Origin of the sequence: Methylobacterium sp. 190mf (assembly GCF_900107945.1) — a bacterium.
Classification (GTDB): domain Bacteria; phylum Pseudomonadota; class Alphaproteobacteria; order Rhizobiales; family Beijerinckiaceae; genus Methylobacterium.
The window spans coordinates 1-113,264 of record NZ_FNVI01000014.1 but is presented as its reverse complement, the minus strand read 5'-3'; the positions used below and the strand labels follow the sequence as shown (position 1 = coordinate 113,264).

General features: G+C 72.7%; 100 protein-coding genes (1 of these 100 running past the window's edge). 55 read left to right on the top strand and 45 right to left on the bottom strand.

All coding sequences use genetic code 11. From position 1 onward, the window contains the following. Together C4T42_RS17860 and C4T42_RS17855 are read right to left on the bottom strand one after the other, a co-directional pair. A protein-coding gene (locus tag C4T42_RS17860) for an FAD-dependent oxidoreductase (protein ID WP_103985560.1) crosses the window boundary here: on the bottom strand, positions 1–418 show its start. It extends 1,133 nt beyond the left edge of the window; 418 of the gene's 1,551 nt are visible here — the first part of the coding sequence; it begins with the start codon at positions 416–418; the stop codon falls past the left edge of the window. Positions 419–544: 126 nt separating this feature from the next. Beyond that, the gene (locus C4T42_RS17855) at positions 545–1,453 is read right to left on the bottom strand and encodes a DMT family transporter (protein WP_020093998.1); all 909 of its coding nucleotides are present in this window, start codon (positions 1,451–1,453) and stop codon (positions 545–547) included. A 229-nt stretch (positions 1,454–1,682) separates the two neighbouring features. On the opposite strand from C4T42_RS17855, the gene C4T42_RS17850 reads away from it, so the two are divergent. Further along, a complete protein-coding gene (locus C4T42_RS17850; RefSeq protein ID WP_020093999.1) occupies positions 1,683–2,570 on the top strand; it encodes a YihY/virulence factor BrkB family protein in 888 nt (295 codons plus the stop codon). 90 nt (positions 2,571–2,660) lie between these two features. On the opposite strand, the gene C4T42_RS17845 is transcribed toward C4T42_RS17850, so the two are convergent. Together C4T42_RS17845 and C4T42_RS17840 are read right to left on the bottom strand one after the other, a co-directional pair. Next, a complete protein-coding gene (locus C4T42_RS17845; RefSeq protein ID WP_020094000.1) occupies positions 2,661–4,436 on the bottom strand; it encodes a glucan ABC transporter ATP-binding protein/ permease in 1,776 nt (591 codons plus the stop codon). 377 nt (positions 4,437–4,813) lie between these two features. Beyond that, positions 4,814–5,293, bottom strand: coding sequence for a CAP domain-containing protein (locus C4T42_RS17840; protein ID WP_020094001.1), 480 nt, complete (start codon positions 5,291–5,293; stop codon positions 4,814–4,816). 336 nt (positions 5,294–5,629) lie between these two features. On the opposite strand from C4T42_RS17840, the gene C4T42_RS17835 reads away from it, so the two are divergent. Continuing rightward, the gene (locus C4T42_RS17835; RefSeq protein WP_244603222.1) at positions 5,630–6,580 is read left to right on the top strand and encodes a GGDEF domain-containing protein; all 951 of its coding nucleotides are present in this window, start codon (positions 5,630–5,632) and stop codon (positions 6,578–6,580) included. Here C4T42_RS17835 and C4T42_RS17830 read toward each other — a convergent pair. Beyond that, positions 6,533–9,244 carry a DUF3772 domain-containing protein gene (locus C4T42_RS17830; protein WP_103985559.1) on the bottom strand — a complete coding sequence of 904 codons (2,712 nt, stop codon included), beginning with the start codon at positions 9,242–9,244 and terminating at the stop codon, positions 6,533–6,535. The two genes, C4T42_RS17835 and C4T42_RS17830, sit on opposite strands and share 48 nt — an antisense overlap. Positions 9,245–9,765: 521 nt before the next feature. Here C4T42_RS17830 and C4T42_RS17825 point away from each other — a divergent pair. Then, on the top strand, positions 9,766–10,314 hold the full coding sequence (locus tag C4T42_RS17825) for an HNH endonuclease (protein ID WP_020094004.1): 549 nt from the start codon (positions 9,766–9,768) through the stop codon (positions 10,312–10,314). Between the two features lie 16 nt (positions 10,315–10,330). Here the strand turns inward: C4T42_RS17825 and C4T42_RS17820 are convergent, their stop codons facing one another. From C4T42_RS17820 to C4T42_RS17810, 3 genes are all read right to left on the bottom strand, one after another. Beyond that, on the bottom strand, positions 10,331–10,570 hold the full coding sequence (locus tag C4T42_RS17820) for a hypothetical protein (RefSeq protein WP_026605058.1): 240 nt from the start codon (positions 10,568–10,570) through the stop codon (positions 10,331–10,333). 26 nt (positions 10,571–10,596) lie between these two features. Beyond that, positions 10,597–11,496 (bottom strand): outer membrane beta-barrel protein, encoded by a 900-nt coding sequence (locus C4T42_RS17815; protein WP_020094006.1) that lies wholly within the window; start codon positions 11,494–11,496, stop codon positions 10,597–10,599. Positions 11,497–11,771: 275 nt separating this feature from the next. Continuing rightward, positions 11,772–12,746, bottom strand: a complete 975-nt coding sequence (locus tag C4T42_RS17810) for an outer membrane beta-barrel protein (RefSeq protein WP_020094007.1) — start codon at positions 12,744–12,746, stop codon at positions 11,772–11,774. Positions 12,747–12,982: 236 nt separating this feature from the next. Here C4T42_RS17810 and C4T42_RS17805 point away from each other — a divergent pair, with 236 nt between their 5' ends. Continuing rightward, entirely contained in the window at positions 12,983–13,324 is a 342-nt protein-coding gene (locus C4T42_RS17805; protein WP_103985558.1) for an MmcQ/YjbR family DNA-binding protein, read from the top strand. Positions 13,325–13,374: 50 nt separating this feature from the next. Here the strand turns inward: C4T42_RS17805 and glmM are convergent, their stop codons facing one another. From glmM to pal, 6 genes are all read right to left on the bottom strand, one after another. Further along, the gene (glmM, locus tag C4T42_RS17800; protein WP_026605059.1) at positions 13,375–14,715 is read right to left on the bottom strand and encodes a phosphoglucosamine mutase; all 1,341 of its coding nucleotides are present in this window, start codon (positions 14,713–14,715) and stop codon (positions 13,375–13,377) included. Positions 14,716–14,784: 69 nt separating this feature from the next. Next, positions 14,785–15,597, bottom strand: a complete 813-nt coding sequence (locus tag C4T42_RS17795) for a sulfite exporter TauE/SafE family protein (RefSeq protein ID WP_103985557.1) — start codon at positions 15,595–15,597, stop codon at positions 14,785–14,787. A gap of 303 nt (positions 15,598–15,900) precedes the next feature. Further along, a complete protein-coding gene (gene ftsH, locus C4T42_RS17790; protein WP_012321255.1) occupies positions 15,901–17,823 on the bottom strand; it encodes an ATP-dependent zinc metalloprotease FtsH in 1,923 nt (640 codons plus the stop codon). A 48-nt stretch (positions 17,824–17,871) separates the two neighbouring features. Beyond that, a complete protein-coding gene (gene tilS / locus C4T42_RS17785; protein ID WP_103985556.1) occupies positions 17,872–18,909 on the bottom strand; it encodes a tRNA lysidine(34) synthetase TilS in 1,038 nt (345 codons plus the stop codon). Positions 18,910–19,016: 107 nt separating this feature from the next. Beyond that, complete coding sequence (ybgF, locus tag C4T42_RS17780; protein ID WP_020094012.1) at positions 19,017–20,006, bottom strand: tol-pal system protein YbgF; 990 nt, start codon at positions 20,004–20,006, stop codon at positions 19,017–19,019. Positions 20,007–20,165: 159 nt separating this feature from the next. Then, complete coding sequence (pal, locus tag C4T42_RS17775) at positions 20,166–20,660, bottom strand: peptidoglycan-associated lipoprotein Pal (RefSeq protein ID WP_012321252.1); 495 nt, start codon at positions 20,658–20,660, stop codon at positions 20,166–20,168. Positions 20,661–21,009: 349 nt separating this feature from the next. Between pal and C4T42_RS17770 the strand changes: the two genes are divergently transcribed. Next, positions 21,010–21,414 carry a response regulator gene (locus C4T42_RS17770; RefSeq protein ID WP_020094013.1) on the top strand — a complete coding sequence of 135 codons (405 nt, stop codon included), beginning with the start codon at positions 21,010–21,012 and terminating at the stop codon, positions 21,412–21,414. Positions 21,415–21,498: 84 nt separating this feature from the next. Here the strand turns inward: C4T42_RS17770 and C4T42_RS17765 are convergent, their stop codons facing one another. Beyond that, the gene (locus C4T42_RS17765; protein ID WP_026605060.1) at positions 21,499–22,548 is read right to left on the bottom strand and encodes a WcbI family polysaccharide biosynthesis putative acetyltransferase; all 1,050 of its coding nucleotides are present in this window, start codon (positions 22,546–22,548) and stop codon (positions 21,499–21,501) included. A 74-nt stretch (positions 22,549–22,622) separates the two neighbouring features. Here C4T42_RS17765 and C4T42_RS17760 point away from each other — a divergent pair, with 74 nt between their 5' ends. From C4T42_RS17760 to C4T42_RS17750, 3 genes are all read left to right on the top strand, one after another. Continuing rightward, entirely contained in the window at positions 22,623–23,690 is a 1,068-nt protein-coding gene (locus tag C4T42_RS17760) for a GSCFA domain-containing protein (protein ID WP_103985555.1), read from the top strand. Between the two features lie 288 nt (positions 23,691–23,978). Continuing rightward, the gene (locus C4T42_RS17755; RefSeq protein ID WP_020094016.1) at positions 23,979–24,578 is read left to right on the top strand and encodes a nitroreductase family protein; all 600 of its coding nucleotides are present in this window, start codon (positions 23,979–23,981) and stop codon (positions 24,576–24,578) included. A gap of 155 nt (positions 24,579–24,733) precedes the next feature. Next, positions 24,734–25,543, top strand: a complete 810-nt coding sequence (locus tag C4T42_RS17750; RefSeq protein ID WP_103985585.1) for an SHOCT domain-containing protein — start codon at positions 24,734–24,736, stop codon at positions 25,541–25,543. A gap of 96 nt (positions 25,544–25,639) precedes the next feature. Here the strand turns inward: C4T42_RS17750 and C4T42_RS17745 are convergent, their stop codons facing one another. Beyond that, complete coding sequence (locus tag C4T42_RS17745) at positions 25,640–26,665, bottom strand: KpsF/GutQ family sugar-phosphate isomerase (protein ID WP_020094018.1); 1,026 nt, start codon at positions 26,663–26,665, stop codon at positions 25,640–25,642. A 228-nt stretch (positions 26,666–26,893) separates the two neighbouring features. Here C4T42_RS17745 and C4T42_RS17740 point away from each other — a divergent pair, with 228 nt between their 5' ends. Further along, entirely contained in the window at positions 26,894–28,327 is a 1,434-nt protein-coding gene (locus C4T42_RS17740) for an FAD-linked oxidase C-terminal domain-containing protein (RefSeq protein ID WP_020094019.1), read from the top strand. Between the two features lie 132 nt (positions 28,328–28,459). On the opposite strand, the gene C4T42_RS17735 is transcribed toward C4T42_RS17740, so the two are convergent. The 4 genes from C4T42_RS17735 to C4T42_RS17720 all read right to left on the bottom strand — a co-directional run bounded on the left by C4T42_RS17735 (position 28,460) and on the right by C4T42_RS17720 (position 32,519). Beyond that, positions 28,460–28,993 (bottom strand): MucR family transcriptional regulator, encoded by a 534-nt coding sequence (locus C4T42_RS17735; RefSeq protein ID WP_026605062.1) that lies wholly within the window; start codon positions 28,991–28,993, stop codon positions 28,460–28,462. A gap of 390 nt (positions 28,994–29,383) precedes the next feature. Then, complete coding sequence (locus C4T42_RS17730; protein ID WP_100252500.1) at positions 29,384–30,604, bottom strand: ABC transporter permease; 1,221 nt, start codon at positions 30,602–30,604, stop codon at positions 29,384–29,386. Positions 30,605–30,701: 97 nt separating this feature from the next. Next, complete coding sequence (locus C4T42_RS17725; protein ID WP_020094022.1) at positions 30,702–31,196, bottom strand: DUF4112 domain-containing protein; 495 nt, start codon at positions 31,194–31,196, stop codon at positions 30,702–30,704. Between the two features lie 153 nt (positions 31,197–31,349). After that, entirely contained in the window at positions 31,350–32,519 is a 1,170-nt protein-coding gene (locus C4T42_RS17720; RefSeq protein ID WP_244603221.1) for an aminotransferase, read from the bottom strand. A 366-nt stretch (positions 32,520–32,885) separates the two neighbouring features. Here C4T42_RS17720 and C4T42_RS31985 point away from each other — a divergent pair, with 366 nt between their 5' ends. The 5 genes from C4T42_RS31985 to C4T42_RS17695 all read left to right on the top strand — a co-directional run bounded on the left by C4T42_RS31985 (position 32,886) and on the right by C4T42_RS17695 (position 43,127). Next, positions 32,886–33,062 carry a hypothetical protein gene (locus C4T42_RS31985; RefSeq protein WP_165923183.1) on the top strand — a complete coding sequence of 59 codons (177 nt, stop codon included), beginning with the start codon at positions 32,886–32,888 and terminating at the stop codon, positions 33,060–33,062. Between the two features lie 298 nt (positions 33,063–33,360). Then, positions 33,361–34,767, top strand: coding sequence for an MdtA/MuxA family multidrug efflux RND transporter periplasmic adaptor subunit (locus tag C4T42_RS17715; RefSeq protein WP_103985554.1), 1,407 nt, complete (start codon positions 33,361–33,363; stop codon positions 34,765–34,767). Between the two features lie 64 nt (positions 34,768–34,831). After that, positions 34,832–37,957, top strand: coding sequence for an MdtB/MuxB family multidrug efflux RND transporter permease subunit (locus tag C4T42_RS17710; RefSeq protein WP_091978973.1), 3,126 nt, complete (start codon positions 34,832–34,834; stop codon positions 37,955–37,957). Beyond that, complete coding sequence (locus tag C4T42_RS17705) at positions 37,954–41,421, top strand: efflux RND transporter permease subunit (RefSeq protein WP_020094027.1); 3,468 nt, start codon at positions 37,954–37,956, stop codon at positions 41,419–41,421. The genes C4T42_RS17710 and C4T42_RS17705 overlap by 4 nt, the downstream gene beginning before the upstream one ends. A gap of 170 nt (positions 41,422–41,591) precedes the next feature. Continuing rightward, a complete protein-coding gene (locus C4T42_RS17695; protein ID WP_181049183.1) occupies positions 41,592–43,127 on the top strand; it encodes an efflux transporter outer membrane subunit in 1,536 nt (511 codons plus the stop codon). 32 nt (positions 43,128–43,159) lie between these two features. Here the strand turns inward: C4T42_RS17695 and dmeF are convergent, their stop codons facing one another. Next, positions 43,160–44,167 carry a CDF family Co(II)/Ni(II) efflux transporter DmeF gene (dmeF, locus tag C4T42_RS17690; protein ID WP_020094029.1) on the bottom strand — a complete coding sequence of 336 codons (1,008 nt, stop codon included), beginning with the start codon at positions 44,165–44,167 and terminating at the stop codon, positions 43,160–43,162. Positions 44,168–44,283: 116 nt separating this feature from the next. On the opposite strand from dmeF, the gene zwf reads away from it, so the two are divergent. After that, positions 44,284–45,810 carry a glucose-6-phosphate dehydrogenase gene (gene zwf, locus C4T42_RS17685; protein ID WP_020094030.1) on the top strand — a complete coding sequence of 509 codons (1,527 nt, stop codon included), beginning with the start codon at positions 44,284–44,286 and terminating at the stop codon, positions 45,808–45,810. A gap of 262 nt (positions 45,811–46,072) precedes the next feature. On the opposite strand, the gene C4T42_RS17680 is transcribed toward zwf, so the two are convergent. From C4T42_RS17680 to C4T42_RS17670, 3 genes are all read right to left on the bottom strand, one after another. Next, entirely contained in the window at positions 46,073–47,038 is a 966-nt protein-coding gene (locus C4T42_RS17680; protein ID WP_020094031.1) for a homoserine kinase, read from the bottom strand. A 114-nt stretch (positions 47,039–47,152) separates the two neighbouring features. Beyond that, entirely contained in the window at positions 47,153–48,154 is a 1,002-nt protein-coding gene (gene ispH / locus C4T42_RS17675) for a 4-hydroxy-3-methylbut-2-enyl diphosphate reductase (RefSeq protein WP_020094032.1), read from the bottom strand. Positions 48,155–48,291: 137 nt separating this feature from the next. Then, complete coding sequence (locus tag C4T42_RS17670) at positions 48,292–49,152, bottom strand: NlpC/P60 family protein (RefSeq protein WP_020094033.1); 861 nt, start codon at positions 49,150–49,152, stop codon at positions 48,292–48,294. Positions 49,153–49,498: 346 nt separating this feature from the next. Here C4T42_RS17670 and C4T42_RS17665 point away from each other — a divergent pair, with 346 nt between their 5' ends. After that, positions 49,499–49,831: a hypothetical protein gene (locus tag C4T42_RS17665; protein ID WP_020094034.1), complete on the top strand. Its 333-nt coding sequence runs from the start codon at positions 49,499–49,501 to the stop codon at positions 49,829–49,831. A 62-nt stretch (positions 49,832–49,893) separates the two neighbouring features. Here C4T42_RS17665 and C4T42_RS17660 read toward each other — a convergent pair whose 3' ends face one another. Beyond that, positions 49,894–50,604, bottom strand: a complete 711-nt coding sequence (locus tag C4T42_RS17660) for an MgtC/SapB family protein (RefSeq protein ID WP_020094035.1) — start codon at positions 50,602–50,604, stop codon at positions 49,894–49,896. Positions 50,605–50,861: 257 nt separating this feature from the next. On the opposite strand from C4T42_RS17660, the gene C4T42_RS17655 reads away from it, so the two are divergent. The 9 genes from C4T42_RS17655 to C4T42_RS17615 all read left to right on the top strand — a co-directional run bounded on the left by C4T42_RS17655 (position 50,862) and on the right by C4T42_RS17615 (position 59,013). Beyond that, positions 50,862–51,899 carry a MoxR family ATPase gene (locus C4T42_RS17655; RefSeq protein WP_020094037.1) on the top strand — a complete coding sequence of 346 codons (1,038 nt, stop codon included), beginning with the start codon at positions 50,862–50,864 and terminating at the stop codon, positions 51,897–51,899. 146 nt (positions 51,900–52,045) lie between these two features. Next, positions 52,046–52,939, top strand: a complete 894-nt coding sequence (locus tag C4T42_RS17650) for a DUF58 domain-containing protein (protein WP_020094038.1) — start codon at positions 52,046–52,048, stop codon at positions 52,937–52,939. Between the two features lie 36 nt (positions 52,940–52,975). After that, positions 52,976–53,467 carry a DUF4381 family protein gene (locus tag C4T42_RS17645; protein WP_020094039.1) on the top strand — a complete coding sequence of 164 codons (492 nt, stop codon included), beginning with the start codon at positions 52,976–52,978 and terminating at the stop codon, positions 53,465–53,467. Next, positions 53,464–54,507 carry a VWA domain-containing protein gene (locus tag C4T42_RS17640; protein WP_181049182.1) on the top strand — a complete coding sequence of 348 codons (1,044 nt, stop codon included), beginning with the start codon at positions 53,464–53,466 and terminating at the stop codon, positions 54,505–54,507. The genes C4T42_RS17645 and C4T42_RS17640 overlap by 4 nt, the downstream gene beginning before the upstream one ends. A gap of 100 nt (positions 54,508–54,607) precedes the next feature. Next, positions 54,608–55,537 carry a VWA domain-containing protein gene (locus tag C4T42_RS17635; protein WP_020094041.1) on the top strand — a complete coding sequence of 310 codons (930 nt, stop codon included), beginning with the start codon at positions 54,608–54,610 and terminating at the stop codon, positions 55,535–55,537. Further along, the gene (locus C4T42_RS17630; protein ID WP_020094042.1) at positions 55,537–56,457 is read left to right on the top strand and encodes a tetratricopeptide repeat protein; all 921 of its coding nucleotides are present in this window, start codon (positions 55,537–55,539) and stop codon (positions 56,455–56,457) included. Before C4T42_RS17635 ends, C4T42_RS17630 begins: the two co-directional genes overlap by 1 nt. Beyond that, positions 56,451–57,752, top strand: coding sequence for a BatD family protein (locus tag C4T42_RS17625; protein WP_020094043.1), 1,302 nt, complete (start codon positions 56,451–56,453; stop codon positions 57,750–57,752). The genes C4T42_RS17630 and C4T42_RS17625 overlap by 7 nt, the downstream gene beginning before the upstream one ends. 101 nt (positions 57,753–57,853) lie before the next feature. Continuing rightward, entirely contained in the window at positions 57,854–58,324 is a 471-nt protein-coding gene (locus C4T42_RS17620; RefSeq protein ID WP_020094044.1) for an EF-hand domain-containing protein, read from the top strand. 179 nt (positions 58,325–58,503) lie between these two features. Continuing rightward, the gene (locus C4T42_RS17615) at positions 58,504–59,013 is read left to right on the top strand and encodes a hypothetical protein (protein WP_020094045.1); all 510 of its coding nucleotides are present in this window, start codon (positions 58,504–58,506) and stop codon (positions 59,011–59,013) included. 113 nt (positions 59,014–59,126) lie between these two features. Here C4T42_RS17615 and C4T42_RS17610 read toward each other — a convergent pair whose 3' ends face one another. Next, positions 59,127–59,957 carry a pyruvate, water dikinase regulatory protein gene (locus C4T42_RS17610; protein WP_020094046.1) on the bottom strand — a complete coding sequence of 277 codons (831 nt, stop codon included), beginning with the start codon at positions 59,955–59,957 and terminating at the stop codon, positions 59,127–59,129. A gap of 487 nt (positions 59,958–60,444) precedes the next feature. Here C4T42_RS17610 and C4T42_RS17605 point away from each other — a divergent pair, with 487 nt between their 5' ends. The 3 genes from C4T42_RS17605 (at position 60,445) to C4T42_RS17595 (ending at position 62,506) form a co-directional block, all read left to right on the top strand. After that, on the top strand, positions 60,445–61,635 hold the full coding sequence (locus C4T42_RS17605) for a uroporphyrinogen decarboxylase (RefSeq protein WP_020094047.1): 1,191 nt from the start codon (positions 60,445–60,447) through the stop codon (positions 61,633–61,635). Positions 61,636–61,643: 8 nt separating this feature from the next. After that, positions 61,644–62,075: a protoporphyrinogen oxidase HemJ gene (gene hemJ, locus C4T42_RS17600; RefSeq protein WP_020094048.1), complete on the top strand. Its 432-nt coding sequence runs from the start codon at positions 61,644–61,646 to the stop codon at positions 62,073–62,075. A gap of 65 nt (positions 62,076–62,140) precedes the next feature. Then, positions 62,141–62,506 carry a lysozyme inhibitor LprI family protein gene (locus C4T42_RS17595; protein WP_020094049.1) on the top strand — a complete coding sequence of 122 codons (366 nt, stop codon included), beginning with the start codon at positions 62,141–62,143 and terminating at the stop codon, positions 62,504–62,506. Positions 62,507–62,516: 10 nt separating this feature from the next. Here C4T42_RS17595 and C4T42_RS17590 read toward each other — a convergent pair whose 3' ends face one another. The 7 genes from C4T42_RS17590 to C4T42_RS17560 all read right to left on the bottom strand — a co-directional run bounded on the left by C4T42_RS17590 (position 62,517) and on the right by C4T42_RS17560 (position 69,270). Further along, positions 62,517–63,257 (bottom strand): amino acid racemase, encoded by a 741-nt coding sequence (locus C4T42_RS17590; RefSeq protein ID WP_020094050.1) that lies wholly within the window; start codon positions 63,255–63,257, stop codon positions 62,517–62,519. Between the two features lie 96 nt (positions 63,258–63,353). Next, entirely contained in the window at positions 63,354–64,205 is an 852-nt protein-coding gene (locus tag C4T42_RS17585) for a LysR family transcriptional regulator (protein WP_020094051.1), read from the bottom strand. A gap of 23 nt (positions 64,206–64,228) precedes the next feature. Next, positions 64,229–65,221 (bottom strand): ATP phosphoribosyltransferase, encoded by a 993-nt coding sequence (hisG, locus tag C4T42_RS17580; RefSeq protein ID WP_020094052.1) that lies wholly within the window; start codon positions 65,219–65,221, stop codon positions 64,229–64,231. Continuing rightward, on the bottom strand, positions 65,218–66,360 hold the full coding sequence (locus tag C4T42_RS17575; RefSeq protein ID WP_103985553.1) for an ATP phosphoribosyltransferase regulatory subunit: 1,143 nt from the start codon (positions 66,358–66,360) through the stop codon (positions 65,218–65,220). The genes hisG and C4T42_RS17575 overlap by 4 nt, the downstream gene beginning before the upstream one ends. 174 nt (positions 66,361–66,534) lie before the next feature. After that, positions 66,535–66,777: a hypothetical protein gene (locus C4T42_RS17570; RefSeq protein WP_020094054.1), complete on the bottom strand. Its 243-nt coding sequence runs from the start codon at positions 66,775–66,777 to the stop codon at positions 66,535–66,537. A gap of 80 nt (positions 66,778–66,857) precedes the next feature. Continuing rightward, the gene (hisS, locus tag C4T42_RS17565) at positions 66,858–68,405 is read right to left on the bottom strand and encodes a histidine--tRNA ligase (RefSeq protein WP_020094055.1); all 1,548 of its coding nucleotides are present in this window, start codon (positions 68,403–68,405) and stop codon (positions 66,858–66,860) included. A gap of 361 nt (positions 68,406–68,766) precedes the next feature. Further along, positions 68,767–69,270 (bottom strand): DUF3429 domain-containing protein, encoded by a 504-nt coding sequence (locus tag C4T42_RS17560; RefSeq protein WP_020094056.1) that lies wholly within the window; start codon positions 69,268–69,270, stop codon positions 68,767–68,769. A 513-nt stretch (positions 69,271–69,783) separates the two neighbouring features. Between C4T42_RS17560 and rho the strand changes: the two genes are divergently transcribed. The 12 genes from rho (at position 69,784) to C4T42_RS17500 (ending at position 80,665) form a co-directional block, all read left to right on the top strand. Continuing rightward, complete coding sequence (rho, locus tag C4T42_RS17555; protein WP_085986776.1) at positions 69,784–71,070, top strand: transcription termination factor Rho; 1,287 nt, start codon at positions 69,784–69,786, stop codon at positions 71,068–71,070. Between the two features lie 360 nt (positions 71,071–71,430). Next, entirely contained in the window at positions 71,431–72,042 is a 612-nt protein-coding gene (locus C4T42_RS17550) for a nucleoside triphosphate pyrophosphatase (protein ID WP_020094058.1), read from the top strand. A 12-nt stretch (positions 72,043–72,054) separates the two neighbouring features. Then, positions 72,055–73,035 (top strand): cation diffusion facilitator family transporter, encoded by a 981-nt coding sequence (locus C4T42_RS17545; protein ID WP_020094059.1) that lies wholly within the window; start codon positions 72,055–72,057, stop codon positions 73,033–73,035. Beyond that, a complete protein-coding gene (locus tag C4T42_RS17540) occupies positions 73,032–73,880 on the top strand; it encodes a shikimate dehydrogenase (protein WP_020094060.1) in 849 nt (282 codons plus the stop codon). The genes C4T42_RS17545 and C4T42_RS17540 overlap by 4 nt, the downstream gene beginning before the upstream one ends. Then, complete coding sequence (gene coaE / locus C4T42_RS17535; RefSeq protein ID WP_020094061.1) at positions 73,877–74,515, top strand: dephospho-CoA kinase; 639 nt, start codon at positions 73,877–73,879, stop codon at positions 74,513–74,515. The genes C4T42_RS17540 and coaE overlap by 4 nt, the downstream gene beginning before the upstream one ends. Positions 74,516–74,572: 57 nt before the next feature. Further along, positions 74,573–74,797 (top strand): hypothetical protein, encoded by a 225-nt coding sequence (locus C4T42_RS17530; RefSeq protein ID WP_244435281.1) that lies wholly within the window; start codon positions 74,573–74,575, stop codon positions 74,795–74,797. Between the two features lie 120 nt (positions 74,798–74,917). Then, the gene (gene dnaQ, locus C4T42_RS17525) at positions 74,918–75,643 is read left to right on the top strand and encodes a DNA polymerase III subunit epsilon (protein WP_020094063.1); all 726 of its coding nucleotides are present in this window, start codon (positions 74,918–74,920) and stop codon (positions 75,641–75,643) included. A 223-nt stretch (positions 75,644–75,866) separates the two neighbouring features. After that, the gene (locus tag C4T42_RS17520; protein WP_103985552.1) at positions 75,867–77,099 is read left to right on the top strand and encodes a PHB depolymerase family esterase; all 1,233 of its coding nucleotides are present in this window, start codon (positions 75,867–75,869) and stop codon (positions 77,097–77,099) included. Between the two features lie 127 nt (positions 77,100–77,226). After that, positions 77,227–78,132: a TIGR01459 family HAD-type hydrolase gene (locus C4T42_RS17515; protein WP_020094065.1), complete on the top strand. Its 906-nt coding sequence runs from the start codon at positions 77,227–77,229 to the stop codon at positions 78,130–78,132. A gap of 244 nt (positions 78,133–78,376) precedes the next feature. Further along, the gene (locus C4T42_RS17510; RefSeq protein ID WP_020094066.1) at positions 78,377–78,775 is read left to right on the top strand and encodes a DUF350 domain-containing protein; all 399 of its coding nucleotides are present in this window, start codon (positions 78,377–78,379) and stop codon (positions 78,773–78,775) included. Between the two features lie 7 nt (positions 78,776–78,782). Continuing rightward, complete coding sequence (locus tag C4T42_RS17505) at positions 78,783–79,505, top strand: DUF1190 domain-containing protein (protein WP_020094067.1); 723 nt, start codon at positions 78,783–78,785, stop codon at positions 79,503–79,505. Next, positions 79,505–80,665 (top strand): glutathionylspermidine synthase family protein, encoded by a 1,161-nt coding sequence (locus C4T42_RS17500; RefSeq protein WP_020094068.1) that lies wholly within the window; start codon positions 79,505–79,507, stop codon positions 80,663–80,665. Before C4T42_RS17505 ends, C4T42_RS17500 begins: the two co-directional genes overlap by 1 nt. A gap of 22 nt (positions 80,666–80,687) precedes the next feature. On the opposite strand, the gene C4T42_RS17495 is transcribed toward C4T42_RS17500, so the two are convergent. Continuing rightward, the gene (locus C4T42_RS17495; RefSeq protein ID WP_020094069.1) at positions 80,688–81,284 is read right to left on the bottom strand and encodes a hypothetical protein; all 597 of its coding nucleotides are present in this window, start codon (positions 81,282–81,284) and stop codon (positions 80,688–80,690) included. Positions 81,285–81,573: 289 nt separating this feature from the next. Here C4T42_RS17495 and C4T42_RS17490 point away from each other — a divergent pair, with 289 nt between their 5' ends. Beyond that, positions 81,574–82,539, top strand: a complete 966-nt coding sequence (locus tag C4T42_RS17490; protein ID WP_049961888.1) for a YiiG family protein — start codon at positions 81,574–81,576, stop codon at positions 82,537–82,539. 28 nt (positions 82,540–82,567) lie between these two features. Here C4T42_RS17490 and C4T42_RS17485 read toward each other — a convergent pair whose 3' ends face one another. Together C4T42_RS17485 and C4T42_RS17480 are read right to left on the bottom strand one after the other, a co-directional pair. Then, a complete protein-coding gene (locus C4T42_RS17485) occupies positions 82,568–83,404 on the bottom strand; it encodes a hypothetical protein (protein WP_103985551.1) in 837 nt (278 codons plus the stop codon). 100 nt (positions 83,405–83,504) lie between these two features. Beyond that, positions 83,505–84,563, bottom strand: a complete 1,059-nt coding sequence (locus tag C4T42_RS17480; protein WP_103985550.1) for a DUF4424 domain-containing protein — start codon at positions 84,561–84,563, stop codon at positions 83,505–83,507. A 487-nt stretch (positions 84,564–85,050) separates the two neighbouring features. On the opposite strand from C4T42_RS17480, the gene C4T42_RS17475 reads away from it, so the two are divergent. The 8 genes from C4T42_RS17475 (at position 85,051) to C4T42_RS17440 (ending at position 97,927) form a co-directional block, all read left to right on the top strand. Further along, positions 85,051–85,629, top strand: a complete 579-nt coding sequence (locus tag C4T42_RS17475; RefSeq protein ID WP_103985549.1) for a peroxidase-related enzyme — start codon at positions 85,051–85,053, stop codon at positions 85,627–85,629. Positions 85,630–85,922: 293 nt separating this feature from the next. Further along, positions 85,923–88,178, top strand: a complete 2,256-nt coding sequence (locus C4T42_RS17470) for an ATP-binding protein (RefSeq protein WP_020094073.1) — start codon at positions 85,923–85,925, stop codon at positions 88,176–88,178. Further along, complete coding sequence (locus tag C4T42_RS17465; protein WP_020094074.1) at positions 88,178–88,639, top strand: response regulator; 462 nt, start codon at positions 88,178–88,180, stop codon at positions 88,637–88,639. The genes C4T42_RS17470 and C4T42_RS17465 overlap by 1 nt, the downstream gene beginning before the upstream one ends. Then, entirely contained in the window at positions 88,636–90,363 is a 1,728-nt protein-coding gene (locus C4T42_RS17460) for a response regulator (protein ID WP_020094075.1), read from the top strand. The genes C4T42_RS17465 and C4T42_RS17460 overlap by 4 nt, the downstream gene beginning before the upstream one ends. A gap of 199 nt (positions 90,364–90,562) precedes the next feature. Continuing rightward, positions 90,563–93,802 carry a PAS domain-containing protein gene (locus C4T42_RS17455; RefSeq protein ID WP_020094076.1) on the top strand — a complete coding sequence of 1,080 codons (3,240 nt, stop codon included), beginning with the start codon at positions 90,563–90,565 and terminating at the stop codon, positions 93,800–93,802. Between the two features lie 173 nt (positions 93,803–93,975). Then, positions 93,976–94,593, top strand: coding sequence for a heme-binding protein (locus tag C4T42_RS17450; RefSeq protein ID WP_026605072.1), 618 nt, complete (start codon positions 93,976–93,978; stop codon positions 94,591–94,593). A 291-nt stretch (positions 94,594–94,884) separates the two neighbouring features. After that, positions 94,885–97,491 carry a TonB-dependent receptor gene (locus tag C4T42_RS17445; protein WP_042672263.1) on the top strand — a complete coding sequence of 869 codons (2,607 nt, stop codon included), beginning with the start codon at positions 94,885–94,887 and terminating at the stop codon, positions 97,489–97,491. A gap of 205 nt (positions 97,492–97,696) precedes the next feature. Next, entirely contained in the window at positions 97,697–97,927 is a 231-nt protein-coding gene (locus C4T42_RS17440; protein WP_091680910.1) for a hypothetical protein, read from the top strand. A 32-nt stretch (positions 97,928–97,959) separates the two neighbouring features. On the opposite strand, the gene paoC is transcribed toward C4T42_RS17440, so the two are convergent. The 6 genes from paoC to C4T42_RS17410 all read right to left on the bottom strand — a co-directional run bounded on the left by paoC (position 97,960) and on the right by C4T42_RS17410 (position 105,509). Beyond that, a complete protein-coding gene (gene paoC / locus C4T42_RS17435) occupies positions 97,960–100,179 on the bottom strand; it encodes an aldehyde oxidoreductase molybdenum-binding subunit PaoC (RefSeq protein ID WP_020094080.1) in 2,220 nt (739 codons plus the stop codon). A 3-nt stretch (positions 100,180–100,182) separates the two neighbouring features. Beyond that, a complete protein-coding gene (locus C4T42_RS17430; protein WP_020094081.1) occupies positions 100,183–101,133 on the bottom strand; it encodes a xanthine dehydrogenase family protein subunit M in 951 nt (316 codons plus the stop codon). Next, entirely contained in the window at positions 101,130–101,705 is a 576-nt protein-coding gene (gene paoA, locus C4T42_RS17425; protein ID WP_020094082.1) for an aldehyde dehydrogenase iron-sulfur subunit PaoA, read from the bottom strand. The genes C4T42_RS17430 and paoA overlap by 4 nt, the downstream gene beginning before the upstream one ends. A gap of 282 nt (positions 101,706–101,987) precedes the next feature. After that, the gene (locus tag C4T42_RS17420; protein ID WP_012321181.1) at positions 101,988–102,185 is read right to left on the bottom strand and encodes a hypothetical protein; all 198 of its coding nucleotides are present in this window, start codon (positions 102,183–102,185) and stop codon (positions 101,988–101,990) included. A gap of 138 nt (positions 102,186–102,323) precedes the next feature. Continuing rightward, positions 102,324–104,822, bottom strand: a complete 2,499-nt coding sequence (locus C4T42_RS17415; protein WP_103985548.1) for an EAL domain-containing protein — start codon at positions 104,820–104,822, stop codon at positions 102,324–102,326. Positions 104,823–105,038: 216 nt separating this feature from the next. Further along, complete coding sequence (locus C4T42_RS17410) at positions 105,039–105,509, bottom strand: NUDIX hydrolase (protein WP_020094084.1); 471 nt, start codon at positions 105,507–105,509, stop codon at positions 105,039–105,041. Between the two features lie 245 nt (positions 105,510–105,754). Between C4T42_RS17410 and C4T42_RS17405 the strand changes: the two genes are divergently transcribed. Beyond that, complete coding sequence (locus C4T42_RS17405) at positions 105,755–106,228, top strand: CYTH domain-containing protein (protein ID WP_020094085.1); 474 nt, start codon at positions 105,755–105,757, stop codon at positions 106,226–106,228. Between the two features lie 89 nt (positions 106,229–106,317). After that, on the top strand, positions 106,318–106,566 hold the full coding sequence (locus C4T42_RS17400) for a hypothetical protein (protein WP_020094086.1): 249 nt from the start codon (positions 106,318–106,320) through the stop codon (positions 106,564–106,566). A 42-nt stretch (positions 106,567–106,608) separates the two neighbouring features. Here C4T42_RS17400 and C4T42_RS17395 read toward each other — a convergent pair whose 3' ends face one another. The 3 genes from C4T42_RS17395 to C4T42_RS17385 form a co-directional block, all read right to left on the bottom strand. Further along, positions 106,609–107,154, bottom strand: coding sequence for a hypothetical protein (locus C4T42_RS17395; RefSeq protein WP_103985547.1), 546 nt, complete (start codon positions 107,152–107,154; stop codon positions 106,609–106,611). Positions 107,155–107,437: 283 nt separating this feature from the next. After that, positions 107,438–107,665, bottom strand: coding sequence for a hypothetical protein (locus tag C4T42_RS17390; RefSeq protein ID WP_020094088.1), 228 nt, complete (start codon positions 107,663–107,665; stop codon positions 107,438–107,440). A gap of 229 nt (positions 107,666–107,894) precedes the next feature. Continuing rightward, complete coding sequence (locus tag C4T42_RS17385; protein ID WP_020094089.1) at positions 107,895–108,503, bottom strand: PAS domain-containing protein; 609 nt, start codon at positions 108,501–108,503, stop codon at positions 107,895–107,897. A gap of 170 nt (positions 108,504–108,673) precedes the next feature. Between C4T42_RS17385 and C4T42_RS17380 the strand changes: the two genes are divergently transcribed. From C4T42_RS17380 to C4T42_RS17365, 4 genes are all read left to right on the top strand, one after another. After that, positions 108,674–108,979 (top strand): hypothetical protein, encoded by a 306-nt coding sequence (locus C4T42_RS17380; RefSeq protein WP_020094090.1) that lies wholly within the window; start codon positions 108,674–108,676, stop codon positions 108,977–108,979. A gap of 108 nt (positions 108,980–109,087) precedes the next feature. Next, on the top strand, positions 109,088–110,659 hold the full coding sequence (locus C4T42_RS17375) for an ABC transporter substrate-binding protein (protein ID WP_026605074.1): 1,572 nt from the start codon (positions 109,088–109,090) through the stop codon (positions 110,657–110,659). 501 nt (positions 110,660–111,160) lie between these two features. After that, positions 111,161–112,483 (top strand): MFS transporter, encoded by a 1,323-nt coding sequence (locus C4T42_RS17370; protein WP_020094092.1) that lies wholly within the window; start codon positions 111,161–111,163, stop codon positions 112,481–112,483. A gap of 143 nt (positions 112,484–112,626) precedes the next feature. Beyond that, positions 112,627–113,040 carry a VOC family protein gene (locus tag C4T42_RS17365; protein ID WP_103985546.1) on the top strand — a complete coding sequence of 138 codons (414 nt, stop codon included), beginning with the start codon at positions 112,627–112,629 and terminating at the stop codon, positions 113,038–113,040. Positions 113,041–113,264 lie beyond the last annotated feature (224 nt).

Here is a 113,264-nt window from a genome sequence, read left to right as displayed (position 1 = left end):
GCCGGAGCGTGGTGACGCAGGCGGCGGCGGCCGCACCGGTGCCGACGATCAGGACCGTCCCGACCGGGGCCTCGGCCCGCCGCGCCGGGACCGGCTCGGGGGTCAGCGTCGCCACCGCCTCGCCGCCCTCGATCCGGACGGGATAGCGGGTCAGCGCCTCCAGCGCCGGCGGCTCCTCCAGGCCGCCGTCGGCGACCGCGAAGGCCGCCTTGTGCCAGGGGCAGTAGAGCCGGCCGCCACAGATCTCGCCCTTGGCCAGCGGCGCGCCGAGATGCGGGCACTTCGCCTGGAAGGCGCGCACCCCGTCGGCGTCGCGCACGAACAGCACCGCGTCGTCGCCGGCCTTGCCCTCGGCCTTGCCGCCGAGGGGGATCGCGTCGAGGGCGAGGCGGATCTCGCGGGGCTTGTCCTGGTTCATCCTCGCCTCGCGCGCTGCCGGCCCGGGCCGATCCGGCCCGCGCGCACCAAACCGCGAGGGCGCGAAGGGTTTCCGCGCCTTCCGTCGCAGGGGTCGCGGCCTCGGCGGCGACCGCCCGCGGCCATCTCAGCCGCGGCTCGCCACCGCCACGCCGAGGGCGGCGAGCGCCATGCCGGCGCCCTGCACGGGGGTCAGCACCTCGCCGAACAGCAGGTAGCCGAGGACGGCCGCGACCGGCGGCACGAGGAAGAACAGGGCGGCGACGCCCGCCACCGCGCCCCGCCGGATCAGCACCAGCAGCAGCAGGATCCCGGCGACCGAGTTGACCAGGACCGCCCAGCCGAGGCCGAGCCACAGGGCGGGCGCCGGATCGAACGCGCTGCCGCCGAAGGCGAGCGCCAGCGGGATGGCGCAAGCCATGCCGCCGACGAACTGGAGGGTCGCGCCGGCCAGGAGATCGACCTGGCCGCCGGTGCGCTTCTGCCAGAGCGTGCCGAGGGTCAGCGCCAGCACCCCCAGGAGGCTGACGGCCAGCGCCGCCGGCGGGATCCCGGACGGGTCCGTGGCGCCGAGCTTCGGGGCGAGCACGAGGCCGGTGCCGACGAAGCCCATGAGGATCCCGAGCGCCCGCCGGCCGCTGACGCGCTCGCCCAGCAGCGGCTGCGCAAGGAGCGCGGTGAGCAGCGGCTGGAGGCTGCCGACGAGCGCCGCGATTCCGGCCGGCAGCCCGTGGCTCACCGCCCAGAAGACGCCCGACAGGTAGACGCCCTGCATCAGGAAGCCCGCGACGACCGGGTCGCGCCACCCCGCCCGGTCCGCCGGCCAGCGCACCCGGGCGGCCGCGGCGATCAGGGCCAGCACCAGGGCGACGGCCGTGAAGCGGATTGCGGTGAAGGCCAGCGGATCGACGTGCGGCACGACCGCCCGGGCCGAGATGAAGCCCGTGGCCCAGATCGGGATGAACAGCGCCGGGAGAGCGCCGGATGCGAGCGTCGACGGGCGGGAGAGTGTAGGCATGGCCGCCGGACGGAGCATGCCGGCGCGCCCGGCGCAACGGTGATCTTGCCCACGGGGCGCGACCGGCACCGGCGTGGCGCGGACGCGTCACCGGCCGCCGATCGGGACCGGAGCGGGCCGACGGCGTTGACGCGCGGGTGCCGGCGCCGTTCATCGGCGGACCTCTCCCGGAGAGGGCCGCCCCGAGGATCGCGCGATCGAGGATCGTTGGACACCCGTGAAACCCCTCCGCAGCGGATTACAGGTCATGGGCGTCGCCGCGCAGCGCTTCGTCTCCCATGACGGCTGGGCGATCGCGAGTCACATCGCCCTCTCGAGCCTGACCTCGCTGTTCCCGTTCCTGATCCTGCTGGCGGCGCTCGCCGGCCTGTTCGGCACCCAGTCGCTGGCCGACGAGGCCGGGGTGCTGATCTTCGACGCGTGGCCGCGGGAGATCGCCAAGCCGATCGTCGGCGAGGTGCACCGGGTGCTCACCGAGCAGCGCAGCGGCGTGCTGACGCTCGGCGCGCTGTTCGCCCTGTACTTCTCCTCCTCGGGCGTCGAGAGCCTGCGGGTCGGGTTGAACCGGGCCTACGGCCTGCGCGAGAGCCGGCCCTGGTGGCTGACCCGCCTCGAATCGATCGGCTACGTGATCTGCGGCGCCTTCGCGATGCTGGCCTTCGCGCTGCTCGTGGTGCTGGGGCCGCTGATCTGGCGCAACGTCGTCTTGGTGGCGCCGGGCCTGGAGCCCCTGAGCCTCACGGTGGCGATCGGGCGGATCGGCGTCACGGCCCTGCTGCTCGCCGTCGTGCTGGTCATCGCCCACAAGTTCGTCGCGGCCGGGCGGCGCTCGATCCTGTCGGTGCTGCCGGGGATCGGGGTGACGCTGCTCCTGTGGTTCTTCGCCGGCCTCGGCTTCGGCTACTACCTCGACCGATTCTCCAACGCCTACGCGTCGACCTACGGGGGGCTGGCCACCGCGATGGTGTTCCTGGTCTTCCTCTACTGGCTCGCCGCCATGTTCCTGTTCGGCGGCGAGATCAACGGCACGGTGATCGCCGCCCGCCGCGCCCGCCTGCAGGCGAAGATGCTGGCGCGCCGGGCCGAGATGGAGGGCCGCAGGTCCGGGACGGGCGCCCCGGGACCGGGCGCCTGATCCCGGAGCGTCCCGGTCGCACCCCACCGTCTCCCGCGCGGGAGAGGGGTTCGCGCCCGGACCCGACGACGCGGTGCGCCCGGCGGCGCCTCACGCCGCCAGCGCCAGCCCCTCGTCTTCCTCCGCCTGGGCCGCCATGAACTGCGCCCGGGCGAGCTCGGCGAACCTGCCGTCCTGCGCGACCAGGTCGTCGAAGGTGCCGGCCTCGACGATCCGGCCCTCGTGGAACACCAGGATCCGGTCGGCGTCGCGGATCGTCGCGAGGCGGTGGGCGATCACGAAGGTGGTCCGCCCCTCCATCACGGTCTCCAGGGCGCCCTGGAGCTTGCGCTCGGTGGCGGCGTCCAGCGCCGAGGTCGCCTCGTCGAGGATCAGGATCGGCGGGTTCTTCAGGAGCGCCCGGGCGATCGAGAGCCGCTGGCGCTCGCCGCCCGAGAGCGACCGGCCGCGCTCGCCGATCACCGTGTCGAGCCCGTCGGCCTGGCGCGCCATGAAGGCGCTGGCCTGGGCGCGTTCCAGCGCGTCGAGCATCTCGGCGTCGGTGGCGTCGGGGCAGCCGACCTGCAGGTTCTCGCGGATCGAGCGGGCGAACAGCATCGGCTCCTGGAACACCACGCCGATGTTGTGGCGCAGCGAGGCGAGGCCGACGTCGCGGATGTCCATCCCGTCGATCCGGATCGCGCCGGAGGCCGGGTCGAAGCTGCGGTGCAGGAGGCCGAGCGTCGTCGACTTGCCCGAGCCGGTGGTCCCGACCAGCGCGATCGTCTCGCCGGGCTTGGCGGTGAACGAGACCCCGTCGAGCGCCTGGCGCCTTCCGTCGTACGAGAAGGCGACGTCCTCGAAGGTGACCGCGCCCTCGAAGCGGGCGACCTGCCGGGCGTGCGGCCGGTCGGCCACCGCCGGGACGGTGTCGTAGATCTCGAAGAACTCGGCGATCTTCGGCGCCTGCTGGAACAGGCCGTTGACGAAGCCGACCACGTGGTCGAGCCGGGCCACGAAGGCGGTGGCGAGGCTCATGAAGGCCACGACCTCGCCCACCGTGGTGGTGCCAGCCTGGTAGAGCCAGATGCCGGTGACGAAGATCGCCGTCATGGTGATGGTCGCGGAGGCGCGGGTCGCCACGTTGGCGAGCGCCCACCAGGACAGGACCGGGATTTGCGCGGCGAGCAGGTTGGTGATGATGCCGCGCATCGCCTCCTTCTCGGCCTTGGCGCGGGTGAAGGACTGGATCACCGCGACGTTGCCGAGGGCGTCCGAGGCGTGGGCGGCCAGCCCCGAGTTGAATTCCTCAACCTGGCCCTGGAGCGCCTCGGTCCGGCGCATCACGAAGGTGGTGAGCGCCGTGAAGGCCAGCACCAGCACCACCAGGATCGCGCCGAGCTGCCAGTTGATGAACAGGGTCATCGGCAGGAGCACGCCGAGCGAGACCAGGGCGACGAGGTGATCGCGGAAGAAGCCGAGCCACAGCCACGCCATGCCGTTCGTGCCCTCCAGCATCGCCTTCAGGACGCGGCCGGAATGGTTGGCCGAGTGGAAGGCGAGCGGCAGGTCGAGGACGTGCTCGAAGTAGCTCGCCATCGACGACAGGCGGTTGCGGTGCGCCAGCCGGTCGGCGTGGAGCGCGATGAACACGCCCGCCGCGATGGTGAAGAAGCCGAACGCCACCCAGGCGGCGAGCAGGGGCAGCATCGTGCCCATGGCGTCGCCGCCGCGCTTGAGATGGGTCAGCTGGTCGATGATCCGGCCCATCAGCAGGGGCTCGGCGAAGGCCGCGATCGCCAGGACCACGTTGGTGACGGCTAGGCCTATCGCCAGCCGCCGCTCCGCCTTCAGAAATCCCAGGACCCGCCCGTACAGACGAACCATCGTACCGCTCCGCCACCCCTGGCGCGGCCCGTGTGACCCGGGTCTCACGCCTTCACCGAGGAGGTCCGCGCGGCCGGCATGCGTGCCGGATCCGCGTCAAACCCCTCGTACGAAACGGGTATGCCAGCGCCTGCCTGAACGGGCGATGACGGGCCGATACAGGTTCGAAACAGTCGCCTTTACGGTTGCTTCAGCAAAGTTTCCCGAAGCTTAGCCCGGATCCGCCGCGCCCGGGACGCGCGGGCGGTGCCCGACGGCTCGGGGGCGTCGAAGCGGCGTTCGCGCCGTTCATGATCGACGGCGTCTGGCTGTCCGGACGACCGATTCGCCCCCCGCCGGCGAGGCCCCCTCCATGCCGGCCGACCGGCGGGGTGCCGCTACTTCGCGGTGAGGAGCGCCCAGTAGACCTTGTACTTCGAGCCCGGGGCGTAGGCGGTGGCGATCCCCATCCGGGTCGCCCCGGGCGCCAGCATGGTGGCGTCGTGGGGCGGGCTCTCGCGCCAGCCCGAGAAGGCCTCGGCCAGGGTGTGGTAGCCCGCCGAGAGGTTGGCGTTGACGCTCGCGTAGCCGAGCCGCTCGACGGCGGCCTTGACGGTCTGGGCCCGGCTCGGCCGGTCGGCGAGCGCCATGGCGGCCGCCTCGGCCTCGGCGAGGCGCTGCAGTTCGGGATCGACCGTCAGCGGCGGCGCGCCGCGGTTGCGGCGGTAGGACGAGATCATGTCGCGGGCCGCCTCGACGTCGATATGCGCGCTGTTGCTGGCGAGCGGCAGGTAGATGCTCGGCAGCCCGGCGCTGCTCGGCGGCTGGGCGGCGCAGCCGCCGAGAAGCGCCGCCGCCAGCGCGGCCGGACCGACCATCCGGGCTCCGGTCCTGATTTGGGCGCGCCCGCGCCCCGCATGTCGACCGTCACGATCGCGTCTCGTCACGTTTCATCCATCCCTGCGACGGCCCCACCGCCCAGCCGCCATATAGGGGCTGCCGCTCGGCCGCGCATCGGACGGTTAGGGCTTCCTCAAAGGCCCTCCGTCTAAAATTGCACACCGATGACGACCGCGCGTTCCCTGACCCCGGTGGATCCACCCCGCGACCGATCCGTCGGCGGGTGCGCGGACCCGTCGGCAGCGTCTGAGGCGGCGTCGGAGGCCGCGGCCGCGCGCGCCCTCCAGCGGACGATCCTCCGCCAGCAGGCCGGCATGCTGGCGCGGCAGGAGCGTGCCCTGGCGGCCGCCGGGATGGGCCTCTGGTCCTGCCGCCTGCGCGACGGCGCCCTCGACTGGTCCGGGGGCGTCCACGACCTGTTCGGCGTCCCCCGGGGCGCGGCGCTGCACCGGCCCCGGATCCTGGACCTCTACGAGCCGACCTCGCGGCGCCTGCTGGAAGCGCTCCGGCACCGGGCGATCGCCGGGAGCGGCGCCTTCGTGCTCGACGCCGAGATCCAGGCCGGGAGCCGGCGGCGCTGGATCCGGATCCGCGCCGCGGTCGAGACCGAGGACGGGCGCCCCGCCCGCCTGTTCGGAACCAAGCAGGACGTCACCGAGGAGATCGCCCGGCTGGCCGAGCTGAGCCGGCGCGCCGAGTGCGACCCGCTCACCGGGCTGGCGAACCGCCGCGGCTTCGAGGCGCGATTCGAGGCGCGGTTCGAGGCCGGCACGGACGGCGCCGGTCCGGATCCCCTCGCCGCCCTGCTGCTGATCGACCTCGACGGGTTCAAGCCGGTCAACGACGTCCACGGCCACGCGGCCGGCGACCTGTGCCTCCGGCGCTCGGCCGCGCGGCTCGCCGCCGTCTGCCGGGACGCGGCCCTCGTGGCCCGCATCGGCGGCGACGAGTTCGCCGTGCTCCTGCGGGCGCCCGTCGACCCGCTCGCGCTGGTGGAGCGCGGCCGGCGCGTCGTCGCCGCCCTGAGCCGGCCGATCCCGTATCGCGGCCGGGAGTTGCGGATCGGCGCCTCCGTGGGGATCGCGGTGGCAGACGCCGCGGCGATGTCCGCCGGGCGCGGCGGCCGCGCCCGGCTGTTCGGCCGGGCGGACGCGGCGCTCTACGCCGCCAAGGACGCGGGCGGGAACGCCGTCCGGATCGCCCTCGGCGGCGGCCGGTCAGGCGCCGGCGCTGCGCAGGCCGCGGTCGCGCTGGGGCCGGACTGATTCGCCGCCCTCGGGGACCGGCGCCGGCTGGATGAAGCGGCTGGCGATCTCGCCCATCGCGCTCTGCATCGTGTCGAGGCCCTGCACGGTGACGATGCTGGAGCCGGGCCCGAGCGGCGGGATGAAACCCGCCTCCGAGAGGGTCGCGAACACCGAGAAGTTCAGGTCGGTCACCACCTTCTGGCCGAGGCTCACGTCCACGATCCAGACGAGCAGCTCGAATTCCAGGAACGGGTCGCCGATCTTCTTGAACACCACCCGGGGCGGGGGCTCCTTCAGGACGTCGGAATGACCCTGCGCGCAGGCCGTGATCATCTCGGCGGCGCGCACCGGGTCCTGGTTGCGCAGGACGCTGACCGTGATGCTGACGCGCCCGGTCCGATCGCCCCGCACCCGGTTCTTCACCACCCCGGAGATCAGGTTCGAGTTCGGCACGATCACGGCCGAGCGGTCGAAGGTCTGGATCTCGGTGGAGCGCACCGAGATCCGCTTCACGATGCCCTCGGAATCGCCGATCACCACCTGGTCGCCGACCCGGATCGGGCGCTCCCACAGGAGCAGCAGGCCGGAGACGAAGTTGTTGACGATCGACTGGAGGCCGAAACCGATACCGACCGACAGGGCGCCGGCCACGATGGTGAGCTTCTCCAGGCTCAGGCCGAGATACGAGAAGGCCAGCGCCAGCGCGATCAGGAAGCCGCAATAGCCCGCCACCGTGGTGATCGAGTTGCGCAGGCCCGCGTCGAGGTCGGTGGCCGGCAGGTAGGTGTTCTCCAGCCAGCGCTGCACCCCGCGGGTGATGAACACGCCGACCACCAGGATGCCGATCCCGAAGGCGATGCTGGAGAGCGAGATCGTGACATCGCCGACCTTGAAGCCGAAGAAGGCCTGCCGGACCGACGAGACGATGTCGGTGGAATCGAGCCCCCAGGGCGCCAGCACGAGGACCGCCGCCGCCAGGAACAGGATGAGCCGGGTCGCGCCGGTCGTCAGGACCGAGATCTGGTTGAGCGAGCGCTTGCGCAGGCCGGTATTGGCCTGGAGCGTGGTGGCGAGCCGCGTCTCGTCGCTGAGCGCGCGGCCGACGAAGATGTCGACGCTCTGGACCAGCAGGTAGAGCAGCACGAGGACCGCGGCGTCCCAGATCAGCTGGTCGATCAGGAAGGCCGCGAAGGCCACGTAGCCCACCAGCGCGCCGAGCCCGATCAGCGCCACCGCGGCCCAGCCCAGGAGCCGCGCCGGCCCGCCGATGCCCGTCGTGGTCTTGGTCGGCACGTAGGGGCCGAAGCAGGCCTCCTCCTCCTGCTCGGTGTCGGCGAACCGGTGGAGGCCGACCGCGAGGATCAGCGCGGTGGCGACCGCCCCGATGCCCCGCGTGGCGATGGAGATCGGCAGGGCCGCCGAGATCCCGGAATTCAGGGCCTCGACGGACTTCACCACGGTGATCACCGTGGCGATGCCGACGGCGAGCCGGGTCAGGCGCGTGGCCGCCGCGTCGCTCACCGGGGCGGGCCGCCACGCCGGCTTCTCGGGGCTGAGCAGCCCGTCGCAGAGGGCCTCCACGAAGGCGATGAAGGCCAGCCCTCCGAGGATCGCGGCGGCGACCGGCAGGAGCCGGGACGGCAGCAGGTTGGTGGAATCGAGGGCGTAGTAGACCGCGTAGGACCCGGCCACGGCCGGCACGGTGCCGAGCAGGATCACCCGCCAGGCGGCGAGCATCACGGCGCGCCGCGACGGGTCGGTCTTGGTGGCGTCCCGGCGGGCGCCCTTGGGGGCGATGTTGCGCCGGCCGAAATACAGCGCCACCGAGATCCCGAAGGCGAGCCCCAAGAACAGCAGGTTGGCGAGGTTGCCGTTGCGGGAAAACAGCAGCCCGATATCCGACACGGCGCTCTGCAGGGCGCGCGTGTCCCGGGGGACGTCGCCCATCACCTTGGTCCAGAGACCGGGGCCGACCAGCGGCTGGGAGCGCTGGAGCAGGTCGCGGGTGAACGATTCACGGCGGCGATTCGAGACGCGGTCGACGATCTGGTCACCCTGCACCACCAGGGAGCGGGCGAGGCGCTGGGTCTCGTCGATGCGGGTGACGGCGGCCTCGCGCTCGGCGCGCTCGGCGGCGACGTCGGCGCTCTCCTGGGTATCCTTGGGTTTCGGCCCGAGCTGAGCCAGGCGCTCGCGCGCGGCCTCCAGCGGCGCGTCGAGCCGGGTGACCAGGGTGCGGATCTCGTCGGTAACCGTCACGGCGCTGTCGCGGATGGCGGTGAGGTCGGCCACCGTCAGCTCCGTGTGGCCGAGCTGCTTCTCGCGGGCGTCGAGCTCGGTCTTGGCGGCGTCGAGCTTGGCTCGGACCTTCTTGAACTGCTCGGGAACCTCGGCCATGGCGGCGGGCGCGGGCTTCGCGTCGGCGGGTTTCGCGTCGGGCGCCTTCGCGTCGGGCGCCTTGCCGTCCGCGGGCTTGGCGTCGGGCGCGGCCTTGGTGTCGGCGGACTTGTGATCAGCGGGCTTCTGATCGGAAGACTTGGCGGCGGGCGCCGGATCCTGGGCGAAGGCCGGCAGGGTCAGGGCCGCCGGGGTTGCGAACACCAGCGCGGCGAGCAGGGCGAGTGCGCGGGACGGGCGCGGCGCGCCCTCCGGCTTCCGGGTCCGCGCTGGGATACGATGCATGAGCAACCTCTCGTCGGGCGCGCGGCGGCCGGCCGGAGTCCGGCATCGGCGAATCGGCGGCGATCGGGGACCGGGCGGGCCTCCTGGCGGCCGGGCGCTCTGGGCGAGCAATAGGGCGAAACCGTGCCGCTGCCCACCCCGGGCCGGATCCCGCGCCGGGTCCCACCCCCGCGAGCCCGCTGTGGGTGCGTCCCCGGGGCTCATCCGGAAAAGCTTCACAAGGGTGTCACGCTGGGATTAGATGAACACCTGATGGACAGGGCCTTTTCGTTGCTACGCGAAAGGGCGCGGCCGGTGGCGATACCGGCCCGGCCCGGCCGCGTTCCGGATGCTACCGCATCGACCGGCGCCCCCGCGCGCCGGCCCGCCGCCCTGTTGTTCCCTCCGTCTCTCCCGTCAAGCCGTCGCTCCGCGCGCCGGCCCGTCCTGCATCGGCCCCGGGCCGGTTCGGACGGGCCGGCGGGGCGGCGGCATGGTCCCGCGCGTCCCACGCGCCAGAGCTAGTCCGAAGAGTCGCGCCGATGATGGATCTCCAAACCCTCGTCCTCAACGCGGATTATCGGCCGCTCTCGTACAATCCGCTCTCCCTCTGGTCGTGGAAGGACGCCTTCACGGCCCTGTTCCTCGACCGCGTCACCCTGGTGGCGAGCTACGACGTCGAGGCGCGCTCGCCCTCGCGCGCCCTGCGGGTGCCGAGCGTCGTGGCGCTGAAGAACTACGTGGCGTTGGCCCGCAGCCCGGCCTTCACCCGCTACAACATCTACCTGCGCGACGGTTTCAGCTGCCAGTATTGCGGCCTGCGGCTGCCCTCGGGCGGCCTGACCTTCGACCACGTGGTGCCGCGCTCCCGGGGCGGCCTGTCGAGCTGGGAGAACGTCGTGGCGGCCTGCTCGCCCTGCAACCTGCGCAAGGCCAACCGCACGCCGGACGAGGCGGACATGCCGCTGATGACCGAGCCCCGGCGGCCGACGCGCTACGAGCTGCACCACCGGCAGCCCGAGTTCGATCACCGCCAATACCATCACACCTGGCTCGACTACCTGTACTGGGACAGCGAGCTGGAGAGCTGAGGGCGGCGCGGAGGCCTCACCAGGCCGGCTCGCGGCGGGGCGGCTCGTTGTACATCGGGACGTTGTGGTTGCGCGGCAGGTAGCCCCGCACCAGCACGGGCGGGGGGACGGCGGGAACGGACGGCACCGGACTCCGGTATCGAACGCTGCGCGGCGGATGCGGGTCGCGCGGCCAATCCGCCGCGACGGCGGGGTCGAGGAGCGGGCCGGCACCGAGCAGCAGGACGGTGAGCCGGATGGTGCGTGCGTGCTGCATGAACAGGCTCCCGCCGAAGCGCGGCATCAGAACTTGACGGCCGCGCCGGCCCGGACGGTGTTCAGGTTGACCTTGTGCCCGTCGAAACTGCTGAACAGCACGTACTGATACTCGGCGCGCAGGAGGATGTTCGGCGTGATCGCGTACTCGACGCCCGCTCCCGCCGCCACGCCGGCGGTGACCTTGGTCCTCGACTGCGTCTGGATCGAGGTGAACGGGGTCCCGTTGTAGGGCGCGCTCTGGTTGAAGCTCGTGTAGCCGTAATTGTTCACGTAGGTCGGCGTCCCGGCCAGAGTCGCGTTGTAGGCCGTCAGATTGAAGCCATAGTTCTGATAGCTCGTCGTATCGGCGACGCGCGCCCGACCGATGGCGATGCCGCCAGTGACATAGGGCAGGAAATTGCCCAGGGCGTAGCCGACCCGCGCGCGCAGCGTGCCGTAATCGTTGACCCGCGTCGCCGTGGATCCACTCAGGCTCACGGTATCGTAGCTGCCGGCGGCCGACATTTGGGTCCGCGCAAGACCATCGCTCGACACGCCCATCCGGCCGAAATTCGTGTAGTCCCCCTCGATGCCGAAGACGAACTCGTCGAACTGAACGTTGTAGCCCGCGAAGGCGCCGAAACTCGTGTCGCCGACTCGCCGCGATGGCGGGCTAAGGAGCGTCGAGGCGTGGAAGTCGGACTCACCCGTCGTGTTGTGCGAGTCCCGGTAGATCAGCGGTTGGAACGCGCCCTTGCTCCCCATGAGCGCGGAGGTGTAGCCGCCGTGGCCGCCGACATACACGCCGCTCCAGTCGACCACCGGGGCCGGGACCGGGTCGTAATCCGCGCCGCGCAGGTAATCGTAATCCAGATCCGCGGCGCGCGCGGTGTTCACGCCGCAGAGACCGAGAACCGCCAGCAGCGGGAAAGTGACGGTACGCATCGGGATCGTCCTGGGACGGAAAAGACGGACGGCGGATCGAGCCTCGACACGGTGATACGCCGGTAACCTTAATTCTCCGTTGCTCGACTGCGATAGGTCAGTCCCGATCCGGGGATGCCAGTCCTGGGACGTCGTGGCGGTTATTGGGTCGGCCAAGGACGGGCTGAGGACAGGCCGAGAACCGAGCCTGTCGCGACGGGGCGCCGAAACGCGAGACGGCGCGGAGACCCTCCGCGCCGTCGTCGTCCGTCAGGGGAATCGCGGTCGAGGCGCGATCAGTACTTGCGCACCAGCGGGCCGGGGATCGGCTCAGGCATCAGCGGCGGCAGCGGGGCCGCCACGAAGCCACCGAGGTAGTAGCGCAGGCCGATCTTCACGTCGTGCGCCTCGATGTCCTTGATCTTGATCGCCTGTAGGCTGCCGGTGCAGCACGGGACGAAGCCCGGGCCGGTCTCGGCCTTGCCGAGGTTCAGGTAGCGGTAGGCCACTTCGATCTTCAGCGCGTCGGTCACGTTGTAGGCGAGACCGGCGTGGAGCGCCCAGGCGAGGCTGCCGGTGGTCTTGTCCTTGTAGAACTTGCTGCCGCTGTTGGTGTTGTAGACCGGATTGCCGTTCGGGTCGTAGACCGGGGCGTACGGGATGCAGCCGCAGCCGGCATTGGTGTAATCGTACGCGTAGGTCGGGCTGGTGAACTGCTGGTTGGTCGAGTAGCTCGAGACGTGGTTGAACGCGTAGCCGACGCCGCCGCCGATGAACGGCGTGATGCCGTACCACGTGCCGAGGTCGAAATAGGCGTTGGCCAGCACCACCGCGGAGTCGAAGTTGCCGCTCGACTTGTTCACGCCGTACGAGCCGAGCCCGTTGTCGAAATCCGGACCCTTGTAGTACTCGCTGCCGCGCAGGCCGGTGGAGTAGCGGTACTCACCGGTGATGTCGCCGCGCAGGAACGGGGTGAACTGGTAGCCGACGCCGACGCCCGCGAAACCGCCGCCGCCGACCGCGTTGCCGAAGGCGCGGTTGGACTCGGCGTAGCCGGTGTAGTCGTAGGCGTCGCTGTAGCGCGGACGGGTGTAGATGCTCGCGCCCACGTCGCCGCGCAGGTACCAGCCGCCGCCGACCTCGATCGGCGGGGGCGGCGGGGGCGGGGGCGGCGGGAGCATCAGATCCGCGGCCGCGGCGAGGCAGGGCGCACCGACGCTCGCCGCGAGCGTCAGGCTACGCACCAAAGCGTTCAGCTTGGAGCGGGCCATGAGGATTCCTTCACTGGACTCGTGAGCCGGACGCGCGGCGCGCGGTCCCGGGGTACGAGGGCAGGATGGAAGGAACGTCTTAAATCCGGCTTAACGTTAAATGTTAGGCTTGCGCATCCGTTGCCGAACTGTCGAAACGGATATCCGGGCGAGACTTGCTTGTTTCGGCTGCGCTGCGCCGCCGGGGTCAGCGCAGTTCTTCTGTGGGGGCCGGACGGCGCGGGGGCTGAGGCCGCATGGGACCCGACGACGTGCGCATCCTGGCGCTGATGCTGCCCGAGGCGGTAGCGGGCGCCCACAGCGGCAACCCGGATTTCCGGGTCGGCGGCCGGGTCTTCGCGACCCTCTGGGTCGAGGAGGCGCGGGTCGTGCTGCGCCTCGCGCCCGCGGATCAGGCCGCCCTCTGCGAGGCCGAGCCGGACCTGTTCGCGCCGCTCGACGGCGCCTGGGGGCGGCGGGGCTGGACCAATCTCGACCTCGACCCGTGCGCGGAGGAGGTTCTGCGGGCGGCGCTGCTGGCGGCGTGGCGGATGACCGCAGCCGCGGGGCTGCGCGCCGCCTACGCCGATCTGGGCTGACTCGGGCTGCCCCCTTCGGAGTCGAGCCGCGCCCCTCCGGGGCTCCGGCCTCAGGCCGCCGCGCGGGTGACGGCGTCGACCACCTCGTCGACCACCGCGTTGACGAGGCCGCGGTCGTCGCCCTCGGCCATGACGCGGATCACCGGCTCGGTGCCCGAGGGGCGGATCACGAGGCGGCCGGCATTGCCGAGCCGCTCGCGGGCGTGCTCGATGGCGCTGACCACGCTGTCCTCGCGCAGGGGCTCGCCGCTCCGGTAGCGGACGTTCTTCAGGATCTGCGGCAGCGGGTCGAAGCAGTGGCAGACCTCGCTCACGGGCCGGTTCTGCCGCTGCACCACGCTCAGCAGCTGCAGGGCGGCCACGAGGCCGTCGCCGGTGGTCGTGTAGTCCGACATGATGATGTGGCCGGACTGCTCGCCGCCGAGGTTGTAGCCGTGCGCCCGCATGTGCTCGAGGACGTAGCGGTCCCCCACCGCCGTGCGGGCCAGGGTCAGGCCGAGGCCGCCGAGGAACCGCTCCAGGCCCAGATTCGACATGATCGTCGCGACCACGCCCGGCTGCGTCAGGCGCTCGTCCTCCTTCCAGGAGCGCGCCACGACGGCCATGAGCTGGTCACCGTCGACCACCTGGCCCTTCTCGTCCACGATCAGCACCCGGTCGGCGTCGCCGTCCAGCGCGATGCCGATATCGGCCCGGCGCTCGCGCACCATGTCGATCAGGGCCGCGGGCGCGGTCGAGCCGACATCCCGGTTGATGTTGAACCCGTCCGGCTCGGTGCCGATGGCGATCACCTCGGCGCCGAGCTCCCACAGGGTCTCGGGGGCGACCCGGTAGGCCGCGCCGTTGGCGCAGTCGACCACGACCCGCAGCCCGTCCAGCGTCACCTGCCGCGGGAGGGTGCGCTTGGCGAACTCGATGTAGCGGGCGTGCACGCTCTCGATGCGCTTGGCCCGGCCGAGGTCGTTCGAGCCGGAGAGGCGCTTGTGCATGTCGGCGTCGATCAGCCCCTCGATCTCGTGCTCGATCGCGTCGTTGAGCTTGAAGCCGTCGGGCCCGAACAGCTTGATGCCGTTGTCCTCGAACGGGTTGTGCGAGGCCGAGATCATCACGCCGAGATCGGCCCGCATCGAGCGGGTCAGCATCGCCACGGCCGGCGTCGGCACCGGCCCGAGCAGGAGCACGTCCATGCCCACCGAGGTGAAGCCGGCGACGAGCGCGGTCTCGATCATGTAGCCCGAGAGGCGGGTGTCCTTGCCGATCACCACCCGGTGGCGGTGGTCGCCGCGCTGGAACACGAGGCCGGCGGCCTGACCGACCTTGAGGGCGAGCTCCGGCGTGATCACGCCGTTGGCCCGACCCCGGATGCCGTCGGTTCCGAAATACTTGCGCACCATCACGTCTCCGGCGCCCGGTCTCGCGGACCCGGCACAGCTTAGCAGATTATCGCGCCCGCCGGCGGCTCACCGGCCGGCAGAGTCAACGGGGTGCTCCCCGACAAAGGCGGTCGAAATGGGGCGCCCGGCGCGCTGCAGGAGCCACGGCGCCGAGGCCGAAACCAGCGCGAGGCCCGAGACGGTCAGCAAGCCGAGCACGAGCCGGCGGAAGGCGACCTCGCTGAGGCCGAGATAGATCCGGGTGCCGAGCAGCGTCGGGACCAGCATCGCCGGCAGGACCACCGCCAGGATCGGCAGCGTCGCCCGGGTGACGAGCCCCGCGGCGAGGTAGGTCGCCAGGGTGACGCTGAGCATCGCGAGGTTGAAGTTCTGGATCACCGAGCGCTGCACGTCGCGCTCGTAGCGGCGCAGGGTGCACCAGAGGGTCGGCAGCATGCCCGTGAAGCCGCCGAGCCCGCCCATCATCCCGCCGCCGAGGCCCACCGCGGCGTCGGCGAGCCGGCCGCCGGCCGCGATCCGCGGTAGGTTCCGGGCGAACAGCATGGCCGGGCACCAGACCATCAGCAGGAGGCCGAGGAGCGTCTTGAACCAGTCGGCGTCGAGCCGCGGCAGCAGGAGGACGCCGAGGGGGATGCCGGCGAGGCCGCCGAGGACGAAGGGCGCGAGGCGCCTAGTCTCGAACCCGCGCCGGACCGAGACCGCCGCGATGACCTGGCCCGTGAAGGCGCCGGAGACGGCCAGCACGGCGGCGAGCTGCGGGTCGATCACCCAGGCCCAGAACGACAGGGCCGTGAGGCCGAAGCCGAAGCCCGACAGGCCCTGGACGAAGCCGGCGACGACGGCGCCGAGGGCGACGACGAGATAGGTCGAGACCGGCATCGGGGGTTTCGCGGCGGCCTGTGGAAGGGACCTGTGTTTCCGATTCGGCGGAGTCCGCGGAGCCTCCGGCCAAGCTGACGCGCGCGATCCGCCGACAGGAGGGCCGGTTTGTCACGGGAGACGCGGCGACGATCACGCGTCGCCGGCGAACGCCGCCGCTGATGAGGGAGCGCGACGCGGCCCCACGCGCGGTCCTGACAGCGTCCTGAAAGCGCACCAAATCCGCACGCGCGTCGAAGGAGGCCGCACGGAACGAAAAAGGGCGCCTCGCGGCGCCCCCTTCGCTCGTCCGATTCCGCGACCTCAGGCCTGCGGCTGCGGCTCCAGGCCGCCGTCGCTCTCCTTCGGCCGGCCGCGGCCCGCCGAGGGGACCGAGGAGCCCCGGGCCGGGGTCGGCGGCACGTCGCCGCCGTCGCGGATCGGGGGCTGGCCCTTGAGCAGGTTGCGGATCTCCTCGCCCGAGAGGGTCTCGTACTCGAGGAGCCCCTGGGCCAGGGCCTCCAGGTCGTCCTTGTGCTCGGCCAGGATGCGGCGCGCCTCCTCCAGGCCGGTCTCCACGAGGCGGCGGACCTCGGCGTCGATCTTCTGGGCGGTCGACTCGGAGACCGATTGCTGCCGGCCCATCGACATGCCGAGGAAGACCTCGTCGTTGTTGTCGCCGTACGCGACGGTGCCGAGCTCGGGGCTGAAGCCCCAGCGGGTCACCATCATCTTGGCGAGCCGCGTCGCCTGCTCGATGTCCGACTGCGCGCCCGAGGTCACCTTCTCGCGCCCGAAGATCATCTCCTCAGCGATGCGGCCGCCCATCATGATCGCCAGCCGCGAGGTCATCTGCTCGAAGCTCATGGAGAGCTTGTCGCGCTCGGGCAGCTGCATGACCATGCCCAGCGCCCGACCGCGCGGGATGATGGTCGCCTTGTGCACCGGGTCGGTGGCCGGGACGTTCAGCGCCACGATGGCGTGGCCGCCCTCGTGGTAGGCGGTGAGCCGCTTCTCGTCCTCGGTCATCACGAGGGTGCGCCGCTCGGCGCCCATCATGACCTTGTCCTTGGCGTCCTCGAACTCGTGCATCGTCACGATGCGTTTTCCGCGTCGAGCGGCGAGGAGCGCCGATTCGTTGACGAGGTTCATCAAGTCGGCGCCCGAGAAGCCCGGGGTGCCGCGCGCGATGGTCTTGAGGTCGACGTCGGGGGCCAGCGGCACCTTGCGGACGTGGACACGCAGGATGCGCTCGCGGCCGGTGACGTCCGGGTTCGGCACCATGATCTGGCGGTCGAAGCGGCCGGGACGCAGCAGCGCCGGGTCGAGCACGTCGGGGCGGTTGGTCGCCGCGATGATGATGACGCCCTCATTGGCCTCGAACCCGTCCATCTCCACGAGGAGCTGGTTGAGGGTCTGCTCGCGCTCGTCGTTGCCGCCGCCGAGGCCGGCGCCGCGGTGGCGGCCGACCGCGTCGATCTCGTCGATGAAGATGATGCAGGGCGCGTTCTTCTTGGCCTGCTCGAACATGTCGCGCACGCGGCTGGCGCCGACGCCCACGAACATCTCGACGAAGTCGGAACCCGAGATGGTGAAGAACGGCACGTTGGCCTCGCCCGCGACCGCCCGGGCGATCAGGGTCTTACCGGTGCCGGGCGGGCCGACGAGCAGCACGCCGCGCGGGATCCGGCCGCCGAGCCGCTGGAACTTCTGCGGGTCGCGCAGGAACTCGACGATCTCCTGGAGATCCTCCTTGGCCTCCTCGACGCCGGCGACGTCGTCGAACGACACCCGGCCGTGGGCCTCGTTCAGGAGCTTGGCCTTCGACTTGCCGAAGCCCATGGCGCGGCCGGCGCCGGACTGCATCTGGCGCGAGAGGAAGATCCAGGCGCCGATGAAGACGAGGATCGGCAGCCAGCTCACGAGGAGCTGGATGAACCAGGGGGTGTTGTCGGACGGCGGGCGGGCGGTGATCTGCACGCCCTTGCCCTGGAGCTTGGAGACCAGGCTCGGGTCGTTGGGCGCGTAGCTCGTGAAGTTGCCGCCGCCCACGTAGGTGCCGGACACGTCCTGCCCCGAGATCACCACCGACTGGATCTTGCCGGCATCGGCGTCGTTCAGGAGCTGGCTGTAGGCGATCTCGCTGCCGCCGCCCCGGTGACCCGGGTTCTGGAACAGGGTGACGAGGGCCAGCACCAGCAGGAAGATGACGACCCACAAGGCAAAGTTGCGAAAATTCGGGTTCATCGATCAATCCCTGGCGCGTGCGACCCCCAGGACGGACCCGCCACGCGGCTATTCCGGTCCATCCGTGCACACTCCGCCAATGTAGGCGGGGGGCTCTCCCTTGCCAAGTAAGTCGGGAGACCCTGCGGCGAGGGCAGCACCTGCGGGTCCGTGCCGGCGTGGCGGCGCCGGGGCGAGGCTCACGCCCCCGCCCGCGTCGGCGGCGACGAGGATCCCCGCGAGGGTGCGGCGGACCGGCTCCCGGCGGCGCAGGGCCGGCAGGAGCGATTCGAGGACGAGGGCCTCGAGGCGCTCGAGGCGGCGCGGCGCCGCGCCGGCCCGGGCCAGGGCGAGATCCAGGCAGCGCAGGGCCACGGCGTCCGGCAGGGCCGCCAGGGCGCGCCCGTCGAGGCGCAGGCCCGCGCCCGTCTCCGACCCGGGCCGGAGCGCCCCGTCGAGGGCCTGCTCGGCCGCGCCCCGGAGCGCGGCCTCGTCGCGGGCGGCGCGCTCGGCGAGCCGGGCGAGGCGCGCCCGGGTCAGGCCCTCGCGCTCCAGGGCCGGCCAGGCCGTGCGCAGGCGGCCGCGGGCGAAGCGCGGGTCGCCGTTGGCGGGATCGCGCAGATACCCGATGCCGCGCGCCGCGCACCACGCCTCCAGGCTCGCCTTCGGCAGGTGCAGGAACGGGCGCCCGAGGGTGAGGCCGGGACCGAGGTCCCGCTCGGCGCGCATGCCGGCGAGCCCCGCGGGGCCGCTGCCGGCCGCGAGCCGGATCAGCACCGTCTCGGCCTGGTCATCCCGCGTGTGGCCCGTCAGCACGAGCCCGGCGCCGACCGCCCCGGCATGGGCGGCGAGGAGTGCGTAGCGGGCGGTGCGGGCCGCGTCCTGCAGGCCGGTGCCGGGCTTCGCGCCCGTCCAGGTCAGGGTCGCGTGGGGCAGGTCCAGCGCCCGGGCGGCGCGGCCGACGCCCTCGGCCTCCGCGCCGGATTCCGGCCGCAGGCCGTGATCGACGGTCGCCACGCGCAGGGACGCGCCGGTCGCGTCGCGCAGGCACGCGGCGGCGTGCATCAGGGCGCTCGAATCGGGACCGCCCGAGACGGCGAGGAGCACGCCCCGCCCGCCGCGCGCGGCCCGGTCGAGCCAGGGGCGGAGGGCGCCGAGGACCGGGTTGCCCGAGTCGCCCGAGTCGCCCGAGTCGCTCAGAGCGCCCGAGACGCTCAGGCGCCGCAGCGGGCGCGCTTCTGCTCGCGGGCGACGCCCTGGCGGACGCCGGTGCCGGCATTCGGGAACTTCCGGTCCAGCTCGGCCAGGGTCGCGCAGGCCTGCTCGCGGGCGCCGAGCGCGTTGAGCGTGACGCCGAGCTTCAGCATGGCGTCGGGGGCCTGGGCGGAGCGGGCGTAGTCGGTCGAGACCTTCAGGAACTGCTCGGCGGCCTCGCGGTTGCGGCCGCGGGCGAGGTAGCTCTCGCCGAGCCAGTAGGTCGCGCCGGCGACGCGGTTGTCGCGCGGGTGCGACTGGATGAACTGGCGCAGGCCCATCTCGGCCTGCTCGTACTGCTTGGCACGGTACAGCTCGACCGCGGCGTCGAAATCGGCGGCCGGATCTCCGGTCCGGGTCGCCGCCACGCTCTCGGAGGGCCGCGCCGGGATCGCCCCGGTCCGGGCCGGCGGCCGCAGGTCCACGGGCTCGTCGTAACCGGAGGTCCCGGCCTCCGAGTCGTCCTCGCCGGACTCGTTGAGCGCGCCCTGGGGCAGGCGCTGCGGCCGGGGCGCCGCCTCGGCGGCCTCCTCAGCCTCGCGGGGCGGCAGCGGCGCGGAGGGCTGCGTGCTGCCGAGCTGCATCGGGGCGCCCGGGGCGCCGGGGGCCTGCGACGGGTCAAAGGCGTCGCCGCGCTTCCCGGGGCGGCCGGCGCCCGGATTGCCGCCGTTGACGGGCCCCGACGGCGCGGGCGCGGCCGAGGGTTTGCCGCCCTTGCCCTCGTTAAGGCGGTACTCGACGTCCTCCTGGAACTTGCGCAGCTGCTCCTTGAGCTGGCGGTTCTCGTACTGGAGGGTCTCGATCTGCCCGGCCATCATCCGGGACTGGTTCTCGATGCGGCCGAGGCGCACCACCAGTTCCGAAGCGTCCTGCGCGGCGGCCGGGTGGGCGAGGAGCACGGCACCGACGGCGGTGGCGAGGGCGAGGCGGGTGCGAAGGCGGGCGGGCATGGTACGGCTGCGGTCCGGTGTCGGCGCGAGGCCCTATCAGATGCGCCGCACCGCGGCAAAACTGCGGCGCGGGTCGAAGGAGTGATCGAAGGCCGTGATCGAGAGCATCGATCGGAGGCGGCGGCCGAGAGCCGCCTCCGGGGTCGTTCGCGCGGCGGCCTACGCGCCGGCGCCGCGGTCGAGGACGATCACCGCGCGGCGGTTCTGCGACCAGCAGGAGATGTCGTTGCACACCGCCACCGGCCGCTCCTTGCCGTACGACACGGTCCGCATCCGGCTCGCCGCGATGCCGCGGGTGGCGAGGTAGTCGTTCACCGCCTGGGCCCGGCGGGCGCCGAGGGAGAAGTTGTACTCGCGGGTGCCGCGCTCGTCGGCGTGGCCCTCGATGATGAAGGTGTAGCGCGGGTAGCGCTGCAGCCACGCGGCCTGCTTGTCGAGGGTCGCGGTCGCGGTCGGCGTCAGGTCGGTGGAGTCCGACTCGAAGAAGACCCGGTCGCCGATATTGACGACGAAGTCCTGCGCGCTGCCCGGGGTGGCGGCGCCCGCCCCGAAGGCGGAGGCGTCGGCGAGGTCCTTGTCGTTGCTGCAGGCGCCCAGGCCGAGGGCGGCCACGAGTGCGAGGCCGAGGGCGGCGGCGCGGAAACGCTGGGGCATGGTCTGAAAAACTCCTCGAGCGGTGCCGAAGGCCGGCTGCTGGTCTTCGAGGCGGGTCCGCGTAATCCTGGCGCCGTTGGTAGGCGGGGTTGGTTAAGCGACGGTTCCGCCGGGCGGCGCGGGAGCGTGGTGACGGTCCGCACCGATCGACGGCGTGCGCTGACGCACCCGGACGCGCCCGGAATGCGGCGGCGGCGGGGCGGCGGGCCGCGACGCGCCATTTCGGCCGCCTCGGTTGCGGCGCTGCAACAGGCGCCGGGCCTCCGCCGGTAACGGTCGCGGGCCGGGCTTTAAGAGATCCTCAACCCTATCGGTCCCTTATCGGCGGGCCGAAGACCGGACCTCCCGCATGCGCCCCGCCCAGAGCGTCCTCATCGTCGAGGACAGCTACCTGCTCCTCGAGATCGTCGCGAGCCTGTGCGAGACGCACGGCATCCGGGTGATCGAAGCCTCGACGGGCGAAGCTGCGCTGACCGTCCTGCGCGACCGGGGTGCGGCGATCGACTGGCTGTTCACCGACATCCACCTGCCCGGGCTGATCGACGGCTGGACGGTGGCCCACGCCTTCCGGGCGATCCATCCGGACCGGCCGGTGGTCTACACCTCGACGGACACGCACGGCCGCAGCGGCGTGCCGGGCAGCCTGTTCCTGCGCAAGCCCTTCCAGATGCAGGAGGTTAACCGCCTGGTCCGGATGATGGTCGAGGGCCTGGGCGAGGCCGGCTCCGAGAGCCGGCTCTGCGCGGCGGGCTGAGTCACGGACCCATCCCAGCCGGTCCGTCATCGCGGGCGCAGCGACGGGTCTGCCGGCCGGACGCCCCGGGTCGCGGAGGCGGCCTCAGCCGCCCCGGAACAGCGCGACGATCTCCGGCGCGGCGAGCCACGCCTCGACCCGCGGGCAGGCGAGATCCCCGGGGGGCATCGCGTCGTAGAGGGCGAAGCTCGCCGCGACGAAGCCCGGCAGGTCGTAGAGCACCGGGAAGTCGTCGCCCCGCGGCTTGGTCTTGAACAGGTACGAGCCGGTCAGGCCGAAATGCTCAGCGATGGGCGGGTAGATCGGCCAGACCACGTCCTGGGCCAGCTCGTCGCCGAGGTAATCCTCGATCTCCACGGGCTCGGGCGTGAGCCCGTTCTCCTGCAGCAGCCGCCTCGCGATGTCGCCGAGGACGTGGACCTTGGGATGGTTCATCAGGTGCATGAAGGCGCCGCGGCGCGCCCAGCGGGTCACCTCGCGCTCCAGCCCGAAACCCAGGGCGTCGGCCGCGCCGACGAGCTCGCGCACCGCCGGGTCCCAGTGGTCGAGGTAGCCCAGGCGGGCGAACACGTCCTCGCGGAACAGGGCGGCCGTGCGGCCAGCATCGAGGCCGAGCCGGTGGGCGGTGACGACGATCGCCGAGTGGTACTGGCCCAGCGGCGACGGCGTCAGCTTCAGCGCGGCGAGGTCCGAGGCCTGCCCGACATAGACCATGTCCGGGTGGAAGGCCGAGAACACGATCGACGGGAACAGCTTGAGCCGCGGGTCGGCCGCGCGCACAGTGGCGGCGTCGCCGCCGGGGATCAGCCCGGCCGGGAAGGCCTGCGAGAAGACGTGGTCGTGGGCGCGCAGGGTCCGGATCAAGCCGTCGACATGGCCGTGGTCTCGCTTCAGCGAGCCCATGGGCAGGTAACGGACCGGGCTCTTCGGCGCGAGCAGGCGCATGGCCCGGGCGATGCCCCGGGCCTGGCAATTGCCCAGCACCGCGATGCTCGGCCCGTCACGGGTCGTGGCGGTGCGGGCGCGGTTCCGCCATGGTGTCGCCCAGGTGGGGGCCCAACGGGTAGGCGTCCAATCGGGCGCCGAGCGGGTGAACGCGCTGCGGGCGCGCCGGGGCAGGTCGTTCAGGGCCACGTCGCGTGCCGGTGTCAGCGGACGGAACAGCGCCCCCGAGGGCCTGCCGCCGTCGTGAAGAAGAGGGTTCGAAGATGGCGTTGAATCCGTATACGGGTCTACCGGCCGAGCGATTCTGGCGCAAGGTCGTCACCAACGTGCCGCCCTTCGCGGTCAATCCGCACCCGAAGGACACGTTCGTGATCGGACCGACCGACAAGGTCGCCACCGGCGGCTCGTGCTTCGCCCAGCGGGTGGCCGAGGCGGTGCGCGGCGCCGGGTTCAACTACTACCTGACCGAGCCGCCGACCCCCGGCATGAGCGCCGAGGAGGCCAATGCCCGCCAGTTCGGCACGTTCTCGGCGCGCTACGGCAACCTCTACTACACGCGCCAGTTCGTGCAGCTGTTCGACCGGGCCTACGGCACGTTCGAGCCGGAACTGAAGGCGTGGCTGCGCGACGACGGTCGCTACGTCGACCCGTTCCGCCCGACCGTCGAGCCGGCGGGCTTCGCCAGCGAGGCCGAGGTGGTCGCGGCGCGCGACGCGCACCTCGCCGAGGTGCGCCGTCTGTTCGAGACGCTCGACGTGTTCGTGCTGACGCTCGGCCTCACCGAGGGCTGGCGCTGGCGGGCCGACGGCGCGGCGCTGCCGCTCGCCCCCGGTGTCGCGGGCGGCACGTTCGACCCCGCGCTCTACGAGTGCGTGAATGCCGGCGCGGGCGAGGTGCTCGGTGACCTCAACGGCTTCCTCGACCGGCTCTGGAGCGTGAATCCGAAGGCGCGGGTGATCTTCACGGTCTCGCCGGTGCCGATGATCGCCACCTACATGGTCCGGCACGTGATGGAGTCGAACAGCTACTCCAAGTCGGTGCTGCGGGTGGCGGCCGGCGAGGTGGTCGGCCGCGGCGACCCGCGGGCGGTCTACTTCCCCGCCTACGACATCGTCACGAGCAACGTGAATGCCGGGCGCTACTACAACGAGGACCAGCGCACCATCAACGACGCGGGCGTGCGCCACGTCATGCGCCTGTTCCTGGCGACCTTCGCCCGCGACCGGGTCTCGCCGGCGCCGACCCACGCCCCCGTCGACCTCGCGGCCGAGTTCGAGGGCAATGCCGGCGTGATCTGCGACGAGGAGGAGATCGAGCGCAGCGTGGCGTGACGGGGGGCCGAGATCGTTACCGGAGCGGCGGCGGCCATCGGGCGGCCTGCATCGTCTTCACGAGCGTAGCGAAGTGACCCAGGGCGACGCGACATCGACAGTCGTGGCGCTGCCTGGATTGCTTCGCTCCGCTCGCAAAGACGGCAGCGCTCCGAAGATCCCGCCGGGCAACCGCTCGAGCCCTTCGCGACCGTCACGGCGGCCGGGGCGATCCCGCGTTTGCCTCCAGCCCGGCCTTTCGGGCAAGCTCGGCCGCCCGGGCGCTCGCGCCTATCGGAGACGAATCCCTTGAGCCTGCCCCCGCCCCGCCGCGCCGACCACGACATCGATCCGGTCTTCGTGAAGCGGCACTCGCCCCGCGCCTTCACGGGCGAGGCCGTGCCCGAATCCGAGCTGATGCGGATGATCGAGGCGGCGCGCTGGTCGCCCTCCGCCTACAACTCGCAGCCCTGGCGCTTCCTCTACGCGCTCCGGGGCGACGCCCACTGGGACACGTTCTTCGACTTGCTGGTGCCCGGCAATCAGAAATGGGTGTCCGGCACCGGCGCGATCCTGTTCCTCGTCTCGAACGGGCTCATGAAGGTCGGCGACGAGCTGAAGCCCTCCTACAGCCACTCCTTCGACGCCGGCACCGCCTCGCTGGCCTTCCAGCTCCAGGCGATCCACCAGGGCTGGCACGCCCACGGCATGGTCGGGTTCGACCACGTCCGCGCGCCCGCGGTGCTGCGTCTGCCCGAGAACCACCGGATCGAGGCCGCCTTCGCGGTCGGCCGCAAGACGCCCGAGGCGGACCTCACCGAGGAGCAGCGGCCCCGCGAGACCCCGAACGGCCGCCGGCCGATCACCGACTTCACCATCGCGGGACCGTTCCCGCAGGCCGCCGGCTGAGACGGGCCGGAACCCGCTCGGACGGCCGGGGATTGGCTCCGCATCGCGACGCCGTCGCAGGTCCGTGGGCGCAGGCCCACGGGCTCGACCCGGGCCGGCAGGGGGCCGCCGCCGCGCGCCTCCTGTCCGCCCTCCGACGCTTCGGGAGCTGGCTCATGGATCCGTCCGACACCGCCGCGTCCGACCCGTTCCGGGATGACGGGCCGTTCGACCCCGTCCCCGGGCTGCAGACCGTCGCCGACCGCCACGGGGTCAGCCCGGACGCGGTGCGCCACCTGGTCCGGGCCCTCGAGCGTGGCCACGGCACGATGGCGCAGTTCGACCATCCCGATCTCGGCGGGATGGGGCAGTGGTTTTCCGGCGGGATGGTGATGGTCGGCCGGATGTTCGACGACGCGCTGAAGGCGCGGGTCGACGCGCTCTGCACCGAGCTGGCCGGGGCGCTCCCCGCGGGGGGCTTCTCGGAGGCCGCGCCCGCGGCGCGGCGCGGCGGCGGCGAGTGGTGGCCGGCCGGCCTCGGGGATCCGGCCAGCACCGGCGCGCAGGACGGGCTGCGCTACGCCTATTTCCCGGACAGCCGGCGGCTCGCCGTCGACGCGGGGTCCGGGGTCGCGCTGTACGATACCGGCGAGCACCGCATCACCGGCGTTTCCCAGGCGAACGGCAGCCTCGGCTTCACGGGACCGTCCGGGGCCGTCGCCCTCGACCGCCTGCGCCGGATCGAGGCGGAGGTCGCGGCGCCGCGCCAAGCGGACCCGGGCCGAGCGGACTCGGCCGAGATCCCGGCGAAGGCCGCCCCCGCCGCTTCGCAGGCCGCTGCGGCTGCCCCTTCGGCGGCCCCGGACCGGTCGTCTCCGGACGCGATCCTCGCGACCATCGAGCGGCTGGCCGACCTGCACGCGCGCGGCGTGCTCACCGACGCGGAGTTCGCGACCAAGAAGACGGAGCTGCTGGCCCGGCTGTGAGGGGCGCCCGGTCGCCGTACCCGCCGGCCCCGTCCCGAGGCGCGGAGGCCTCGCGGGATGCGGGCGCGGATCGGACCCTGCCGGGTCCCGACGGCCTCAGGCGATGCCGACGCGCAGCAGGTCGTGGACGTGCACGATGCCGACCGGCCGGCCGTCGGTGACGGCGAAGACCGCCGTGATCAGCCGGCGGTTCATCAGCTCCAGCGCGGCCTGGGCCAGCTTGTGCGGCTCCACGGTCACCGGGTCGCGGGTCATGACGGTCGAGACCGGCGTGTCGAGGAGCGTCGGACCCATGTGGCGGCGCAGGTCGCCGTCCGTGACGATGCCGACGAGGCGCCCGGCCGCGTCCGTGACGCCGACGCAGCCGTAGCGCCGCGCCGCGATCTCGATCATCACCTCGGACATGAGGGCGGTCTCGTGCACCAGCGGCATGTCCTGGGGCCCGTGCATCACCTGCTGCACGGTCCTGAGGCGGGCCGCGAGGGTGCCGCCCGGATGCAGGGTGTGGAAGCGCGCCGAGGTGAAGCCGCGCCGCTCCAGGAGCGCCACCGCCAGGGCGTCGCCCAGCGCCAGCTGGATCAGGCTGGAGGAGGTCGGCGCGAGGTCGTGCGGGCAGGATTCCCGCACGCGGGGCAGTTCCAGCAGCACGTCGGCGGCCTTGCCCAGGGTGCTCTCGCCGTTGCGGGTGATCGCCACCAGAGGGATCGAGAACCGGCGGCTGAAGCCGACCAGGTCGGACAGTTCCGCGGTCTCCCCCGACCACGACAGCGCGATGATGACGTCGTCCCGGGCGATCATCCCGAGGTCGCCGTGGCTCGCCTCGGTCGGGTGGACGAAGAAGGCGTGCGTGCCGGTGGAGGCCAGCGTCGCGGCGATCTTGCGCCCGACATGCCCGCTCTTGCCGATGCCGCTGACGATGACGCGGCCCTTGCTCTGCAGGATGGTCTGCACCGCCTCCTCGAAGGCCGCGCCGAGCCGGCCCTGGAAGGCCGCGCTCGCCTCCTGCAGGGCCGCGATGCCGAGTTGGAGGCTGCGGATCCCGAGGTCGCGGGTGGTGGCGAGATGCGCCGACGGCGCGTCGTAGCGGTCGTCGCGCAGGGCGCTGGAGGCGGGAGCGTTCATCGTGTCCGTTCTTGACCCGTCGACCGGATCCGGCACCGGGGGCCGGAATCGGGGAGCGGCGCAGCGAGGCGTCTCCGGCGACGCTAGGCAGCCGTCGTGGTTGAAATGTGACGCGGGGACGACGCAGCGCCGCACGCCGGTTGAAGGCGCGGCCGCCGGGGTCCATGCTCCCGGCACGCCATCCCGCGCGCCGTCCCGCGCCGCGGGCCCCAGGAGGGCAAGAGCCCCATGACCATCCGCTTCCCCGACCCCGATCCCGCGATCCTCGCCCGCCGCGAGGCGATCCTGGCCGGCCTCGCACCCCTGGTCGCGCCGGAGGCGCTGGTGGTCAGCGAGGACGAGCGCCGGGCCTTCGAGACCGACGGGCTCACCGCCTACCGGCAGATGCCGCTCGCCGTGGTGCTGCCCTCCACCACCGCGGAGGTCGCCGCCGTGATGGCCTACTGCCACGCCAACGGCGTGCGGGTCGTGCCCCGGGGCGCCGGCACCTCGCTCGCGGGCGGCGCCATCGCGCAGGCCGACGCGATCATCCTCGGCGTCGGCAAGATGACCCAGGTCCTCGACATGGACTTCGCCAACCGCACGGCCCGGGTGCAGAGCGGCATCACCAACCTGGCGATCTCCGGGGCGGTCAGCCACGAGGGCTTCTTCTACGCTCCCGACCCGTCGAGCCAGCTCGCCTGCACGATCGCCGGAAACATCGCGATGAATTCGGGCGGCGCGCACTGCCTGAAATACGGCGTGACCACCAACAACCTGCTCGGCGTCACCCTGGTGCTCAATGACGGCACCGTGGTGGAGATCGGCGGCCAGCACCTCGACAGCGGCGGCTACGACCTGCTCGGCCTCGTCTGCGGCTCGGAGGGGCAGCTCGGCATCGTCACCGAGGCGACCGTGCGGATCCTGCGCGCCGCCGAGGGCGCGCGCCCGGTGCTGGTCGGCTTCTCGAAGGTCGAGGATGCGGGCGACTGCGTCGCGGCGATCATCGCGGCCGGGATCATCCCGGTGGCGATCGAGTACATGGACCGCGAGGCGATCCTCATCACCGAGGACTTCGCCCAGGCCGGCTACCCGCGCGACGCCGAGGCGATGCTGATCATCGAGGTCGAGGGCTCGGACGCCGAGTGCGACGCGATGCTGGCCCGGATCGAGACGATCGCCCGGGATTTCCGCCCGACCAGCCTGCGCGTCTCGCGCTCGGAGGCGGAATCGGCCGCGATCTGGAAGGGCCGCAAGTCGGCCTTCGGCGCCACCGGCCGGATCTCCGACTACATCTGCATGGACGGGACGATCCCCACCGGCCAGCTCGGGCCGGTGCTGGAGCGGATCGGCGCCATCTGCGCCGAGAAGGGCCTGCGCGTCGCCAACGTGTTCCACGCGGGCGACGGCAACCTGCACCCGCTGATCCTGTTCGACATCAACACGCCCGGCGAATTGCAGAAGGCCGAGGCCGCGGGCGACGAGATCCTGAAGCTCTGCGTCGAGGTCGGCGGCTGCCTCACCGGCGAGCACGGGGTCGGCATCGAGAAGCGCGAGTTGATGCGCTTCCAGTACGACCAGGTCGATCTCGAGCAGCAGATGCGGGTCAAGGCGGTGTTCGATCCGGACTGGATGCTGAACCCCGCCAAGGTGTTCCCGCTGGACGGGCGCCTCGCGGCCTGAGCCGCGCCGCGCGCGGGGTCCGGCCGAGAGCTTGGCCGAGAGCCCGGCCAAGAGGTCTGGCGAACAAGTCCGGACCGGTGCGGGTGCGATCGTCTCCGATCGCCCGCCCCCGTCCGGGCCTCGCGGCCGCGCTCAGGCGGCCTCGACCTTGCGGCTCGCCCGGGTCTTGGTCGCGGCGGTCTTGCGGCGACCGGAGGCGGGGGCGGAGGCGGCAGCCTCCTCCTCGGCGGCGGCCTTGTCGGACGCCGGGGACCGGCCCGGCTGGCCGAGGCCGAGGCTCTTGGCGAGCGCCGAGCGCTGCGCCGAGTAGTTCGCCGAAGTGGTCGGGTAATCGGCCGGCAGGCCGTAGCGCTCGCGGTAGGTCTGCGGATCGAGACCGTGCTTGGTCAGGTGACGCTTCAGCGTCTTGTACGACTTCCCGTCGATGAAGCTGACCAGCCCGTCGGGGCGGATCGACTTGCGGATCTGGGCGGGCGTCGGCCGCTCGACGCTCTCGGTCGCCGGAGCGACGGGGCCGGCCCCGATCGTGTTCAGCGCCTCGTGGATGCTCGCGATCAGGGCCGGCAATTCGGCCGAGGGCAGCGAGTTGTTGGAAACGTAGGCCGCGACGACGTCCACGGTCCGCTCGATGAAATCCAATTGCGATGTCGGCGCAGCTTCTGACATTCTCTCGTTCCTCGGCACAAATGCCTGATGGGATCCCCACTTTCGCGAGTTAAGTCAGCGTCCGAAAAATGCAAGCCGCGCCATACAATTATCTGTGATGAGACCGAAGTCTAACTCTGCATCACGCGGCGAGGCTTACAGGGTATGGTTGCATTGGCGCCACTTAATGGACACTTCTGAGAGGCTTTATCGGTGTCCGCCCGGCGAATGCTAGTCGCTTCCTCGAAGCGGGTTTTCGCAGCCGGCAGAGACCTTTACCCCCGGGTCAGGGGCCGGCTCTAGACGGTCGTATACGATTGCCGCCCGGTCGTGCGGGCACAATGCGCAATCTTCGTACAGTTGTGCGAGCGCGGGGCGAGGCCCTGCGTCATTTTCGCAACCCGCGCGGCCTCAGGCGAAAGTCTTGCGCGGATCGAAGGCGTCCCGCACGGCCTCGCCGGCGAAGACGAGCAGGCTCAACATCACGGCGATGACCAGGAAACCGGTCAATCCGAGCCACGGCGCGGTCAGATTGTCCTTGCCCTGCGCGAGAAGCTCTCCGAGGGACGGCGAGCCCGGCGGCAGGCCGAAGCCGAGGAAGTCGAGCGAGGTCAGGGTGGTGATCGAGCCGTTCAGGATGAACGGCAGGAAGGTCAGCGTCGCCACCATGGCGTTCGGCAGCAGGTGGACCGTCATGATCCGGATATTCGACAGCCCCAGCGCCCGGGCCGCCCGGACATACTCGAAGTTCCGCGCCCGCAGGAACTCGGCGCGCACCACGCTCACCAGCGCGACCCAGGAGAACAGCAGCATGATCCCGAGCAGGACGAAGAAGCCCGGGGCGATGAAGGCCGAGATGATGATGATCAGGTAGAGGGTCGGGATGCCGCCCCAGACCTCGATGAAGCGCTGGAAGGCGAGATCGACCCAGCCGCCGAAATAGCCCTGCACGGCCCCCGCGATGACCCCGATCACCGACGAGACCGCGGCCAGGATCAGACCGAACAGGACCGAGATGCGGAAGCCGTAGATCACCCGCGCCAGCACGTCCCGCGTGGTGTTGTCGGTGCCGAGCCAGTGCTGGGGAATGTCCGCGCAGGTCGAGCCGCCGAGCTTCTCGGCGACGGGCTTGCACTGCGCGTCCGTGAGCATCCAGGTCGGCGGCGACGGCGAGGGCGTCGGCAGGTCCTCGTTGATCGTGTCGTACGCGTACGGGATCGGCGGCCACAGCGCCCAGCCGTTCGCCGCGATCTCCCGGCGGATCTCGGGGGAGCGGTAGTCGGTCGTGGCGAGGAAGCCGCCGAACTTCTCCTCCGGATAGTCGACCAGGACCGGGACCAGCCACTCGCCCTTGTAGGACATCACGATCGGGCGGTCGTTGGCGATGAACTCCGCGAACAGGCTGAGCACGAACAGGACCGTGAAGATCACGAACGATCCGTAGCCGAGCCGGTTGCGGCGGAAATTGTCGAGGCGGCGCCGGTTGAGCGGCGACAGCCGGGCGCGCCGGCCGGCGGCCCCGGGCAGGACCGGCGGCGGCGCGCCCTCGTCGGGCCGCAGGACCAGCGGCTGGGCGCCGGGCATCGGCGCGGGCACGACCTCGCTGTCGCCGGGACGCGTGACCTCGTTCATCCGTGCTGCCTCCCGAGCCGCGTCGCGCGCGCGCCGGCCGCCCCGATATCCGGGCGGCCCCGCGACCGGTCGGCCGCGGGACGGAGGCCGGGAACGCTCAGCCGTCGAGCCGGGTCGCGGTGCCGTCGATCTCGGTGGGACGCAGGTTGCCGCTGCGCTCCAGCCAGCGGCGCAGCAGCCGGACGTTGCGGCGGTTGGCCTTGAAGGCGGCGTCGAACAGGTCGCCCGCCACCGGCACGGCGCCGATCAGCCCGTCGAAGGCCACGTTCAGGCCCATCCGGGCCACCAGCCAGCGCGGCGCCCCGAGGCGCTTCGCCTCGTAGACGATGAAGGACGAGATCACCATGCCGGCCAGGTCGCCGATCACCGGCACGAGGCCGATCAGCGCGTCGAACCCGACCCGCCGGTTGATGCCCGGGATGACGAAGGCGGTGTCCATCAGGTGGGCCAGCGTCTCCAGCCGGGCGAGGCTCGCCTCCCGTCCGAGATCCGCCGACAGGTAGGGGGGCCGGGTGCCGGCGCGGGTCTCGCCTCCGGGGAAGGTCTCGGCACGGGCGAAACGCCCGGCCTGAGCAGCCTGGGTGAAGTCCATGGTCGGGATCCGTCGGGAAGCCATCGTCCCCAACGATGTGGCCCCCCGCCCGGATCCGCGCAAGGACGGCGCCCGCTCGGCGCGCGCGGTCCGCCGTGATGCCCGTCCTGCTGCCCGTCCTGCTGCCGGTCATGCCGTCCCTCGAGCCGACCCTCATGCCCCGGCCCCCGGGAGCCCGCGCATGCGGTCGAGCGCCGCATCCAGGGTCGCGTCGTCCTTGGCGAAGCAGAGCCGGACGAGGCCGCGCACGGAGGCGTCCGGGTAGAAGGCGCTCACGGGGATCGCCGCGACGCCGTGACGGGTGACGAGGGCCTCGCAGAAGGCCACGTCGTCGGCGTGGCCGCGGGCGGCGATGTCGATGTTGAGGAACCACGTGGCCCGGGCCGGCAGCACGGTGAAGCCGAGGCCGCGCAGGCCGTCCGCGAGCCGGTCGCGGGACCGGGCGTAGCCGGCGCGCATCGCCTCGAACCACGGGGCCGGCTTGCCCAGCCCGTAGGCCACCGCCTCTTGGAGGTTCGGGGGCGTCGTGAAGGTCAGGAACTGGTGCGCCTTGGCGAGCCCGCGCATCAGCCGGGCATCGGCCATCACGAAACCGACCTTCCAGCCGGTGAGGGAGAAGATCTTGCCGGCCGAGCCGATCTTGACGGTCCGCTCCCGCATCCCGGGCAGCGCCATCAGCGGCCGGTGGCGCGCGCCGTCGAACACCACGTGCTCCCAGACCTCGTCGCAGAGGGCGGTCACGTCGAAGCGCTGGCAGTAGCGGGCGAGCAGGTCGAGGTCCTCGGGCGCGAACAGGGTGGCGCTCGGGTTGAGGGGGTTGTTCAGCACCACGACCCGGGTCCGCGCCCCGAAAGCCTCCGCGAGCGCGGCCTCGTCGAGGCGGAAGGCCGGGGGCCGGAGCGCCACGATCCGCGGTACGCCGCCCGCCCGCCGGACCAGGGGCAGGTAGGCGTCGTACATGGGCGCGAACAGCACGACCTCGTCGCCGGGCTCGATCAGCGCCAGGAGCGCGCCGGCCAGGGCCTCGGTCGCCCCGGAGGTGACCATCACCTCGGTCTCCGGGTCGAGGACGAGGCCCTGGTGCTGCGCGTAATGGGCGGCGACCGCCTCGCGCAGGGCCGGCAGGCCCATCATCGGCGGGTACTGGTTCCAGCCGTCCAGGAGCGCCCGCGCGCCCCGCTCGCGGACATCCGCCGGCCCGGCATCGTCCGGGAATCCCTGGCCGAGATTGATCGCACCGTGGACCCGCGCGAGACGCGACATGGTCTCGAACACGGTCGTGGGCAGCGCGTCGAAGATGGAGTTGATGACGGCGGACCTCATGCGGCGCGGCACGGGGTACGGCACGCGGCGCCGGGCATCGAGAGAGTCGGCATGGCGGGTCTCGGCATCGCCGGCCTGTAACATGGCCGTCGCGCGTTGCGGAATGTGCGCGGTCGCACAGACCCGGTCTCCGGCGCGCCGGGGCCTGCTGACGAATGTTGACATTCATCACCCGTCTCTTAGGTTCGGATCACGGCCGGAGCGGCGCACACGCCGACGGAGCTTCGCCCCCTCGCTCCGTCAGCGGGGCGCCGCTCCGGTCCCCAGAAGGGCCATCGACTTGCGGGTCGGTGGCCCTTTCGGCATGTCCGGACGCGGCCGCACCCGCTCACACCCCGCTCGCTGGGTCGGCCACCGGATACGACGATGCGGCCCTCCTCACGCGCGTTCCTCGGCTGCCTGGTGCTGGCGCTGCTGGTCGGCGGCCTCGGACTCGGCCTGCGCCGCGCCGTGGCCGTCACCCCGGTCGATCCCGCGTTCCGGGCGGTGCTGCGCGCTTATGCGGTACCGGACGCGTCCGGCGGGCCCCAGCAACACGAGTGAAACGTCGCCGCCCTAGTGACGGCGCATTGGCCGGGCACCGGTGGAGGGCGCCGCGAGGTGCGCGAGCGGCGCGGCCGCGGGTGTCCATGACGCCGCGGTAAGGAGCCGTTCGGGGCCCGGACAGCTTTATGGGCTTACGCTCCCGTACACGGGATCGGAGCCGTCGGGTCCCGCGGGACCGGGCGGCTTCAGGACGGGCTTCCGGGACGCGGCGTTCCGGGGGCGGCATGGGGGCTTGGACAGCGAGGGATAGGGTGCCGCCGGTCGCGCAGACGACCGTCCTGTGCTCTAGTCAGGCATGAACGAGAGTTCACCGATCCGGACCGACACGGCCCGCGCCTACCAGCCCGGCGAGGCGCCCGCGCGCGAGGTCCGGACGCGGCGCTTCCGCCCGATCCGCTGGCTCGTGATCCTGGTGCTGCTCGCCGGCGCCGGGGCGATCGGCCACCGCTGGTACGAGGCGCGCACCGGCAAGGGCGCCGAGCCGGCGACGGCGCATCACACCGGCGGCCACGGCGGCCGGCGCGGCGGGGCCGACATGCCGCAGGCGGTGGGCATCGCCAGCGCCACGACCGGCGACATGCCGGTGGTGCTGCAGGGCCTCGGTACCGTGACGCCGCTCGCCACCGTGACGGTGAAGTCGCAGATCAGCGGCTACCTCACGCAGGTGCAGTTCCGGGAGGGCCAGAACGTGAAGGCGGGCGACGAGCTCGCCCGGATCGATTCCCGCCCCTACGAGGCGCTGCTCGCGCAGTACCAGGGCCAGCTCGCCCGCGACCAGGCGCTGCTCCAGAACTCGAAGCTCGACCTGCAGCGCTACCAGACGCTGAACCGGCAGGACTCGATCTCGAAGCAGAACGTCGACACGCAGGCCGCCCTGGTGAAGCAGAACGAGGGCACAGTCGCGGCCGACCAGGCGCTCGTCGACCAGCAGAAGCTCAACATCGCCTACACGCACATCGTCTCGCCGGTGGACGGCCGCGTCGGCCTGCGCCAAGTCGACCAGGGCAACTACATCTCGGCCGCCTCCACGGCGATCGTGGTGGTGACCCAGCTCCACCCGATCTCGGTGGTGTTCACCCTGCCGGAAGACGACGTGTCGCGGGTGATGCGGCAGGTGCGGGCGGGCGCGAAGCTCACCGTGCGGGCCTACGACCGCGGCGACGCCCACGAGATCGCCACCGGCCGCCTCGACACGGTCGACAACCAGATCGACACGACCACCGGCACGGTGAAGCTGCGCGCGCTGTTCGACAATTCCGACGAGGAGCTGTTCCCGAACCAGTTCGTCAACGCCAAGCTGACCGTCGACACGGTGCGGGGCGCGACGCTGGTGCCGAATTCCAGCCTGCTCCAGGGCACGCCCGGCACCTACGTCTACCTGATGGACGGGGACAGCAAGGTCACGGTCCGGCCGATCAAGACCGGCGAGACCGACGGGATCCACACGGTGGTGGTCTCCGGGCTGAACCCGGGTGACCGCGTCGTCACGGACGGCACCGACCGGCTGAAGGACGGCGCGCCGGTGCGCATCACCGAGGGCGCGCCGGCGGCCGCCGGCGACGGCAAGGCCGCGGCGGCGAAGCCGGACGGCAAGGCTGACGGCAAGGGGGAGGTGAAGCCCGGCGCGCCCGCCGACGCGGCGGCGGATTCCCAAGGGACAGCGGAGGGCGGTCGTCGGCACCGGCGCCGTCAGGCGCAGTGAGGACGGCTCTGGCGCGACGCTCCCTCTCCCCCCTCTGCGGGGGAAGGGATAACGGGAGCGCGTCATGAACCCGTCCCGCCTGTTCATCCTGCGGCCGGTGGCCACGACGCTGCTGATGCTGGCGATCCTGATCGTCGGCGGCGTGTCGTACCTGAACCTGCCGGTCTCGGCGCTGCCGGCGGTCGATTACCCGACGATCCAGGTCCAGACCTTCTATCCCGGCGCCAGCCCCGAGGTGATGACCTCCTCGGTGACGGCGCCGCTGGAGCGGCAGTTCGGCCAGCTCGCCAACCTCAACCAGATGACCTCGCAATCCTCGGCGGGCGCCTCGGTCATCACCCTGCAGTTCAGCCTGGACCTGCCGCTGGACATCGCCGAGCAGCAGGTCCAGGCGGCGATCAACGCCGCCGGCAACCTCCTGCCCTCCGACCTGCCGGCGCCGCCGATCTACGCCAAGGTCAACCCGGCCGACGCGCCGGTCCTGACGCTGGCGCTCACCTCCAAGACCCTGCCGCTCACCCAGGTGCGCGACCTCGCCGAGTCGCGCCTCGCGCAGAAGATCAGCCAGGTGGCGGGCGTCGGCCTCGTGAGCATCTCGGGCGGCCAGCGCCCGGCCGTGCGGGTGCGATTCAACGCGCGGGCGCTTGCCGCCTACGGGCTCAACATCGACGACCTGCGCACCACCATCACCAACCTCAACGTCAACACGCCGAAGGGCACGATCGACGGGCCGAAGCAGTCCTACGCGATCAACGCCAACGACCAGATCCGCGACCCGAAGGCCTACGACGCGGCGATCATCGCCTACCGCAACGGCGCCCCGGTGATGCTCTCGGAGGTGGCCGACGTGGTCGAGGGGCCGGAGAACACCAAGCTCGGCGCCTGGGCGGACGCGACGCCGGCGGTCATCCTGAACATCCAGCGCCAGCCCGGCGCCAACGTCATCGCGACCGTCGACAAGATCAAGTCGCTGCTGCCGCAGCTCCAGGCGAGCCTGCCGGCCGCCGTCGCGGTGGCGCCGCTCACCGACCGGACCACCACGATCCGCGCCTCCGTGGAGGACGTGCAGTTCGAGCTCGGCCTCGCCATCGCGCTCGTGGTGCTGGTGATTTTCCTGTTCCTGCGCAGCCTGTCGGCGACCCTGATCCCGAGCCTGTCGGTGCCGCTGTCGCTGGTCGGCGCCCTGTCGGTCATGGACCTCTACGGCTTCTCCCTCGACAACCTGTCGCTGATGGCGCTCACCATCGCCACCGGCTTCGTGGTCGACGACGCCATCGTGGTGATCGAGAACATCGCCCGGCACGTGGAGGCCGGGGACTCGCCCCTGGAGGCGGCGCTCAAGGGCTCCCGCGAGATCGGCTTCACCATCATCTCGCTGACCGTCTCGCTGATCGCCGTGCTGATCCCGCTCCTGTTCATGGGCGACGTGGTCGGGCGGCTGTTCCACGAATTCGCCATCACGCTGGCGGCCACGATCATCATCTCGGCGGTGGTCTCGCTGACGCTGGTGCCTATGCTGTGCGCGCGGCTCCTGAAGCACGTCCCGGAAGCCGGTCACCGCCGCCGCGAGGGCGTCCTCTCCCGCCTCGGCCGGCGCGCCATCGACGGCACGATCGAGTCCTACGGCCGCTCCCTGCGGGTCGTCCTGAACCACCAGGGCCTGACCCTGCTGGTGGCGCTCGGCACGCTCGGGCTCACGATCTACCTGTTCGCGGTGATCCCGAAGGGCTTCTTCCCCGTGCAGGACACGGGCGTGATCCAGGGCATCACCCAGGCCGACCAGTCGGTCTCCTACGCCGCCATGGCCGAGCGCCAGCAGCGGATGGCCGAGATCGTCCTCAAGGACCCGGACGTGGCCAGCCTGTCGTCGTTCATCGGGGTCGACGGCCAGAACGTCACGCTCAATTCCGGCCGGATGCTGATCAACCTGAAGCCCCGGGACGCGCGCACCGCGACGGCCAGCGCGATCATCCGGCGGATCTCGGCGGCGGCGGCCAACCAGCCCGGCATGCGGCTCTACATGCAGCCGGTCCAGGACCTGACGATCGACACCGCGGTCTCGGCGACCCAGTACCAGGTGATCCTGGAGAGCCCGAACATCGACGATTTCGAGACCTGGGTGCCGCGCTTCACCGAGGCGCTGGCGAAGTCGCCCGTGGTCACCGACGTGGCGAGCGACCACCAGGGCCAGGGGCTCGCCGCCTACGTGACCATCGACCGGCCGACCGCCGGCCGCTACGGCATCACCCCGGCGACGATCGACAACGCCCTCTACGACGCCTTCGGCCAGCGGATCATCTCGACGATCTTCACCCAGTCCAACCAGTACCGGGTGATCCTGGAGGCCGACCCGAAGCTGCACACGACGCTCCGCAGCCTCGACGCGATCTACCTGCCCTCCTCCACGGCGACCAACGGGCAGGTGCCGCTCTCGGCGGTCGCGCGGATCAGCGAGCGGCGGGCGCCGCTGCTGATCTCCCATCTCGGCCAGTTCCCGGCCACCACCGTGTCGTTCAACCTCGCCCCCGGCGCGGCGCTGGGGCAGGCGGTCGAGGCGATCGACAAGGTCAAGGCCGAGATCGGCCTGCCGCCCTCGTTCCGGGTGGTGCCGCAGGGCTCGGTCTTCGCCTTCCAGTCGGCGCTCGGCAACGAGCTGTTCCTGGTCCTGGCGGCGATCGTGACCGTCTACATCGTGCTGGGCGTGCTCTACGAGAGCTTCATCCACCCGATCACGATCCTCTCGACCCTGCCGTCGGCGGGGATCGGGGCGCTGCTCGGCCTGATGCTGTTCGGCCTGTCGCTCGACATCATCGCGGTGATCGGCATCGTGCTGCTGATCGGCATCGTGAAGAAGAACGCCATCATGATGATCGACTTCGCGCTCCAGGCGGAGCGCGAGGACGGGCTCGAGCCCCGCGAGGCGATCTTCCAGGCCTGCCTGCTGCGCTTCCGGCCGATCCTGATGACGACGCTGGCGGCGCTCTTCGCGGCGGTGCCGCTGATCCTCGGCACCGGCGTCGGCTCCGAGCTGCGCCAGCCGCTCGGCATCTGCATCGCGGGCGGCCTGATCGTCAGCCAGGTGCTGACGCTGTTCACCACGCCGGTGATCTACCTGGCCTTCGACCGGCTGGAGCGGCGGATCTCGGGGCGGCGGGGGCCGGATCTCGCGCCCGGCGAGGCGCTGCCGTGAACATCTCCGAGCCGTTCATCCGGCGGCCGGTGGCGACCACGCTGCTCACGATCGGCGTGCTGCTCGCCGGGCTGTTCGCCTTCCTGAAGCTGCCGGTGGCGCCGCTGCCGCAGATCGACTTCCCGGTGATCCTCGTCCAGGCCCAGATGGCCGGCGCCTCGCCCGACACCATGGCCACCACCGTGGCGGCGCCCCTGGAGCGGCGGCTCGGCGCCATCGCGGACGTCAACGAGATGACGTCCACGAACTCCCTCGGCTCGACCCGGATCGTGCTGCTGTTCGGCCTCAACCGCGACATCGACGGCGCGGCCCGCGACGTCCAGGCCGCCATCAACGCGGCGCGCGCCGACCTGCCCGCGTCGCTCCGGCAGAACCCGACCTACCGGAAGTTCAACCCCGCCGACACGCCGATCATCATCCTCGGCATGACCTCGGAGACGCTGACCCGCGGCCAGGTCTACGATTCCGCCGCCACCGTGGTGCAGCAGAAGCTGTCGCAGCTGCCGGGCGTCGGCAACGTCGATATCGGCGGCTCGTCCCTGCCGGCCGTGCGGGTCGAGCTCGATCCCACGGCCCTGTTCAACTACGGCATCGGCCTCGAGGGCATCCGGGCCGCGCTCGCCTCCGCGAACGCGAACTCGCCCAAGGGCGAGATCGACGCGGGCGACCGCCGCTACCAGCTCTACGCCAACGATCAGGGCCGCAAGGCCGCCGATTACCGCGACATCATCGTGGCCTACCGCAACGGCGCCGCGGTGAAGCTCACCGATGTCGGGCAGGTGCTCGACGGGGTCGAGGACAAGCGCAACCTCGGCATCGTCAACGGCAAGCCGGGCGTGCTGCTGTTCGTCTACAAGCAGCCCGGCGCCAACGTGGTCGAGACCATCAACGCCGTGAAGGAGGCGCTGCCGCAGATCACCGCCTCCCTGCCCGGCGGCATCGACATCAAGCTCACCGGCGATCGCAGCGCCACGATCCGCGCCTCCCTCGCGGCCACCGAGGAGACGCTGCTGGTGGCGGTCGGCCTCGTCATCCTGGTGGTGTACGGCTTCCTGCGCTCCTGGCGGGCCACGCTGATCCCGGCGGTCGCCGTGCCGATCTCGATCGTCGGCACCTTCTCGGCGATGTATCTGCTCGGCTACTCGCTCAACATCCTGTCGCTGACCGCGCTGATCATCGGCACCGGCTTCGTGGTCGACGACGCCATCGTGGTGCTGGAGAACGTCCAGCGGCACATCGAGGAGGGCAAGCCCCGGCTCCAGGCGGCGCTGATCGGCGCGCGGGAGGTCGGGTTCACGGTGATCTCGATGAGCCTGTCACTCATCGCGGTGTTCCTGCCGATCCTGCTGATGGGCGGCCTCGTCGGCCGCATCTTCCAGGAATTCTCCGTCACCCTGTCGCTGTCGATCCTGATTTCCTTGGTGCTCTCGCTCACGACCACGCCGATGATGTGTGCCCGGCTGCTCCGGGCCGAGGGGCATGGCCCCAATGGCGAACCGCCGGCCGGCCGCCGGCCGAACCTGCTGATCCGGATTTTGGAGGGCGGCTTCGCCCGGCTGCTCGGGGCCTACGCGCGGACGCTGGAGGTGGCGCTCGCCCATCCGCGCCTCGTCCTGTTGAGCCTGCTCGCCACGGTCGGGCTCAACGTCTACCTCTACATCATCGTCCCGAAGGGCTTCTTCCCCGAGCAGGATACCGGGCAGATGATGGGCGGCATCCAGGCCGACCAGCGCATCTCGTTCCAGTCGATGGAGAAGAAGCTCACGCAGGCGACCGCGATCGTCGGGGCGGATCCGGCGGTCGAGAGCGTCGTCGGCTTCACGGGCGGCCGCGGCACCAACTCGGCCAACGTCTTCGTCGGCCTGAAGCCGCTCAACGAGCGGGCGCCGATCTCGGCCGTGATGGCGCGGCTGCGGCCGAAGCTCGCGCAGGTCGCGGGCGCGCGCCTCTACGTCTTCCCCCGCCAGGACCTGCAGATGGGCGGCCGCCAGAGCTTCGCCCAGTACCAGTACACCCTCCAGGGCGACACGGCCGAGGAGCTGTTCGCCGCCGCCCCGAAGCTGGTGGCGGCCCTGCAGAAGGACCCGACCTTCGCGGACGTGACCTCGGACCAGCAGGAGGGCGGGTTGGAGAGCCGGGTCGTGATCGACCGGGCGACCGCGTTCCGCTACGGCATCACGCCGAACAAGATCGACAACACCCTCTACGACGCCTTCGGCCAGCGCCAGGTCTCGACGATCTACAACCCGCTGAACCAGTACCACGTCGTGATGGAGATCGCGCCGCGCTACCTGGAAACGCCGGAGACGCTCAAGCAGATCTACGTCTCGACCTCGGGCGGCAACGCGCCGGGCTCGGCCACCACCAACGCGGTCGCCGGCACGGTGGCGGCGGGCGGGACCGTCAACACCAACGCGGCGACCGGCACCAGCAGCCCGGGCAGCGGGTCGTCGGCGAGCGCCGCGACCGGCGTCGCCACGGGCTCCGGCGCCGTCGGCGGCTCGGGCACCGCGGGCGCCGTCGCGGCGGCGGCCGCCGCCGCCTCCGCCAGCACGGCCGACACCGCCTCGAACGCCGCCGCCATCGCGTCCGACTCGGCCCGCAACGCCTCCGCCAACGCCATCGCGGCGAGCAAGGGCGGCGCCTCGTCGAGCGCGCCGGTCTCGGCCGCCAAGGAGACGATGGTGCCGCTCTCGGCCTTCGCGCGGATCGAGCCCGGCAGCGCCCCCGTGCAGGTGAGCCACCAGGGCCTGTTCGTGGCGACCACGATCTCGTTCAACCTCGCCCCGGGCAAGAGCCTGTCGGACGCCACCGACGCCATCGACCGGGCCATGGCCTCCCTGCAGCTGCCCGCCACGATCCACGGCGAGTATGCCGGCGCGGCCAAGAACTACGTCGCCTCCGCGTCGCGCCAGCCGCTGCTGATCCTGGCGGCGATCCTGGCGGTCTACGCGGTGCTGGGGATCCTCTACGAGAGCTTCGTGCACCCGCTGACGATCCTCTCGACCCTGCCCTCGGCCGGCGTCGGCGCGGTGCTGGCCCTGCTGGTGACGGGCACCGACTTCACCATCATCGCGCTGATCGCGGTGTTCCTGCTCATCGGCATCGTGAAGAAGAACGCGATCATGATGATCGACGTGGCGATCGACGCGGAGCGGACCCGGGCCGCGAATCCCGTGGACGCGATCCGCGAGGCCTGTCTCCTGCGCTTCCGGCCGATCATGATGACGACGCTGGCCGCCATGCTCGGCGCCGTGCCGCTGATCCTGGCCAACGGCGAGGGCGCGGAGCTGCGCCGCCCGCTGGGCATCGCCATCGTCGGCGGGCTGATTGTGAGCCAGATCCTGACCCTCTACACCACCCCTGTCGTCTACCTCACCCTCGATCGCCTCCGGCACAGGGTGCTCAACCGGCGCAGGCGCGGCGGGCGGAGCGGAGAAGCGGCGCTGCCGGCCGGAGAGTGATGGTTAAGGTTTCACGTGAAACAGCGGCGGCCGCGATCGCGCGCGGGGGTTCCTCCAACCCACCTCCTCATCCTGAGGTGCTGCGCAGCAGCCTCGAAGGAGGGCTCCAGCCAGGCGCGCGATTCCTGGAGGGCTCCTTCGAGGCCTCCGCTACGCTCCGGCACCTCAGGATGAGGTTCAGGGTGGGAGGTGCGCTTTTTACCCATCAACGGCTCCGCACCCTCGCATCCCTGCTCCTCGCCGCCCCGCTCCTCGCCGGCTGCGTGGTCGGCCCGGACTACACCCGACCCTCCGTGGAGACGCCGCTGGCCTACAAGCAGGGCGGTGTCCGGGAGGACAGCCCGGCCTACGTCGCGGCGCGGAAGAAGGGCTGGCGCGAGGCCCGGCCGAGCGACGCGGTCGAGCGCGGCGACTGGTGGCGGGTGTTCAAGGACCCGACCCTCGACCGGCTGATCCGCCTCGTCGACGTCGACAACCAGTCCCTCCGGCAGGCGGTGGCGAATTACCGGCAGGCGCGGGCGCTCGTCGCCTCCGCGCAGGCGGCCCTGTACCCGACGGTGATCGGCGCGCCGAGCATCACCCGGACCGGCAGCGGCACAGCCACGCGAACCAACGTGGCGCTGCTGGGCCAGGCGAGCTGGGAGCTCGACCTGTTCGGCGGCACGCGCCGCACCATCGAGAGCGAGGCGGCCCTGGCGCAGTCCGACGCCGCCACGATCGCGCTGACCCGCCTGAGCATCCAGGCGGAGATCGCGGCCGACTACCTGACGGTGCGCTACGCCGATTCCCTCCAGAAGGTGCTCGACGAGAACGTCGAGAACTTCAAGAGGACCCTGGCGATCACCGAGAACCAGTACGCCGCCGGGGTCGCGGCGCGCTCCGACGTGATCACCGCGCAGACCCAGGTCCAGACCATCCAGGCCCAGGCCATCGCGGTGCGCCTGACCCGGGTGCAGTTCGTCAACGCCATCGCCACCCTGATCGGGCGGCCGCCCTCCGAGGTGTCGATCCCGGTATCCGGCATCGGGCGCAGCCCGCCGGGCGTGCCGGTGGGCATCCCCGGCGACCTGCTGGAGCGGCGGCCCGACGTGGCCCAGGCCGAGCGCCTCGTCCAATCGCAGAGCGAGCGCATCGGCGTGGCGGTGGCGGCCTTCTTCCCGACCGTGACGATCTCGGCCCAGGGCGGCATCTCGGGGGCGACCCGCAACGGCCTGCTCTCAGCGGCCAACCAGGTCTGGTCGGTGGCGGCCTCCGGCAGCGAGGTGCTGTTCGACGGCGGCGCCCGCACCGCGGCGCTGCGCTCGGCCGAGGCCGGCTACGACGCGGCGGTGGCCAATTACCGGCAGGTGGTGCTGGCCGCCTTCGCGGAGGTCGAGAACCAGATGGCGGCTTTGCGCATCCTCGGCCAGCAGCAGGGGGCGCAGGACACCGCCGTGGACCTGTCGCGCAGGGCCGTGGAGATCACTCTCAACGAGTACCGGGCCGGCACCCAGAACTTCACCACGGTGGTGACCGCGCAGAACCTGCTCGTGAACAACGAGGTCAACGCCCTTCAGGTGCGACTGAACCGCTTCACTGCGGCGGTCACGCTGATCCGGGCGCTCGGCGGCGGCTGGGACGTGCGCGCCCTGCCGAGCGATTCCGAGCTGAAGGGCCCGAGCCTGCCGATCGACCGGGGCGGCCAGGCGGTCCGCCCCGACGAGTAGCGGCCGCCGGGCCGAGCGCCCGCGCGGGACCGTCAGGCCGCCGCCGCGTGCCCCCCGCAGAGCTGGACCTCGACGGTGACGTGGCTCAGGCCCTTCACCCCGGCGAGGCGCGCCTTGTAGTGGGCGGGCGGTTGCGGATCGTCGCTGACGAGGGCGATCACGGCGGCCCGGTGGCCCGGCCCGATCTGCCAGAGATGCAGGTCGCTGACCCGGTCGCCGCCGATCTCCAGGCGCTCCCGGATCTCCCGGGTGGCCGCCGGCGAGGACCGTGCGTCGAGGAGCACGAGGGCGGCCGTCCGCAGCAGGCTCCACGACCACGCCAGGATCACGGCGGTGCCGACGAGGCCCATGGCCGGGTCGAGCCAGGCGAGGCCGAGATAGCGCCCGCCGAGCAGCGCCACGATGGCCAGGACCGACGTCAGCGTGTCGGCCAGGACGTGGACGTAGGCGGCCCGGAAGTTCGTGTCGTGGCCGCCGTGGCCGCCATGCGCGTGGCCCGCGTGCGCGTGACCTCCGTGCGCGTGACCTCCGTGCGCGTGGCCTCCGTGATGGTGAGCGTGGTCGTCGTGGCCGTGGTCGTCGTGGTCGTCGTGCAGCAGCCAGACGCTCGCGAGGTTCACGGCGAGCCCCAGCACGGCGATCGGGATCGCCTGACCGAAGCCGATCGCCACCGGGTGCAGCAGCCGGTCGAGGCTCTCGGCGCCGATCAGCAGGGCGATCAGGCCGAGCAGCAGCGCGCTGGCGAAGGCCGCGAGGTCGCCGAACTTGCCGGTGCCGAAGCTGAAGCGGGGGTCGTCCGCGTGGCGCCGGGCGAAGTGGTAGGCGAGCGCCGCGACGCCCAGGGCCGCCGCGTGGGTCGACATGTGCCAGCCGTCGGCGACCAGCGCCATCGAGCCGAGCCACGTGCCGCCGGCGACCTCCGCCACCATCGTGACGGCCGTGAGCGCGACCACCGCCCAGGTCCGGCGGGCGTGCCGATCGTGCCGGTCGCCCAGGAAGACGTGGCTGTGGGCCCAGGGCTCGAGGGAATGGGTATGCATGCGGGGTTCCTTGATCCTAACCTCGGCGCAGCATAGCCCAGCGGGTACCGGAACGGGCCTCGCCGCGGCGGGTTGTCAGGCCGGTTTGGTGCAGTGCAGCCACACGGGAGTCAGGGATGGCCGAGCCGACGACAGCCCTCAAGGACACGGCAGCCTGCGGCACGCAGCCGGCGCCGCCCTGCACGCTGGTGATCTTCGGGGCTGGCGGCGACCTCACCAAGCGCCTGCTGATGCCCTCGCTCTACAACCTCGCCGGCGCCGGCCTGCTGTCCGAGGGCTTCTCGATCCTCGGCATCGATCACAATGACGGGACGGACGAATCGCTCCGCGAGAATCTCACCCAGACCCTGGAGGCGTTCAGCAAGGACCCGACCTCGGAGTTCCACGCCGACCACATCGACCCGAAGAGCTGGGGCTTCATCCGGGATCGGCTCCACTACCTCAAGGGCGATTTCGAGAAGCCCGAGACCTACGCGGCCGTGAAGCAGCGGGTCACCGGCAGCGCGGTGTTCTACTGCGCGGTGGCGGCGCGCTTCTTCGGGACGATCGTGGACGGGCTCGGCCAGGCCGGCCTGCTCAAGCAGGAGGGCGACACCTTCCGCCGCGTGGTCATCGAGAAGCCGTTCGGCTCCGATCTCGCCTCGGCCCGGGAGCTGAACGCCCGCATCCTGCGCCAGGGCGACGAGAGCCAGTTCTACCGGATCGACCACTTCCTGGGTAAGGAGACCGTTCAGTCGATCATGGCGTTCCGCTTCGCCAACGGCCTGCTGGAGCCGGTCTGGCGGCGGGAATACATCGACAGCATCCAGATCACGGCGGCCGAGACCGTGGGCGTCGAGGAGCGGGGCGGCTTCTACGAGCCGACCGGGGCGCTGCGCGACATGGTGCCGAACCACATGTTCCAGCTGCTCTGCATGGTCGCCATGGAGCCGCCGAACTCCTTCGACGCGGAGGCCGTGCGCACCGAGAAGGCCAAGCTCGCCGAGGCCGTGAAGCCGATCCCGCCCGAGGACGCGGTGCGCGGCCAGTACACGGCCGGCACCTCGGAGGGGCGCGACGTGCCCGCCTACCGGGACGAGCCGCACGTGGCGAAGGACTCGGTCACCGAGACCTACATCGCGTTGAAGCTCAGCATCGAGAACTGGCGCTGGGCCGGGGTGCCGTTCTACGTCCGCACCGGCAAGCGCATGACCGGGCGGCGCACCGAGATCGCCGTGCTGTTCAAGCCGGCGCCGTTCAAGATGTTCGAGGACACCCCCACGGCCGACCTCGCGCCCACCGTGATGCGGATCCAGATCGATCCCGATCACGGGGTCAGCACCGAGTTCAACGTCAAGGTGCCGGGGCCGCAGATGAAGATCGGCCGGGTGCGCTCCGGCTTCCGCTACAAGGACTTCTTCGCCGACCGGCCGAATGTCGGCTACGAGACGCTGCTCTACGATTGCATGACCGGCGACGCGACGCTGTTCCAGCGCGCCGACAACATCGAGGCCGGCTGGGCCGCGGTCGATCCCCTGCTCAAGGGCTGGCCGCAGGCGGAGGTGAACTTCTACCCCGCGGGCAGCGCCGGCCCGACGGAGGCCGACGCGCTGCTCGCCCGCGACGGCCGCCACTGGCTGGGTCTGGACGGCGAGACCGACTGAGCGGCCCGACGATTCGTTCGAACGCGAGGGTCGGCGGTTTCGCGCCTCCCCGTCCCGAAGCGGTGCGGCCGCCTGACGCCCCCTGCGCCCCAGCCGTCAGTGCGCGTGCAGCGAAGCGATCCAGGGCAGCGCCACGGCGACGAGCGTCGCGCCACCTTGGGTCACGTCGCTGCGCTCGCGGTGACGGGGTTCGGCCCTGTCAAACCGGTCGTGGCGGATGGATCGACCCGGTTGTCCAGCGGGTCGCCGGCTCATCCGCGTCTCAGCCCGCCCGGCCGTAATCGCGGGCGTCCCGCGCCTGGCGGTGAAAGGTGAGCCGGCGATCGAATTCCCGCGGGTCCTTCGGCTTCACCAGGGCGCCCGGGGGCACGTTCAGCCAATCGACCAGCCGGGTGAGCATGAAGCGGAGCGCGGCGCCCCGGCACAGGATCGGCAGGGCCGCGACCTCGGCGGCCTCCAGGGGCCGCACGGCCTCGTAGCCGGCGATCAGCGCGGCGGCCATGTCGCGGTGGAAGGTGCCGTCGGGGTCGAAGCACCACGCGTTCAGGCAGACCGCGAGGTCGTACGCGAAGGCGTCCGTGCAGGCGAAGTAGAAGTCGATCAAGCCCGACAGCGCGTCGCCGATGAAGAAGACGTTGTCGGTGAACAGGTCCGCGTGGATCACACCGCCCGGCAGGTCCCGGGGCCAATGCGCCTCCAGGACGGCGAGGTCCGACCGGGTGCGCGCCGCGAGGCCGGGCTCGACCGAATCGGCCTGGGCCTCGGCCTGCGCGAAGAGCGGGCGCCACGCGGACACCGAGAGATTGTTGTCCCGCACCATCGGGAAGTCCCGGCCGGCGGCGTGCAACTCCGCGAGGGCCCGGCCGAGTTCCCGGCAATGCTCGACGCCCGGCGCCTTGACCGAGACCCCCTCCAGGAAGCTCACGATGGCGGCGGGCCGGCCACAGAGCTGGCCGAGGGCTTGGCCAGCCCGGTCGCGCACGGGCTGCGGGCAGGCGAGGCCGCGGGCCGAGAGATGCTCCATCAGCCCGATGAAGAACGGCAGGTCCTGTTCCCGGACGCGCTTCTCGTAGAGCGTCAGGATGTAGGCGCCCTCGGTCGTGTGCAGGAAGAAGTTCGAGTTCTCGACGCCCTCCGCGATGCCTTTGAAGGAGAGCAGGCTGCCGATCGCGTAGGCGGACAGGAACTCGGCGAGCGCCGCGTCGGATACCTCGGTGTAGACGGCCACGTGTCTGCGCTCTGATGTCGAAAGTTCGATACGGCAAGGGGCGCCGAAGCGCCCCCGCATAAAGCCTGCCGCGCGCCCCGAGCCCGGGGCGTCGGCGCTGTCGGACCGGACCGCCTACTCGGCGGCCTCGCTGCGCAGCTCCCGCGGCAGCGGGAAGACCATGTCCTCGATCACGGTCGAGACCGTGTCGACCATCACGTCGTAGCGGGCCGCGAAGGCGTCGATGATCTCCTCGACCAGGACCTCGGGGGCCGAGGCGCCGGCCGTGAGGCCGAGCTTGCGGATGCCTTCGAAGGCCGGCCAGTCGATCTCCTCGGCGCGGAGCACGAGGCGGGTGATCGGGCAGCCGACGCGCTCGGCGACCTCGCGCAGGCGCTGCGAGTTCGACGAGTTCGACGAGCCGACCACGATCAGGGCGTCGACCAGCGGCGCCACCTGCTTCACCGCCTCCTGGCGGTTGGTGGTGGCGTAGCAGATGTCGTCCTTGTGCGGCCCGGTGATGTTCGGGAACTTCTTCTTCAGGGCCTCGACGATGTGCCGGGTGTCGTCGACCGACAGGGTCGTCTGGGTGACCCAGGCGAGGTTGTCGGGATTGTCCGGGGTCAGGGCCGCGATCTGCTCGAGATCCTCCACGAGGGTGATCGAGCCCTTGGGCAGCTGGCCCATCGTGCCCACCACCTCGGGATGGCCGGAATGGCCGACGAGCAGCACGTGGCGGCCGCGCTTGTGGTGGATCTCGGCCTCGCGGTGGACCTTGGTCACCAGCGGGCAGGTGGCGTCGATCGTCGTCAGCCCGCGCGAATCAGCGTTGGCCGGGACGGTCTTGGCCACCCCGTGGGCGGAGAAGATCACCGGGGCGCCGCCGTCCGGCACCTCGTCGAGTTCGCGGACGAACACGGCGCCCTTCCGCTTCAGGCTCTCCACGACGTACTTGTTGTGCACGATCTCGTGGCGGACGTAGACGGGCGGCCCGTAGATGGCGAGCGCCCGCTCCACGACGTCGATGGCCCGCACCACGCCGGCGCAGAAGCCGCGCGGGGCGCAGAGCAGGATCTCCAGCGGCGGCTTGCCGGCGGTGCCCGGGACGGGCTCGGGGGTCGCGATATCGGCGGTCATGCGGGGGATGTGGCGAGGGCGGGGCTGTCCTGTCAACAGGACTGGCCCAGGAACCGGGCGGGAAGAGGGAAGCGGAGCCGCTCCGTGGCCCCTCTGTAGCACGATTGCCGCGGGAATGGGACCCGCGCCGGCTTCCCTCAGAGCCGCCGGATCCCCGTCACGGCGCCGAAGCTGTGCGCCGCGATGCGGGCGACCGTCCCGGCGAGCGGCTCCGCGGCGACCGCCATGTGGTGGCCGTTGGCGTGGATCAGCGTCTCGGGATCGACCATCAGCCCGACATGGCCGCGCCAGAAGACGAAGTCGCCCCGGCGCAGGCCCGCGACCTCCGGGCGCGCGGGGTCGAACGTCAGCGCCTGCCCGAGGGTCCGCTCCTGCATGTCGGCGTCGCGCGGGCAGGGCAGCCCCGCCGCGTCGAGGCAGAGCTGCACGAGGCCGGAGCAGTCGAGCCCGAGGCTGGTGCGGCCGCCCCAGAGATAGGGGGTCCCGGCGAGCCGCGCGGCCGTCGCGGCGTAGTCCGGCTCGCGCGCGTCGACGGGCGCGCAGTGGCGGGCGAACACGTAGCCGCCCGGCGTCTCCAGGTAGGCGCCAGCCTCCCCCGTCGCGGCGAGGCGTGCGCCGAGGCTGAGATGGCCGAGGACCGGCCGCTTCAGGTCCGGCTCGGGATACAGGAAGGTGCGCAGGGCGGTGACGCGGTGCGTCGGCTCCGGATCGGCCGGACCGAGGCTTTCGGCCGGCAGGTAGCCGACGTAGCCGTCGCGGGCGAGCTGCACGAAGGCGAAGCCGTCCGCCGTGTCGTAGAGGTCGACCGCGTCGCCCAGCAGCGCCTCGGTGTCGAGCCCCGCGTCGGCGGCGGGCGCGCGGCGCAGCGGCGCCGACGGCGATGTCACCCGCCGCGGCGTGCCGGCAACGTAGCGCGCCGCCGCGACGCGGTCCCGCAAGCGGAGATCGGCGACGTGCGGCCGGGCCGGGGTCAGCCGGGGATCGAGGCTCTCGGTCATCCGCGAACCCTACCATGCCGGGCTGAAGCGCAGGTAAGCGCGGGCTCGCCGGACCGCGCCACTATGACGCACGGAGGCGCGTCTCCGGACCGGAGCAGCCGGCACTGGCCCGCGGGGTCGCCCGAAACTCCGGCAGATCGGGCACCGGATGCCCGAAGCGGCCCGAGCCTGCCCAAGCGCGCGGCAGCCGGCCTCACAGCCGCGCCACTGCGCGTCAGCTCCGCGTCTCCCCCGCGCTATCCGCCGGCGAGACATGTGCGGGAGGCGCCCATCACACGTTTTTGATGCACTGCACAACCTGTCCGGAAGGCGCTATGTCTGGTGCATGAAGACTGCGAGTCGCCCCGTGAAGAAGACGCAGAAGAGCTTCGCCGACCTGCCACCGATCCGCGTCCGCCGCGAGCCGCCCACCGTGAGCGAGGCGGTCGCCGCCGCGCAGGACCTCGCGGACGACGTGGAGCAGCAGGTCGAGATCGCCGCCGGCCTGATGGGCCTGCCGGCCGACGAGGTCCGCCCCCACGTCCTGGCGGCCAAGAAGGCCAAGCCGGAGCGCACCCCCGAGCGGATCCTGACCCAGGCGAGTCCGAGCCGGGCCCCGCGCACCGTGGTGGTGGAGCGCCGCACGCGCCCGACCGTGGTGATCGAGCGCCGCAGCCGGCCCCTCGACCCGCGTCGCTGACGGCCCGGGTCACCCGCCGGAGGGCGCGCCCTCGGGATCGCCGCCCCGCCCGCGCGCCGCGCTCAGTCGGCGGTCTGCACCGACCACGTGGCGTGGCGGATGCCGGGCATGCGGGCCAGCTCGTTGGTCACGGCGTCGAGTTCCTCCGCCTTGACGGCGCTGGCCGTGAGCGTCGCCACCACGTCGACCGCGCTCTCGCCGCGCTCCTCGATCTCGACGCTGCCGACCGGGTAGTTCGCCGCCTCCAGGCGCTCCACCAGCATGTCCTGGGCCGGCCCGGCCTCGCCGGGCGCCGTGGTGACCTGGACCTCGTAGGTCGCCTCGGTGGCGGATTCGCGGATCGGCGCGCGGTTGATGGCGTTCACCAGCGGCCGGAGCGCGGTGTTGCAGGCGAGCACCGTCACCATCACGAACACCGCCTCCAGGGGCAGGTCGGCGCCGCAGAAGGCCCCGACCGCGGCCGAGCACCACAGGGTCGCGGCCGTGTTGAGGCCGCGGACGTTCATCCCCTCCTTCATGATCACGCCGGCGCCGAGGAAGCCGATGCCGGAGATCACGTAGGCCACGGTCCGGACGCCCCCGTCCGGACCGGTCAGGCGCATGCCGAGATCCACGAAGGCGCTCGCCCCGACCGCGACCAGCACCGCCGTGCGCAGGCCCGCGGTGCGCTGCCGGTACTGCCGCTCGGCCCCGATGATCGTGCCGAGCACGAAGGCCACGAGCAGGCCGATCGCGGATTTCAGTTCTTCGGGGAGGGCGGCGTAGCTGGTCATCCGGCGTCTCATGGGAGCGGAGAGGTGACGGAACCGTGACACCATGGCCCGGGCGGGATCGGAAAGCGTGTCCGAAGCGGGATTGACGGCCGCACCGGGCAGCGGGCACACCGGCAAGAGCCTGAGGATCCCTTAAGAATCCGGGACCCGGCCGAGGAGACGTGCAGGATGCAGCACACGGCCCAGGACAAGGCCCGGAACATGGCCCGGGACATGGCCCGACGGGCGGATCCGCTCCGCGCCGGATCGTTCTCCGCATGAGCGGCGCCACGAGCGGCGCCCTCGCCGAACGCAGGCCCGACACTGCACCCGACAAAGGGTCCAGCAGCACGCCCGACGCCGCCCTGCACGGCCGCGTCATGGCGCTGCGCGAGGGGCTGGAGCGCGGCCTGATCGGCAGCGCCGGCCTCGTGGAGCGCCTGCTGATCGGGCTCCTGACCGGCGGGCACCTGCTGATCGAGGGCGCGCCGGGGCTCGCCAAGACCCGCGCGGTCAAGCGCCTCGCCGACGGCCTCGACGGCTCCTTCGCGCGCATCCAGTGCACGCCGGACCTGATGCCGGCCGACCTCACCGGCACCACCGTCTGGCGCCAGGATAGCGGCACCTTCGAGTTCCTGCCCGGGCCGCTGTTCCACGCCCTCGTGCTGGTGGACGAGGTCAACCGCGCCCCTCCGAAGGTGCAGTCGGCGCTCCTCGAATCCATGGCCGAAGGGCAGGTGACGGTCTCGGGGACGACGCACCGCCTGTCCGACCCGTTCATGGTCGTGGCGACCCAGAACCCGATCGAGCATGCCGGCACCTTCCCGCTGCCGGAGGCGCAGCTCGACCGCTTCCTCCTCCACGTCGTGGTCGACATGCCCGACGAGACCACCGAGCGGGCGATCCTCGACCTCGTGGAGGGCGAGATCACCCACCACGTCGATGCGATGACCGTGCGGCTGTCGCTGGCGGACGTGCGCGCCGCCCGGGAGGCGGCGCTCGCCACCTACGTGTCGCCGGCCCTCAAGGACTACCTCGTCCGGCTGGTGGCGGCGACCCGCACTGACGCGGCCGCCCCGGACCTGCGCGCCATGATCGAGCACCCGGCCTCCCCCCGCGGCACCCTGGCGCTGATGATGGCCGGCAAGGCCCGGGCCTGGCTGCGGGGGCGCGACCACGTCACGCCCGAGGACGTCGCGGAGCTGGCCCGCGACGCCCTCTCCCACCGGATCGGCCTGACATGGCGGGCGGCCGCCGAGGGCCGGACGGCGCGCGGCCTCGTCGGCGAGCTGGTGCAGCGGGTGCGGGCGCTCTGACGGTGTTCGGGTTCGGGCAGGCGCGCCGCAGTTCCCCTCCTCCCACCGCGGGGGCCTTCGGCCCGACCGCCGGGGGCCCCTTCCCCGCCCAGGAGGCGGGGCGAGACCGCGCCGAGCACGGCATCCACCTCTCGGGCGAGGCCCTGATGGGCCTGCGCCATCTCGCCCGGCGGGGCTCCGCGCCCGCCACCCGGACGCTGGCGGGCCTGCCGGGCGGCATCGTCACCCGGCGCCGCGGGCGCGGGTCGGAGCCGGAGGACGTCCGCCTCTGGTCCGAGGGCGACGACCGCCGCTTCATCGACCGCAACGCCACGGCCCGCACCGGGCAGCTGCACGTCCGCACCCACCACGACGAGCGCGACCGCGCCGTGGTGCTGCTCGCCGATTTCCGGCCCGCGATGCTGTTCGGCACCCGCCGGGCCCTGCGCTCGGTGGCGGCCGCCGAGGCCCTGGCGCTGCTCGGCTGGCGGGTCGCCGCCGACGGCGGCCGGGTCGGCCTCGCGGTCGCCGCGGCCGGCGCGCCGACCGTGCTGCGGCCGGCGGGCGGCGAGCGCGCCATGATCGCGGTCACCGGCGCCCTCGCCCAGGCCCATGCCGACGCGCTGGCGGCCGGGTCCGGCGCGCCGACCCGCGCGGAGCCGCCGCTGGAGGCGACACTCGCCCTCGCCCGCAGCCTGCTGCCGGCCGGCGGCCACCTCGTCATCGCCAGCGCCCTGGACGATCCCGGCCCGGGCTTCGACGAGCTCCTGACCCTGCTCGCCGAGCGGATCGCCATCCGGCTGATCCTGGTGAGCGACGCCTTCGAGCGCGCCCGGCCGCCGGGCTACTACCCCTTCGCCCTCGCGGACGGCCGCCGCGGGACCGCGCTGCCGACCGTTTCACCGACCGTGCCGACGACCGCGGCTGGAGCTGCGGGGGAGACCGCCGAGGCCCGGCTCGCCGACTACGCCCGCCGGGGCATCGCGGGCGTGCGCCTCGACGTCGAGACCGGCCCGGAGGCCTACGCGCCGCTCATGGAGCGCCTCGATGCGGTGCTGTGAGGCCGAACCCGGCGACCCGACCCGCGGCGCGCCCCGATGAACCCCGTCGCGCCCGCCGAGATCCCCCTGTCCCTCGACCAGCTCCGGGGCCTGCACCTGCCCGGAGGCGCCGTCGGCGCCGTGCAGGGCGAGGTCGTGGCCGCTGCCGCCCTGGGCTTCCTCGCCGCCCTGCTGGTCGGGCTCGTGCGCTACGCGCGCGGCCGGGCGCGGGCCACCCTGCGCCGGGCGGCGCTCGCCGAGCTCGCCCGGAGCCGTGGCCTCGACCCGGAGGCGCGCCTCGTCGCCCAGGCCCGGCTGCTGCGCAGACTCGACCGGTCTCTCGACCGGTCCGGCGAGGCCGAGGCAGGGACCGGGACCCGGGCCACGGGCCCGGACTGGGCGGCCCGGCTGGACGGGCTGTTCCGGACCGACTTCTTCACCCGGGGCGCCGGCCGGGTGCTCGCCGACGGGCTGTACCGGCGACAGGATCCCGACCTCGAGGCCCTGGACGCCGAGCTCGCCCGCCTGATCGGGCGGCTGCGGGCATGAGCGGATTCCTGCCCGCGTGGCTCAGCGCGCTCCTGTCGGCCTTCGACCTCGCCGCGCCCTGGGCGCTGCTGGCGCTGCCCCTGCCGCTGCTGGCCGCGCGCCTGATCCCGGCGGAGCCGGAGGGCGGCAGCGGCGCCCTGCGCGTGCCCGCCACCCTGGTGGCCGGCGCGCGCGCCGGCGCCGACCGCGCGGCCCGGGGCCGGCGGCGGGCGCTGCTCACCTGGACGCTGTGGATCGCCCTGGTGGCGGCGCTGTCGGGCCCGCGCCTCGTCATGCCGGCGGCCGCGCTCCCGGCCTCGGGCCGCGAGATCATGATCGCCATGGACCTGTCGGGCTCGATGGAGCGGCGCGACTTCGCCCTCGACGGCGAGACCGTGAACCGGCTCACCGCGGTCAAGCGTGTCGGCACCGACTTCATCCGGCGCCGGGCCGGAGACCGGATCGGCCTCGTGATCTTCGCCGACCAGGCCTACGTGGCGGCGGCGCCGAGCTTCGACACCGCGGCGGTCGCCCGGGCGCTGGACGAGGCCACGATCGGCATCAGCGGCCGCTCCACCGGGATCGGCGACGGCCTCGGGCTCGCCCTGCGCCGGCTGGACCCGCGGGACGCCGGGGGCGACGCCGCCGGGGCCAGGCCGGGCGAGAAGGCCGCGAAGGCCGCGAAGGCCGTGATCCTGCTGTCGGACGGCGCCAACAATGCCGGCCAGACCGCCCCCAAGGACGTGGCGGAGCTCGCCAAGGAACTCGGCATCAAGGTCTACACGATCGCCCTGGGGCCCCGCGACATGGCCGACGCCGACGGCGAGCAGGACGTGGTCGACACCGAGACCCTGCGCGACATGGCGCGGGCGAGCGGCGGCGAGGCCTTCCGGGTGCGCACCACCGAGGATCTGGTCCGGGTCGCCGACGCCATCGACCGGCTGGAGGGCGGCCGCGCCCTCGCCCCGCCCCTGCCGCTCCGCCGGGACCTCTGGCCCTGGCCGGCCGCCCTGGCTTTCCTCAGCGCCGCGCTCCTGCTGGCCAGCCGGAGGGGCGCGTGATGGTTCGATACCCCGCGCCCCCGACCCTCCCCCGCGTCCCGCGGTGCCGGGGCGCGGCGCCGGCCTCGGGGGCGGGAATGCGGGTCGGAGGGTCCGCCCGATGAGCGCCCTCGACGCCGTCGCCCTCCTGCGCCCCTGGTGGTTCCTGGCGATCCCGGTCGTGGTCCTGCTGGCCCTTCGCGCCGCGTGGCGCTCGGCGCCGCTGGGCGACTGGGCCCGGGCCGTCGACCCGGCGCTGATGGCCCATCTCGCCCGGGCCGGCGCGGTCCTCGGCGGCCGGCGGCAGGCGAACCTCGCCGCCGCGCTGGCGGCCGGGCTGATCGCCCTGGCGCTGACCGGCCCCGCGGTGGAGCGGGCGGACGGGCGGACCTTCCGCAACCTCGACGAGACCGTGCTCGTCGTCGACCTATCGCGGTCGGTCACCGAGGGCGGCAACCTCCAGGGCGTCCGGCAGGCCGCCGCCGCCGTGGCGGAGGCCGCCGGCACCCGGGCGGTCGCCCTCGTGGTCTACGCGGGCGACGCCTACCTCGCCGCCTCCCCGACCACGGACCGCGACAGCCTCGGCACCACCCTGTTCGCCCTCGACGCCGACACGGTGCCGGACCGCGGCTCGCACCCCGAGCGCGGGCTGGCGCTGGCCCGCCGCACCCTCGCGGAGGCCAACGTGGTGGCGGCCGACGTGGTGCTGATCAGCGACGGCGACGGCATCGGCGAGGCCGCCACCCGCGAGGCCCGCGCCATCGCCGAGCACGGCTGGCGGCTCCAGGCCCTCTACGTCCCGGCCGACAAGCCGCTGCCGCCCGGCGCGCCGAAGCCCGACCGGACCGCCCTCGACGCCCTCGCCCGGGCCGGCGGCGGCACGGCCGCCGACATCGCGACCCCGGGCCCGGTGCTCGACGCGGTCGGGGCCGGCCTCGCCCAGCACCTCGCGGCGGGCGGCTACGGCGTCCTGGCCTACGCGGATCTCGGGCGCTGGCTGCTGCTGCTGGCGGCGCTGCCGGCGCTGCTGCTGTTCCGCAGGAGCGCGTGATGCGGCTGACCCTTCCCGAGACCGGCCTCGCCGCCCCGCTCCGGGCCGGCCTGCCGCCACGCTGGCGGCGGCTCGCCCGGATCGCCGGCCTCGCCCTCGCCGGGATCGGCCTCCTGGCGCTGCTCGCGGTCTCGCAGCCCCGCACCGGCTTCGGGCGGCTGCTGATGGGTCTCAGCCTGCCGGGCCTCGCCGCGGACGTGTTCGTCGATCCGGCCTGGCGCGCCGCCGCGCTCTACGAGGCCGGCCGCTACGAGGAGGCGGTCGCGCTGTTCCGTGCCGGCGGGCGGCGGGCGAGCTACAATCTCGGCAACGCTCTGGCCAGGGCCGGCGACCTCGACGGGGCGCTCGCGGCCTACGACGAGGCCCTGCGCTTCAACCCCCGCGACGCCGACGCCCAGGCCAACCGCTCGCTGATCGCCCGGATGCGAGCCGAGGTGATTGACCGCGGGCCCGGCGGCGGCATCGCCAACGGCACCGCCCAGTACGGCGCCCGCTACAACAACACCGCCAACCAGGACCAGAACAACGACATCAACGCCGCCTCCAGCGGCGAGGGTCTCGCCGGCAACAAGGAATCGAACGCCAGCGCGTCGCTGCCCGGCAACAGCAAGGTCGCCCGCCGCGGCAAGGCCGAGCAGCAGTCGATCGACGCCGGCAAGGGCCAGGCCCGGGGCTCGGCCGGCGACGCCGCCGGCCGCGGCCGGACCGGCGGCGGCTCAGCCATGGTGGCCGAGGCGCCCGAGCGCGAGGTCCGCCGGGTGACCAAGAGCTTCGAGGCCCACGAGATCCGCCCGGACCGGCTCTGGCTCCAGACCCTGCCGGACGATCCCGGCCGCTATCTCAAGCTGCGCCTGCGCGCCGAGCAGACCCGCCGGCTCGAGGCCGGCACCGCGATCCCCGCCGGGAGCAACCCGTGGTAAGTGTTTTCGGCGTTTCCGAGCGGCGCGCCCTGACCCGCGCCCTGACCCGCGCCCTCATCCTCCTCGCGCCCTTCCTCGCCCCCCTGCCCGCCCGGGCCGAGATCGAGCCGGGCGACCTCACGCTGACGGTGACCGCGGAGCTCAACGGCAACAGCGCCCCCTTCCCCCGCGAGATGGTGCTGCTGAAGATCCACGGGGTCTACAAGCAGCCGATCCTGCTCGAGGAGGTGGTGCAGCCCTCCCTCGCCAACTTCTCGTGGACGCAGCTCGGCCGCGACCACTGGAGCCGGACCAAGCTCCCCGACGGCCAGAGCGCCATCGCGTTCGACCGCACCGTGGCGGTCTTCCCGCACCATGCCGGCCAGTTCACCATCGAGCCGTTCGTCCACAAGCTCACCGTCAACGATGTCGGCGAGCGGCGGGTCGTCGAGGTCCGCTCGAAGCCGATCCCCTTCCCGGTCGCACCCTGGACCGAGCCCACCGGCGGCCCCGACGCCAAGGAGCCCTGGTGGCTGCCCGCCAAGGACGTGGCGATCACCGATTCCTGGAGCCCGGACCCGGAGACCATCAAGGTCGGCGAGACCACCCGCCGGATCGTCACCCTGGAGGCCCAGGGCATGGTCGCCGAAGGCCTGCCGCCCCGGCCGGTCATGCGCACCCGCGGCATCATCACCTTTGCGGGCCCCGTCACCCGCGAGACGCTGCTGACGCCCTCGGGGCCCGTGGCGCGGGCCACCTACCAGTGGGACGTGAAGCCCGGCGTGCCGGAGATCATCCCCCTCGACGCCATCGCGATCCCGTGGTTCGACACCAACACCCGCACGATGCGCGAGACCGAGATCCCGGCCCGGCAGATCGGCGGCGGCCTGCCCGACCGCGAGACCGAGCGGGCGCCCCCCGCGATCCCCTCGCCCCTCGTCGTCGCCGCCTCGGCGCTCGCCGCCTTCGGGCTGGGCCTCGCGCTGATCGGCTTCGGCCTCGGGCGGCCGCGCCTGCGCCTCTCCGGCGCGGCGCGGCGCTCCTTACGCGCGGCGGCCCGGGCCGGCGACCCGGCCGGGTTCCGCGCGGCCCTCGACGCGGCCCAGCGGGACGCCCCCGACCTCGCCCGGACCTGGCGGGCGCGGCCCGACCTCGCGGCCGCCTTCGCGGCCCTCGACCGGGCGGTCTTCGGCGCGGCGGGCGCGCCCGTCCCGGATCTCCGGGCCCTGGCCCAAGCCCTGTCGCGCGCCGCGCCTGGGGAAGCCGCGGCCCCCGCGGCGGACCGGCTCGCACCGCTCGACGGCCCGGTCCGCTGAGCGCGGCGCGGCGCGGCTCCGCATCTCGTGAAGGCGGGCGCGGGAACGCAAGCCGGGACCGGGATTTGGGCTGCCGCAACCGCCCGGCACCGGAGAGCCCCATGCCCGCGACCCCGCACCGATCCGCCCGCGCCGCCACGCGCCGCCCGACCATGGGCGCCCCGACCGTCGCCCTCGCCACCGCCCTCGTGATCCTCCTGGTCCTGCCGGCCGCGCTGCCGTCGGCGGCCCTCGCCCGGTCCTCCGGCACCGAGCGCGCGCTGAAGATGGTCGACACCGACCACGACGGCACGATCGACCTGGCCGAGGCCCAGGCCGCCGCCGGCAAGGTCTTCGACGCCGCCGAGACCGACAAGGACGGCACCGTCGACGCCAAGGAGCTGAAGGGCCGGCTCAGCAAGAAGGACCTGAAGGCCGCCGACACCGATTCCGACGGCACCCTCGACCGCAAGGAATACCTCGCCCTGGTCGAGCAGCGCTTCAAGGCGGCCGATCCCGACAACGACGGCACCCTCGACGCCAGGGAACTCAAGTTCCCGGCGGGGCGCAGCCTGCTGCAGCTCCTGAAGTAAGCGCGCCTCCCGGACCTGCCGCCGTTGCACAGTTCATGAGCAAGTATTATTCCTGTGCAACGGCTCACGTTCTGAGCAGGCATCAATATTTTGCACTATCTTGCGTCATCTGAATTGGCCTCGTAGGTTTCGGTTATCCGAGCGGTAAAGCATCGGGTGAACCACCAGGGAGGAGCGCGATGGCACGCGCCAACGAGGTCAAGGACAGGTTTCGCGCGCGGCTGCAGGCGGCCGACGAGCGCAGCAACGACTTCCGGCGGAAGCTGCTTGAGGACGGGTCCCGGGCGCTCCAGCCCGTCATGGGCGTGCTGAACCTGATGGCCGAGGTCCTCAACGAGGAGGACAACGTCCACGGCAGCATCACCGGCCTCGAGGCGAAGATCGATCAGGACAACTTCATCAGCCTGTGCGCGCAGCTGCGCGGCACCGAGTCCGAGCAGAAGATCAAGATCAAGTACGGTCCGGAACTCGGCGGCAGCAACTACATCTCGGTCTCGGGCCTGAACCAGCGCTACAACGAGCGCCTCGTGCCGGGGGCGGCGAGCTGCTCCATCGGCCGGACGGTCGGCAGCGACATCCAGCTCGACGAGCACCGGGGCGACGAGCTGGCCGAGGTGGTCCGCGAGGTCGTCGAGGACTTCTACGCGGCCCAGATCGAGCAGCGCAGCCACTTCGCCTCCGCGCGCTGACGCCAGCGGCGGCGCGAACCGATCCGCGCGCCGCCTGCATCCGCCGGCCCGCCCCCGTCCTCGGGGGGACGGCCGGACCCCGCCGAAGGGCTCGGCCCTTCGGAGGCCCCGCCTCAGTCGGCGATGAACTTCAGCCGGTGGTCGCGGTAGAGGTCGACGATCGCCGCGGCGGTCTCCTCGATGGACCGGCGGGTGACGTCGATCGTCGGCCAGCGGTTCTTGGTGAATAGCCGGCGGGACATGGTTATCTCGTCCGCCACTGCCGAGCGGTCGACGTAGAGGGACGATTCGTCGGCGTTGAGGCTCGACAGCCGGTTCTGCCGGATCTGCACGATGCGCTCCGGCGACGCGAACAGGCCGACCACGAGAGGCTTGCGGGCCCGCTCGATCGCCGGCGGCAGCGGCATGCCCGGCACCAGCGGCAGGTTGGTGGTCTTGAGGCCGCGATTGGCGAGGTAGATCGAGGTCGGCGTCTTCGATGTCCGGCTGACGCCGAGCAGGATCACGTCGGCCTCCTCCAGATTGTCCGGCAGGTTGCCGTCGTCGTGGGCCAGCGTGAAGTTCATCGCGTCGATGCGCTTGAAGTACTCGGCGTTCAGCATGTGCTGGGCGCCGGGCCGCGCCGTGGTCTCGGCGCCGAGATACGCGCGCAGCAGGTCGTGGACCGGCCGCAGCACCGACAGGCACGGCGAGCCGGTCTCCCGGGCGACCTCCTCCAGCCGCTCGCCGAGGTCGCCCCCCACCAGCGTGTAGAGGACGAGGCCCGGCGCGGCCCGGATCTCCGAGATCACCCGGTCGAGCTGCGCGGCCGAGCGCACCAGCGGGTAGACGTGCTCGATCGCCGACACGCCCTCGTACTGGGCGGCGGCCGCGCGCCCGACATTGATCAGCGTCTCGCCGGTGGAGTCGGAGACGAGGTGGAGGTGGAAGTAGCTGCGGCCCATTCCGATCGCCTCTGCGGTCGACCTCTCGGCCGACTGTGCGGTCGCCTCGCGCGGCGCCCACGTTGTCCACCGCCGGCCGCCAGGGGAGTCGATGAGTGTGGATAGGATGCCCCGCCGGGCCGGTCCAGGGCGATCCCGGTGCGCGCTGTCGACTCCGCCGTTCACAGGCAGATGATCGGGACGCGCCGAATCCGGCTCTCTGGACGAATCGGCCGCGAATCCGGCGCCCGTACACGACTCGGCGTTGCCAAGGCGCTGTCGGACCATCCGGTTCTCGCAAGTTGGCGGAAATCCTTTAAAGCCCCGTTAACGGCGCGGCGGCGGGGACCGCCTGTGGACGCTTTTGTGCCCCCGAGATTCGGCCCCCCAGAAGAAAAAACAGACTCCAAGATTCTCTCTTATCTTTTCGAAGGGGCCTGTGTGGGGATCGGCGCGCCTCGACTCGACAGGACGCCCGCCGACGGGCATGCGGGGTGAGGGATACGGGATGGGAGCGACCATGACGGGGACGGAGCGCGAGCCCGGGCAGACGACGTCGGGGACGACGTCCGAGCGCAAGGTGCTGCGAGTCCTCGAGGGCGAGGCGATCGGGCCGCCCCCCGCCTGGATGATGCGCCAGGCCGGGCGCTACCTGCCGGAATACCGGGCGACCCGGGCCGAGGCCGGCTCGTTCCTCGACCTCTGCTACAGCCCGGACTTCGCCGTCGAGGTGACGCTCCAGCCGATCCGGCGCTTCGGCTTCGACGCGGCGATCCTGTTCTCCGACATCCTGGTCGTCCCCCACGCGCTCGGCCAGGACGTGCGCTTCGTGGAGGGCGAGGGACCGCGCCTCGACCCGCTCGACGGTCGGGACGCGTTCGCGCGCCTGCGGGAGGCCGGCGACCCGGCGATCATGACCCACCTCGCGCCGGTCTTCGAGACGGTGACGCGGCTGCGGGCCGAATTGCCGGGCGAGACCACGCTGCTCGGCTTCTGCGGCGCGCCCTGGACGGTGGCGAGCTACATGATCGGCGGCCGCGGCACGCCGGACCTCGCCCCCGCGCGGGCCCTGGCCGAGGGCGACACCGCCCTGGTCGACACCCTGATCGACCGCCTCGTCGCCGTGCAGACCGAGTACCTCGTGCGCCAGCTCGAGGCCGGCGCCGACGCGGTGCAGATCTTCGAGTCCCACGCCGGCACCCTGCCGCGCGCCGTGCCGGGGACGGCCTCGGGCTCCGGCGGCACCGTCGAGCCGGTCGGCGACGTCGCCGAGAGCGCCTTGCCGGGCGCACCTGCCTCCGATGCCCTCACCCGCTGGTCGCTGCGGCCGATCGCCCGCATGGTGGCGGGCGTCCGCGCCCAGGTGCCGGGGGCGAAGATCATCGTGTTCGCCCGCGGCTCGGGCCTCGACGGCCACGCCCGGGTGGTGCCGGAGACCGGCGCCGACGCCGTCGGCGTTGACTGGGGCGTGGACCTGAAGGCCCTGCGGGACACGGTGCCGGCCGCGACGGTGACGCAGGGCAACCTGCATCCCGACACGCTGATCGCGGGCGGCGCGGCCCTCGACGCGGCGGTGGACGCGGTGCTCGCGGCGACCGCCGGCCTGCCGCACATCTTCAACCTCGGCCACGGCATCACGCCGCAGACGCCGGTGGCCCATGTCGAGCGGATGCTCGCGCGGCTGCGCGGCCAGGGCTGAGGCCGCGCGTGCTGTACGACTGGATCAAGGCCCTCCACGTCATCAGCCTGATCGCCTGGATGGCCGGGATGCTCTACCTGCCCCGGCTGTTCGTCTACCACGCGAGCCTGCCGCCCGGCGCGGAGGCGCAGTCCGCGACCTTCAAGGTGATGGAGCGCCGCCTGCTCAAGGCGATCATGAACCCCGCCATGATCGCCACCTGGGTGTTCGGGCTGGCGCTCGCCTGGATGAGCGGCTTCTACGCGAGCGTCTGGCTGCAGGCGAAGTTCGCGCTGGTGCTCGCGATGTCGGGCATCCACGGCTGGCTCGCCCGGATGGTCAAGGACTTCGCCGCCGACCGGAACACCCGTGGGCACAAGTTCTACCGGGTGCTCAACGAGGTGCCGACGCTGCTGATGATCGGCATCGTCATCCTGGCGATCGTCAAGCCGGGCCTCTGATCCCGCGATCCCGCGATCCTGTGATCCCGGCCGGAGCCTTTCCGCGGCCGGCCCGTTGGGAGGCCATGTCGAAGCCTCTCGTCCTCGCCCTCGCGCTGGCCGCCCTCGCGGGCCCAGTCGCCGGCGCGATCACCGCGTCCCCCGCCCGGGCCGCGAGCTTCCCGTGCGACAGGGCCGAGGCCCCCGACGAGAAGGCGATCTGCGCCCATCTCCCCCTCAACGACCGGGACGTCGAGATGGCGACCCGGTTCGAGATCCTGAAGAGCGTGCTTCCGATGGGCGGCCAGGCCAAGCTGCGCGACGACCAGGAGGCGTGGCTGACGGAGCGTCGCGCCTGCGGCGGCGACGTCGGCTGCCTGACGGCCGCCTACGACGCCCGGCTGAAGGTCCTGCGCGGGGTCCTGGCGGAATTCGCCAAGCAGGGCCCGTGAGGTCCCGCGCTCAGGCCGCGCGCGGCAGGGCCGCGGCGTCGACGCGGCAATCCGGCCGGCACGCCGCCACGCAGGCGCGCGCCAGCGCCTCGGTGGCGTCGACCAGCAGGCCCGACGGGTCGCTCCCGGCGAGCGCGAGCGGGATCTCCGTGCAGGCCATCACCACCCGGTCGCAGCCGGCCTCGGCCAGCGCCCGGACCTGCGCCTCCAGGAGCGGCGTCGCCTCGGCCACCCGGTCCGCCTTCACCAGCCGGATCGCCGCCGACACCGCGGCCTGACCCGCCTCATCGGGCGCGCGGCACGCGAGCCCGTGCCGCGCCAGCCGCTCCGGGTAGAGCCCGGACCGCAGGGTGCCGTCGGTGGCGAGCAGGCCGATCCGGCCGCCGCTCCCGGTCCGCGCCAGGGTCTCGGCCAGGGTCTCGGCCAGGGTCTTGGCCACCGCGTCGACGATGTGGAGGATCGGCAGGGCGGTCGCGGCCTGCAGCGCCGCGTGCCAGTGATGGGCGGTGTTGCAGGGGATCGCGATCCGGGTGGCGCCGCCGGCCTCGAGGCGCGCCAGGGCGGCGCGGAGCGCCGGCAGCGGGTCCGGGCCGGTGCCCAGGATCGCGTCGGCGCGGTCGGGGATGTCGACGGCCGAGCAGACCAGGGTCGGGATGTGGTCCTGATCGCGCCCCGCGGGCGTCGCCCGCACGAGCTTGGCCAGGAAATCAACCGTGGCCATCGGGCCCATCCCGCCGAGTACACCGAGCATCGCCGCCTCCGACCGTCGCGGCCGCCGTGATGGGCCGCGGCGGGGCGGGAATCCAATGCCGTGTCGGCACCGGCCATGCCGATCTGGCATCGGTTCCTAGAGTTCGGCCGCCAGGGCGGCGGCCGCGGCCCAGACCGCCGCGACCGCGCCGCCGCGCCCGGCCCTGCGGTAGAGCCGGATCTCCAGCGGCGTGCCCGGCCCGGCCGCCACGAGGCTGCCGTCGGCGAGCTCGCGGGCGACGAGGCTCTCGGGCAGCCACGCGCGGCCGTGGCCCGCGAGGACCATGAACTTCAGGGCCTCCGCCATGGCGTTCTCGTTGACGTGGGCGGCCGCCGCCCCGTCACCGGCGAGCGCCGCGACCCGGCCCAGGAACGAGTCCCGGGGATAGCCGAGCCCGGGCCGGCCCGCGGCCGGCCCCGGCCGGTGCACCGGCACGAGGCTGTCCCGGCCGATGGACAAGTGCGGGAAGGCGGCCGGGTCGAGGGGGATCGGCACCAGGGGATGGTGGTAGGTCAGCAGCAGGTCGTAGCCGCCCTCGGCCAGCGCCTGCACGCAGGCGTGGAAATCGTCCGGCAGGAGCCGGCTGCCGAGCGGCCCGGTGCGGGCCTCGACGTCGCGGAACCAGCCCGGGAAGACGGTCAGCGCCAGGGTGTGGAGCGCCGCCACCGAAACGGTCCGCGGCGGCGGCCGGATCCGGGCGCGGAGCGCGTCGCGGCTGCCGTGGAGCCGCCGCACGGTCTCCTCGGCGGTCTCCAGGAACAGCCGGCCCTCCGGCGTCAGGGCCGTCGGGTAGGTGCTGCGGTCGACCAGCGCGACGCCGAGCCAGCCCTCGAGCGCCCGGATGCGGCGGCCGAAGGCCGGCTGGGTGACGTGGCGCTCGATCGCCGAGCGCGAGAAGCTGCCGGTGCGCGCGAGGCTCAGGAAGTCCTCGAGCCATTTCAGCTCCATCTCGGCTCCATCGCGCGGCGGTCTCAGAGCCGCGCCAGGAGCCGCTCCGCCAGCGGGTTCTCGGCCGCGAAGGCGTAGTCGACCCGCCGCACCGTGACGGCCCGCGCGCCGGCCTCGACCAGGGCGCCGGCGAGCTCGAACACCGCGGCCTCCCGGCAGCGCAGGACGATCTCGCTCTCCGGCCCCCGCGGCGCGCCGTAGGGCAATTCGGCCTCGTGCAGGCCCGCGATCGTGGCGAGGTCGATCGTACCGCTCTCCGGCAGGGCGGCGCGCACCTCGCGGGTGGTCCGGGCGCGCTCCTCGGCGGCGATGCGGCCGAGCACCGTGCGGAGCGCGGCCCGCTGGCCCTCGCCCCAGGGGGCCTTCAGCGAGGCGACGAGGTTCGCCTCCGAGCGCAGGATGATGCCGTCGTCCAGCACCTTCAGGGCGTTGGCCGAGAGCGTCGCCCCCGTGGTGGTGATGTCGACCACGATCTCGGCCGAGCCCGCCGCCGGCGCCCCCTCGGTGGCGCCCAGGCTCTCGACGATCCGGTAATCGGCGACGCCCTTCTCGGCGAAGAACCGGCGGGTCAGGTTCACGTACTTGGTGGCGACCCGCAGGCGCCGGCCGTGGCGGGTCCGCATGCCGGCCGCGACCTCGTCGAGGTCGGACATGTCGCGCACGTCGATCCAGGCCTGGGGCACGGCCACCACCACGGTGGCGTTGCCGAAGCCGAGCGGCGTCAGCAGCTCGACCTGGTCGCGCACGTCCGGCAGGGTCTCGCGGATCAGATCCTCGCCGGTGACGCCGAGATGGGCGGCGCCCGAGGCGAGCTGCGCGGCGATTTCGGAGGCCGAGAGGTAGCGCACCTCGACGTCGGGCACGCCGATGAGCTTGCCCCGGTAGTCGCGGGCGCCCGCGCCCTGCGCGAGCTTCAGCCCGGCCCGGCCGAAGAACGCGCTGGCATTCTCCTGCAGGCGGCCCTTGGACGGGACGGCGAGGATCAGCGGCATGGCGGCCGCGTCCGAGGCACTCATCGGCCGGCTCCCGCCACGCGCTCGATCCAGAAGGTGCATCCCACCGCCGGCAACGGCGCCGGGCTGCCGAGATGGCCGAGCAGGCCGTCGTAGCGGCCGCCGCCGACCAGGGTCGGGCCGTCCCGCTCGGTCACCTCGAAGATGAAGCCGGTGTAGTAGTCGAGGTTGCGGGCGAAGCCGCCCTGGAAGCGGAAGCGCTCGATCGGCAGGCCGCGGGCCGCGATGAAGCCGGTGCGCTCCTCGAACAGGTCGAGGGCGGCCGCGAGGGCGTCGTGCCGCAGGCCCGCGTCGGCGACGAGCGCCCGCAGGTCGCGGGCGGCGGCGTCCGGATGGCCGGCGATCGCCCGGTAGCGGTCGAGGAGCGCGCGGTTCTCGGTGTTGAGCCCGGCGCCGCCATGGGCCTGCGCGGAGGCCTTGGCGAGGAAGCGCTCGGCGATCTCGCCGGCGCTGCGCCCGCCCACCGCCGAGATCCCGGCGATCGCCAGCACGTCCTCCACGAAGGCGCGCACGCCCCGCGGGTCCTGGCCCTGGATCGCCGCGAGCAGGCCCGCGTGGGGATCCTCGGGACGGGTGCCCTCGGCGCCGTTGGTGACGGCGTCCAGCGAGCGCCCGGCGGCCAGCGCCCGGAGCGTCCGGCGCTTGGCGGCGGGCGGGACCGCGAGCCCGTCGAGGAGCGCCACGGTCAGGCCCATATCGCCGAGCCGCACTGCCGGGTCGGTCCGGCCGAACAGGGCGAGGCCCTCCAGCGCGAGGCCCAGCACCTCGGCGTCGGCCGCCGGCGTGTCGGTGCGCCCGATCGACTCGATCCCGGCCTGGAAGAACTCGTCCGGCTCGTCGGCGGCGAGCCGGAAGACCGGGCCGCAATAGCTGTAATCGGCCGCCTGCCCGTCAGCCTCCGCCCGGTGCAGGCGGCAGACGGGAATGGTGAATTCGGGCCGCAGGCACAGCTCGGCCCCGCCCGCATCCTGGGTGACGAAGATCCGCCGGCGGATATCCTCGCCCGACAGTTCGAGGAACGGCTCCAGCGGCTGCAGCACCGGCGGCGTCACGGGCCGGTAGCCCGCCGCCGCCAGATGCGCGGAGAGCCGCGCGCGCGCCGCGTCCCCCGCCCCCGTCTCGCCCGCCTCCGGTCGTGTCATCGCGATCCACCTCGCGGGGCAATCCACCTCGCGGGCGCTCTGTAGCAACCGCGACCGGACTTGGCGACACGCACCCGGGAAGCGTGGGGCCGGCGCGCCGCGCAGGACTGCGCAGTCCCGGGTGGATCCCGCGCCGGGACCCGTCTCCGTTACGGGATCAGGGGCGTGACCGGCTCAGAGCGGCCGGAAGCTGCCGAGGCGCGCGCCGCGCGGGCGCCGGGCCGGCTTGCGGCGGGCCAGCACCGTCAGGGCCGGCGCCCCCGCGATCCCGGCGCTCAGGATCGGCGCGCTGCCGGTCCCGGGCGTGGCCTGCGCGACGGCGCTGGGCAGCCGGTCGAGGATCGGCCGCGCGGCCCAGACGGGTCCCGCGCCGGCGCAGATCAGGCCGAGGGACAGGACGAGGATCTTCGCGCGCATCCCGACATCTCCGCGGCACCGACCGACGACAACGCCGCCGGAGCCCCTGCGTTCGATGCGCGGTTCGATGCGCGCGTGTCTCAGATCTCCGTTGACGGAAAATGCCGGGCCAGCACGGCGCGGACCTGCGCCACCAGGTCGGCCTCGGGACACGAGAACTGCGCCGGCCGCGCGGCCTTCCACTCGGCGTTGCTGGCGATGGACTCGGCCGCGCGGGCGCCCTCGATCAGGTCCTTGATCTGGACCTCGCCGGCCAGGCGCTCGTTCGAGCCCTGGATCACCGCCACGGGGGCGCGGCGGCGGTCGGCGTACTTCATCTGCGCCTTCATGCCGGCGGCGCCGAGGTAGAGCTCGGCCCGGATGCCGTCGGCGCGCAGGAGTGCGACGAGCCGCTGGTAATCGGCCATGTTCTCCCGGTCGAGGACCAGCACCACCACCGGCCCGGGCGCCTCGGCGCCGGCGATCAGGGGGCTGCCCACGAGCTGCAGGGCCGAGAACAGCCGCGAGACGCCGATCGAGAAGCCGGTGGCCGGGACCGGCTCGGCCCGGAACCGCCCGACGAGGCCGTCGTAGCGCCCGCCGCCCGCCACGGAGCCGAAGCGCACGGTCTGGCCGTCCTCGTTGGTGACCGGGAAGGTCAGCTCGGCCTCGTAGACCGGGCCGGTGTAGTACTCGAGGCCGCGCACCACGCTGGGATCGGCCCGGATCACGTCGTGGCCGTAGCCGGCGGCGGCGCAGAGGCGCATGATCGCATGCAGCTCGGCGATGCCCTCGCGCCCGGTCTCGGAATCGCCGACCGCCTCGTGCCAGCCGCCGAAGAACTTTTCCCAGAACGCCACCTTGTCGGCGCCGTCCGCGGCATCGGCCTGGAACGACACGTAGGCGAGGATCCGGCCGACCGCCGCCGCGTCGAGGCCCGCGCCCTTGGTGAAGTCGCCGCTCTCGTCCTTGCGGCCGGCGCCGAGCAGGTCGCGCACGCCGTCAACGCCGAGCCGGTCGAGCTTGTCGATCGCCCGCAGCACGGTGAGGCGCTGGCCGGCCTTGTCGGGACCGGCGAGCCCGATCGCCTCCATGACGCCGTCGAGCACCTTCCGGTTGTTGACCTTCACGACGTACTGCCCGCCCAGCCCGAGGCGGTTCAGCGTGTCGGCCATCAGCATGCAGGTCTCGGCATCGGCCGCCACGCTGCCGGCGCCGACGATGTCGGCGTCGAACTGCATGAACTGGCGGAAGCGGCCGGGCCCCGGCTTCTCGTTGCGGAAGACGTAGCCGGCCCGGTAGCTGCGATAGGGCTTGGGCAGGGCGTCGTAGTTCTCGGCCACGAACCGGGCCAGCGGCGCCGTCAGGTCGTAGCGGAGCGACAGCCACGCCTCGTCGTCGTCCTGGAACGAGAACACGCCTGCGTTCGGGCGGTCGAGGTCGGGCAGGAACTTGCCCAGAGCCTCGGTGTACTCGACGAAGGGCGTCTCCAGGGCCTCGAACCCGTAGAGCTCGAAGCTCCTGCGGATCGTCTCCAGCATCCGGCCCTGCGCGGCGATCTCGCCGGCGCGCCGGTCGACGAAGCCGCGCGGCAGGCGGGGCTTCAGGGTCTCGGCCTTCTCGGCCTTCGGGGTGTCGGGCTTGGACATGGGTGCATTCGCTTCTCGCGGTCCCGGAATCCGGGTCCCGCATCGAATCTTCGATCGTCTCCGGCGGGCGGAGATCCTGCGGCCGGGCTCTAGAGCATGCCGGGCGAAAGGGGAATTCGGTTTGCGGGCTCTCCCGGCACCCGGCCATCCCGCGCGAGACGGCGCCGTCGTCCTTGCGAGCGGAGCGAAGCAATCCGGGGCCGCGCCACGCCTGTCGAAGTCGCGCACCCCTGGGTCACTTCGCTCCGCCCGTGATGACGGGTGAGGCGCATCAGCCGAAGCGTCGAAGCGGGAACCGCGTCGGACGGGTGCTGCGCGCCTCCGTGCGCCGGAACAGGGCGCGGTTCGCCCGGCAAAAAACTCAGTACGGTGCCGTCAGCTTGAGCCAGAGCAGGGCCGCGAGGCTCACCACGGCGATCGGCATCTGCAGCGGCCGCAGGCGGGCATGCGCCAGCGGCACCTCGCCGGCGCGCGCCGCGATCGGGTCGAGGATCCCGATGGCCGCGTAGCCGAGGATCAGCATCGCCAGCGCCGGCACCGCCTTGCCCATCACCGCCGCGAACAGGCTACCCAGGCCGAGGCCGTAGAGGACCAGCATGGTCACGATCTGCGACACTTGCGGGCCGCCCTCGGTCCGGAAGCTGACGCCGCGGCGCACGCCGGCCAGGAACAGCAGGATCGAGGCGGCGTAGAGCAGGGTGAACAGCGCCACGAGGTAGTCGAGGGGCTTGCCGTTCAGCCACCACGCCACGGCGGTGCCGACGGCGATCGGCACCATCGGGCCGAAGCCGAAAACGATGTCGAGCCAGGGGATCCGGCGCGGCTCGTGCGTGGTCAGGGTGCGTCCGGTGGCGTCGTCGCGCATGGCAGTCAGGGGAACTCTCGATTCGACGGTCTGCTGCGCTGCAGCACCGGGACGGGGAACGGCCGCGCGCGGGCCCGGTTCCGAAACCCGGCCCCGGCTCGGCTCGACGAGGCCTGTGTAACCGCGGCACGGCGCCCAAGCGAGGCCTCGCCGGTGACCCTGCCGGTCGTCCCGCCCGTCACCGCGCCGCCGGCGTCTCGGTCGACCGCCCCAGGCCCTTGAGTGCCGGCGAAAAAGGCGTTATCTGTGTGGGGCCCTCATCACAAGGTCTGCGCCGCAGCGCGCCCGTGAGCCGCGAGGGTCCTGCCTCATCGGTTTCGCCAACCTGACCCCGGGCCCCTCGCCGCAGCGCGGCCCGCTCTCCGGCGCCCATCCCCCGGGCACCTGGCACTGAACCGGCCCTCCCACCTACTCCGTCGGTTGCAAGATACCCCCATGACGCCAAATCCCGACGCCCTCGCCGACGACATCGAGACCGCGGAGCCCGCCGATGTGCCCGCCGATCGCCCCACCATGCCGGCCGCCCTCGAGGGCGTCCGCGAGGTCAAGCTCCAGGACCTCAAGTCGAAGACGCCGACCGACCTGACGGCCTTCGCCGAGGAGGTCGAGGTCGAGAACGCCTCGACCATGCGCAAGCAGGAGCTGATGTTCGCGATCCTGAAGCAGCTCGCTGCCAAGGAGGTCGAGATCATCGGCTCGGGCACCGTCGAGGTGCTGCAGGACGGCTTCGGCTTCCTGCGCTCCTCCGACTCGAACTACCTGCCCGGCCCGGACGACATCTACATCTCGCCGACTCAGATCCGCCGCTTCGGCCTGCGGACCGGCGACACCGTCGAGGGCCCGATCCGCGGCCCGAAGGACGGCGAGCGCTACTTCGCGCTCCTCAAGGTCAACACGATCAACTTCGAGAACCCCGAGAAGATCAAGCACAAGGTCCACTTCGACAACCTGACGCCGCTCTTCCCGACGAAGCGGTTCAAGCTCGAGCTGGACAACCCGACCAAGAAGGATTTCTCGCCGCGGATCATCGACATCGTGGCGCCGATCGGCAAGGGCCAGCGCGCCCTGATCGTGGCGCCGCCGCGCACGGGTAAGACCGTGCTGATGCAGAACATCGCGCAGTCGATCACCCTCAACCACCCCGAGTGCTACCTGATCGTGCTGCTCATCGACGAGCGGCCCGAGGAGGTCACCGACATGCAGCGCTCGGTGAAGGGCGAGGTCATCGCCTCGACCTTCGACGAGCCGGCCACCCGCCACGTGCAGGTCGCCGAGATGGTGATCGAGAAGGCCAAGCGCCTCGTGGAGCACGGGCGCGATGTGGTGATCCTGCTGGATTCCATCACGCGCCTCGGCCGCGCCTACAACACCGTGGTGCCGTCCTCCGGCAAGGTGCTGACCGGCGGCGTCGACGCCAACGCCCTGCAGCGGCCCAAGCGCTTCTTCGGCGCCGCCCGCAACATCGAGGAGGGCGGCTCGCTCTCGATCATCGCCACGGCGCTGATCGACACCGGCTCGCGCATGGACGAGGTGATCTTCGAGGAGTTCAAGGGCACCGGCAACTCCGAGATCATCCTGGACCGCAAGGTCTCCGACAAGCGCATCTTCCCGGCGATCGACATCACCCGCTCGGGCACCCGCAAGGAGGAGCTGCTGGTCCCGCCGGATTCGCTCAAGAAGACCTACGTGCTGCGCCGCATCCTCAACCCGATGGGCGTCACCGACGCGATCGAGTTCCTGCTCGACAAGCTGCGCCAGACCAAGAGCAACGGCGACTTCTTCGACTCGATGAACACCTGAGGCCGTCCCCGGCCGCGGGCATCGCCGCCGTCCCCGCGAGCGGAGCGATCCAGGCAGCGCCACGGCGGCAAGCCGCGCGCTGGCCTGGGTCACGTCCCTGCGCTCCGGTCCCTCAGGATCGGGGAGCGGATGGGACGTGGGTCGCGCCCGCCGTGCGGAACGCCTGTCCCGCGGCGGCACGAAACGCGATTCCGGCCCGATCGGGCCGTTGACCGTCTCCTAACCGGCCTCTGCCAAGGTTCCATCCGGGCGCCAGGTAGCGTATCGGCCCCGCGACAGCCCCGCCGGCCGGTCCATCCCGGCGGCGGGGCTCGTCGCAGCCCGGCTTGCACCGATCCCCGGATCCGTGACACTGGCCCGATGCCCCGCTCGCCCTGGACCGGTCCGGATCCGCTCCTCCTCGCCTCGACCAGCCCGACGAGGCGCCTCCTCCTGGAGAGCGCCGCCCTGCCGGTCGAGACCGCCGCCCCGGACGTCGACGAGCGCGCCCTCGAGGCGGCGAGCGCCGGCCTGTCCCCGCCCGACCTCGCCCTGCACCTCGCCCGCGCCAAGGCCGAGTCGGTGGCGGCGCGCTATCCCGGGCGGATCGTCCTCGGCGCCGACCAGGTGCTCGACCTCGACGGCACCGTGTTCCACAAGCCGGCCGACGGCGCGTCGGCCCGGGCCCAGCTCGCCCGTCTGTCCGGGCGCACCCACGCCCTTCATTCCGCCGTGGTCCTGGCCGGGGCGGTCGAGGACGCCTTCGTGGAGACCGCGCGGCTGACCCTGCGCCCCCTCGATGAAAGGGCGATCGCGGCCTATGTGGACTGCGCCGGCGCGGAGCGCGTGCGGGCGAGCGTCGGCGGCTATCAGCTCGAGGGGCCGGGGATCCACCTGTTCGAATCGGTCGCGGGCGATCACAGCACCGTGCTGGGCCTGCCGCTTCTGCCGCTCCTCGCGCGGCTGCGGGCCGCCGGGCTTCTGGCTTTCTGAGGGAGTACCGCCTTGGCGGGACACGACCATTCGCACGGCGGCCACGGGGGGCATTCCCACGGCGGTCATGCCCATGGCGGCCTCGGCGGCCACGCGCACGCGCCGAAGGATTTCGGCACGGCCTTCGCCATCGGCATCGTGCTCAACACCGCCTTCGTGGTGATCGAGGCGGCCTACGGCTACCTCAGCAACTCCATGTCGCTGGTGGCCGATGCCGGCCACAACCTCTCGGACGTGCTGGGCCTCGCGGCGGCCTGGATCGCCGCGATCCTGGTGCGCCGCCGCGCCAGCGCGCGCTTCACCTACGGTTACCGCGGCTCCTCGATCCTGGCCGCCCTGTTCAACGCCGTGTTCCTGCTCATCGCCATGGGGGCGGTGATCTGGGAGGCGCTGGTCCGGCTGGTCCACCCGGAGCCCGTCGCGGGCACGACCGTGATGGTGGTGGCGGCGGTGGGAATCCTGGTCAACGGCCTAACCGCGTGGCTCTTCGCCAGCGGCGCCAAGGGCGACATCAACGTCCGCGGCGCGTTCCTCCACATGGTGGCCGACGCCGCCGTCTCGGCCGGGGTCGTGGTGGCGGGCCTCGTGATCCAGCTCACCGGCCTCGCCTGGCTCGACCCGGCGGTCAGCCTCGTCATCGCCGCCCTGGTGGTCTGGGCGACCTGGGGCCTGCTGCGCGACAGCGTGGCCATGTCCCTCGACGCCGTGCCGCCGGAGATCTCCCCGGACGCGGTGACCGGCTTCCTCCTCGAGCGGCCGGGCGTCGCCGGCCTCCACGACCTGCATATCTGGCCCATGAGCACCACCAGCGTCGCCCTGACGGTCCATCTCGTGATGCAGGAGGGGCATCAGGCCCACCGCCAGCCCGGCAACGGCTTCCTCGCCGAGACCGCCGAGGGCCTGCGCGACCGGTTCGGCATCGGCCACGCCACCCTCCAGGTCGAGGAGGCCGGCGGCCCGGCCTGCCGCCTCGCGCAGGATTGCGCGGCGTGAGCGGCGCCCAGCCCCGCGCCTTCGTGGTCGGCCACCCGATCGCCCACTCGCGCTCGCCGCTGATCCACGGCCACTGGCTCGCCGTGCACGGGATCCCGGGCTCCTACGAGCGGCTCGACGTGGCCCCGGAGGCCTTTCCGGACTTCATCCGCGCCCTGCCCGCGTCCGGCTACCGGGGCGGCAACGTCACCATCCCCCACAAGGAGGCGGCCTTCGCTCTGGTGGACACGCTCACGCCGCGGGCGAAGACCATCGGCGCGGTCAACACCCTGGTGGTCGGGCCGGACGGGCGGATCCGCGGCGACAACACCGACGCGCCGGGCTTCTGCGCCCATCTCGACCACAGCCTGGGCGCGGCCTGGCCGGACCGGGCGGGCGGCACCGCCCTGGTGCTCGGCGCCGGCGGCGCGGCGCGGGCGATCGTGGTCGGGCTCGCCGAGCGCGGCCTGCGGCGCGTCTGGGTCGCCAACCGCACCGCGGCCCGGGCCGAGGCGGTGGCGGCCCTCGCGCCGGGCGTCGGCGCGGCGCTCGCCTGGGACGACCTGCCGGCGGCGCTTCCCGGAACAGGCCTCCTCGTCAACACCACGTCCCTGGGCATGAAGGGCCAGCCGCCCCTCGCCGTCGACCTGTCGCCCCTGCCGGCGGACGCGGCCGTGGCCGACATCGTCTACGCGCCCCTGGAGACCGAGCTCCTGGCGGCGGCGCGGCGGCGGGGGCTCGCCGCCGTGGACGGGCTCGGCATGCTGCTGCACCAGGCGGTGCCGGGCTTCGCGGCGTGGTTCGGCCCGCGCCCCGCCGTCACCCCCGAGCTGCGCGACCGGATCGTGGCGGACCTCGCCGGATGACCCCGAAGGCCGGATCCGGACCCGTCATCCTCGGGCTCACCGGCTCGATCGGCATGGGCAAGTCGGCCACGGCCCGGATGTTCGCGGAGCGCGGCGTCCCGGTCCACGACGCCGACGCCGCCGTCCACGCCCTCTACGGGCCGGGCGGCGCGGCCGCCGCGGCGATCGGCGCGGCCTTTCCCGGCGTGCTCGGCGACGACGGCGGCGTCGACCGGGCGCGGCTGCGCGCCGCGGTGCTCGACGCGCCCGACCGGATGGCGGCGCTGGAGGCCATCGTCCATCCCCTGGTCCGGGCGGCCAGCACGGACTTCCTGGCGCGGCACGCGGCGGCGCCGCTGGTCGTCCTCGACGTTCCGCTCCTCTACGAGACCGGCGGCGAGGGCCGCTGCGACGCGGTCGCGGTGGTGAGCGCCCCGCCCGAGATCCAGCGTGACCGGGTGCTCGCGCGTCCCGGCATGACCGAGGCGGCCTTCGCGGCGATCCTGGCCAAGCAGATGCCCGACGCCGAGAAGCGCGCCCGGGCAGATTTCGTCATCGACACGGGCCGGGGTTTCGCCGCCGCCGAGGCCGCGGTCGCGCGGATCGTCGAGCGACTGACGGCGCACCGTGCGCCGCCGCACCGCGGCGACGGATGAAACGCCCGGAGGATTGAATATCTGCGGTTGTGTTCCGGGGGGAATACGGACGGCAGGATGGACGTGATGGCGCGGCGCTGGGGCGGGATTGATCGCATTCGGTCGGGCGGCATCCGGGCCGCAACCCTTCTCGCGCTGCTGGTGGCCGGGCCTGCGCAGGCCCAGTACGCCGCCAACTGCCCGCCGCCGAAGAAGGTCGCGGCCGGCGCCTGCGTCACCGCCTGCCCGGGCGGCTACGAGGACCGGGGACCCGTCTGCGTCTACCGCAACACCTCTCGGTAGGGCGAGGCGCTCGACGGTTGGTCGACGGTGATGGACGGGGACGGCCGTGCAGGGCGGGTTAACCGCTCGGGCTTATCCCGCTAGGGTCCGCCCCCACCCCCCCCGCGAGTCGCGAGACCCATGCTGCGCGAGATCGTCCTCGACACCGAGACCACCGGCACGGAGGCGAAGGGAGGCGACCGGCTGATCGAGATCGGCGCGGTGGAGCTCCTCAACCACATCCCCACCGGCCGGACCTTCCACCGCTACTGCAACCCGCAGCGGCCGGTCTCCGAGGGCGCCTTCAACGTCCACGGCCTGTCCGACGCGTTCCTCGCCGACAAGCCGCTCTTCGCCGAGATCGTCGGCGAGTTGCTGGCCTTCCTGGCCGACGGGCGGCTCGTGATCCACAACGCGCCCTTCGACGTCGGCTTCCTCAACATGGAATACGCCCGGCTCGGCGCGAACGCCCCGCCGCCGATCCAGCTGGAGGACGTCGTCGACACCCTGCCGATGGCCCGGCGCAAGCACCCGGGCGCGGCCAACAACCTCGACGCCCTCTGCAGCCGCTACAGCATCGACAACACCCGGCGCACCAAGCACGGGGCGCTCCTCGACGCGCAGATCCTGGCCGAGGTCTACGTCGAGCTGCTCGGCGGCAAGCAGACCAGCCTCGGCCTCCTGGAGGCCACGACAGCCGCCCCGGTGGCCGGCTCGGCGGCCCTGGCGTCGGCGGCTCCGGCGGCGCCCCGCCCCTACCGGTCTCGCCTCACGGATGCAGAGCGCGCCCGGCACGACAGCTTCCGCGCGAGCCTCGGTCCTGCCGCGATCTGGGCCGAGTATATCGGGGCGGACGATCCGGCCTGATCGCCGGTCCGTCCCGCTCTCCGATCCGCACGCCTGCCGCGCGCCGCCGGCTGTTGCCGCATCGCACAGGGGCGTTTATTGCAATGCACAAAACGCCGTCGACGGAGCCTCTCGCGGGGTGACGGAGGCTGGCCCGCGCGGTGCCGGTGCGTTCCCTCGGGGGAGGCACGGGCGCGCCGGATCCGGCCGTGACGGAGATGCTGAGGCAGTGAGGCGCGCACGCATGACCGAGGATTTCGGCAGTCGCGACGGACAGCGCGACGACAAGACCGGCCCGTCACCCTTCGCCGACATGATCGAGGCCACTCGCCTGACCGGCCTCGGCCGGCTTGAGGAGGCGACCGCCCTCATCCAGCGCAGCCTCGGGGGGCAGAAGGCTCCGCCCGCCGATCCGTCGGCCGCGCCGCAGCCTCCCGCGCGCCGCGACGCGCCGGCCGCCGAGACGCGCAGTCCCGCGGCGGAGTCCGGGACGCGGATGCGCGAGGTGGTGGGGCAGGTCGTGCGCGGGCTCGCGCCGGTGCTGAAGGGGCTCGGCAACCCGCTCCGGTCGCCGGCCCCGCCGCCCGCCGACCGGGCGGGCGGGACCGGGGGCCGCTTCGTGTCCCTGACCCATGCCGAGCCCGCCGGCACCCGCGAGTACAAGCTGTTCATCCCGAGCCACCCGGACCGGGCGGCGCCGCTGATCGTGATGCTGCACGGCTGCACGCAGAACCCGGACGATTTCGCCGCCGGCACCGGCATGAACACCCTCGCCGAGCGCGCCGGCGTGTTCGTGGCCTACCCGGCCCAGAGCCGCCAGGCCCACGCCCAGCGCTGCTGGAACTGGTACGAGCCCCGGGACCAGGGCCGCGGCGCGGGCGAGCCGGCGATCATCGCGGGCCTCACCCGCGCGATCATGGCGGAGCACCCGATCGACCCGGCCCGGGTCTACATCGCCGGCCTGTCGGCCGGCGGCGCCGCCGCCCTCAACATCGCCCGCGCCTACCCGGATCTCTACGCCGCCGTCGGCGTGCATTCGGGCCTCGCGGCCGGCTGCGCCCGGGACCTCGGCTCGGCGCTGATGGCCATGCAGGTCGGCGCCCCGGGCCTCGGCGCCCCGACCGCCTTCGGCACCCCGGCGCCCGCCACCCGCGTCCCGACGATCATCTTCCACGGCGAGGACGACGGCACGGTGAGCGTGCGCAACGCCGACCAGGTGCTGGCCCAGGCCAAGGTCGCCGGGCTGACGCCGCGGTTGGAGACCTTCGAGGGCCGCGGCCACCCCTTCACCCGCACCCGCTACCGGGACGAGGCGGGCCGGGTCGTGGTCGAGGATTGGCGGGTGCGCGGCGCCGGCCACGCCTGGTCCGGGGGCCGCCCCGACGGCAGCTATACGGATCCCGAGGGGCCCGACGCGTCCCGGGCGATGCTCGATTTCTTCGCCGAGCACCGGCTGGGACCGGCGGGGCGCCCGTAAGGGGTTTCCGGAGGGCCGCGCGCTCTGGCGGGTTGTCAGGACGCGGCCCTGCTGTATCGCAGGGCGCTGCCCTGCTCCCACAAAAGGTCCCGGACCTTTTGCATCCAGGACCTCCCCAGGACCTCCCATGAGCACCACCCCCGCGCCGATCCCGACCCTCCAGGGCCTCGCCGAGGTCGCCGACCGGTACGACCTGATCCTCTGCGACGTCTGGGGCGTGCTGCACGACGGCCAGACGGCCCACACGGCCGCCGGCGAGGCGCTGATCCGCTTCCGCGGCCTCCCGGGCGCGCGGCCGCGCCGGGTCGTCCTCGTCTCGAACGCGCCCCGGCCCGGCGACGGCGTCGGCCGCATCCTCGACCGGTTCGGCGTGCCGCGGGAGGCCTACGACGCGATCCTGACCTCGGGCGACCTCACCCACGACCTGATCGCCGCGCGCCCGGGTGCCCGGATCCGGCATCTCGGGCCGGAGCGCGACCTCGGCATCTTCCAGGGGCTCGACCTCAGCCTCGTCCCGGAGGCGGAGGCCGACCTCGTCGTCTGCACCGGCCTGTTCGACGACCGCAGCGAGACCCCGGACGATTACCGGCCGGAGCTGGAGCGCCTCGCCGCCCGCGGGCTGACCATGATCTGCGCCAATCCGGACCTCGTCGTGGAGAGCGGCAACCGCCTGATCCCCTGCGCGGGCCTGCTCGCGGCGGCCTACGCGGAGATCGGCGGCCCCGTGGTCTACGCCGGCAAGCCCCACCGCCCGGTCTACGAGGCGGCGCTCGCCAAGGGGGCGGCGCTCACCGGGGCGGCGCTCGCCGGGGCCCCGGTGGACCCGGCGCGGGTCCTGGCGATCGGCGACGCGATCCGCACCGACATCGCCGGCGCCCGCGGCTTCGGCATCGCCAGCCTGCTGGTGGCCCGCGGCATCCACGCGGAGGAACTCGGCGTCACGGCCGCGCATCACCGCCTGGGCGACGTGGCGGACTGGCTCGGCCGGCAGGCGGTGCATCCGGACGCGGTGATCGAGCGGCTGGTCTGGTAGCGGCCGGTCCTCCGAGGCGGGCCCTTCGAGGCGGGTCCTGCGCGTATTGCCGCCAGTCTAACCCCCTGAAATCCCCGACAAGCTTGACACCGCGCGGGAAATTGCGTGGATTCGCGCGTGTGAATCGGTCCCGCGCGCAGCAATCAGCCCCGACATTCGCCTCACGCGTCGGGCGATTCGACCCGAAGACCTGCCCGATGGCGGCGCGCGCGACGATCGGGGCCGGCGAGACGGCGGGTCTTGCGTGACCCTCGTCTCCGGACTGCCCGATTTCCTGCTCTATCTCGGCACCGCGACCGGGCTGATCGGCCTCTACCTGCTGATCTACACCCTCGCCACCGCGCACAACGAGCTCGCGCTGATCCGCCGGGACGTGACGGCGGCCGCCGTCGCGCTGGGCGGGAGCCTGGTCGGCTTCACCCTGCCGCTGGCGGTGGCGATCTACAACGCGCGGTCGCTGCTCGACTGCCTGATCTGGGGGCTGATCGCCCTGGTGATCCAGATCGCGATCTACTGGCTCGTGCGCCTCGCGGTGCCGGACCTGTCGCGGCGCATCGAGGAGGATCGCGCCGCCGCCGCGATCCTCCTCGGCGCGGCCTCGCTGGCGGGCGGCGTCGTGAACGCCGCCTCGATGACCTATTGAGGGGCCGGTGACGGAGACCGCGCCACGTCCCGACGCAGCCTCCGGCGACGCCGCCTGCGGGCCCGGGGCCAGCTTCGCCGCTGCCCGCCGCTCCAAGCGCTCGGCCGCCGTGTCGCTGGTCCTGGTCGCCGGTGCCGGCGCGGCCGCGCTGACGCTCGGCGGCCTCGACCCGTCCCAGCGGGAGGAGGAGGCGCTCGTCTACGGGACGCTCGGCGCCTGCATCGCCCAGCAGCTGCGCGGCGCCGAGGCCTGCATCGCCGCCTACAAGACCGCGCAGGAGACCTACGCGGCGACGGCGCCGCGCTACGAGACCGAGGCCGATTGCCAGCGCCACCACGGGACCGGCGGCTGCACCCCGGGCGCGCAGGTCACGGAGGCCGCGCGCGGCCGCTACCTGCCGGTGATGGCCGCCTTCATGATGGGGCGCACGGACGCGCAGGACCTGCCGGTCCAGCCGCTCTACCCGCACGCGCCCGAGGAGGAGCGCGACGAGGCCGGGACCGCGACGGCCGGGCATGGGGGCGGCTACTGCACCGGCGCGGGCGGGCGGGTCGCCTACGCGGGCGGCGCCTCGCGGGTCCACGTCCCCGCCTCGGTCGCCCGCACCGCGAGCGCGACCCCGCGCACGATCAGCCGCGGCGGCTTCGGCGGCACCGGGCGGGCGACGGCGTTCTCCGGAGGCTCGGGCGGCCGCGCCGGCGGGTTCGGGGGCGGGTTCGGGGGCGGCTGATGCGCCGCGTGCCGGTCCCGGAGCGGCCCGACTGGCGCCAGCACGCCGCGCGGGCCGGCTTCACCTTCCACACATTCGACGGCGCCCCCTACTGGGACGAGAGCGCCTACTACGCCTTCGGCCTCGCGGAGATCGAGGACGCCATCGAGGCGCCGAGCGCCGCGCTGCACGACCTCTGCCTCGCCTTCGTGGACCGGGCGGTCCGGGACGCGGCGATCCTCGCCTCGCTGCGGATCCCCGAGCACGCCTGGGACGCGATCCGGGCGAGCTGGGACCGGCGCGATCCCAGCCTCTACGGGCGCTTCGACTTCAGCTACGGGGGCGACGGGCCGGCCAAGCTCCTCGAGTACAACGCCGACACGCCCACCGCCCTCTACGAGAGCGCGGTCTTCCAGTGGCTCTGGCTGGAGGACGGGCTGGCGCGGGGGCGCCTCCCCGCCGGCGCCGACCAGTTCAACACCCTGCACGAGGCGCTGGTGGCGCGCCTCGCCGCCGTGGCGCCCCCGGAGGGCGTCGCCTTCGCGGGCTTCCCCGACGCGCCGGAGGATCGCGGCACGCTGGCCTATCTCCAGGACTGCGCGCTCCAGGCCGGCCGCCCCGCTCCCTTCCTGCCGGTCGAGGCGATCGGGCTCGACGCGGACGGGCGCTTCGTGGACGCGGCCGGCGCCCCGATCGGCTGCCTGTTCAAGCTCTACCCGTGGGAGTGGATGTTCGCCGACCCGTTCGGCCGCGCGGTCGGCGCGGCCGCGACCCGGTTCCTGGAGCCGCCCTGGAAGGCGGTGCTCTCCAACAAGGGGCTGCTGGCCCATCTCTGGGCAATGGCGCCGGGCCATCCCAACCTGCTGCCGACCTATTTCGAGGAGGACCCCGCCAAGGCCGCGCTGGGCCGGAGCTTCGTGAAGAAGCCCCTCTACGGGCGCGAGGGCGCCAACGTGCTGATCGTGCGCGACGGCGCCGTCGCGGCGCGCGACGAGGGGCCCTACGGCGGCGAGGGCTACGTGCGGCAGGCCCTGGCGGAGCTGCCCGATTTCGCGGGCCGCCGCGCGCTGGTCGGCAGCTGGATGGTCGGCGACCGGCCCGCCGGCCTGTGCCTGCGCGAGTCGGACGGCCTCATCACGACCGACCGGGCCCGGTTCGTGCCGCACCTCATCGATCCGTGACCGGGTCCCGCGCCGCCGCGGCTCACCGGCCCAGCGCCGCGAGCTCCCGCCGCATGTTCGACCGCGCCGGCCCCTCCAGCGCCGCCCGGGCCCGGGCGGTGACGAACAGCGGCCGGCCGGATGCGAGGGCGCCCCGCAGGAAGGCGGCGCGCCCCTGCCGGTAGGCGTCCGCGCCCACGACTGGGACGAATTCCCGCGCCACGCCGGCGGCGTAGCCGTCGTAGGCGGCGGGCGCCGCCCCCAGGATCGCCATGTCCATGTCGAGGAAGGTCGCGACGTCCGCGGCGAGCGCGGCCGGGAGACCGTCCGGGACGGCGTGCCGCTCGGTCGCCAGGATCATCGTCTCGGCCGCCGCCAGCGTGGGCGCCGGGACCGCGCCCTCCGGCAGCGCCCGCAGGAGCGCGGCGCTGCGGCGCTCGTTGTCCGCGGCGCCCGGCCGGTAGACGGCGTCGTGGAACCAGATCGCCAGTTCCACCGCGTCGGGATCCCGGACCGTCCCGCGGCGGGCGCGGAACGCCTCCAGCAGCGCGTCGATATGCGCCTGGCCGTGATAGACCCGGTGAGGCTCGGCCAGCCGGGCGCGCAGGTCAGCCAGGATGCGGGGATGGCCGTCGAGCATCGGCCGATCCTCTACCCGATCCGCCGCCGCGGGACGAGGCGGATCGCGCCGCAGGCCCGGGAAGACGCTCCGGGCACCCGCGATGGACTTCCCGGCCTCGCGCTCCGACGCCCCGCGAGATCATCGTCCCCGCGACGATGATCGGGGATGTGATCGTCGAACGCCCCGATAGACGCGCCGCTGTCGATCCCGAGAGATCTATTGGGCGCGATCGACCCGATCCCGCGTCTGGTCTTCGCGCGGAACGCCGGCTACAGGGGCAGAACCATCCGGAGGATCCCCAGCGCCCATGAGAGCGACGAGCCTGAGAACGACGACTTGGTTGATGCTGACGGCGCTGCTCGCCGCCGCCCCGGCCCGTGCGCAGGCCCCCGCGCAGGCCCCTGCCCCGGCACCGGCGGGGCCGGCGACCAAGCCCGAGAGCGATCCGGCTCAGGAGACGATCCGCAAGCTCAACGCCTATGTCGGGCTCCTCAACCGGACCCTGCGGGCGCAGGAATCGCTCGGCCGCTATCAGAGCTGGGTCAACATGAAGACCGGTCCGACCGGCCGCGAGCGGATCATCTACGGCCTCTACGGGCTCTACGACGTGCGCGGCGAGATCGCGAAGGCGGAGGCCGCGACGGCGCAGCCGCCCGCGATGCCGGACCTCGACGGCGCCGTGAAGACCTACATCGCCGCCTATCAGGCGCTCGCCCCGACGGTCACCGAGGCGGAGGGCTACTACGAGCGGCAGGATTACCGCGCGGACAAGATGGAGCAGGGCAAGGCGCTCCACGCCAAGCTCGCCGTCGCGGGGCCGGCCTTCCTGGCGGCGCGCGCCAAGGTCGACGCCGCGCTGCGGGTCGAGAAGGAGAAGAGCGACGCGCTGGAACTCGCCGCCCTCGAGGCGCGGGAGGGCCGCAAGGCGCGCTGGCACGTCGCGAACGTGATGACCGCCTGCCGCAAGGTCATGGACCTGCTGCCCACCGACGCCAAGCCGGTCGTCGACATGGCGGCCTTCGACGCCGCGCTCGGGCGCTACGCCGTCGCCGTGAAGGACATGGACGGGTACAGCGCCGCCAACCCGAACTCCTTCCACGTGTTCGAGAGCCGGCCCCGCGCGCTCCTGGGCAAGCTGCGCGAGTTCGACGACAAGCTCGCCAAGGCCAGGGGCGACGCCCGGCGCGGCGCCGGGCGCGACGTGACCTGGATCGTGAACGACTACAACATGATGGTGTCGACCGCGCAGACGGCCACGACCTTCTCGCGGTGACCGGGGGCGTCCGGGACCCGGGCCCCCGTCAGCGGGCGCTCCGGCCCGGTTCCGTCAGCCGCAGCGAGGTCGCGGCCGCGGTGACGGCCGCCTGCCAGCGCGCCTGCTCGGCCGCGGGGTAGCGGACGCGCAGGGTGACGAAGGCGCCGCCGCGGCCGCCCGCCAGCAGGGTCTTCCGATACAGGATCCCGGCCGCCGTCGTGCAGGAGAGCACGATCCAGCCGGGCTTGCGCGCCGCGTATTCCGGCGGCTGCCGCAGGCAGGTCTTCCGGTCCGCGGCCACGACGGCGTCGAGATCCTGGTCGAGCACGTCGTTCAGGCCCGACACCGTCAGGTGCAGGTGGCCGTCGGCCGAGCGGAAGGCCTGCCCGTCGCCGTTGTCCGGCGGCGGCTCCGCGACGAGGTCGGCGGGCACGTCGACGGAGAAGCCGAAACGGGCGTTGACCACGTGCCGCAGCGCCGGCGTGTCCGGCAGCGCCCGGCTCCAGTCGCGCCGGACCTGCGCGATCCGCGCGGTGTAGGCCCGCGTCAGGCAGGCCGTGTCCGGGCAGGCATCGCGGACCCGCGCGCGCCAGCGCGCGTGGTCCTCGCCGAAGGTGTCGATCGCCTGGCCGGTCTCGCCGTCGACCCCGCGCGTCTCGCCCACGATCCGGTCGAACAGGCGCCTGAGTTCCTCGTCCAGCCGCGTCAGGGCGGGGTCGGCACAGATCAGCGTCTCGACCCTGTCCCGGATCCCGGCGCAATCCGGCGCTGCCCGGGCGCCGACGGTGCCGAGCGCACAGACTGCGCCGACGAGGCTTGTTCTGAGGATCGATCGGGGGAACGATCGCGGGCTCAGGCGCGCCGGACGGGCTTGGCTACGCACGGAATTCCTCCTGTGGCGGTCTGGACGCGATCGGCCGCGCGGTCCCGGCCGGCCCGGGCCGTCGGGCCCTCCGGATCCGGGCAGGATGGCGCGCCGCCGCTCATCGGCCCGTCGTGGTCTTGAGCATCAGGATGTCGATGTCGCGCCGGGGCACGTAATCCGTCACGACGCTCTCGAAGGTCGTCGGGCCGGTCTTGCGGAGTCCGGTGGCGCAGAACGACACGAGCGTCGTCGGATCGCCCTTGTCCACGGTCAGCTTGAACGTGCCGATCGGCCCGGCCCAGTTGGCGCCGGAGGTGATCACGTAGGACAGGTACTGCTCGAAGGCCTGCACCCCCCGGCCCCCCGCCGCCTCGATCCTGCGGGCGAGCCCCTGGGCCGCCTTCAGGAAGGCCGCGTCCGTGCAGTATTTCCGCGCGTACTCGGCCTTCTCGTCGGCGCCCTCGGTCGGGGTCCCGAACGACAGGCTGGAGAGGCCGCCGACGCCCGGAACGTAGCTCTGCCGGACGACGACGTCGCGGCCCGCCGGGAAGACCTGCCGGCGCCAGAACTTCGACCGCAGGGTCCAGACCGGGAACAGGCTCGTCGTGCCCTTGCCCATGTCCTGGGGCTCCAGGAGGCCGTCCGCCACGAGGCCGCGGCGCTGATCCGCACCCAGGGCAGCCAGCGCGGTCTCGGTCGCCTCGACCGTCGGGACGAGGGGGATGCCGAGGCTCCGCAGCCGCCCGGTCACCTCGACCTCCGGCTTGCCGGCCGGCGTGACGAAGGCGCGCTGCTCGACCTGCGAGTCGACCGGCCGGCCGTCGACCTCGGTGGTGAAGCGGAGGAAGTTGTCGTGCTTCGGGTCGGCGATGTTCAGCATCGCGTCGGGACCCCCGGAGATGTCGGGCATCGGGAACGCGATCGTCGTCTCGACGTCCCGGTCGGTCAGGTTGCGGAAGCGGTAGACGATGCGCACCGCCTTCTCGGACAGGAAGAGGTCCTCGGAGACGAGGGCGATCCGGTCCGTCTTCTCCAGGACGAGACCGCCGGTCGCGAGGGTCGCGACGCTGTCGTCGGCCCGGGCCGGACGCGGCAGGGCCGACGACAGTGCCGTCGGCAGGATCACCGGCAGGAGCAGGGCCAGGCGCGGGATGCGGGTCGTGGCTGGGATTCGCACGGCTGTCGGGCTCGCGGGTTGGATCCGTCGGTGCGGGGCGGGGTGAGAACCGGCGCGTCGCCGGTCAGCGATCGGCGAGCGGGTTTCGGACGATCCGGTCACGCCTCCGGTTCAGTCGCGGAGCGGGCTCGGCAACCGTCGGCCCTGGCGGGAGACGGGCCTCGATCCGCTGCCCCAGGGCGGCGAGCGCTTCGGCGAAGGCGTCATCGGTCGCGGCACACCATCTTCCCCGCGGCGCGCCTGCACGCGCACCGCCGAATCTCGGACGGACCGAACGGAAGCTTTCGGGCAGAGTTGAGGCCGGCCGAGAGGGCCATGTCAGGTCGAGGCGTCAGGTCGAGACGTCAGGTCGAGGCTGCGAGGAAACGTCGCCGTCGGCGGCCGCGCGCGATTGCGCCGCCGCGACCGTTCGGTCTATCGGCTGCCCGGGATGGCCGGTGGCCCCGGGCGCCGGCTCGATCCGCGACGATCTGCGAGGAGCGCCCCCGTGCCAGCCGAAGACGCCCCGATCGGCCGCTTCCCGATTCCCCGCCTGGAGACGCTGCCGGACGACATCCGCGCGCGGATCGAGGCGGTGCAGGAGAAGTCCGGCTTCGTCCCGAACGTGTTCCTGGTGCTCGCCCACCGTCCGGACGAGTTCCGGGCCTTCTTCGCCTACCACGACGCGCTCATGGACAGGCCGGGCAACCTGACCAAGGCCGAGCGCGAGATGATCGTCGTGGCGACCTCGGCCATCAACCAGTGCCAGTACTGCGTGATCGCCCACGGGGCGATCCTCCGGATCCGCGCCAAGGATCCGCTGATCGCCGACCAGGTGGCGATCAACTACCGCAAGGCCGACATCACCGACCGGCAGAAGGCGATGCTCGACTTCGCCATGCTGGTCAGCCAGTCCGCGCACCAGGTCGGGGAGCCCGCGTTCGCGGCGCTCAGGGCCCACGGCTTCGACGACGCGGATGCCTGGGACATCGCCGCCATCGCGGCCTTCTTCGGCCTGTCGAACCGTCTGGCGAACGTCAGCAACATGCGGCCCAACCCGGAATTCTACGCGCTGGGGCGCGGCTGACGGCGCGGCGTCCCTCGCCGCCGGTTACCGGACCGCCGGGGCGGGTTCCGGGTGTCCACCACCCCTTCAGAGGGCTCGGCGCCCCGCGGGACCGCCGGAGCCCCGCCGTGCGACCTGGCGTCGCGCGCGGGGAGCGGATGAAACGGCTCCGGCCCTCTGAGCCCGACGGCGACCGCGCGCGGGGACGGGGCGCGCCGTCCTTACCAGTGCTTTAAGCCTATAGGAGCCGCCCGGTCCGGCTGTTAACAGGCGTTAAATTTTGTGGCCGACCCGGTGAGGGGGCGAATCCCGGCTTGAACCTTCGAAGCGGCGCGGCCCAGCGTCTCGACCTGACCGCGTGCGATCGCGAGCCCATCCACATCGTCGGCAGCGTCCAGCCGCACGGGTTCCTGCTCGGCCTCGAGGCCCGGTCCCTCACCATCGTCCAGGCGAGCGCCAACGCCCCCGCGGCGGCCTCCGTCGGCACCGTCCTCGACGCGGCCCTGCCCGACCTCGCGGCCGTCGTCCGCCACCACCTGGAGGCGGCGGAGCCCCAGGACGGCGCCCTCTATCTCCGGACGGTGACGCTGGAGACCGCCGGCGGGCGCCAAGCCTACGAGGTTGCGGCCCACCGGGTCGACGAACTCGTCGTGCTGGAGCTGGAGGAGATCGACGCGGCCGCGGCCGAGATCGGCGTCGACGTGCTCACCCCGCGCCTGCGGGCCTTCGTCGAGCGCCTGCAGACCGCCCGCACCGTCGAGGACCTCTGCCAGTTCGTCGCCGAGGACATCCGCCAGATCACCGGCCTCGACCGGGCCCTGGTCTACCGGTTCGACCGCGACTGGCACGGCACGGTGCTGGCGGAGGCCGGCAACGGCGTCCTGCCCTCCTACCTCGACCTGCGCTTCCCCGCCTCCGACATCCCGGCCCAGGCGCGCGAGCTCTACCGCCGGAACCGGCTGCGCATCATTCCGGATGCCGGCTACGTCCCCGTGCCGATCCGGCCGGCCACCACGCCTTCCGGCAAGCCGCTGGACCTCAGCCAGTCGGTGCTGCGCTCGGTCTCGCCGGTCCATGTCGAGTACATGCGCAACATGGGCACGATGGCGTCCATGTCGGTGTCGATCCTCGTCGACGGCGCCCTCTGGGGCCTGATCTCCTGCCACAACCGCGCGCCCAGGCGCGTGCCCCTCCAGGCGCGCAATGCCTGCGACGTGCTCACCCAGATCTTCGCCCTGCAGCTCTCGGCCCGCGAGCGCGGCGCCCAGTCCGAGAAGCGGCTGGCGCTGGGCGCCGTGCAGGCGCGCCTCCTCGCGTTCATGGCCGAGGAGGACAGCTTCGTCGACGGCCTGCTCAACCACCCCGACGACGTCCTGGCCCTGGTGGACGCGACCGGCGCCGCGGTGGTCACGGCGGACCGCTGCCGGCTGCTCGGGGCGACGCCGACCGAGCGCGAGGTCCGCGCCCTCTATCGGTGGCTGTCCGAGCGCGAGGATGCCGAGGAGGTCTTCGTCTCCGAGGCCCTGTCGGAGGCGTTCCCGGCCGCCGCCGCCTTCGCCGACCGGGCGAGCGGCCTCCTGGCGATCTCGGTCTCGAAGAAGTACGCGAGCTACATCCTCTGGTTCAGGCCCGAGGTCGTGCGGACGGTGAAGTGGGGCGGCAACCCCGTGAAGGCCGTCCGGCCCGACCCGGAGGGCGGCCCGGACCGGCTGCACCCGCGCAAGTCGTTCGAGATCTGGAAGGAGACCGTGCAGGGCCGCTCCCTGCCCTGGTCCGACCCGGAGGTGGAGGCCGCCAAGGACCTGCGCGCCTCGGTGCTCGGCATCGTGCTCCGCCGGGCCGAGGAGCTCGCCGCCATGAGCGAGGAGCTGCAGCGCTCGAATAAGGAGCTGGAGGCGTTCTCGTACTCGGTCAGCCACGACCTGCGCGCGCCGTTCCGCCACATCGTCGGCTACGCGAACCTGCTCAAGACCCGCGAGGGCGCCCAGCTCTCCGACAAGGGCCGGCACTACGTGGAGACGATCATCGAGGCGGCCTTCTCGGCCGGCACCCTGGTCGACAGCCTCCTGAGCTTCTCGCAGATGGGCCGGCACGCCCTCAACAAGGTCTGGGGCGACATGAACGCCCTGGTCGAGGAGGTCCGCCGGAAGGTCCTGCGCGACGTCACCCCCGACCGGACCCTCCGCTGGGAGATCGCGCCCCTGGGCCGCGCCTACGCCGACCCGGTGATGCTGCGGCTCGTCATCGAGAACCTGCTGTCGAACGCCGTGAAGTACACCCGCGGCACCCCGGAGGCGGTGATCGCGATGGGCAGCCTCCCGCCCCGGGAGGGCGAGGCGGTTTACTACGTGCGCGACAACGGCGCCGGCTTCGACATGGCCTACGTCGACAAGCTGTTCGGCGTCTTCCAGCGGCTGCACCGGGTCGAGGAGTTCGAGGGCACGGGCATCGGCCTCGCCAATGTCCGCCGCATCGTCGAGCGCCACGGCGGCCGGACCTGGGCCGAGGGCAGGCTCGGCGCGGGCGCCACCTTCTACTTCACCCTGCCCATCCGGGAGGAGGCCCACTGATGGCGGGACTGAAGCCCATCCTCCTGGTCGAGGACAACCCGAACGACATCGAGCTGACGCTGGCGGCGCTCGAATCGAGCCAGCTCGCCAACGAGATCGTCATCTGCCGCGACGGCGCCGAGGCCCTCGACTTCATCTACCGGCGGGGCGCGCACGAGAAGCGGCAGGCCCAGGACCCCGCGGTGGTCCTGCTCGACCTGAAGCTGCCGAAGGTCGACGGCCTGGAGGTGCTCGCCAAGATCAAGGGCGACCCGGTCACCCGCCAGGTGCCGGTGGTGATGCTGACCTCGTCCCGCGAGGAGACCGACCTCGTGCGCTCCTACGATCTCGGGGTGAACGCCTTCGTGGTGAAGCCGGTCGCCTTCGAGGAGTTCTTCGCGGCGATCAAGGAGATCGGCGTGTTCTGGGCCCTCCTCAACGAGCCGCCGCCGTACCGGGGAGGCTGGCCATCGAACGCGTGATCGGACCTTCCGCGGGGCCGCTGCGGGTCCTCCACCTGGAGGACAGCGACCTCGACGCCGAGCTGATCGAGGCCGAGCTGGAGACCCTCGGGCACCCGGTCGCGATCGAGCGGGTGATGACCCGCGACGCCTTCGCCCGCGCGGCGGTCGCCGGCCGGCACGACCTGATCCTGGCGGACTACGTCCTGCCGACCTTCGACGGCGTGAGCGCCCTCGGCATCGCCCGGGCGCAGTGCCCCGACACGCCGTTCATCTTCTGCTCGGGCACGCTCGGCGAGGACGTCGCGGTCGAGGCCCTGAAGAACGGCGCCACCGACTACGTCGTCAAGCAGCGCCTCGACCGCATGCCGCGCACGATCGTCCGGGCGCTGGCCGAGGCGCGGGCCCGCGCCGACAAGCGCGAGGCCGAGGCCGCCCTGCAAGCGCTCAACGAGACGCTGGAGGTGCGCATCGCCGAGCGGACCCGCGAACTCGCCGCGGCGAACGAGGCCCTCCAGGCCCAGATCGTCGAGCGGGAGCGGGCGGAGGACGCCCTGCGGCTCGCCCAGCGCCTGGACGCGGTCGGCCAGCTCACGAGCGGCGTCGCGCACGACTTCAACAACCTGCTGACGGTGATCGCCGGCAACATCGAGTTCCTCGAGAGGGTCGTGTCCGACACCCGCTCGAAGCGCCGCCTCGCCATGATGCGCGGGGCCGCCGAGCGCGGCGCCCGGCTCACCGCGCAGCTGCTCGCCTTCTCCCGGCGCCAGCGCCTGGAGCCGACGCCGGTCAGCCTCAACCAGACGGTCGCGTCGATGCGCGACCTGCTGCAGAGCTCGATCGGCGGCGCGGTCCGGATCGAGACGACCCTCCAGCCCGACCTGTGGCCGGCCCTGGTCGACGCCACCCAGATCGAGCTGGTGATCCTGAACCTCGCCATCAACGCCCGCGACGCGATGGCGGTGGGCGGCCGGCTCGCCATCGAGACCGCCAATGTCAGCGTCACCGGGGCGCCGACTCGGCCCGAGCAGCCGGCGCCCGGCGCCTACGTCATGGTGGCGGTGAGCGACACCGGCACCGGGATGACGCCGGACGTGCTGGCCCGGGTGTTCGAGCCGTTCTTCACCACCAAGGAAGTCGGCAAGGGGTCGGGTCTCGGGCTTGCCCAGGTCTACGGCTTCGTCAAGCAGTCCGGCGGCGGCATCCGGATCGACACGGTCGCGGGCGAGGGCACCTCGATCAAGGTCTACCTGCCCCGGGCCGCGGAGCCCGAGGGTGCCGTGCCCCGCCTGCCGGCCGCGGCCGAGGCCGCGCGGACGCACCCGCCCGGGAGCGGCCCCCGGCTCCTCGTGGTCGACGACGACGCCGAGGTGCGCGAGGTGACGACGACCCGCCTGATCGAGGCCGGCTACGCGGTGCGCGAGGCGGCCTCGGGCCTCCAGGCCCTGGCCGCCCTGGAGGCGGATCCGGGCGTCGACCTCGTCGTGATGGACTTCGCCATGCCGGGCATGAACGGGGCCGAGACGGCCCTGGAGGTGCGGAAGCGCTGGCCGGCGCTGCCGGTCCTGTTCGTCACCGGCTTCGCCGACACCACCGCCCTGACCGAGGCCGGCGCCGTCGGCGCCGACGCGATCGTGCTGAAGCCGTTCCGCGTCGGGGAACTCGAGGGCAAGGTCGCCGCCGCCCTGGCGGCGCGCCCGCCGGCGCAGCTCCGGCTGATCTCGGGCCGCGACAGGAGCGCCTGAGGGGGACGTCGCGCGGGCGTCCCGCTTGCGTCTCTGGGGCTCTCCCGGGCGTTCTCCACACGGCGTGCGGGCCCCGCACGGTGTCCCGGGCGGCGCGTGCGCGCCGACGCGGTTGCGCGAACCCGCCCGCTGGGGCACCGATGGCGCTGTCCTGTCCCGCCGGTTCCTCGCCCCATGTCCGAGTCACGCGCCTGGTCCGATGCCTGAGACCGTCGGGACCGCGCCCCCGGCCTTCCTCGCGGAGGGCGGCGCGATGGGCGCCCGGATCCGCGCCCACGACTGGTCCGGCTCGCCGCTCGGCCCGCCGGACAGCTGGGCGCCCTGCCTGCGGGCGACCCTGAGCCTGATCCTGGGATCGCGGTTCCCGATGTTCGTGGCGTTCGGGCCCGACCTCGTCTTCCTCTACAACGACGCCTACGCGGAGATCCTGGGCGACAGGCATCCCGCGGCGCTCGGCGCGCGCTTCCGCGACGTCTGGAAGGAGATCTGGCCGGAGATCGGCCCCCTGATCGACCGGGCGCTCGCCGGTGCGGCGACGTGGTCCGAGAACATGCCGCTGACCATGAACCGGCACGGCTACGACGAGCCGACCTGGTTCACCGCCTCGTACGCGCCGGTTCGCGACGAGGCGGGCCGGGTCGCCGGCCTGCACTGCGCCTGCACGGAGACGACCGGCCGCGTCCAGGCCGAGGCGCGCCTGCGCGAGGCGGAGGCCCGGATCCGGGCCCTCGCCGACCACCTCCCGGGCGGCTACGTCTACCAGCTCGCCATGGCCCCCGACGGCGCCGACCGGCGCTTCCTCTACGTGTCGCAGGGTTTCGAGCGCATGACCGGCCTGGCGGCCGGGGACGTGCTCGCCGACCCGGCGGTCGCCTACGACCTGATCCTGCCGGAATACCGCGCCGCGGTCGCCGAGGCGGAGGCCGCCGCGATCCGCGACCTCGCGCATTTCGACGTCGCGGCGCCCATGCGCCGGCCGGACGGCACCCACGTCTGGACGCGCATCGTCTCGGCCCCCCGCCGCGTCGGCGACACGCTGGTCTGGGACGGGCTGCATCTCGACGACACGGTGCGCCGCCGGACCGAGGAGCAGCTGCGGGAGAGCGAGCGGCGCCTGCGGCTCGCGACCGAGGCGGCCGAGATCGGCCTCTGGGACGTCGACGTCGTCGCCGACACCCTGTTCTGGCCCGCGCGGGTCAAGGCGATGTTCGGCATCTCGGCCGACGTGCCGGTCACGATGGCCGATTACTACGCCGGCCTGCATCCCGAGGACCGGGCGGCCACGAGCGCGGCCTACGCCTCCGCCCTCGATCCCGCGCGGCGCGCCGTCTACGACGTGGAGTACCGCACCGTCGGCAAGGAGGACGGCGTCGTGCGCTGGGTCGCCGCCAAGGGGCGCGGGATCTTCGAGGGCGCGCGCTGCGTGCGGGTGATCGGCACGGCGATCGACATCACCGCCCGCAAGCAGGCCGAGGAAGCCCTGCGCGCCAGCGAGGCGCAGTTCCGGGTCCTGTCGCAGGTGCTGCCGAACTTCGTCTGGGCGACCGACGCGGCCGGGGCGGCGAACTGGTTCAACGCGCGCGTCTACGCCTACGCGGGCCGGGAGCCCGGCACCCTCGACGGCGCGGGCTGGCGGGGGATCATCCATCCCGACGATCAGGACCGGGTCGACGAGGAATGGCGGGCGGCCGTCCGGTCGCGGGCCGACTACCAGTCCGAGTACCGCCTGCGCCGCGCCGACGGCGCGTATCGCTGGTTCCTGGCCCGGGCGCAGCCGGTCCTGGGCGCCGACGGCGCTGTCACCCGCTGGGTCGGCACCAGCACCGACATCGACGACCAGAAGCGGCTCATGGCCGAGCTCGTGCGCTTCAACCTGACCCTGGAGCAGCGCGTGGCCGAGCGCACGGCCGAGCACGACCGGGTCTGGCGCAACTCGCGCGACCTGCTGGCCGTGGTCGGGGCCGACGGCATCTTCCGCGCGGTCAATCCGGCCTGGCAGACGATCCTGGGGCACGAGCCCGCCGCGGTGGTGGGGCGCAGCTTCCTGGACTTCATCTGGCCCGAGGATGCGGGCGCGACCCAGGAGGCGCTCGAAGCTGCCGCCGCGGCGCGCGACCTGACCGATTTCGAGAACCGCTACCGGCACAGGGACGGCACCCTGCGGCTGATCTCGTGGCGCACCTCCGTCGAGGGCGCGCAGGTCTACGCCTACGGCCGCGACGTCACCGCCGAGAAGGCCCAGGCCGAGGCGCTCCGGCACGCCGAGGAGGCGCTGCGGCAGTCGCAGAAGCTGGAGGCGGTGGGCCAGCTCACCGGCGGTGTCGCCCACGACTTCAACAACCTCCTGACGATCATCCGCTCGTCGGTCGACTTCCTCCGCCGGCCGGACCTGGCGGAGGAGCGCCGGTCCCGCTACCTCAACGCCGTCTCGGAGACGGTGGACCGCGCGGCGAAGCTCACCGGCCAGCTCCTCGCCTTCGCGCGGCGACAGGCGCTGAAGCCCGAGATCCTCGACGTCGGCGCGCGGCTGCGCGGCGTGGCCGACCTCCTCGACACGGTCACGGGCGCCCGCATCGCGGTCGTGACCGAGCTGCCGGAGCGGCCCTGCTTCATCCGGGTCGATCTCAGCCAGTTCGAGACCGCGCTGGTCAACATGGCGGTGAACGCCCGGGACGCCATGGACGGCGCCGGAACGCTGACCCTGCGCCTGCGCTGCGGCGCGGCGCTGCCGCCGATCCGCGGCCATGCCGGCGCGCCCGGCCCGTTCGCGGCGATCGACCTCGTCGACACCGGCACCGGCATCGCGCCGGACGTGCTGGCGCGGGTGTTCGAGCCGTTCTTCACCACCAAGGAGGTGGGCAAGGGCACCGGACTCGGCCTGTCCCAGGTCTTCGGCTTCGCCAAGCAGTCCGGCGGCGACGTCGCGGTCGAGAGCGCGCCCGGCCGCGGCGCCACCTTCACGCTCTACCTGCCGCAGGTCGAGCCCGAGGCGTCCTGCGCCGCCGCCGCGGAGGCCGCCGCCCTCGACCCCGGCGGCGCGGGGCAGCGGGTTCTGGTGGTGGAGGACAACATCGAGGTCGGCCGCTTCGCCACGCAGATCCTGGAGGATCTCGGCTACGCGACGACCTGGGCGACCAACGCCGAGGAGGCGCTGGACCAGCTCGGGGCCGACGGCGCGGCCTTCGACGCCGTGTTCTCCGACGTGGTCATGCCCGGCATGGGCGGGATCGCGCTGGCCCGGCTCCTCCGGCAGCGGATGCCGCACCTGCCGGTGGTTCTGGCCTCCGGCTACAGCCACGCCCTCGCCCAGGAGGGGATCCGCGACTTCGAGCTGCTGCCCAAGCCCTACTCCGCCGACCAGGTCTCGCGCGTGCTGCGCAAGGTCGTCGGCGCGCGGCGGAGGCGGCCGAGGGGCGGGCAGCCGGGCGGGCAGCCCTGACGCGGCGGGGCGCTGCCGGGACCAGCGGAGACCTGACAGAGACCTGACAGAGACCTGACAGAGACCTGACAGAGGCCTGACGCCGCAGCCGGGCGGCGACGGGCGGTCCCGGCGCCATGTTCCCGCGGGAGGTTCCGCGCGCGGGAGACGCCGCGCCCGCCCCCGGAGGTCCCATGGACAGGGTCATGTACGCGCTCGTCACCCTGGCGGAGGCGGTGCTCGGGATCTTCGGCGTGCGGGCGCTCTACGAGCAGCCCGCCTACGCGGTCGTCGAGCGCCTCGACCGCGGGGTCGAGATCCGGTCCTACGCGCCGCGCCTCGCGGTCGAGACCGACGCGCGCGGCCAGGGCGACGGCGACGCCTTCGGGCGGCTGTTCCGCTACATCACCGGCGCGAACCGGGCCGGGGACCGCATCGCCATGACGGCGCCGGTCGAGAGCGGCGGCCAGCGCATCGCCCAGCCCATCGCCATGACCGTCCCGGTGGAGCGGGACGGCACCGGCACGATGCGGTTCTTCCTGCCCCGCGCGGTGGCGGCGGCCGGGGCGCCGGCCCCGACCGAGCCGGGGGTCCGGCTGGTCGAGGTCCCGGCCGAGCGGGTCGCGGCCCTGCGCTTCTCCGGCCGCCTCACCCCGGAGGCGCGGGCCGCGCAGGCGGGCATCCTCGCCGCCGTCCTGGCGGCGGCCGGCCGCGCACCGGCGGGCGCGCCCTTCGTCATGGGCTACGACCCGCCCTTCGCGATCCCGTTCCTGCGCCGGAACGAGGTCGCCGTCCGCCTGCCGCCGCGGTGAGAGCCGGGACCGGTCCTGACGACCCGGCGCGCGGCCTCGGACGCCGCCCCGGAGGACCGGCCCGATTGCGCAATTATCCCGCGATGTCCTTCATAATAATCCCGAAGACTTGCCGCTATCTTCCTCTTTTGTTGTCTTTGCGCCACAGGCCCGATCATTCGAGCCCGCAAGTCGTCCCCCGCAGGGATTAAACAGAATGTGAATTGAGGTCGCGACCCGACCCGAGATCAGTGAGGCGCACGCAGCCGACGCGAAGCGGCGCGTGCCTTCGAATCCAGGTTGGGGGAAGATATGCGGGCCCTGCGAGGCAGCTTGATCGCGTCCGTGGCTCTGTTGCCGGGTGTCGCGCAGGCTCAACAATCCGTCACCCTCGGCGAGATCAGCGTCGTCTCGACGTCGCCGGTGGGTGCGGGCGGCGGCAATTCCAGCGGCGCCCAGAATCTCGATACGCTCGCCCAGGCCGCGCCGACCTTGCCGGCCCCGGCCGGCGGGGTGCGGCTGCGCGGCTCCGAGCAGCCGCTCAACAAGATCCCCAGCACCGTCGAGACCGTCACGGCCCGGCAGATCGAGGTCGATCAGGGCTCCGACAACGTGATCGCCACGCTGGCGCGGCGCACGCCCGGGGTGAACCTCAACGACTCGCAGGGCAATTCGAACCGGGTCGATCTCAGCTACCGCGGCTTCACGGCCTCGTCGGTGCAGGGCGTGCCGCAGGGGCTCGCCGTCTACCAGAACGGCGTGCGCATCAACGAGGCCTTCGGCGACGTCGTCAATTTCGACCTGATCCCGCCGCAGGCGATCCAGCGCATCGACGTGGTCACCGGCAACCCGGTCTTCGGCCTCAACGCCATCGGCGGCGCGGTCAACATCCAGATGAAGAACGGCTTCACCTGGCAGGGCACCGAGATCTCGGCCTGGGGCGGCTCGGACGCGCGCACCGCCGGCTACCTCGAGTACGGCAAGATCTCCGGTCCCTGGAGCTTCTACTTCACCGGCGACGGCCTGAACGACCGCGGCTGGCGCTACCAGAACCCGAGCACGATCGGCCGCCTCTACGCGGATCTCGGCTACCGCTCGCAGGATTCGGAGTTCCACCTGATCGGGCTCGCCGCCCGCAGCTTCTACGGCGCCGCCGCCGCCACGCCGGTGGACTTCACCCATCTCGACCCGCGGGCGATCTTCACCTACCCGCAGACCCAGACGACGCAGGTGGGCACGCTCCAGCTGACCGGCCGGGTCGACCTCTCGCCGACCTGGGATCTCGCCGGCAACGCCTATTACCGGCGCTTCAGCGAGTTCTACGTCGACGGCAACCAGGGCAACTTCGAGAACTGCAGCAGCCGCAGCAGCTTCCGGGGCTCGCTCTGCTACCAGGACGACGCGTTCAACGTGAACGCGCCGCCCACCAGCCAGGTGGCGGCGCGCCGGGCCTACGCCAACCAGTTCGCGATCCTCGGCCTGAACAACCAGACGATCCCGTTCGTCCGGAACATCCCGTACGGCACGATCGACACGACCCGGACGGAGGCCGAATCCTACGGCGGCTCGCTCCAGGCCGCCAACCGCGACCGGATCTTCGGCCTGAACAACGCCTTCGTGGTCGGCGGCAGCGTCGACGCCTCGAATTTCTCGTTCAAGTCGGCGAGCCAGCTGGGCGTGATCAACCCGAACCTGTCGATCACCGTCGACCCGAACAACCCGTACTACGGCACGATCCCGGGCCTCGGCACGCCGGACATCCGCACGCTGGGGGCGATCGGCCTCGCGCCGGGCAACGTCAGCGGCTCGACCCTGTATCTCGGCCTCTACGCCACCGACACGCTGGACGTGACCGACCGGCTGTCGCTGACCGGCGGCTTCCGGCTCAACTACGCCCGCATCCAGACCCGGGACCAGACCGGGTTCTCGCCGGACGTCACCGGCGTGCACGAGTACACCAAGGTCAACCCGCTCGCGGGCCTGACCTACCAGTTCGACCCGGCGCTGAATCTCTACGGCGGCTACTCGGAATCGAACCGCGCCCCGACCCCGCTGGAGCTGTCCTGCTCCAGTCCGACCCAGCCGTGCCTGCTGCCGAACTCGCTCGTGGCCGATCCGCCGCTCAAGCAGGTCACCGGCCGGACCTACGAGGCCGGCTTCCGCGGCGTGATCCCGGCCTTCCTGTCGGGCGGCGCCCTCACCTACAAGGCCGGCGTCTACCGCACCGACCTGAGCAACGACCTCTACCAGGTCGCCGTCGCGGGCAACGCCGCCCGCGCCTACTACATCAACGTCCCGGCGACCCGGCGCCAGGGCATCGAGGTCGGCGCCGAGTATGCGGTCACGCCCGACCTGCTGGTCTACGCCAACTACGCCCTGGTCGACGCGACCTTCCAGTTCAACGCGACCCTCTCGTCGCCCAACAACCCCCTGGCGAGCACCGGCGCGGCCGGCGGCGCCGTGGGCGGCGACGTGATCCCGAACGGCGGCATCCGTGTCCGGCCGGGCGACAAGATCCCGCTGATCCCCGATCACCAGATCAAGGCGGGCTTCGAGTACAGCATCACCCCGAACTGGCGCTTCGGCCTCAACGTCTCGGCCTTCTCGTCGTCCTACTACCGGGGTGACGAATCGAACCTCAACCGCAAGCTGCCGGCCTACTACGTGATGAACCTGACGACGAAGTATCAGGTCAGCAAGAACCTGGAGATCTTCGGGCTGATCACCAACCTGACCAACAACCGCTACGCCACGTTCGGCACCTTCGCCGAGACGGGCGCAGTGGCCGGCAACCTGTCGATCAACGACCCGCGGACCACGACCCTGGCGCAGCCGCTCTCGATCTACGCCGGCCTCACCTACCGGTTCGGGGCGGATCCGGTCCCGATGGCGCCGGAGCCGATCATCCGGAAGTACTGATCCCGTCCGCGGGACGATGATGCGAGGGGCCGGGGGATCCGCGGCCCCTCTTCCGTTCGAGCCCGCGCGCCTTCGCGCCCGGACGATGAGCCCGGTCTTTCAAACCCAGATGAGTGCGGCCGCCGACCCGATCTGTATCCCTGATCGGCCGCCGGCGAGGCTTGCGGGCGCTCCCGTCCCGGTCATCCCGATCCTGGAGACACCCATGCCGCGCTACTTCATCGACACCGCCGACCACGTCGCCGTCCGGGACGACGAGGGCACGGTCCTCTCGGACCGGGTCGCCCTGCGGGACCTGCTGCGCCGGACCCTGACGGCGCTCCTGCACGACGAGGGCGAGGAGACCGGGGTGAACGACTTCACCGCCAGCGCCTACGACGAGGACGGTCGCCTCGTGATGCGGGCCCGGGCCAGCTTCCACGTCGTGGACCCGTAGGGGACGCCCGGCAGGACGTCCCCGCACCCCGGTCAGGCCGCGTCCGGCATGCGGTCGAGAAGCTTGTCGAGGGTGATCGGGTAGTCGCGCACGCGGATGCCGGTGGCGTTGTAGATCGCGTTCGCGACCGCGGCGCCGACCCCCGAGATGCCGAGCTCGCCCACGCCCTTGGCCTTCATGGGCGAGGACATCGGGTCGACCTCGTCGAGGAAGATCACCTCCTGGTGCGGGATGTCGGCGTGGACCGGCACCTCGTAGCCGGCGAGGTCGTGGTTGGCGAAGAAGCCGCGCTTGGTGTCGACGACCAGCTCCTCCATCAGGGCCGCTCCGGTGCCCATCACCATCCCGCCGATCACCTGGCTGCGGGCGGATTTCGGGTTGAGGATGCGCCCCGCCGCGCAGACCGCCAGCATCCGCCGCACCCGGACCTCCGCCGTATAGGCATCCACCGCGACCTCGACGAAGTGGGCGCCGAAGGTCGAGACCTGCTGGGTCTTCGAGAACTCACCGAACTCGATCGCGTCCTCGGCCACGAGCTCGCCGTCGGCGGCGGCCCGGGCGAGCGGGATGGCGCGGTTGCCGGCGCGAACCTCGCCCTCCTCGAACACCGCGTCGGTGGCGTTGAAGCCGAGCTTCTGCGCGACCGCCTCCCGCAGCTTCACGCAGGCCGCGTAGACGCCCGCGGTCGACGAGTTGGCGCCGAACTGGCCGCCCGAACCCGACGAGACCGGGAAGTCCGAGTCGCCGAGCCGCGCCACGACCCGGTCGAGGGGCACGCCCATCATCTCGGCGGCGGTCTGCGCGATGATCGTGTAGCTGCCGGTGCCGATATCGGTCATGTCGGTCTCGACCGTGACCGTGCCGTCGGCGGAGAGCCGCACCCGGGCGCCCGACTTCAGCACCATGTTGTCGCGGAACGCCGCCGCCATGCCGTGCCCGACGAGCCAATGCCCCTCCCGGACCTGTCCGGGCTTCGGGTTGCGCCTGGCCCAGCCGAACCGCTCGGCGCCGAGCTTGAGGCAGCCGACGAGGTCGCGGTGGGAGTAGCGCAGGTCCGGCTGGGTCGGGACGACCTGCGTGTCGTTGCGGATGCGGAACTCCACCGGGTCGAGGCCGAGCTTCTCGGCCATCTCGTCCATGGCGACCTCCAGCACCGCGAGGCCCGGGGCCTCGCCGGGGGCGCGCATGGCGTTGCCCTCGGGCAGGTCGAGCCGGGCGAGCTTCATGGCGGTCAGGCGGTTCGCCCCCGCGTAGAGGTACTTGGTCTGGTTCACGGCCGTCTCGGGATCGCCCTCCGGCAGGTTGCCCGAGACGCTCTCGTGCGCGATCGCCGTGATGGTGCCGTCCCGCTGGGCGCCGATCCGGACCCGCTGGATCGTGGCCGGGCGGTGCGTGGTGTTGTTGGCGATCAGCGGGCGGGTCAGCGCCACCTTGACCGGTCGCCCGGTGGCCTTCGCGGCGAGCGCCGCCAGCACCGCGTCGGCGCGCACGAACAGCTTGCCGCCGAAGCCGCCGCCGACATAGGGCGCGTCGAGCCGGACCTTGTCCTTCGGCAGGCCGAGCATCTTGGCGAGGCTGCCGTGGCCCCAGCCGATCATCTGGTTGGCGGTCCAGAGCGTGACCCGGTCGCCGTCCCAGGCCGCCGTCGTGGCGTGCGGCTCCATCATGGCGTGGCTCTCGTCGGACGTCGTGTAGGTCGCGTCGAGCGTCACGGGGGCCTGCGCGAAGGCGCCCTCGAAGTCGCCGGTCCGCTCCTCGCCGTTGCCGCCGCTGCCCTCGCCGCTGTCGGCCGGGACCGGCTCGGCGGTCTTCGCCGCGGCGGCGAGGTCGAACGCACCGGCCTCGGGGGCGTAATCGACCGTCACCAGGAAGGCGGCTGCCCGGGCCTGCTCGAAGGTCTCGGCCACCACGACGGCGATCGCCTGATGGTAGTGCTGGATCACGTCGCCGCCGAACAGGTAGGCGACGTTCATCACGCCGCGCTCGATCCGCGGCGTGTCGAGGGTGGTGACGATCCCGATGACGCCGGGCGCCTGCCGGGCCGAGGCCGTGTCGATGCTGCGCACCCGGCCCTTGGCGATGGCGGAGCCCAGCACGTAGCCGTAGGCGGCGTCGGGGGCCGCGTCGTGGCGCTCGTACGCGTAGGGCGCGGTGCCGGTGGTCTTGTACTTGCCGTCGATGCGGTCGGTGGGCAGGCCGACGACCTTGAGGCGGTCGATCGGGTTCGGGCCCGCGGCGGTGTCGAACTTCATGGCTCAGGCCCTCGCTTGGTTGAGCGCGGCGCCGAGGGTCCGCTCGGCGAGCTTCAGCTTGTAGGCGTTCTCGTGGGTGGGCTTGGCGTCGGCGAAGACCCGGTCGGTCACGGCCCGGGCGCCCTTCGGGAGATCGGCCTCGGCCGCCTCGACCCGCCAGGGCTTGTGGGCGACGCCCCCGAAGGCGACGTGGCCGGAGCCGTCCTTGCCCAGGATCGCCGCCACCGAGACCAGCGCGTAGGCGTAGGAGGCGCGGTCGCGGACCTTGCGGTAGATGTGCGTCCCGGGAACGGGCTTCGGCAGCGTCACCGCGGTGATGAGCTCGCCGGGCTCGAGGTTCGTGTCGCGCGACGGGTCGTCGCCCGGCAGGCGGTGGAACTCGGCGATCGGGATCTTCCGCGCGGCGCCCCCGGCGTCGATCGTCTCCACGGTGGCGTCGAGGACGCGCATGGCCACCGCCATGTCGCCCGGATGCGTGGCGATGCAGGCCTCGCTGCCGCCGATCACCGCCAGCTGGCGGCTCACGCCGTCGAGCGCCGAACAGCCGGAGCCCGGCTGGCGCTTATTGCAGGGCTGGGCGGTGTCGTAGAAGTACGGGCAGCGGGTCCGCTGCAGCAGGTTGCCGGCGGTGGTCGCCTTGTTGCGCAGCTGACCGGAGGCGCCGGCGAGCAGCGCGCGGGCGAGGACCCCGTAATCCGCGCGCACCCGCGGATGGGCCGCGAGATCGGTGTTGCGCACCAGGGCGCCGATGCGCAGGCCGCCCTCCTCGGTCGGCTCGACCGCGTCGAGGCCGAGCCCGTTCACGTCGACGAGATGGCGCGGGGTCTCGATCTGCAGCTTCATCAGGTCGAGCAGGTTGGTGCCGCCGGCGATGAACTTGGCGTCGGGCGTGGCGGCGACGGCGGCGGCGGCCGCGGCGGGCGTGCCCGGGCGCTCGTACGTGAAGGACTTCATGCGCGGCTCCCGGCGACTTCGGTGATCGCCTCGACGATGTTGGAATAGGCGCCGCAGCGGCAGAGGTTGCCGCTCATCCGCTCGCGGATCTCGGTCTCGGTCACCTGCGGCGCGGCGCCGAGATCCGCCGTGACGTGGCTCGGGATGCCGGCCCGGATCTCCTCCAGGACGGCCACGCCCGAGCAGATCTGGCCCGGCGTGCAGTAGCCGCACTGGTAGCCGTCGTGCTTGACGAAGGCCGCCTGCATCGGGTGCAGGCTGTCGGGCTGCCCCAGGCCCTCGACGGTCACGATCTCGGCGCCCTGGTGCATGATCGCCAGCGTCAGGCAGGCGTTGATGCGCCGCCCGTCGACGATCATCGTGCAGGCGCCGCACTGGCCGTGATCGCAGCCCTTCTTGGACCCGGTCAGGTGCAGGTGCTCGCGCGCGGCGTCGAGCAGGCTGGTGCGGGTGTCGAGTTCGAGCGTGCGCCGCTCGCCGTTCACCGTGAACGTGACGGCGGCGAGGACCGGTGCGTCGGTCCGCGCAGGTCTGGCGCCCGGGTCCTGGGGCACGGTTTCGGCGCTCACCATCAAGTCTCTCTCCGGTTCAGATCACGAAGGCGCGGACGGGCTTCCGGTCGCCGGGGCCCGCGGGCGGAACATCCCGGCGGAACATCCCGGCAAGACATCCCGGCAAGACATCCCGCAAAGCGGCGGCACCCTGGATCGACTCCAAGGTAGAGCCCGCTCCCGCGATGGTCAGGGGGGGCGGCGCGGCCGGGGACGCGAAAGTTGCGGCGGGCGGCGCCGGGACCCGCCCAAACGAAAGGGCCGACCCGAAGGCCGGCCCCGATCGTCGCGCGGCGGACGCGCCTACTCGGCCGCGGTCATCTCGGCGGTGTAGTGGCCGCACCAGTCCTGGGCGGCGACCACCGGCCAGAGACCCTTGGACTCGGGTGCGGGCTGGCTGACCGGCGGGTTGAAGCGGCACAGGCCGGCATCGTTCTGCGCGACGGCGCCGTTGCCCTTGTGCTCGTCGAAGAACCGGCAGGTCTCGCACTTGGCGTTCATGGTCGGGCTCCTGTGAGGCCGGCGGCCCGGGGGCCGTCCCGGCGGGGGACGAGAGCTTGGACCTTAGAAGTGATCCAATCTGCGGGGCCAACGTCGGAGCGATCGGGCGGGTTCCCGGCGGCGGATCGGCGATCCCGCTCAGCCGACCGCGGCGAGGCCCGGCTCGGCCCGGGCGGACTCCTCGGCGGGGCCGGCGGGACCGCCGACCGCGGCGGCGTAGTCGGTGATCGGGCGCGGCCTGCCGAACAGGAAGCCCTGCATCTCGCCGCAGGCCTCCTCGGTCAGGAACTTCATCTGGGCGTGGGTCTCGACGCCCTCCGCGACGACGCCCATGCCGAGGCTGCGGCCGAGGCTGAGCACGGCCCGGACGATCACGGCGGCCTGCGGGCCGGTCCCGAGCTGCGCCACGAAGGAGCGGTCGATCTTCAGCTTGTCGAACGGGAAGGCCTGGAGGGTCGCGAGCGACGCGTAGCCGGTCCCGAAATCGTCCATGCTGATCCGGATGCCGTAGCTCTTCAGGCGGCGGAGGATGCCCACGGCCCGGGCCATGTCGTTGATGATGATGCTCTCGGTGACCTCCAGCTCCAGGCGGTCCGGCGAGAGACCGGTCTCGGCCAGGATCGCCAGGACGGTCTCGGGCAGGCCGGGCTTCTGGAACTGACGGGGCGAGAGGTTGACGGCGACCTTCAGGGGCTGCGCCCACTGGGCCGCCTCGCGGCAGGCCTCGCGCAGCACCCAGTCGCCGAGCGCCACGATCAGGCCGGTCTCCTCGGCCAGGGGCACGAACACGTTGGGCGACACGCTGCCGCGGACCGGGTGGGTCCAGCGCAGGAGCGCCTCGAATCCGACGAGCGCCCCCGTGTGGCCCTCTACCTGCGGCTGGTAGTGCAGGCTCAGGGTGTTGTCGTCGAGGGCCTGGCGCAGGTCGCGCTCGAGCACCCGCCGCTCCTCGGCCTCCTCGTCCATGGCGGGGGTGAAGATCCGGTACGTGCCGCGGCCCTCGGCCTTGGCCCGGTAGAGGGCGAGGTCGGCGCGGCGGTACAGCGGCTCGGCATCCGTCCCGTGCTCGGGGGCCAGCGCGATGCCGACGCTCAGGCCGACGCCGACCCGGTGCCCGCCCACGCTGAACGGGCTGTGGAACAGCGCGATGAGGCGCTCGGCCAGGACCTCGGCCTCGGCCGCGCCGCCGGCGGAGAGCACGGCGAACTCGTCGCCCCCGAGCCGGGCCACCGCCCCGTCCCCCGCGATGCCCCGCAGGCCGGCCGACACGCGCCGGAGGAGCTCGTCCCCGGCCTGGTGGCCGAGGCTGTCGTTCACGCTCTTGAAGCCGTCGAGGTCGAGGTACAGGACCGCGCAGGCGCCGCCGCGCTGGACGATGTCGACGAGGCTGCGCGCGAGGGTCTCGTGGAACAGCGCCCGGTTCGGCAGGCCAGTGAGGACATCGTGGCGGGCGAGGCGCGCCACCTCGGCCTCCGCGGCCTTCCGCTTGGTGATGTCGGTGAAGGTCCGCACGAAGCCGCCATCCGCCAGGGGCACGGTGCGGATCTCGAGCACGAGGCCGTTGGGCCGCGCCCGCTCGTGAACCTGCGTCTGCCCGGCCTCGCCGCGCTCGATCCAGGTCCGGATCGAGCGGTCCGGGCGCCGGCGCTCGCGGCGGCTCGCCTCTTGGTGGCTCTCTTGGCGGCCCTCTTGCCGGCGGGCCTCGTGGCGCAGCACCGCCCGGTAGCTCGGCCGCGCCTGCATCATCGCCCGGGGCAGGTCGAGGAGCGCCAGCGCCCGCTCGTTGCAGACCCGGACCACGCCGCCGGCGTCGACCATGATGAGGCCCTGGTCCATGCTGTCGAGGGTGGCGTCGAGCAGCAGGGTCTTCTCCCGCAGCATGCGGCCCTGTCGGGCCAGGGCGACGTTGATCCGGCGCAGGTGGTCCAGCATCAGCGTCAGCGCCGCGAAGGCCAGGATCACCGCCATCACGCCGGCGATGCCGCCGGCCAGGACGCCCCGGGCGAGGCCGAGCTGCGGGACCGCCAGGGCCGGGTCCGGCACCACACGGGCGGCCGCCATGGCCAGGAAGTGCAGGATCGCGATGGCGAGGGTCAGGACGGTCGCGGCCGCGAGCCGGGCCCGCGCGCCCGCGCTGCCGACATGGATGGCCATGCCGGCGGCCGCGAGCCCGCAGCCCGCCGCGATCGCCGTGGCGGCCATGGCGGGGGCCCAGGTGAAGTGCCCCGGCAGCCGCACGCCGGCGATGCCGAGGAAGTGCATGCAGGCGATGCCGATCCCGAGCACGAGGCCCGCCCCCGCCCCGGCCCAGCGCGACGGCGTGGCCCGGGCGAACAGGAAGGCCACGGTGGCGGCCGCGATCGCGACGATCAGCGAGAGCAGGGTCGTGCGCGGCTCGTAGCCCAGCACCACGCCGGGATCGTAGCCCAGCATGCCGATGAAGTGGGTGCTCCAGATCCCGGCCCCGATCGAGAAGCCCGAGGCCAGGAGCCAGACCGGCCCGTGCCCGTCGGCGCGGACCTGGACGCGCTGCTCCAGCTTGAGGGCGACCGCGCAGGAGATCCAGCACACGCAGGCGGCCAGGGCGACCACCCAGCCGGTATGTTCCTCGGTCAGGCAAGCGAACGCGCGATACATCGAGGTGCCCCGCCCATCTGCGACGGCGGGAACCTTAACCCGCGGATACTAATCAGAAGTTGCATTTCGCCCGGACACGGGTCCGATCCGCGATGCGGACGAGGCTCTTCCGGGCGCCGCCGGGCGCCGGTCAGGCCGCAGATCAGGAGTTGTATATTCGGGCGCGGCGGCGGTCCGCCCGCCCGTGCCCGTCGCGGCGCCCGTCAGCCGCGCCCGTCAGCCGCGCCCGTCGCCGCGGATCTCGATCGGCCGCGCCGCGAAATCCGTCAGGAGTTCCTGGAGCTCGTCCTCGTGGACGAGGCGCGCCGCCTCCTCGGGCGCGAACCATTGCAGGGTGCGCTGGGCCTGTTCCGGCCAGCGCTCGTGCTGGGCCTCGACCCGCAGCGGGTAGACGCGGACCATGCAGGGGAAGGCGCGGCCGTGGTCGAAGCGCTTCTGGTAATGGTACCGTCCGACCGGGTTCGCGGCGATCTGCCCCTCGAGCCCCGCCTCCTCGTAGGCCTCCCGCGCGGCGGCCTGATGGGCCTTGCGGCCGGTCATCGGCCAGCCCTTCGGGATGATCCAGCGCCCGGTATCGCGCGAGGTGATCAGCAGGACCTCGATCCGGCCGTCGGCGCCGACGCGGAACGGCAGGGCCGCCACCTGCTTGAGCGGTTTGACCTGCGCCTTGCGGAGCAGCTTCTTCAAGTTCGGCCGCTTGGATGCCGTCTTCAGCGCTGACCTCGCGGACGGAGAAGGGCGGGATTTCTGATGATGCTTCTGCAATCGACGGCCTCCTCACGCTTTTACATAAGTTTAACACGATCCCATTGCAGCCCGCGCGCATTGGCACCGAGCCATGCCTGTAACGCTGTGCTCATCCCCGCCAGGCGGCTTGTCGCGGGCCGGCTTGTCGGCGAAGGCTGACGCGTCAAACGTCCACGAGGCGCGGCATGGCTGTCGAGATCGAGCGCAAGTTCATCGCGAACCCGTCGGTTCTGGCGCTGTGCCGGGCGGGGACGCCCCTGGTTCAGGGATACCTCTTCACCGACGCGGCCAACACGATCCGGATCCGCCGGGCCGGTGAGCGCTCGCTGATCACGTGGAAGAGCCCGCGCCGCGGCGCCAGCCGGGACGAGATCGAGTTCGCCATCGCGCCGGAGGACGGCGCGGCGCTCCTCGCCACCGTGCCGCCCGGCCGGCGGCTCGAGAAGACCCGCTACCGGGTCGCGCATGCCGGGGCGGTCTGGGACGTCGACGTGTTCGGCGGGAACCTCGCGGGCCTGATCCTGGCCGAGATCGAACTGGAGCGCGAGGACCAGCCGGTGGTGCTCCCTCCCTGGGTCGAGCGCGAGGTCACCGACGACGCGCGCTACCGCAACTCGCGGCTGGCCGCGGGACCGGTGCCGGAGCGGTGGGCGGCCTAGGTCCCCGACGCGCCGGGCGGATCCGTCCGGTCGAACATCTCGAACATCCGGGCCCGTGAACATCCCGGGGCGGCCACCGTTCTCACGGCATGCCCCGGACCCTGATCACCTGGACGCAGGACGAGACCGCCGGCGTGCCGCTCCCGCGCTTCGTCGGCCGGGTCGGGACGGTCGTCGTGGGGATCTGCGCCTACGACGGATCGAGCCGGTTCTGGACCTGGTGGAGCCCGCTGGCCGAGGACATCTGGGGGCACGGCCAGGACGCCGAAGGCGCCCGGCAGGGCTGCGAGGCCTGGCTGCGCGGATGGCTCGAGAACTTCAGGCCGTTCTTCACCTGACGCGGCCGGCCGCGAGGGCGCGGCCGGGCCGTCAACGCGGGATCAGCGCATGAAGTGCGGCAGGCGCCGCTTCCAGCGCTCGCCGAGCCGCAGCTCGTTCGTCCGCCGCCCTGCCGTCGACCGGGGCGACGGGCCCTGACCCGACGTGGGACCCGACGCGGCCGGCGGCGGGGCGGTCGGCACGGCCGGGCGCGACGGCACCGTCTGCACCTGCGGGAGCGCGTCCCGCGCGGCCGCCCGCGGCCGCCCGCGCCGCGCCCGCGGCGCCGGGACGGTCTCGGCGGCGGGGTCCGTCGCGGCCTCGTCGGCGGCGGCTTCGAGGACCGGCTCGGCCGGGGCCTCGAACATCGGCATGAGGCTCGGCAGGACGCGGCGCACCGGTGCGTCCGGCACCTTCCGTTCCGGGCGCGGCGCCGGTGCCGCTTGAGGGGCGGGCGCGGGTGCGGGCGGCGCGAGGGCGGCCTGCGCCAGTTCCGGCCACAGGATCTTGTCCGGGCGCGGCCGCGCCTCGGTGGCAGTCAGCGTTGTGCGGGCCGAACGGGTCTGCTTGACTTCGACCATGAACGGTCGCGCGCTGCGGCGCTTCATGTAAGATGATCCTTGGAAGCATTCGAGCACGCATGTCGGCGGCACGAACACACCGAGGTTAAGCCTGATCTCGGCCGTTGTCCAGAAAGACGACGTCGTACTGGTCAAATTTCTCTTTAGTCGAGATGGGCCGCGGTCGTTTCCAGGCCTCGGGTCGTGAAACCGAAGGCGTGATCGCCCGAGCACCTGCGGACACTGCCCCGTCGCCGCCCGGCGAGGGGGCGATCCGCTGCGGGACGATCTGTTGCGGGGCGGACGTCGCGCGCGATCGGGTCGTCCGGGATCAGGCGGCCTGCGCCTGCGCCGGGCGGCGCCGCAGGGGACCGGGCGCCCCGAACAGGGACTGGTACAGCGCGGCCGGCGTCCGCGCCTCGCCGCTGCCGTCCGTGATCGTCACCTCGGCCATGCCGGCCGCGATCAGGCTCATGCCCTGATCCAGGGCGGTCAGGACCGAGGCGTGCTGGTAGGCGAACCGGCGCGCGGACAGGCGTGCGGTGACGGTGAAGTGCATGACGACGATCCCGGGAAGCCGGACCCGCCGGGTCCGGACGGCAACGGCGCGCGCGCGACGCGCTCGGGTGAGAACGGGGCTCCGGCAACGCCGCTGCCGGTCCCGCACCTGCTCGCGGCCAATAAAGTCGTTATCTTGACGAAAGCTTGTTCATCCCCGCTTTGCACGAACAAGGCGCACAATTAGCGGCGGGATTTAGTGGTTGCCGCCGCGCCGCTGCCGTCACGCTTCAGTTCAGGCGGCGGCGCCGTTCCGCGACCTGCCGCCGGGCCAGCCGTCGCCCCAGCGCCATCAGCAGCGCGTCCGCCTCGGCCTTCAGGGCCGGATCGCCCAGCGCCGCGACGGCGTCCTGCGCGGCGAGGGCGTGCTCGACCGCCCGGTCCAGGGGCATGTCGCCGAGGTCGGGCGCGGTCGCGCCGCCGATCGCCTCGCGCGCGCGCAGCGCCGTGATGTCCACGAGGATCCCGCGCCCGCCCGTCGGCCGGCCGCGACGGTCGCTGGTGAAGCGGCCGCGCGCCAGGACCCAGCGCATCCGGCCGTCGACGGAGATCACCCGGTACTCGGCGACGTAGGAACTCCCCGCCGCGACGCTGCGGCGGATCAGGGTGTCGACCCGGTCGCGGTCGTCGACGTGGATGGCCTCCTCGTAGACGGCCAGCGGGATGCCGGATTCCGCCGCGGTCGGATCGACCTTGAACAGGAGGGCCACCAGGGCGTCGACCCGCACCCGGTCCGTCGCAGGGTCCCACGCCCAGTGCCCGATCATGTCGGCGGAATCGAGCGCGATCTGGAAGGCTTCGGGACAGGTCTGACCGACGGACGCGTTGGTCTTGGGCATGGCGGTGTACGTGTGCGGCTCCGGTCCGGTCGATCTACGGGTTCGGTAGCTGCAACCTCAAGACTTCTTTGACGCATTCATGCAACTGTTGCGTGCTGGCCACTCGCGTCCTGCCGGTCTTCTGTATTATGAATGCTCGAGCCAGCCCGCGCGCCAGAGCCTGACCGCCGATGGGATCGAAGTCACCTGTCCGGAGCGGATCCTCCGGGGCTGCGGCGCCCGAGGACGACCTGTTCGAGCGCACCGCACCGCCGCACGCGCCGGGTGCCGGGCGGCTGCTGCAGCGGATCGCCGACGCGCTGCAGGTTCCGGCCACCTCCCTGTACGGCCCACTGAGCGCGGAGCGGGGCGCCGGCGTCGCGGGCGGGCGTGCCGACGAGGCCGACGCCCTGCTGCATGCCTACCGGCGCATCGACGATCCCGAGATCCGCCGCCGCGTCCTGACCCTCGTGCAGGATCTGGCGGCCGCACGCTGACCGGCACGCTGACCGGTGCGCTGACCGGTGCGCCCGTGATGCACTTGTGATGCGCTTGGCCCGCCGCGTGCTAACCTGAGCGGGATTGCAACGCTCGGGCGAGTCGGCATGCTGAACAGACGATCCTTCATGGCCCTGTCGGGGGCCGCCCTCGCGACCCCGGCGCTGGCGCAGGGCAGTGCCGCCCGGACGCTCAAGTTCATCCCGCAGGCCGACCTGACGGTGCTCGATCCGATCTGGACGACCGCCTACGTCACCCGGAATCACGGGCTCGCCGTCTTCGACACGCTCTACGGCACCGATGCCGCCTACGCCGCCCAGCCGCAGATGGTGGCGGGCCACACGGTGGAGAACGACGGCACGCTGTGGCGCCTCACCCTGCGGCCCGGGCTGACCTTCCACGACGGCAGCCCGGTCCTGGCCCGCGACTGCGTGGCGAGCGTCGCGCGCTGGGGCAAGCGCGACGCCATGGGCCAGACGCTCATGGCCTACACGGACGAGCTCTCGGCCCCGGATGACCGGACGATCCAGTTCCGCCTGAAGAAGCCCTTCGCGCTCCTGCCGGACGCGCTGGGCAAGGTCGGCTCCTCGATCTGCGCGATCATGCCGGAGCGTCTCGCCAAGACCGACCCGTTCACGCAGGTGACCGAGATGGTCGGCAGCGGCCCGTTCCGCTTCAAGGCGGACGAGCGCGTGGTCGGCGCCCGGGTGGTCTACGAGCGCTTTGCCGGCTACGTCCCCCGCGAGGGCGGCGAGCCGCAATGGACCTCGGGCCCGAAGCGCGTCCACGTCGACCGGGTCGAGTGGAACGTCATCCCCGATCAGGCGACCGCCGCCTCGGCCATGCAGACGGGCGAGATGGACTGGTGGGAGCAGCCGCCGGCCGACCTCGTGCCCACCCTCCGCGGGCTGACGACGCGGATCACCGACCCGACCGGCCTGATCGGCTGCCTGCGGATGAACCAGCTCCAGCCGCCCTTCGACAATCCGGCGATTCGGCAGGTGCTGCTGAAGGTCGTCGACCAGACCGACTTCATGCAGGCGGTGACCGGCACCGATCCCAAGCTGATCCACGTGCCGACCGGCTTCTTCTGCCCGGGCCTGCCCATGGCGAGCGACGTCGGCCTCGACGCCCTGACCAGCAAGCGCGACTACGCGGGCGCCAAGGCGGCGCTGGCGGCGGCCGGCTACAAGGGCGAGAAGGTGGTGCTGATGGGCGCCTCGGACTTCCCGAGCCTGAAGGCGCTCGCCGACGTGGCGGCCGACATGCTCACGCGCGCCGGCTTCAACGTCGACTATCAGGTCATGGACTGGGGCTCGGTGGTGCAGCGGCGCGCCAAGAAGGAGCCGGTCGCCCAGGGCGGCTGGAGCGCCTTCTGCACCTTCTGGGCGGGGCTCGACCAGGCGAATCCCGCGGTCAGCGCCTTCCTGCGCGGGACCGGACAGAGCGCCGCGATCGGCTGGCCCACCAGCGCGAGGATCGAGGCGCTGCGGGACCAGTGGCTGGACGCCCCGGACACCGCCGCCCGCAAGCGGCTCGCGGGCGAGCTCCAGCAGCAGGCCTTCGCCGACCTGCCCTACCTGCCCCTCGGGCAGTACTTCAACCAGACCTCGTACAAGCCGTCCCTGACCGGCGTCCTCGACGGCGTGCCGGTGTTCTGGAACGTCAAGAAGGGCTGAGGGCGACCGCCGGAGGCGGCGCGGGCGGTCGGGATCCGCCCGCGCCGCCCGTCTCCGCGCGCGGCCAGGCGATCCAGCGGCGCCACGCCGGCAGATGGCGGGCTGCCCTGGGTGGCCTCGTCGCGCGCGAAGACGAGGGCCACCCCGAGCGTCGCGGGAGCCCGCCCGGTATCCGGTCCGGCGCTCGTCGACGGCCTCTCCGACCGTATCCGGACGGTCGCGGACGCCGTTTCCCCTCGACAGATCCGCCCCGTTGAAGCCCGGCGGCGCTTCCCAGCCGCGGCGGCCGCGGGTTAAGCAGGGTCGGCACAGGTCACAACCCAGAGATGACCGGCCCGCGAGGAAGCCCGAGACGCCGCGCCTGCCCGCCGCCCGCGCGGCGGCGCCCGGCGCCGTCCCGCCCCGCGCGGACCCGGCCGTGACTCGGAGACGTGACCTGGATCGACCCGGACCCCCGCGGGGGCCGGCCTGACCCCACGACACGCCGCGAGGATAGGCCCGATGACAGGCTCCCCGGACGAGGCCGCCCTGGAACGCTCGGCGATGCGCAGGATCGGCTGGCGGCTCGTGCCGTTCCTGATCCTCGCCTACTTCGTCTCCTTCCTGGACCGCGTGAATGTCGGCTTCGCGGCGATCCAGATGAACCACGATGTCGGCCTCTCGGCGACCGTGTTCGGCTGGGGCGCCGGCATCTTCTTCCTCGGCTACTTCCTGATGGAGATCCCCAGCAACCTGATGCTGGAGCGCTTCGGGGCGCGGCTGTGGATCGCCCGGATCATGGCGACCTGGGGGCTCATCTCCGCCGCCATGGCCCTGGTGCAGGGGCCGTGGTCGTTCATCGGCCTGCGCTTCCTGCTGGGGCTCGCCGAGGCCGGCTTCTTCCCCGGCGTGATCCTCTACCTCACCTACTGGTTCCCCTCCGCCTACCGGGCGCGGATCATCGGGGTCTTCATGATCTCGATCCCGATCTCGTCGTTCCTGGGCTCGCCGATCTCCGGCGCGCTACTCAACGTGACGGGGTTCGGCCTCGCCGGCTGGCAGTGGCTGTTCATCCTCGAGGGCCTGCCGGCGGTGTTCCTGGCCGTCGCGGTCCTGTGGCTCCTGCCGGACGGCCCGCGGGACGCGGCGTGGCTGCCGGCGGCCGAGCGGGACTGGCTGGAGCGGCAGCTCCGGGCCGAGGCGGCGCGCAACACCCGCAGCGGCCAGCCCGCGAAGCCGCCGCTCTGGGACATCCTGCGCGACCGGCGGCTCGCCCTCTTCGCCGCGATCTATTTCGGCTCGACGGCGAGCAGCTACGGGCTGTCGTTCTGGACGCCGCAGATCGTCAAGAGCTTCGGTCTCGGCAACGTCGAGACCGGGCTCCTGAACAGCATCCCGTACGGCTTCGCGTCCCTGGCGATGGTCCTCTGGGGCCGGCACAGCGACCGGACCGCCGAGCGGCGCTGGCACCTCGCGCTCTCGTTCCTGATCCTGGCGCTGGGGCTCGCGGGCGGCACGGTCCTGTCGGGGCTCGGCCCGGTCGTGGCGGCGCTGACGATCGCCGCCATGGGCGTCTACATGCTCAAGGGCCCGTTCTGGGCGCTCGCGACCGAGCAGATGCCGCCCGCCACCGCGGCGGCGAGCATCGCGGCCATCAACGCGGTCGGCAATCTCGGCGGCTTCCTCGGCCCCTACCTGATCGGCGCGATCAAGGACGGGACCGGCAGCTTCACTCTGAGCCTCCTGCCGCTCGTGGTCTTCGCCCTGCTCTCGGCCGCCCTGTCGCTGGTGCCGGGCCGCGCCCCGCGCCCCGACTCGGGCGCGCCGCGGCCGTCGGCCGTCTGAGCCCGCGGCGAACCGAGTCCGGGACCGGCCGGTTGGCCCGGTGCGGCCGCCGCCCGGCGCTGCGCCGGCCCGGACTGGACCGGCCCGGACCGGACCGGACGGAGTCCCGCGGGCCGTGACCGCGCCGCCGCCAGGAGATCGCCGTGCCCGAGCTCAACGCCATCCTGGAGACGGCGCTGTACGTCGCGGACCTCGACCGCGCCGAGGCCTTCTATCGCGACACGATGGGGTTGCGCTGCCTCTTCACCGACTTCCGCATGCGCGCCTTCGACGTCGGCGGCCGCGGCGTCCTCCTGCTCTTTCCGGAGGGCGGGTCTCTGCAGCCGATCGAGACGCCGGGCGGTCTCATACCGCCCTATGACGGCCGCGGCCCGGCCCATATCGCGTTCTCGATCGACGCCGACGCCCTCGCGCCCTGGGAGGACCATCTCGCGGCCGCCGGCGTGGCCGTCGAGGGGCGCACCCGCTGGCCGCGGGGCGGCGTCAGCGTCTACTTCCGCGACCCGGACGGACACCTGCTCGAGCTGGCCACACCCGGCCTCTGGAAGGGCTACTGAGGCGGCGCCGGTCCGAGTCTGGTCGGTGTTCTGGCCTCCTGAACGGCGAAGGGGCCGCCTCCTTTGGGAAGCGGCCCCTTCGCGTGTCGTGTCGGGTCGGGTGCGACGGTCGGGATGCGAGCGTCGCATCCGACCGTCGCTGGTCGGTCTCAGTAGGAGCCGAACTTGTAGTTCAGGCCGGCGCGGACGACGGCGAACTCGTCGGAGCGGCGACCGATGCCGCT

What these genes read in the sequence shown, in the direction of transcription:
- C4T42_RS17650 (WP_020094038.1), top strand. Translation starts at nt 52,046, where the DNA reads ATGGGCCTGCGCCATCTCGCCCGGCGGGGCTCCGCGCCCGCCACCCGG.
- C4T42_RS17430 (WP_020094081.1), bottom strand. Translation starts at nt 101,133, where the DNA reads ATGAAGTCCTTCACGTACGAGCGCCCGGGCACGCCCGCCGCGGCCGCC.
- C4T42_RS17375 (WP_026605074.1), top strand. Translation starts at nt 109,088, where the DNA reads ATGCTGAACAGACGATCCTTCATGGCCCTGTCGGGGGCCGCCCTCGCG.
- C4T42_RS17810 (WP_020094007.1), bottom strand. Translation starts at nt 12,746, where the DNA reads ATGGCCCGCTCCAAGCTGAACGCTTTGGTGCGTAGCCTGACGCTCGCG.
- C4T42_RS17740 (WP_020094019.1), top strand. Translation starts at nt 26,894, where the DNA reads ATGACCATCCGCTTCCCCGACCCCGATCCCGCGATCCTCGCCCGCCGC.
- C4T42_RS17670 (WP_020094033.1), bottom strand. Translation starts at nt 49,152, where the DNA reads ATGACCGAGAGCCTCGATCCCCGGCTGACCCCGGCCCGGCCGCACGTC.
- C4T42_RS17405 (WP_020094085.1), top strand. Translation starts at nt 105,755, where the DNA reads ATGGCTGTCGAGATCGAGCGCAAGTTCATCGCGAACCCGTCGGTTCTG.
- C4T42_RS31985 (WP_165923183.1), top strand. Translation starts at nt 32,886, where the DNA reads ATGCGGCCCTCCTCACGCGCGTTCCTCGGCTGCCTGGTGCTGGCGCTG.
- C4T42_RS17630 (WP_020094042.1), top strand. Translation starts at nt 55,537, where the DNA reads ATGCGGCTGACCCTTCCCGAGACCGGCCTCGCCGCCCCGCTCCGGGCC.
- C4T42_RS17575 (WP_103985553.1), bottom strand. Translation starts at nt 66,360, where the DNA reads ATGACACGACCGGAGGCGGGCGAGACGGGGGCGGGGGACGCGGCGCGC.
- C4T42_RS17440 (WP_091680910.1), top strand. Translation starts at nt 97,697, where the DNA reads ATGCCGCGCTACTTCATCGACACCGCCGACCACGTCGCCGTCCGGGAC.
- C4T42_RS17735 (WP_026605062.1), bottom strand. Translation starts at nt 28,993, where the DNA reads ATGTCAGAAGCTGCGCCGACATCGCAATTGGATTTCATCGAGCGGACC.
- C4T42_RS17805 (WP_103985558.1), top strand. Translation starts at nt 12,983, where the DNA reads ATGGGACCCGACGACGTGCGCATCCTGGCGCTGATGCTGCCCGAGGCG.
- C4T42_RS17750 (WP_103985585.1), top strand. Translation starts at nt 24,734, where the DNA reads ATGGATCCGTCCGACACCGCCGCGTCCGACCCGTTCCGGGATGACGGG.
- C4T42_RS17560 (WP_020094056.1), bottom strand. Translation starts at nt 69,270, where the DNA reads ATGCGCGACGACGCCACCGGACGCACCCTGACCACGCACGAGCCGCGC.
- C4T42_RS17490 (WP_049961888.1), top strand. Translation starts at nt 81,574, where the DNA reads ATGAGAGCGACGAGCCTGAGAACGACGACTTGGTTGATGCTGACGGCG.
- C4T42_RS17725 (WP_020094022.1), bottom strand. Translation starts at nt 31,196, where the DNA reads ATGGACTTCACCCAGGCTGCTCAGGCCGGGCGTTTCGCCCGTGCCGAG.
- C4T42_RS17760 (WP_103985555.1), top strand. Translation starts at nt 22,623, where the DNA reads ATGGCGTTGAATCCGTATACGGGTCTACCGGCCGAGCGATTCTGGCGC.
- C4T42_RS17500 (WP_020094068.1), top strand. Translation starts at nt 79,505, where the DNA reads ATGCGCCGCGTGCCGGTCCCGGAGCGGCCCGACTGGCGCCAGCACGCC.
- C4T42_RS17710 (WP_091978973.1), top strand. Translation starts at nt 34,832, where the DNA reads ATGAACCCGTCCCGCCTGTTCATCCTGCGGCCGGTGGCCACGACGCTG.
- C4T42_RS17415 (WP_103985548.1), bottom strand. Translation starts at nt 104,822, where the DNA reads ATGTATCGCGCGTTCGCTTGCCTGACCGAGGAACATACCGGCTGGGTG.
- C4T42_RS17745 (WP_020094018.1), bottom strand. Translation starts at nt 26,665, where the DNA reads ATGAACGCTCCCGCCTCCAGCGCCCTGCGCGACGACCGCTACGACGCG.
- C4T42_RS17660 (WP_020094035.1), bottom strand. Translation starts at nt 50,604, where the DNA reads ATGACCAGCTACGCCGCCCTCCCCGAAGAACTGAAATCCGCGATCGGC.
- C4T42_RS17550 (WP_020094058.1), top strand. Translation starts at nt 71,431, where the DNA reads ATGCCCCGCTCGCCCTGGACCGGTCCGGATCCGCTCCTCCTCGCCTCG.
- C4T42_RS17855 (WP_020093998.1), bottom strand. Translation starts at nt 1,453, where the DNA reads ATGCTCCGTCCGGCGGCCATGCCTACACTCTCCCGCCCGTCGACGCTC.
- paoA (WP_020094082.1), bottom strand. Translation starts at nt 101,705, where the DNA reads ATGGTGAGCGCCGAAACCGTGCCCCAGGACCCGGGCGCCAGACCTGCG.
- C4T42_RS17820 (WP_026605058.1), bottom strand. Translation starts at nt 10,570, where the DNA reads ATGCAGCACGCACGCACCATCCGGCTCACCGTCCTGCTGCTCGGTGCC.
- C4T42_RS17390 (WP_020094088.1), bottom strand. Translation starts at nt 107,665, where the DNA reads ATGCACTTCACCGTCACCGCACGCCTGTCCGCGCGCCGGTTCGCCTAC.
- C4T42_RS17825 (WP_020094004.1), top strand. Translation starts at nt 9,766, where the DNA reads ATGATGGATCTCCAAACCCTCGTCCTCAACGCGGATTATCGGCCGCTC.
- C4T42_RS17795 (WP_103985557.1), bottom strand. Translation starts at nt 15,597, where the DNA reads ATGCCGGTCTCGACCTATCTCGTCGTCGCCCTCGGCGCCGTCGTCGCC.
- C4T42_RS17385 (WP_020094089.1), bottom strand. Translation starts at nt 108,503, where the DNA reads ATGCCCAAGACCAACGCGTCCGTCGGTCAGACCTGTCCCGAAGCCTTC.
- C4T42_RS17455 (WP_020094076.1), top strand. Translation starts at nt 90,563, where the DNA reads ATGCCTGAGACCGTCGGGACCGCGCCCCCGGCCTTCCTCGCGGAGGGC.
- paoC (WP_020094080.1), bottom strand. Translation starts at nt 100,179, where the DNA reads ATGAAGTTCGACACCGCCGCGGGCCCGAACCCGATCGACCGCCTCAAG.
- C4T42_RS17605 (WP_020094047.1), top strand. Translation starts at nt 60,445, where the DNA reads ATGGGAGCGACCATGACGGGGACGGAGCGCGAGCCCGGGCAGACGACG.
- ispH (WP_020094032.1), bottom strand. Translation starts at nt 48,154, where the DNA reads ATGACCGCCGATATCGCGACCCCCGAGCCCGTCCCGGGCACCGCCGGC.
- C4T42_RS17495 (WP_020094069.1), bottom strand. Translation starts at nt 81,284, where the DNA reads ATGCTCGACGGCCATCCCCGCATCCTGGCTGACCTGCGCGCCCGGCTG.
- C4T42_RS17815 (WP_020094006.1), bottom strand. Translation starts at nt 11,496, where the DNA reads ATGCGTACCGTCACTTTCCCGCTGCTGGCGGTTCTCGGTCTCTGCGGC.
- pal (WP_012321252.1), bottom strand. Translation starts at nt 20,660, where the DNA reads ATGCCCCAGCGTTTCCGCGCCGCCGCCCTCGGCCTCGCACTCGTGGCC.
- C4T42_RS17615 (WP_020094045.1), top strand. Translation starts at nt 58,504, where the DNA reads ATGGCACGCGCCAACGAGGTCAAGGACAGGTTTCGCGCGCGGCTGCAG.
- C4T42_RS17395 (WP_103985547.1), bottom strand. Translation starts at nt 107,154, where the DNA reads ATGAAGCGCCGCAGCGCGCGACCGTTCATGGTCGAAGTCAAGCAGACC.
- C4T42_RS17620 (WP_020094044.1), top strand. Translation starts at nt 57,854, where the DNA reads ATGCCCGCGACCCCGCACCGATCCGCCCGCGCCGCCACGCGCCGCCCG.
- C4T42_RS17835 (WP_244603222.1), top strand. Translation starts at nt 5,630, where the DNA reads ATGCTGGCGCGGCAGGAGCGTGCCCTGGCGGCCGCCGGGATGGGCCTC.
- C4T42_RS17520 (WP_103985552.1), top strand. Translation starts at nt 75,867, where the DNA reads ATGACCGAGGATTTCGGCAGTCGCGACGGACAGCGCGACGACAAGACC.
- C4T42_RS17420 (WP_012321181.1), bottom strand. Translation starts at nt 102,185, where the DNA reads ATGAACGCCAAGTGCGAGACCTGCCGGTTCTTCGACGAGCACAAGGGC.
- C4T42_RS17730 (WP_100252500.1), bottom strand. Translation starts at nt 30,604, where the DNA reads ATGAACGAGGTCACGCGTCCCGGCGACAGCGAGGTCGTGCCCGCGCCG.
- hisG (WP_020094052.1), bottom strand. Translation starts at nt 65,221, where the DNA reads ATGAGTGCCTCGGACGCGGCCGCCATGCCGCTGATCCTCGCCGTCCCG.
- C4T42_RS17830 (WP_103985559.1), bottom strand. Translation starts at nt 9,244, where the DNA reads ATGCATCGTATCCCAGCGCGGACCCGGAAGCCGGAGGGCGCGCCGCGC.
- C4T42_RS17515 (WP_020094065.1), top strand. Translation starts at nt 77,227, where the DNA reads ATGAGCACCACCCCCGCGCCGATCCCGACCCTCCAGGGCCTCGCCGAG.
- C4T42_RS17610 (WP_020094046.1), bottom strand. Translation starts at nt 59,957, where the DNA reads ATGGGCCGCAGCTACTTCCACCTCCACCTCGTCTCCGACTCCACCGGC.
- C4T42_RS17635 (WP_020094041.1), top strand. Translation starts at nt 54,608, where the DNA reads ATGAGCGCCCTCGACGCCGTCGCCCTCCTGCGCCCCTGGTGGTTCCTG.
- C4T42_RS17570 (WP_020094054.1), bottom strand. Translation starts at nt 66,777, where the DNA reads ATGCGCGCGAAGATCCTCGTCCTGTCCCTCGGCCTGATCTGCGCCGGC.
- C4T42_RS17645 (WP_020094039.1), top strand. Translation starts at nt 52,976, where the DNA reads ATGAACCCCGTCGCGCCCGCCGAGATCCCCCTGTCCCTCGACCAGCTC.
- C4T42_RS17465 (WP_020094074.1), top strand. Translation starts at nt 88,178, where the DNA reads ATGGCGGGACTGAAGCCCATCCTCCTGGTCGAGGACAACCCGAACGAC.
- C4T42_RS17850 (WP_020093999.1), top strand. Translation starts at nt 1,683, where the DNA reads ATGGGCGTCGCCGCGCAGCGCTTCGTCTCCCATGACGGCTGGGCGATC.
- C4T42_RS17450 (WP_026605072.1), top strand. Translation starts at nt 93,976, where the DNA reads ATGGACAGGGTCATGTACGCGCTCGTCACCCTGGCGGAGGCGGTGCTC.
- dnaQ (WP_020094063.1), top strand. Translation starts at nt 74,918, where the DNA reads ATGCTGCGCGAGATCGTCCTCGACACCGAGACCACCGGCACGGAGGCG.
- C4T42_RS17845 (WP_020094000.1), bottom strand. Translation starts at nt 4,436, where the DNA reads ATGGTTCGTCTGTACGGGCGGGTCCTGGGATTTCTGAAGGCGGAGCGG.
- C4T42_RS17695 (WP_181049183.1), top strand. Translation starts at nt 41,592, where the DNA reads ATGAGGTTCAGGGTGGGAGGTGCGCTTTTTACCCATCAACGGCTCCGC.
- hisS (WP_020094055.1), bottom strand. Translation starts at nt 68,405, where the DNA reads ATGTCCAAGCCCGACACCCCGAAGGCCGAGAAGGCCGAGACCCTGAAG.
- C4T42_RS17715 (WP_103985554.1), top strand. Translation starts at nt 33,361, where the DNA reads ATGAACGAGAGTTCACCGATCCGGACCGACACGGCCCGCGCCTACCAG.
- C4T42_RS17770 (WP_020094013.1), top strand. Translation starts at nt 21,010, where the DNA reads ATGCGCCCCGCCCAGAGCGTCCTCATCGTCGAGGACAGCTACCTGCTC.
- C4T42_RS17530 (WP_244435281.1), top strand. Translation starts at nt 74,573, where the DNA reads ATGGACGTGATGGCGCGGCGCTGGGGCGGGATTGATCGCATTCGGTCG.
- C4T42_RS17655 (WP_020094037.1), top strand. Translation starts at nt 50,862, where the DNA reads ATGAGCGGCGCCACGAGCGGCGCCCTCGCCGAACGCAGGCCCGACACT.
- dmeF (WP_020094029.1), bottom strand. Translation starts at nt 44,167, where the DNA reads ATGCATACCCATTCCCTCGAGCCCTGGGCCCACAGCCACGTCTTCCTG.
- zwf (WP_020094030.1), top strand. Translation starts at nt 44,284, where the DNA reads ATGGCCGAGCCGACGACAGCCCTCAAGGACACGGCAGCCTGCGGCACG.
- ybgF (WP_020094012.1), bottom strand. Translation starts at nt 20,006, where the DNA reads ATGCCCGCCCGCCTTCGCACCCGCCTCGCCCTCGCCACCGCCGTCGGT.
- C4T42_RS17590 (WP_020094050.1), bottom strand. Translation starts at nt 63,257, where the DNA reads ATGCTCGGTGTACTCGGCGGGATGGGCCCGATGGCCACGGTTGATTTC.
- C4T42_RS17380 (WP_020094090.1), top strand. Translation starts at nt 108,674, where the DNA reads ATGGGATCGAAGTCACCTGTCCGGAGCGGATCCTCCGGGGCTGCGGCG.
- coaE (WP_020094061.1), top strand. Translation starts at nt 73,877, where the DNA reads ATGACCCCGAAGGCCGGATCCGGACCCGTCATCCTCGGGCTCACCGGC.
- C4T42_RS17585 (WP_020094051.1), bottom strand. Translation starts at nt 64,205, where the DNA reads ATGGAGCTGAAATGGCTCGAGGACTTCCTGAGCCTCGCGCGCACCGGC.
- rho (WP_085986776.1), top strand. Translation starts at nt 69,784, where the DNA reads ATGCCGGCCGCCCTCGAGGGCGTCCGCGAGGTCAAGCTCCAGGACCTC.
- C4T42_RS17640 (WP_181049182.1), top strand. Translation starts at nt 53,464, where the DNA reads ATGAGCGGATTCCTGCCCGCGTGGCTCAGCGCGCTCCTGTCGGCCTTC.
- C4T42_RS17400 (WP_020094086.1), top strand. Translation starts at nt 106,318, where the DNA reads ATGCCCCGGACCCTGATCACCTGGACGCAGGACGAGACCGCCGGCGTG.
- C4T42_RS17445 (WP_042672263.1), top strand. Translation starts at nt 94,885, where the DNA reads ATGCGGGCCCTGCGAGGCAGCTTGATCGCGTCCGTGGCTCTGTTGCCG.
- C4T42_RS17840 (WP_020094001.1), bottom strand. Translation starts at nt 5,293, where the DNA reads ATGGTCGGTCCGGCCGCGCTGGCGGCGGCGCTTCTCGGCGGCTGCGCC.
- ftsH (WP_012321255.1), bottom strand. Translation starts at nt 17,823, where the DNA reads ATGAACCCGAATTTTCGCAACTTTGCCTTGTGGGTCGTCATCTTCCTG.
- C4T42_RS17370 (WP_020094092.1), top strand. Translation starts at nt 111,161, where the DNA reads ATGACAGGCTCCCCGGACGAGGCCGCCCTGGAACGCTCGGCGATGCGC.
- C4T42_RS17720 (WP_244603221.1), bottom strand. Translation starts at nt 32,519, where the DNA reads ATGAGGTCCGCCGTCATCAACTCCATCTTCGACGCGCTGCCCACGACC.
- C4T42_RS17595 (WP_020094049.1), top strand. Translation starts at nt 62,141, where the DNA reads ATGTCGAAGCCTCTCGTCCTCGCCCTCGCGCTGGCCGCCCTCGCGGGC.